Genomic DNA, 113,546 nt, shown 5'->3' with positions numbered 1-113,546 from the left:
TAGCTGAAGGGATTGGCTGGCGACGCCGGTGGCGGCCGCATCGACGCAGAGGTGGTGCGTTGTCCAAACAGAAGAATGCACGGCGAGGAACGCTAAGCCCGAAACACGCGCATCGCGCACGATGCAAAAACAAAAAGCCCCGAATCAGTCGGGGCTTTCTTCTTGCATTCTGGAGGCGGAGGCCGGAATCGAACCGGCGTACACGGCTTTGCAGGCCGCTGCATAACCACTTTGCTACCCCGCCAGGGGCTCAGCACCGCATTGTAGCAATTCATGGAGAATCGCGTGCTTGCCGTGCCGATAAAGAAAAAGGGAAGCAAGGCTTCCCTTCGGGATTGGAGCGGGAAACGAGGCTCGAACTCGCGACCTCAACCTTGGCAAGGTTGCGCTCTACCAACTGAGCTATTCCCGCGTAACCGGTTATGCCGCCGTGCCATCACATCAACACGGCCACACATTTCAAACTGGAGCGGGAAACGAGGCTCGAACTCGCGACCTCAACCTTGGCAAGGTTGCGCTCTACCAACTGAGCTATTCCCGCATTTTGGCTATCAGCACTGCCGTACAACCTTTGCGCTGCCAGACCGTTTGCGTCACATCACTGCAACGCGAGAACGAAATTATGGCAAAGAAAGATCGCTCTCGTCAACAGTTTTGCGCAAGAGTTTTTACAGGCTCATTTTGCGCGCTCGCGAATCTGTGGCCAGGCGAGCTTCATGTAGTACGCCATCGACCACAGCGTAAGCACCGCCGCCACGTAAATCAGCCACGTGCCCCACACCTGCGCGTCGATCATGCCGAACAGGCGGCCCTCGAACAGCAGCAACGGAATCGCGATCATCTGGAAGGTCGTCTTCAGCTTGCCGAGGAAGTTGACGGCCACGCTCTTCGACGCGCCAATTTGCGCCATCCACTCACGCAGGGCGGAGATGGTGATCTCACGGCCAATGATGACAAGTGCGATGACGTCGGACACGCGGCCCAATGACAGCAGCACCAGCAGCGCTGCGGCCACCATCAGCTTGTCGGCCACCGGATCGAGGAAGGCCCCGAAGGCGGAGGTCTGGTTCCAGCGGCGCGCAAGAAAGCCGTCGAACCAATCGGTGAGGCTTGCGACGATGAAAAACACCGCCGCCGTCAGGTTCTTGGCAGGCAGTGCCATCCAGGTGTCCGGCACGTAGAACACGCCCACCACCAGCGGGATCATGGCCACACGCAACCAGGTCAGGAGGATCGGGAAGTTGAAAGGCATGGCAAATCGAGAGGACAACCGCCGCGCAAGCGCAAACCGACGCGACAAGATGGGGCATTGTCGCCGATCAATGCAACTGACGGTAGATTTCTTCGGCCAGGGTCTGCGAGATACCTTCCACCGTGGCCAGCTCGTCGACGCTCGCGGCCATCACGCCACGCAGGCCGCCAAAGCGCGCCAGCAACCGCTGCCGGCGCTTGGCGCCGATGCCCTCGATCTCTTCCAGCCGCGACGTGTTGCGTGCCTTGGCCCGCTTGGCACGCATACCGGTGATGGCAAAGCGGTGCGCTTCATCGCGAATCTGCGCGACAAGCATCAGCGCGGCGCTGCCCTGCCCCAGCTCCAGTGACGGACGGCCATCGGCAAAGATGAGCGTTTCCAGGCCGACCTTGCGCCCCTCGCCCTTGGCCACGCCGACGAGCAATCCGATATCCAGCCCAAGCTCCTCAAAGACCTGGCGCGCGACTTCCACCTGTCCCTTACCGCCGTCGATCAGCACGATGCTCGGCATGTTGGGCGTGTCTTCGCCAGCCTGCTCGACGATCTTCTGGTAGCGGCGCGTGAGGACTTGCCGCACGGCCGCATAGTCGTCGCCGGGGGTGATGTCCTGGATGTTGTAGCGGCGGTATTCGCTGTTTTGCATGGCGTGGCTGTGAAAGACCACGCACGAAGCCTGCGTGGCTTCGCCGGCGGTGTGGCTGATGTCGAAGCACTCGACCCGCAGCGCGGCGAGGTCTTCGAGATCAATGCCGATGGTCTCGGCCAGCGCAAGTGTGCGGGCCTGCTGGCTGCCTTGCTCGGAAAGCCGGCGCATCAGTGACAGCTCCGCGCCCTTCTCCGCCATCTCCAGCCACGCGCGGCGCCCGCCCTGCGGCTGGCGCACAACCGAAACGCGGCGCCCGGCCTGCTCGGCCAACGTGTCGATCAACTCGGTTGCGTGAATCTGATGGCTGACCACCAGCACCGGCGGCACAAACTGATCGAGATAGTGCTGCGCGACGAAGGCTTCGAGGATGTCGCTGGCCATGCGTTCGGCATCGCGTGATGTTTCTGCCGCAGTCTCACCATCGGCTTCCACATCCACGCCGACAATGGCGGCGCCCTCTTCAACATGCGTGGGGAAGTAAGCCTTGTCGCCCAGATGGCGCCCGCCGCGCACCATCGCGAGGTTCACGCAGGCGTGGCCGCCCTTGATGGCAACCGCCAGGATGTCGATGTCGCTGGCGTGGCCGACCTCCTCCACAGACTGCTGCTTGAGCACCGTCGACAGCGCGCCGATCTGGTCGCGCACGATGGCGGCCTGCTCGAACTCCAGCGATTCAGCGTAGCGCTGCATCTTGTCCTGCAACGTCTGCATGACCTCGTCCTGCCGGCCTTGCAGGAAACCGGCCGCGTTGGCGACGTCACGCGCGTAATCCTCTGCGCTGATCGCCTGCACGCACGGGCCGCTGCAGCGATGGATCTGATGCAGCAGGCACGGCCGCGTGCGGTTGTTGAAGACCGTGTCTTCGCACGTGCGGAGCTGGAACACCTTCTGGAGGATCTGCATGCTCTCGCGCACGGCATGCGCACTCGGGAATGGCCCGAAGTACTGATGCTTGCGATCGGTCGCACCTCGGTAATACGCCATGCGCGGATACGCGTGCTGCGTGAGCTTCAGATACGGATACGACTTGTCGTCGCGAAACAGGATGTTGTAGCGCGGCGCCAGCGCCTTGATGAGGTTGTTCTCTAGCAGCAGCGCTTCGGCTTCACTGCGCACAACCGTGGTGTCGATGCGCGCAATCTTCGCCACCATCATCGCGATGCGGGGCGAAAGCAGCGTTTTGTTGAAGTAGCTCGACACGCGCTTCTTGAGGTCGCGCGCCTTGCCCACATAGAGAACGTTGCCCTGGGCATCAAAGTAGCGATACACGCCCGGCAGGTTCGGCAGGCGCGCGATATGCGCTTTCGCGTCGAACTCGGGCACATTTGCAGGCGCGCTGGGCTCGACGCTCTCGGGCGTCTCGGAAGGCTGGGGTTGCGTGGGGTCGGACGACATGGCGTTCGCTGGATCAGAGGCCGTCAGTGTAGAACAAGCCGCCGACTACAATGTCGGCCCATCTTCTTCGCTGCCCGGCTGGCCTTCCTGCATGCGCAACATCACATCCTGGGATCTCTTCTGCCGCGTCGTCGACAACTACGGCGACATTGGCGTCTGCTGGCGCCTGGCTCGCCAGCTTGTGCAGGAGCACGGCCATACCGTCCGCCTGTGGGTCGACGATCTCCGCTCGTTCGAAAAGATCTGCCCTGCTGTCGACGCAAAGGCCGATGCGCAGCGCGTCTCGGGCGTGGATATTCGCCACTGGGCTGACGATGCGCAGGTCACCAGCCTGCTCGCTGCCGACGCGCCCCCCGCGCTGCACGACGTGGTGATCGGCGCCTTCGCATGCGCCGTCCCGGAGCCCATGCTGAAGCTCATGGCCGAGCGGGCATCCCAAGGATCGGCGCCGGTCTGGATCAACCTCGAATACCTGAGCGCCGAAAACTGGGTGGCCGAGCATCACGCGATGCAGTCGCCACATCTGCGGCTGCCGCTCGTCAAACACTTCTTTTTCCCCGGCTTCGCCCGCAACACCGGCGGCGTACTTCGGGAATCGCATCTTGGCGCCCAACGCAAGACGTTCGAAGCAAGCCCCGCCGCCCACCAGGCGTTGTGGCACCGCCTCGGCGTTGACGACCTGATGCGCGACTGCCCTGACGCCCTGCGCGTGAGCTTGTTCGCCTATGCCAACCCGGCACTGCCAACGCTGGTCGCTCAATGGGAGGCATCGCCACAGCCGGTGGTTTGCCTAGTCCCGGAAGGCTTGGCTGCCAAGCAGGTCGCCGAGCTGTTGGGTGACGCCAGTGGTGCCAAGACTGGGGCCCGCTGGACGCGCGGCAACCTGAGCGTGGCAGTCGTGCCGTTCGTGCCGCAGGAGCATTACGACCCGCTCCTCTGGGCTTGCGACATCAACTTCGTGCGCGGAGAAGACTCATTCGTGCGCGCCCAATGGGCGCTGAAGCCTTTTGTTTGGCACATCTACCCCCAGAGCGACGACGTGCACCTCACGAAGCTGGACGCCTTTCTGACGCGCTATACCGCCGCCCTGGCGGAGGCCGATGCCAAGGCACTCGTCGCCTTCTGGCACGCGTGGAATGGTGCGCCGGCATCACTCAACTGGGCGGACTTTGCATCTATGGCGGCGCGTCTGCGCGCACGGGCCGTCACCTGGGAACAAAGCTTGATTCAACTAGGCGATCTCGCCGCGAATTTGGTGGCATTTTGCCAAAAACAGGTAAAATAGCGGGCTGATCTGTATGCGCCCCCCGGCTCTGACCTGGTTCGCGCGGCCCGGAGGGTATCGCGCGGTGCTTCGTTGCTTGGCGCGCATCGAACCCTCTTACTCTCAGGAAATGTGAAATGGCTTTGAAAATCGCGCAGGAACTCCGCGCTGGCAACGTGTTCATGATCGGCAACGACGCAATGGTCGTTCTCAAGACCGAGTACAGCCGTTCGGGCCGTTCGGGCGCCGTCGTCAAAATGAAGTACAAGAACCTGCTGACGGGCGCAGGCGGCGAGTCGGTGTTCAACGCCGACGACAAGATGGACCAAGTCATCCTGGAGAAGAAGGAAGCCGAGTACTCCTACTTCGACGGCACGATGTACGTGTTCATGGATCCGGTCACGTACGAGCAGTACAACGTTGAGCCCGCCGCCATGGGCAGCGCGCTGAACTACCTGCAAGACGGCATGAAGGTCGAAGTGACGTTCTACAACGAGAACGCCATCTCGGTGGAACTGCCGACGACGGTTGTCCGCGAAATCGTCTACACCGAACCGGCCGTCAAGGGCGACACGTCGTCGGGCAAGGTTCTGAAGGCGGCTCGCATCAACGACAACGAAGAATTCACGATCATGGTCCCGCTGTTCTGCAACATCGGCGAGAAGATCGAAATCGACACGCGTACCGACGAGTACCGCAGCCGCGCCAAGTAAGCTGGCGTCGCAGCAAGAAGAAAGGCTCCCTTGGGAGCCTTTTCTTTTTCGAGCAGACTTCTTGGCGTTTCGAGGCTACTTGATGAGTTTCGCCTCGCGCAACATACGCAGCGCCTGCTTGTAAGCCGATTGCTGCTGCAGCTTCGCCCAGTCCTTCACGGCGCGACCACCAAACAACCGCCGCACGCGCCGCTGCGACGCCTTGCCCATCGGCACATCCAATTCGCCGAGCAGTTGATCGGCCTTTTCCGACGCATTGCAGATCAGCACCATGTCGCAGCCGGCCGTGAGCGCCGCTCGCGCACCGTCGACGACCGTGCCGGCAACGCTCGCGCCTTCCATGCTTAGGTCATCGCTGAAGATCACGCCGTCGAAGTTGAAGTGCGCGCGCAGCATGTCCTGCAACCAAAAGCGAGAGAAGCCCGCCGGATTCGGATCGACGGCCGAGTAAATCACGTGCGCCGGCATCACCGACTGCAGGCCAATTCCCATCCACCCATAGGGCTGCGCGTCGTCAGCGAGGATGGCCTCCAGCGGACGCTCGTCCACCGGCACGGCGATGTGCGAATCAGCCTGGACGTAGCCGTGGCCGGGGAAATGCTTGCCGCAGTTGGACATGCCAGCCAGGCGCAGGCCCAGCGTCAGGTGGTTGGCGAGCATCGTTACCACACGCGGGTCGCGATGGAACGCGCGATCGCCGATCACGCTGCTGCTGCCATAGTCGAGATCGAGCACGGGCGTGAAGCTGAGGTCGATATCGCACGCGCGCAGTTCGGCGGCCAGCACGTAGCCGCAAGCCGTAGCAGCGCCCGTGGCGGCCAGCACGTCGGTGTCCCAGAGCTTGCCCAGCGCGCCCATGGCGGGCAGGTGCGTGAAGCCGTCGGTCTTGGCGCGCTGCACGCGGCCGCCTTCGTGGTCGATGCAAATCAGCACGTCGTTGCGAATCGCGCGAATGGCCTGCGTAAGCGCGGTCAATTGCGCGCGCGATTCAAAGTTGCGCGCAAACAGGATCACGCCACCCGTCAACGGATGGGCAATGCGTCGAACATCGTCGGGGCCGAGTTCCAGGCCGGCAACATCCAGAACGATCGGGCCGGGGTACTTCTGCTTCTTGGTTTGAGTCATGCGGAGGATTTCGTTTGCAACTCGGCGACGGCGAAGGCGACCGCATAGTCTCGTTCGTCCGTCACACTGATCTGGATATGAAGGCCGTGCTGCGCAATCCAGTCGGCCAGTTCACCGCTATAGCGCACGACTGGCTGGCCGGATGGCAAGTTCAGCGTCTGTACCGCCCGCCACGTCATCGGCCAGCGCATGCCAAGGCCGATGGCCTTGGACACGGCTTCCTTGGCGGCAAAACGCGTGGCAAGAAACGCGAGACCACGGCGCTCTGAGCGCGCCTTGCGGGCATGGTAGACACGCATCTCCTCGGGGCCCAGCACCTTTTCGGCAAAGCGGCCGTTGGTCCGCTGCATCACGCCTTCGACGCGCTCGATCTGGATGATGTCGGTGCCGATGCCGTAAATCGCACCGGACACCGAGGCGGCTGCGGGCCGTTCATTCATACAGGCACGCCCGGATGTGCAGCCGCCGGCGTGGTTGACGACAGCCGGGCCGCGACCATGATCGCCTTCATCTCGCGCACCGCGTTCTGCCACCCGGCAAACACCGCATGCGCAACGACGGCGTGGCCAATGTTGAGTTCGTGAATGCCGGCGATGGCCGCAATCGGCTGCACGTTCGTGTAGTGGAGGCCGTGGCCGGCGTTCACGCGCACGCCCCAGCGGATTCCCTCCTCCACCGCGGTTTCAATGCGAACGAGTTCAGCCCGCAATTCGGCATCGTCGGTCGCTTCGGCATAGCGGCCCGTGTGCAGTTCGATGACCGGAGCGCCGGCGGCGGCGGCCGCCTCGATCTGCGCCGCATCCGGATCGATGAACAGCGACACGCGGATGCCCGCATCGGCCAGTTGCTTGCAAGCAGCCTGCACCTTGGCAAAACCGCCCACAACGTCCAGGCCGCCTTCGGTGGTGACTTCCTGACGGCGCTCGGGCACAAGGCAAACATCCTGCGGGCCGATGTCGCACGCGATGTCGAGCATCTCCTGCGTGACCGCGCACTCCAGATTCATGCGCGTGCGCAGTTGCGGCCGCAGCGCGCGCACATCGGCGTCCTTGATGTGGCGACGATCTTCGCGCAGGTGCAGGGTGATAAGGTCGGCGCCGGCTTCTTCAGCCAGCAGCGCCGCGGCGATCGGATCCGGGTAAGTGGTGCCGCGCGCGTTGCGCAGCGTGGCGACGTGGTCGATGTTGATGCCCAGGTCGATGATTCCCGGCGAGGCATGAAAGATCATAGTTTCTGCAAGTCGATCAGGATCTGGCGCGTCGAAAGCGGCGTGCCATGCAAATGATAATGCAGCAGGAAACGCATCAGGCTGCGGCTTTGCTGCGCGGTCGTTGGGCGTGAGGCGTAATCGTCGTGCTCCATGTCGATCAGCGTCTGGCCCCGCAAAACGGGCCAGGACGATGGATCGCTCGGCAGTGTCCGCCGGATGCCGCGCTCCGGGTGATAGACATACTCGGCGTCGGCTTGCACCGGCTCACCGTCGATGCAGCGGTCGAGCCGTGCAGCGAAGCCAGTCTCACGTAGCAGCACACGTTCGAACGCGCGCAGCGTGAAGGCGGCAGGTTCACCATGAGCCAGCTTGTTGAGCGTTTCGACGTAATGCGCGAAAAGTACTGGGTGGCCGTCTTCGCGGGCAACGAACTTGACGAGCAGTTCGTTCAGATAGAAGCCGGAAAGCAGCCCCTCCCCGCCCAGAGGCAGCATGCCGCCCACCCACTCGGCACGGGTCAGCGTGCGCACATCCCCTCGCCCGCTCCAGGAAAGCGACAGCGGCTGGAACGTTTGCAGCACCGCGCGCAGGGCCGAATGCGGCCGCTTGGCGCCCTTGGCCACCAGGGCCATGCGCCCATAGTCCGGCGTGAAGACGTCGATGATGAGGCTGGTTTCCCGATACGGGTAACTGTGCAGCACGAAGGCCGGCTGCGCTGCAACGCGCGTTTCGGAACGCCCTGCAGGAAAGCTCTTGCGCGGCGCGGCGCCGGCTACGCTTTCCTCGGCGAGCCATTCCGCGGCTTCGTCCGGAATCGGATCGGATCGTCCCGCCATCAAGCGTGTGTGGAGTGGCCCGGCTGGGCGGTTACTCGTAGCCGTAGGCGCGCAGGCCGGCTTCGTTGTCGGCCCAACCGCTCTTGACCTTGATCCAGACCTCCAGATACACCTTGCCGTCGAACAGTTTTTCCATGTCCATGCGGGCTTCAGTGGAGATCTGCTTGAGCTTGGCACCCTTCGCGCCAATGATCATCGCCTTGTGCGCGTCACGGTCAACCAAGATGGTCACGAATACGCGGCGCAGGCGGCCTTCGGTCTCGAACTTGTCGACGATGACGGTGCTGGAATACGGCAACTCGTCGCCAGTCCAGCGGAAGACCTTCTCGCGAACGATCTCGGCGGCCAGGAAGCGCTCGCTGCGATCGGTCAGCGCTTCCGGGTCGTACATCGGCTCGCCTTCCGGCAGGTACGGGCGCACGATGCCGAGCAAGCGGTCGATATCGTCACGGTTCTTGGCCGACATCGGCACGATTTCGGCAAACGGAAACACCTGTGCCATGTCCTGCAGGAACACGGCGACCATCTCGGCGCGCGTGTACGCGTCGAGCCGGTCAACCTTGTTGACGATCAGGATCACGGGCGTTTCACGCGGCAGCAGCGAGAGCACCTTCTCGTCGTCGGGGCCATAGCGGCCCGCTTCAACCACGAACAACACGGCATCCACCGACGTGAGCGTGGAGGTGACTGCCCGGTTCAGCGAGCGGTTCAGCGCCGTGGCGTGACGCGTCTGAAAGCCAGGCGTATCGACGAAGACAAACTGAGCGTCATCCGTCGTCTGAATGCCGGTGATGCGGTGGCGCGTGGTCTGCGCCTTGCGCGATGTGATGCTGACTTTCTGGCCCACCAGGGCGTTCATCAGAGTTGATTTGCCGACGTTCGGCCGCCCAACAATGGCGACCATGCCGCAGCGGAACCCCTCCGGCACACCAGATTCTGGCTGCGAAGGCTGCAATGGGGTGTCGCTCATTTACCTGATTATTCCTTCAACCTGAGAGACAACTGCGGATCGGGCGGCGTAGCTTGCTTGCGCGTCTTGCCGGTGCGCTCGGCGCGGCTGCGCTTGACGAGCTGCGGCACCAGGCGATGCGCTTCATCCAAGGCCAGCTTGGCCGCCGATTGTTCGGCCGCGCGCCGCGATGCCCCGCTGCCGGAGACGCGAATCTCCAGCTTCGGAATCGAGCACTCGACCTCGAATTGCTGATTATGCGCCGCGCCGTGAGTGGCAACCACCGTGTACAGCGGCAACGCAATCTTGTGACCTTGGAGGTACTCCTGCAACAGCGTCTTGGCGTCCTTGCCCAGCGTGCGCGGGTCGACCTGTTCAAGGATCGGGATATAAAGCTTGCGGATCAGCGTGCGGGCAGCGTCGAAGCCGCCGTCGAGGAACACCGCCCCGAAAATCGCCTCCAGCGCATCAGCCAGGATGGAAGGCCGGCGGAAACCACCGCTTTTCAATTCGCCTTCGCCCAAACGCAGGGCATCGGGCAACAGCAACATCTGCGCAATCTCGTACAGCGCCTGCTGCTTGACCAGATTGGCCCGTACACGCGAAAGATCACCCTCGTCCAGCTTGCCGAACATGCCGTAGAGCATGTCGGCGACAGCGCAATTCAGGATTGAATCGCCAAGAAATTCCAGGCGCTCGTTGTGCATCGCGCTGTGGCTGCGATGGGTGAGCGCCTGCTGCAGCAACTCCGGTTTGCTGAAGCGGTAGCCAAGACGTTGCTGTAATGCATCCAAACTCATGTCAACGCTGGGTCCCCGAATAGGTGATCACCAAGCCGATGGGGCCATATAACGGGATCTCTCGCTTGTACGAGAAACGCACCGCCTGGATGGACCCACTGGCGTCCAGCACTTCGAGATCTTCACCTTTGATCGACGTGATGTCGTCGATCGCGGCTTGCTTGTCAAAGGCGTTGGCCACTTCTTCGCGCGTGCTTGCACGCTCACGCGCCTGCTTCACTGCACGCGTGATGGCTTGATATTCCATCAGGCTTGGGACGGACCGAATAGCCGGCAGCACAAACGTGATCAGGACAATGATGCCGATCAGGATGCCAAACATCGTAATCCCGCGCGACGGGCGTTTCAGACCGGCCTGACGAATTCGCATTGCATTTCCCCCGTTTTGCAGTCGCCGAGTTTTCATAAGAGATTTTTGCGTCACTTTTCGGATCAGTGGAAAGCACCGATCCGCTTCAGGTCACCCAGATTCATCCAGATGAAGAACGCTTTCCCGACGATGTTCTTGTCCGGTACGAAACCCCAGTAACGGGAGTCCGCGCTGTTGTCGCGATTATCGCCCATCATGAAATAGTGACCTGCAGGTACCTTGCAGGTGAAGCCGGTCTGATTGTAAGTGCAGTTCTCGCGGAACGGAAAATCGTCCGGACCGGAGACATAAGCCGGGCGGTCGGCGTCGTTCAGGATGTTGTGCGTGACGTTGCCGAGCGTCTCCTGATACTGCTTCGAGTACGTCAAGCGCTCGCCATCGAGGTAATCGGACTGCGGTGCGTAGGTCGCCGGCTGGCCGTTCACGGTCAGGCGCTTGTTGTCGTACTTCACCACGTCGCCGGGCACGCCGATCACTCGTTTGATGTAATCCATCGACTCGTCTTTCGGATAGCGGAAGACCATCACGTCGCCGCGTTGCGGTTGGTTCAGCTCGACGATCTTCTTGTTCACGATCGGCAAACGAATGCCATACGTGTACTTGTTGACGAGGATGAAATCCCCGATCTGCAGCGTGGGAATCATCGAGCCCGACGGAATCTTGAACGGCTCGATCACGAACGAGCGCAGCAGGAACACTGCGGCGATGACCGGGAAGAAACTGGCGGTGTACTCCAGCCACCAGGGCTGGCGTAGCTTGTCTTCGGCCAGTTGCAAACGCGCGGCACCGATGTCGCCACCGCCGCCGTACTGCGCTTGCACCTGCGCGCGCGCGTCGAATTCAGCCAGTGCCGCGGCCGCAGCCACCTGACGCTGGCGCTGGAACACGAGCTTGTCAGCCACCCACGCAATACCGGTGAGGACGACGAGAACAAACAGAATCAGGGCGAAGTTCATGGATAAGAGATCGTCCGAGCGATGTCTGGATTATTTTTCTTCGACGCGCAGGATGGCCAAGAAGGCCTCTTGCGGAATTTCAACGGTACCAACCTGCTTCATGCGCTTCTTGCCCTCTTTCTGCTTTTCGAGGAGCTTCTTCTTGCGCGAGATATCACCACCGTAGCACTTGGCCAGCACATTCTTGCGCAGTGCCTTGACGTTTTCGCGGGCGATCACGTTGGCGCCAATGGCTGCCTGGATCGCCACGTCGTACATCTGGCGCGGAATGATCTCGCGCATCTTGGCGGCCACTTCACGGCCGCGATATGTGGCATTCGAACGGTGGACGATGATGGATAGCGCATCGACCTTGTCGCCGTTGATCAGGATGTCGACCTTGACCACGTCCGACACGCGGTATTCCTTGAACTCGTAATCCATCGACGCATAGCCGCGCGAAACGGATTTCAGCCGGTCGAAGAAGTCCAGCACGATCTCGCCCATCGGGATCTCGTACGTCAGCTGGACCTGGCGGCCGTGGTAGCTCATGTTGATCTGCGAGCCGCGCTTCTGCTCGCACAGCGTAATCACGGCACCCACGTAATCCTGCGGCATGTACAGATTGACCGTGACGATCGGCTCGAGAATCGCCTCGATCTTGCTCGGGTCCGCGGGCATCTTGGCAGGGTTTTCCACCTGCACCATCGTCCCGTCACGCAGTTGCACCTGATAGACCACCGTGGGCGCGGTGGTGATCAGATCCATGTCGAACTCGCGCTCCAGGCGCTCCTGCACGATCTCCATGTGCAACAGGCCAAGGAAGCCGCAACGGAAGCCGAAGCCCAGCGCCTGCGACACTTCCGGCTCGTACTGCAGCGACGCGTCGTTGAGCTTGAGCTTTTCCAGCGATTCGCGCAGCGCTTCGTACTGGTTGGCTTCCACTGGATACAGGCCGGCAAACACCTGCGGCTTGACCTCCTTGAAGCCCGGCAGCGGCGCCTCGGCCTTGCGCGGTGCAACGTGGGTGATGGTGTCACCTACCTTGGCGGCCTTCAGTTCCTTGATGCCGGCGATGACAAAGCCCACCTGCCCCGCGGACAGCGATTCGCGCGGCACCGACTTCGGCGAGAACACGCCCACCTGTTCCACCAAGTGCTGCGCACCGGTTGCCATCAGCAGGATTTTATCTTTGGCGCGCAGCGTGCCGTTCACCACGCGCACCAGCATCACCACGCCGACATAGTTATCGAACCACGAGTCGATGATCAGCGCTTGCAGCGGCGCAGCCGGGTCACCCTTGGGCGCCGGCACCTTGGCAATCAGCGCTTCCAGTACGTCGGCCACGCCTACGCCGGTCTTGGCGGAGCAGCGCGTCGCGTCGGTCGCGTCGATGCCGATCACGTCTTCGATTTCCTGGATCGCGTTGTCCGGATCGGCCGCAGGCAAGTCGATTTTGTTGAGCACCGGCACCACTTCCACACCCAGCTCGATGGCGGTGTAACAGTTGGCAACGGTTTGCGCCTCCACACCTTGGGAAGCATCGACCACCAGCAGAGCACCTTCGCACGCGGATAGCGAGCGGCTGACTTCGTAGCTGAAGTCGACGTGTCCCGGGGTGTCGATCAGGTTGAGGTTATAGACCTTGCCGTCCCGTGCCTTATAGGACAACGCGGCGGTCTGCGCCTTGATGGTAATGCCACGTTCCTTCTCGATGTCCATCGAGTCCAGTACTTGGGCTTCCATCTCGCGGTCGGAGAGCCCGCCACACAACTGGATGATGCGATCGGCCAGCGTCGATTTGCCGTGGTCGATGTGGGCGATGATCGAGAAATTGCGGATATTGTCCATCGAATGCGTCGAAAAGCGCCCATCCCGGGCGCGTCTGCCGGGAGCGCGAGCGGTTCCGGCATGGCCGACGCGCGTTGGCTGCGCCGGCGGGAGGTATTGGATTCCAAGCCGAGGTTGCGGCACAAAAATCGTGCAATGCAAAAATCGGCGCTAACAGGCGATTTTACCGGATTTCAGAGGGCTTCCCGCGCCTCTTTTTGCGGCAGCGGCGTTGCGTCAGTTGAGCGCCGTCTACGCTGCGAGCCACGCCTGCACGGCAGGCACATCGAGAAAGTAGTGACACAGCTCACGTGCGTCTTCGGGCGGTGTATCTGGGGCACCCGTCATCAGCACGGGGACCAACTCGTCAAACCGCGCTTCCTGCGCCGGATCGCTGTCAACGTCCACTTCGTGCAGCACAAAAGAAAAACTGCGCCGGAGCGGCTCCAGCGCGTTCTTCATGTCGTCGCACAGATGGCAGTACGAGCGTCCGTAGAGCGTCAGCTCGATCACTGGCCGCTACCTGAACGGGCCGCGCTCGGGCGCAGTGTCACCACCTGGGTCGCATCGCCACGGCGCACAAACACCGCAACCATGCGGTTTTTGTCGAGCTTGGCGACCACCTCGTTGAACTGCTTGGCGCTGGACACATCGGTATCACCGACGCGCAGAATCAGGTCACCCGGTCGAATGCCAACACGCGCCGCCGGCCCTTCAGAGACCTGTACTTCAACGCCGCTCTTCGTCTTGAACTCGCGACGCGCGCTGTCAGACAAGTCGGCCACTACCAGTCCCAGCGCATTCGGCTTCCCCGGACCCTGCTGGCTGTTATCAGGCTGCGCGCCCTTGGTGCGCTGCGCCACTTTGGTATCGGCCTGCAACTCAGCGACCGTCACGGTCAGATCACGCGTTGCGCCCTTGCGCCAGACCTGCACAGTAGCGCGCGTGCCCGGCTTGGTTTCGCCGACTTGGCGCTGCAGGTCACCCGCCTTCTCGACATCGCGGCCGTTGTACTTCAAAACGATGTCACCGGCCTCAATGCCGGCCTTGTCCGCCGGACCGCCCGATTCGACATTGCCGACATAGGCGCCGCGCGCACGGCCCAGACCCAGCGACTCAGCCGCATCCTTCGGCACGTTGTCGATTGCCACACCGATGCGGCCACGTGTCACGCGCCCCGTCGCCTTCAACTGCTCAGCCACACGCATCGCCTCGTCGATCGGAATCGAGAACGAGATGCCCATGTAGCCGCCGCTTTGGCTATAAATTTGGTTGTTGATGCCGATCACCTCGCCGCGCAGGTTGATCAGCGGGCCGCCCGAGTTACCTGGGTTGACGGCCACGTCGGATTGGATGAACGGCAGGTAATCGCCCGTATCGCGCCCCTTGGCGGACACAATGCCAGCAGTCACCGTATTGTCCAGACCAAACGGCGAACCGATTGCGAGCACCCACTCGCCCACGCGCACCTTGTCGGAATCGCCCTGCTTCAGGCTGGGCAGACCGCTCGCTTCGACCTTGACGAGAGCCACATCGGTACGCTTGTCCAAGCCGATCAGCTTGGCCTTGTACTCCCGCTTGTCGATCAGCGTGACATAGATGGTTTCCGCACCTTCCACTACATGCGCGTTGGTCAGGATGTAGCCATCGCCCGAGATGATGAAGCCAGACCCAACACCACGGCTTTGCTCTTCTTCCTGTTGAGGCGGCGCGTTGCGACGCTTCTGGCCCTGCCCCGGCATGCCCGGCATCGGCACACCGAAGAAGCGGCGGAAGAACTCGGCCATGTCGTCATCGTTCGGACCACCCTGCTGCATACGGACCTTTTCGGTCGTCCGAATGTTGACGACAGCGGGGCTCACCTTCTCGACCAGATCGGCAAAATCGGGCAAGCCATACGTGCCCGTGGCCACGCTACCCGTGGCGTTCTGCGCGTGGGCCGGCGCCAGCGCGCTCCCAACCGCCACAGCGGCGGCAACGCACAGCAGACGCAAGGCGTGAACGGATCGAGCGGTACGCATGAAAGCTCCCGGGAACAAGAACAGATAGAGAAATGGCATTGCGCGACCACGTCGCGCATCCAAGACAGACGCCGGCTCTGTGGCTACTGCGGCGAGCTCGCCGGCTTGTTGGTCGCGTTGGCAGACACCGGCTTGTAGTCGACTGCCGCGCCAAACTGCTTGATGGTAGCAAATGGGACTTCGCCCACGATCGTCAGCCAGAAATCGGCAACACGTCGCACCATCACGTGGGTAGCGCCCTGCGAGATAAAGCCTTCGCGGCGCGTACGCTTTTCAGAGACAGGCTCGATAAAGAGCGACAGCCCTGCCAACCCGTCACTAAACACGACCTGCTGGACTTCGAAACCGGCACCGTTCTTGCCAGCCGGCGCAATATCGCCCAGCGGACGGCGGACCTCACGGATCTTCTGGAAGCCCTTGACAGGGTTGCCGATCGTCCAGCCTTGCTCGGCCAGGTTAGTCGGCTGGGTCACGATCTCGTACTGATTCCAGCCGTTCAGGTTCTTGAGCGCAGTGACGATCTTCTGCTTTTCCGACGGCACACCCAACTCAACTTGCGAGAAGGCCACCTGTTCAAGCACCTTGCCGTCTTCACCGATGGTCTGGGCGCGCATCAGCAAACCACTGTTACGCTCCGCCCAGATTCGGTAGGCATAACGGTAGCCGTCCTTCGGATCGAGCTGAAAGACCTCACAATCCATTCCTGCGACGCGCTCGGCCGGCAGGTGGCGCATGTCGTATTGATCAAGCACATCGCCATTGGTGGTGGCGAGCAGCGCGGGGAAGCTGTCCTTGTGTTCCTGCTTCTCCGTCACAACGAGTTTGACGTCGTAAATCAGGTTCCGAACGACGTCATTGTGGCGCAGCATTTCCCGCTGCTTGCCGTCCAGCGCTTCGACGCGCTCGTACTCGTTGTTGAAAAGATCAGCGTAATGCTGGATGCGGGTGGAATGCATGCCGGTGCCACGCTGATACGTGAGCGTACCGACATAGTTCTGCTTGAGCGCTGCGCGATGGATTTTGGCCAGCCAGGAGGCGGCCTCCTTGCGCGGCATCGGATCGGGCTGCGGCTGGGCGGCTGTTGCCAGCGCCGAAACACACAGAAGAAGAAAAACCGACCGACGAACGGCCTGCAGCTTGCGGGCGCCTGCCCCGGCAACGGGGTGCCACACCTTCGACATGGATGCCCGCATTATTCCTGATTGGAGTCCTGGGTGTTCGCCACCCCATTGGCCACTGCACGCAGATACGGAACCACCATACCGTTGGTCGCTGATTGCCGGTGGGCGCTCAGGTATTCATCCAGACGGGCGTCACGAATCATCGGCGTATTGTCAGTTGCCGCCACCGTCAGCGCCTGTACGCCAGTAGCTTGCGTCGCTTTGGCGACCAATGCGGGAGAGCCGTCAGCGCCATCGGCAGGACCGCGCAATTGCGGCACAACGACCCAGCTAACGGCCGCCACCGCCGCAGCCACGGCGGTCGTAGGCATGATCCGGCGGACCCAAGCGGGACTGACCAGGAAGCGGTGCCTTTCTTGAGTTTTGGCACGCTGCGCTACTGCCGGCACCAGCAGATGCGGCTCGGCGTCGAGCTTGGCCGAGAACCGGCTGAGAAAATCTTCAGAAGAACGCGTGTTCAGCAAATCTTCCGACCGAAGCACATCGCCGATCAGTTGATATTCGCGCCAATGCGCTGCGCCCTCGCCATCCTTGGCGAGTTCGACGGCAGACGACACCTCGTGCGCTGCGACTTCACCGTCCATCAAGGCAGAGATGCGTTGTGCGAACTCCGCTTCTGCCGTTTGCAATTGAGCCTGACCCATTTCCCGACCCCAAAAACTCCAACGTCCAATCAACGATCCGAGAGAAGACTTCCCGAGGTTTCACCGTTCGCAGCCGCATGCGGCCGCCGGCTTGTCATATCGGCTGGCTACCACCGTTTGCCCCCCACTGTTCCCAGCAGGGGGCGCAATTTCTCGGCAATCGCCTCGCGCGCCCGGAAGATGCGGGACCGGACCGTGCCGATCGGGCACTCCATCGCTTCAGCGATTTCCTCATAGCTCAGACCCTCGATCTCCCGGAGTGTGATTGCGGTACGCAATTCCTCGGGCAGCGCTTCCATTGCACGGTTGACCGTTTCGGCCACCTGCTTGGTGTGCAGCATGGAGTCCGGCGTATTGATATCCCTTAGTAGCTCACCGTCGGCAAAAGTTTCAGCCTCTTCGGTGTCGATGTCGCTGGACGATTCAGGGCGCCGCCCCTGAGTCGCTAGGTAGTTCTTGGCCGTATTGACGGCAATGCGATACAGCCACGTATAGAACGCGGATTCCCCTCGAAATTGGGGCAGCGCACGGTATGCCTTGATAAAGGCATCCTGTGCCACATCCTCGACTTCGGCCGGGTCACGGATCAGGCGCGAGACGAGCCGAATGATCTTCCGGTGGTACTTGACCACCAGCAGCTCAAACGCTCGCTTGTCGCCTTGCTGGACGCGCTCGACGAGGATCTGGTCGGCTTCGCGTTCGCTCACGGATTCTTCACCTGCAGTGTATCGCCTTGAATTTTTGTGACTTGGAAACGTTGTATTTTACCTACGACACACCGGACACCTGGGAGGCCACCCGCGGAGGCCCCAGGCGCAACAGACTTCGCATACGACGTAGCGTCCCGGCGGAAAACCATGGCGGCATCAGCACAAAAATCTGCGGACACCACCCCCGACGCGCGACACCAAGGACCAAGATGCGTTCTCCGAGCGGCCACGACCATAACAGAGGCGCATTTTGGACCGCTTCTGCCGCTTTCAATCGGACTTGCCATACAGCTTGGCCGGGCTCTCCGTCTTCTTTGAGACGAGCGCGCCACATCAGTTCCATCGCAAGCGGCGAACGGTTCACCATCAAAGGAAGGCAAGCTGCCATCGCCAACCCGCTGATGACGCCCCATGTAATCCAGGGCAATGCGGCGCCCCACGCTTTGATCGCCCAGCAAACAACGGAGCAGACAAGGGCAGCCATGCCAAATCGACTGATCGCGCACAATCGCCGATACGGCGCTGGAAAGACAACGTGCTGGAAAATCAAGGCAAAAACGAAGCGGCACGCGCCTTGAGGCTACGTGCCGCCCTGCCTTATGGGCGCTTGAACACCAGCGTACCGTTCGTCCCGCCGAAGCCGAAGTTGTTCTTCACGGCCACGTCGATCTTCATGTCACGCGCGGTGTTGGCGCAGTAATCGAGATCGCACTCGGGATCCTGATTGAAGATATTGATGGTCGGCGGCGACACCTGATTGTGCAGCGCTAGAACCGTGAACACCGACTCCAGACCGCCCGCCCCACCCAGCAAGTGACCGGTCATGGATTTGGTGGAATTCACAACGACCTTGCTTGCGTGATCACCGAATGCCGCCTTGATGGCTTCCGACTCGTTCTTATCCCCCAGCGGCGTAGACGTGCCGTGCGCATTCAGGTAATGGACCTGATCCGCATTCATGCCTGCATCGCGCAGTGCATTAAGCATGCAACGACGCGGGCCGTCCATGTTTGGCGCCGTCATGTGGAACGCGTCCCCGCTCATGCCGAAGCCCGCGACTTCCGCGTAGATCGTGGCGCCGCGTGCCTTGGCCGATTCGTACTCTTCCAGCACCATCACACCCGCACCCTCGCCCAGGACGAAGCCATCACGGTCCTTGTCCCAGGGGCGCGACGCGGTGGCCGGATCCTCGTTGCGCGTGGACAGCGCTCGGGCTGCGGCAAAGCCGCCGATGCCCAGCGGCGACACAGTCGATTCAGCACCGCCGGCAACCATCGCGTCAGCATCACCCGCCTGGATCAGGCGCGCGGCCAGGCCAATGCTGTGCAGACCCGTCGTGCAAGCGGTGACGACTGCCAGGTTCGGGCCCTTCAAGCCGAACATGATGCTCAAATGGCCAGAGATCATGTTGATGATCGAACCCGGCACAAAGAACGGCGAAATCCGGCGCGGGCCACGATCAACGTAGGTCTGGTGCGTCTCTTCGATCATCGGCAGACCGCCGATACCAGAACCGACCAGCACACCGATGCGCTCTGCATTGGCTTCGGTGACTTCCAGCCCGCTGTCCTTCAGCGCTTGCACGCCGGCAGCGATGCCGTAATGGATGAAGGTATCCATGTTGCGGGCTTCCTTCGCCGGGATGTAATCCTCGGCGTTGAAGCCCTTCACCTCACCCGCGAAATGCACGGCTAGGTTCGACGGATCGAATTTGGTGACGGTGGCGATCCCGGACTTGCCGGCGACCAGATTGGCCCACCCCTCGGCGACCGAGTTCCCTACCGGAGAGACCAGCCCCAGGCCGGTTACCACTACGCGACGACGGCTCACTATGCTTTCCTGCAACTCTGTATCAGCGACAAAGGCCACAGAAAACGCGCCACCCGGTCAAACCGGACAACCGCCCTTTCTGTGGCCCGCGATGTCAAGAGATCGATTGACGCTTACGCCTTGACGTGGGCGGTCGCGTAATCGATGGCTTGCTGCACCGTGGTGATCTTCTCGGCTTCTTCGTCCGGGATTTCCATACCGAACTCGTCTTCCAGAGCCATCACCAGCTCAACCGTATCGAGCGAATCCGCGCCCAGATCGTTCACGAACGACGATTCGTTCTTGATGTCTGCCTCGGCCACGCCGAGTTGCTCTGCAACGATCTTCTTAACGCGTGCGTCGATGTTGTCCATTTAACCCTCCAGGGAAGTATTCGACAAAAAGTGCGCGCATTCTAGCAGGTTTGCGCGGCGAAAAACCGCGCTGGAATCCATGCAAAAAATGCGCTCAACATGATGCTAAAAGCCAGTTAAATCGGCGATCACACAGGATTTTGCACATGTGCAAAGCCCGCACACCCGCCGCCGGGACGGCTTCCTTATCCCATATACATGCCGCCATTGACGTGCAGCGTCGAGCCCGTAATGTAGCCCGCCGCCGGTGACGCCAGAAAGGCAACCGCGCTGGCGATGTCCTCGGGCGCGCCGAGACGGCCCAGCGGAATCTGCGCCTTCAGCGCGGTATGTTGCTCTTCCGACAGAACCTTGGTCATGTCGGTATCGATAAAGCCCGGAGCGATGCAGTTGACCGTGATGTTCCGGCTACCGATCTCACGCGCCAGCGCTCGAGCCATACCTTCCACGCCAGCCTTGGCCGCTGCGTAGTTCGCCTGCCCCGGGTTGCCGGCAGAGCCCACCACCGAGGTGATGTTGATGATGCGGCCACCGCGCGCCTTCATCATCGGGCGCAACACGGCGCGCGACAGGCGGAACACGGCCGAGAGGTTCGTGTCGATGACCGACACCCACTCTTCGTCCTTCATGCGCATCGCAAGATTGTCCTGCGTGATACCGGCATTGTTGACGAGGATGTTCAGGCCACCATGCGTTTTGATGGTTTCGTCGATGACCGCCTCGCAGCGCGCGGCGTCATTCACGTTGAGCACCACACCCGAACCCTTCACGCCGGCTTCGGCAAAGTACGCAGTGATGGCTTGCGCGCCGGCTTCCGACGTGGCCGTACCGACCACCGTAGCACCTTGGCGCGCCAGTTCCAGCGCAATGGCACGGCCGATGCCGCGCGAAGCACCGGTAACGAGAGCAACCTGATTATTCAATGCTTGGGTCATACGAATCCCGTTGATTATTTGAGTTGGCCCAGCACGGCTTCCAGCGACGCCGGATCGAAGATCGCGTCACCGACGATCTCGCCATCGATACGTTTGACCAGACCGGCCAGCACCTTGCCCGGCCCACACTCGACCACGCGGGTAACGCCGTCGGCCTTCATCTTCTGGACCGTCTCAACCCAGCGCACCGGCGATGCTGCCTGGCGCACCAGCGCATCCTTGATGGCAGCCGGGTCGCTCACCACAGCCACGTCCACGTTATTGATGACGGGGATTACCGGGGCATTGACCGTCACGTTGGCGAGATACTCGCGCAGACGATCCGACGCCGGCTTGAGCAGAGACGAATGGAACGGCGCCGACACCGGCAGCGGCAGCGCCCGCTTGGCGCCTTTGGCCTTGGCGATTTCGCAAGCCTTCTCGACGGCCGCCTTGGCGCCTGCGATCACCACCTGGGCCGGTGCGTTGAAGTTCACAGCCTCGACCACACCCGCGACGGAAGCTTCGGCGCATGCTGCGCGCACGTCATCGTCCGACAGGCCGAGGATCGCAGCCATACCGCCCTCGCCCACCGGCACGGCTTCCTGCATCGCCTTGGCGCGGAAACGCACCAGCGGTACTGCGTCTTTGAACGCGATGGCACCCGCGGCGACCAGCGCCGAATACTCGCCGAGGCTATGGCCGGCCACGACGGTCGGCGTCGGGCCGCCGGCAGCCTGCCATGCGCGATAGACAGCAACAGCTGCTGTCAGCATGACAGGCTGCGTGTTGGTCGTCAGGTTCAGTTCTTCTGCCGGGCCTTCGGCGATCAGTTTGCCGATGTCCTGGCCCAGCGCGTCGGACGCCTCGGCCAGCGTGGCCGCCACGGCCGGATGATCGGCAAACGTATTGAGCATGCCGACCGATTGCGAACCCTGGCCGGGGAAGACGAAAGCGAATGTCATGGCTCGTATTGTTCGTTCTGGAAATTCGTCGATCAGAAGCGCAGCAGCGCGGCGCCCCAGGTAAAGCCGCCGCCCACGCCTTCAAGCATCACGTGCTGACCGCGCTGGATACGGCCGTCGCGCACAGCAACGTCGAGCGCCAGCGGGATCGACGCTGCAGACGTGTTGCCGTGCTCGTCGACGGTCACGATCAGGCGCTCGTTGGAGAGACCCAGCTTCTTGGTCGTGCCCTGCATGATGCGGATGTTCGCCTGGTGCGGAATCAACCAGTCGACTTGCGAGGCTTCGAGCTCCGCTGCCGCCAGCGCTTCACGGGCAACCTTGTCGAGCACCGTGACGGCCAGTTTGAAGACGGCCTGACCATCCATGTACAGGAAGGCGCTGCCCTGAATTGCACCTGCGGCAACATTGCCCGGCACGCACAGGATGTTGGCGTGGCTGCCGTCGGCATGCAGCGCAGTCGACAGGATGCCCGGCTCATCGGAAGCCTGCAGCACCACGGCGCCAGCGCCATCGCCAAACAGCACGCAAGTGGTGCGATCGCTGAAATCGATGATGCGCGAGAAAACTTCCGAGCCAATCACGAGCACGTTGCGGTACGCACCCGAGCGGATAAATTTGTCGGCGATCGCCAGGGCGTAGACGAAACCGGAACACACGGCCTGCACGTCGAACGCAGGGCAGCCGTTGATGATGCCGAGCTTTTGCTGCACCAGGCAAGCTGTGCTCGGGAACACAAAATCCGGCGTGGACGTCGCCACCAGGATCAGGTCGAGTTCGGAACGATCGATGCCGGCGGCTTCGATCGCGCGCTCAGCCGCCTTGACTGCGAGGTCGCTGCACGTAACATCAGGTTCGGCGAAATGGCGCGCCCTGATGCCGCTGCGCGAGACGATCCATTCGTCGCTCGTCTCAATACCCTTCTCGGCCAATTGGGCCGCCAGTTCGTCATTGGTGACCCGCTTGGGCGGCAGGTAGCTGCCCGTACCGATGATCCTTGCGAAACGTGTCATGTGCGGTGGGGTGAAATCTGACTCGGGAGCGACGCCTTCAAGCAGCGTCAGCAGCCGGAGTGGAAGTGGAGACCGGCGCAGCGCCCGCTGCGTCATGGTGCGATTCGAACGCCTGCGCAATGCGGGCGATCACGCCGTTAGCCGCAGCGTCGTAGGCACGCTTGATGGCCCACTCGAACGCGTAGGCATCGGCCGAGCCGTGGCTCTTGATGACCAGACCACGCAGACCGAGCAGCGCGGCGCCATTGTAGCGCCTATGGTCCACGCGTCGTTTGAAACGCGTCAATACCGGCAGCGCCACGACGGCGAGCAGCTTCGTGAACCACGAGCGGCTGAACTCCTGGCGCAGCATCTCACCGATCATTTTGGCCAGGCCTTCGGTGCTCTTGAGCGCCACGTTTCCGACAAAGCCATCGCAGACAACAATGTCGGTCGTGCCCTTGAAGATGTCGTTGCCTTCAACGTTGCCGAAGAAGTTCAGGTCAGAAGCGCGCAGCAGCTCACCCGCCTGCTTGACGACCTCGTTGCCCTTGATGACCTCTTCGCCAATGTTCAGCAGGCCAACCGTCGGGCGAGGCTTCTGCTCAACGACCGACACCATCGCCGAGGCCATCTGCGCGAACTGCAGCAGGTGCTCGGGCTCGCAGTCGGCGTTGGCACCAAGGTCCAGCACGGTGGTGCCAGCACCTTTCTCGTTCGGGATGGCGGTAGCGATTGCCGGGCGATCAATGCCGTCCAGCGTCTTGAGAACGTAACGCGACACAGCCATCAACGCGCCGGTATTGCCCGCGGAAACGCACGCCTGAGCGGCGCCTTCCTTAAGCTGGTTGATGGCCACGCGCATCGAAGAATCTTTCTTCTTGCGCAGCGCCACCTCGACCGGATCGTCCATCGACACCACCTCGGAGGCGGGAACGATGTGGACGCGCGGGTTCGCGGTAGCGTGGAGTCGCTTGAGCTGCGCCGCGATGGCATCGGGCTGCCCGACGAGCAGCATTTCGACGTCTTCGTGTGCGGCGAGAAAATGAATCGCTGCAGGGATTGTCACGCCAACGCCGTGATCACCACCCATGCAGTCGATGGCAAGCTTGATGGTCATGCGAGTCTGAGTTGCGGTTTCACGTGCGGCTCCGGCCGTTGGCGCGCGTATGGTACACAAACCCGTACACGCATTGCCGAATTTCGCTCAACAAAAAAGCGGCAAATTGGCTTGCCGCTTTTTTGCTTGCATCATGAACCTGTGCGTTCAGACCAGCCCAACACGCTTGCCAGAAAACTGGCAAATCGCATCAGTCGTTCTTGGTCTTCACAACCTTGCGGCCACGATAGTAGCCGTTCGGGCTCACGTGGTGACGCAGGTGCACTTCGCCGGTGGTCGGCTCGACAGCGACCGGGGCCACCGTCAGGAAATCGTGCGAACGATGCATGCCGCGCTTGGACGGCGACTTCTTGTTTTGTTGAACAGCCATGACTGACTCCTAAGCAATTTGATCAATTTTATCACATCACACGGAGCCGGAGCGTAGCCATTCCGGTAGGCGTGTGAAACGTACTGCCATCAGCGCGCGCAAATATTCGCGCACGCCTAATGTTTGGTCTTCAGGTTGGCCAGCACCGCGAACGGCGATGGCTTCTTTTCAGCCTCAGCCTCTTCCGGCAATACCTCATCCGGGCAGGCTGCATGACGCGGCGACACCGGCAACGCCAGCAACAGCTCATCTTCGATCTGCGTGATCAGATCAAAGTTGCGCGAGCCGACGATGACATCGGCCTCATCGTCATCCAGCGGAGCGGCATCGGCATCGGCTTCCGAGCGCATGACTTCCAGGCGCATGCGCACCGGCAGAGGTTGCTCGTACGCTTTGAGGCATCGCTGGCATTGCAGCCAGACCGCACCATCCACTTCCAGATCCACGAAGAGCCGCTGGCGCGGCAACTGACCGGCGGTGGCTTCCTCGCGTACCAGACCCTGCAACTGCCAACGGAACTGCGCGTTGGCGTCTGCCGGGGCATCGGCGGCTTGCTCGGCAAGCAGGCGAGGCATATCAGTCAGATGGACCGCGCCACTTGCCGGCTCGCCTGCGCGAATGAACGCGAAAAGATCGAATGCACGAAAATCCACGAATCGAACCTGCTAAACGCGTTGCTGTTGGTGCGCGAACCGGATCGACCGCCCTGCAGCGCGCGACACCTTGCGCCTGGGCGCCCGGTTTGCGACACTGCGCGGCCAAACCGCGAAACGCGGGATTATAGCGGGCAGAAACCTCTGACGTCAAAAGGTTTTGCTCAAAATCCACTGCATCTTCAAGCACTTATGACTTCTGCATCGCGTCCGCCGCTAATTCTCGCCTCCAGCTCGCCATATCGGCGGGAATTGCTCGAACGCTTGCGCCTGCCGTTTGAGATCGTGGTCCCGAACATTGACGAGACCCCCGCCCCGAACGAGTCGCCCGACCAGACCGCTCTGCGCCTGGCTCGGCAAAAGGCGGAGAAGGTCGCAGCAGGCCATCCCGGCGCGCTGGTCATCGGCTCCGATCAGGTCGCCACGCTAGACGGCGAGCAGGTCGGCAAACCCGGCGACCATGCCCGCGCACTGGCGCAACTGCACTGGATGCGAGGACGCACCGTCACATTCCATTCAGCGTTGTGCCTGTACGACGGCCGGACCGGGCAGCACCAGAGCGAGGACATCCGCACGCTGGCGACCTTCCGCGATCTTTCCGACGAGGAATTGGACGCCTACTTGCATCTGGAACACCCGTACGACGTTGCGGGAAGCGCCAAATCCGAAGGTCAGGGCATCGCCCTGCTTGAACGCGTGGAGTCGTCCGACCCGACCGCGCTGGTTGGCCTGCCGCTGATCGCCCTGACCAGCATGCTGCGCAACGTTCACTACCCACTCTTCGCCTGAACCATGGCCGGTACGCTTTACCTCATTCCAAATACGCTTGGCTCGCGCGATGCGGCTGACCCGCTGCCTGACGTGATTCCGGCCGGCGTGCAGCAGGTCACCGCGCGACTCGATTACTTCGTCGCTGAACACGCCAAGACCGCACGCGCGCTGTTGAAGAAGCTGTCCGAGACCACGCCGCTGGCGCGCCCACTGCAGGAAATCACCATCCGCGAGCTGAACGTCAAAACACCGGAATCGGAATTGGAAGCGCTGCTGGCGCCGGTGGTTGCCGGCCAGGACGCGGGGCTGATGTCGGAAGCCGGCGTGCCGGCGGTGGCCGATCCCGGCGCGAATCTCGTGCGTCTCGCGCACCGACGCGGCGTGCGCGTAAAGCCACTGGTGGGGCCGAGTTCGATCCTGCTGGCGGTGATGGCGTCTGGCTTGAACGGCCAGAGCTTTGCGTTCAACGGCTATCTGCCGGTGGACGCCGTAGAGCGTAAGACCAAGCTGCGCGCGCTGGAGCAGCTTTCACGCTCAGCGGGCCAAACACAGGTGTTCATCGAAACGCCGTACAGGAATGGCGCATTGCTTGAAGCCATTCAGGCTGGTTGCGCGCCAAGTACGCTGCTATCGATTGCAGTGGACCTGACGCTCCCAGACGAGCAGGTCGTCACACTGCCGGTGAGCGATTGGCGCGCCGACCGCATGAACCTGCACAAGCGGCCGGCAATCTTCTCGCTGCTGGCGCGATAGCACGCCTCTTCCCTCTCCTACTCCTTCATCAGCAGCTTGAGCTGGCCCGTAGCGGCCAGCGCCTTCACAGCGCCCGCGCCCATCGCCGTGCCGAGCTTGCGTGCCACGCGCGAGGCGAAGTTTTCCTTGACGGTGTAGTCGACCACGTCCGGAGCCTTGATGACGCTGCGAGCGACGAAATCGGAGCTGCCGATCGCGTCGGCCAGACCAAGATCCACGGCCTTGGCGCCCGTCCAAAACAGGCCCGTGAACAGCGTCGGATCGTCCTTCAGACGGTTGCCGCGCCCCTGCTTCACCACATCGATGAACTGCTGGTGCACCTGATCGAGCATCTCCTGCGCATACTGTTTCTGCTGGGGCGACACGGGCGAGAACGGATCAAGCATCCCCTTGTTCGAACCGGCCGTGAGCAGGCGGCGCTCCACACCCACCTTGTCCATCAGACCAGTAAAGCCAAAGCCGTCCATCAGCACGCCGATGGAGCCGACGATGCTGGCTTTGTCGACGTAAATCTTGTCGGCAGCAGCGGCCACGTAATAACCGCCTGACGCACACATCTCTTCGACTACAACGTACAGCGGAATCTTTTTGTACTTGGCACGAAGACGGCGGATTTCGTCGTTGATCATGCCCGCCTGCACCGGCGAGCCCCCGGGCGAATTGATCTTCAGGATGACACCGACGGTGTTGTCGTCTGCAAACGCAGCCTGCAACGATGCATTGATATTTTCGGCGCTGGCGTTTGTGTTGGCTGCAATTTCGCCATCGAGCGTGACAACTGCCGTGTGGCGGCCCGTGCTGACGGTTTCGCCTTCCAGACTGGCGAATGCGTAAATAAGCACCCCGATCAGACCTAGCGTCACGAAGCGGAAAAAGATGCGCCAGCGGCGCGCGGCCCGCTGTTCACGCACGGTTGCCATCAATACCTTTTCGAGCACCTCACGCTCCCAGCCGCCAGCCTGCGCAGATGCTGCTGACGCTGATGCCGATGCGGGCTTACCGGCAGCCGGGTTCCGCAATTCCGCTTCAAGCGGATGATCAGCGTGCTGCGTGACTTCCAGCGCTTCTGGTTTGCCAGCACCCTCGGTGGGGGCATCGTCAGGCCCTTTCGGCGGAATTGAGTCGGTCATAGACAGGGAGGAAAACGGTCGGGAAGAAAAACTGCGCTACTAGGCAGCAGGTGTTGGTTCCGGCGCGGACACGGGCGCCCGGAATAGCGCATCCGGCTGCCACCAGACTGCGCCGTCGCGCTCAGCCACCTCAAGCTTGGACAAATGCGAGCCCCGGCAAGGTCCGCCGACGCACCGGCCCGTATCTGGCTCGTAAATGGCGCCATGCGTCGCGCACATTAGATACAGGCCCGAGCTTTCAAAAAACTGGCCTTCCTGCCAGTCCATTTCCATCGGAACGTGCGCGCATTGGTTCAGATAACCGTGGACGCCGCCCGCGTAACGGACGACAAACGCGCTGACGAGCCGCCCGCGCACGTCCACCTGAAATCGGACGCCCAGGCCGCCATCTTCCAGCGCAGAACTCTCGCACACACGAATCTGTTCAGCCATCTCAGGCATGTTGCGTCAGCCAATTGTGTAAATCGGGAACCGACTTGGCGCTATACAGCGGCGTAAGCGAATCCAACACATCGGCAGGGTGCGCGCCGTATGTGACGGCTACGCCCGCGGCGCCCGCATTGGCCGCCATCTGCAGATCGTGCGTCGTGTCGCCAATCATCACGGTACGCTCGACCTCCATGCCGAGATCGCGCGTCAATTCGAGCAGCATCGCGGGATGCGGCTTGGAGAACGTCTCATCGGCGCAGCGCGTGTTGTCGAACACGCCCGTCAGATTCGTCGCTTCCATCGCACGTTGCAGACCAACGCGGGATTTGCCCGTCGCCACAGCCAGCAGATAGTTCTCGCGGCGCAGAGCCTCCAGCATTTCTCGCACGCCGGGAAACAGCACAAGGTGCGCGTCGCGGCTGAGGTAATGGAAGCGATATCGATCAGCCAGCTTGCCGTAATCGGCAGGATCGAGCGTCGGGACGGCATATTCAAGGGCATCCCGCAGGCCCAGGCCGATCACATGGCTCGCCCGTGTATCGTCCGGGACCGGGAGGTCAAGATCCCGGCATGCAAGCTGGATCGATCGGGTGATAGCCGATGTCGAATCCATCAACGTGCCATCCCAATCGAAGACGATCAGATCAAAGCGCTGCTGCGGCATCGGAATCGGGGCCCTTGAAAGCGTTGAGGAAATCGGCACACTCGGCGGGCAACGGCGCATTGAACGTGACGATTTCACCGCTTTGCGGATGCGTCAGCTGCAGGCGATGCGCATGCAAGAACATCCGTGCCAGTCGCGGCGAAGCATTCGCACGGGATAGCGCCTTGTTCAGGGCAAAATCGCCATACTTGTCGTCGCCCAGGATAGGAAAACCGGCGTGCGCAAGATGCACACGAATCTGGTGCGTACGCCCTGTCTTCAGCTCGGCCTCCAGCAACGTGTAGGGGCCAAACACCCCCACCTTGTTGAAGATCGTGTGCGACGCCTGACCATCGGCCTGCACGCGCACGCGGCGCTCGCCTTCCGGCGTGGTGTACTTGTGCAGCGGCGACTTGATGTGTTGACGCTTGTGCGGCCAGACGCCCTTCACAGCCGCAAAGTACCGCTTGTCCAACTGACCTTCACGGATCTGCTCATGCAGCGCTACCAGCGCAGAGCGCTTTTTGGCGAGCAGCAGCACACCCGACGTTTCGCGGTCGAGCCGGTGCACCAACTCTAGAAACTTCGCGTCCGGGCGCGATTGGCGCAATTGCTCGATCACCCCAAACGCCACCCCGGAGCCGCCGTGAACGGCCACCCCGGCAGGCTTATCGATCACCAACAAGTGCGTGTCTTCGTGCAGGATCGTGAATTCTGCCGCAGGAACCGCGCGCGGCGCTTCTGCCTGCTGGGCGATACGAAGGGGCGGGATACGGACCAGATCACCGAGTTTCAGGCGATATTCCGCGTCAATACGGCCCTTGTTAACGCGCACCTCGCCGGATCGCAAGATGCGGTAGATATGGCTCTTGGGCACGCCCTTGGCCACGCGCATCAAGAAATTGTCGATGCGCTGCCCTTCGGCGTCCTCGCCGATTTCAACATAGGCGACCGACTTGCCGTCGAGTGCATCGCCGAGTGTGCCACGTCCGGCCTGTTGAATGCGGCCATCAAATGGATGGCGTAACTCATTCATTTTCAATATAATTTTCTCGCTGGACAGTCGTTTAAGCGCCAGCAACAGCCGGTCGGAACGAAACAACAGGTATTGTACACAGCCACCGTTTCGGTCCGGAACGCGCCGATCTCTCGCCCACTTGTGTTACAAAGCTAATCACGTGGCCGACTAATCGGCACGAAAGCAGCACGCACCGCTGTCCCATCGCGCAGGACGTGAACCAAAGATCACGTCGGCAAGGTCGGCCAGCGTAGAACGAGCAGCTGGTAGAACAGAATTCAAAGGCGGGCGCCACATGGTCATCCATACGGCGCCCGCTTGGTGAAAGAAGCCCTTGCCGCACCAGACTGGTGCCGGCCGGCTGAACATCCGGTTACCGCGTTGCCATGGCGGTCCGGCGGCAAAACTCCAAAAAGCAGCACGCCGCCCGATTTGCCCCGCCGCGGGTTTCGTCCGGACAAGCCGTCCGTCAATTCGCTCTTTGTGGTCGCTTCACGCGACTCGCCGCCGCCGGCCCGCCTGCGAATGCATCGGGCCCGTGGCACGAGTGACAGGACGCGCAACTGGACGCCAACCGCGTCCGCGGACTCCGCCCTGCCATCCGTGACGCCCTCATTTCTTTCACCCGTGCCCCGTCGCGCCTTTTTTGTTGGCCGACACCTCGGCAATTCGTTGACCACCCGCTCCGCCTTTGCGTGCTCCATGAAGCGCCGTGCTTGCACGGCATTGGAGTGAGGTTGCAATGAAACGCATGTTGTTCAATGCGACGCAGCAAGAAGAATTGCGCGTCGCCATTGTCGATGGTCAGAAACTGATCGATATCGACATCGAAACCGCCGGGCGCGAACAGCGCAAAGGCAATATCTACAAGGGTGTCATCACCCGCATCGAACCGTCGCTGGAAGCGTGCTTCGTCAACTACGGCGAAGAGCGGCACGGTTTTCTCCCCTTCAAGGAAGTCGCCCGCGCCTATTTCAAGGACGGTGTGGACGTGCGCGGCGCGCGCATCCAGGACGCCCTGTCTGAAGGCCAGGAGCTGATCGTCCAGGTTGAAAAGGAAGAGCGCGGCAACAAGGGCGCAGCCCTGACCACGTTCATTTCGCTGGCCGGCCGCTATCTAGTGCTGATGCCGAACAATCCGCGGGGCGGTGGCGTGTCGCGCCGCATCGAGGGAGAAGACCGCCAGGAACTGCGCGAGACGATGGCGCAGCTGGAAGTGCCGGACGGCATGAGCATCATCGCCCGCACCGCTGGCATCGGCCGATCGGCCGAAGAGCTGCAGTGGGACCTGAACTACCTGATGCAGCTGTGGAAGGCCGTTGATGGTGCCGCCGTCGACAACAAGGCCCCGCTGCTGATCTATCTCGAATCCAGCCTGGTGATCCGCGCGATTCGCGATTACTTCCAGCCGGATATTGGCGAAATCCTGATCGATACGGACGATATCTACGATCAAGCCCGCGCTTTCATGAGCGTGGTGATGCCCGACAACATGAATCGGGTGAAGAAGTACCGCGACGACGTTCCCCTGTTCTCGCGCTTCCAGATCGAACACCAGATTGAATCGGCGTACTCGCGCATGGTCATGCTGCCCTCGGGCGGCGCCATCGTGATCGACCACACCGAGGCGCTGGTCGCCATTGACGTGAACTCGGCACGCGCCACCAAAGGCGCCGATATCGAAGAAACCGCCGCGCGCACCAACCTTGAGGCTGCCGACGAAATCGCTCGCCAGCTCCGCCTGCGCGACCTCGGTGGCCTGATCGTGATCGACTTCATCGACATGGAGTCGAGCAAGGCCCAGAAGGACGTCGAAACCCGCCTGAAAGACGCGCTGCGCCACGACCGCGCCCGCGTGCAGATGGGCAAGATCAGCCGCTTCGGCCTGATGGAGCTGTCGCGTCAACGCCTGCGTCCGTCGCTGTCGGAAGGCTCGCACGTCACTTGCCCGCGCTGTAACGGCACGGGCCACATTCGCGATACCGAATCCTCTGCCCTGCAGGTGCTGCGCATCATCCAGGAAGAGGCGATGAAGGAAAACACCGCTGCGATCCACTGCCAGGTGCCGGTGGAAGTGGCTGCGTTCCTGCTCAACGAGAAGCGCCCGGACATCAACCTGATCGAGACGCGCTTCAAGGTCAACGTGCTGCTGATCCCGAACAAGCATCTGGAGACGCCGCACTACAAGCTGGAGCGCCTGCGCCACGACGATCCGCGCCTGGACGACGACAAGGCCAGCTACAAGATGGCCGAAGAGGCCGCCAAGGAACTGGAAGCCGACACCGCTTACAGCACCCGCAAGGAAGCTGCCAAGCCGCGCCAGGAAGCTGCTGTCAAGGGCATCACGCCGGACCAACCGGCACCCGTGTCGGTCCCGCGCGCTGAGCGTCCGGCTCGTACTGAAGCCGCTCCGGCACCGCAGGCGCCGGCTCCGGTGCCCGCCCAGGGTGGTTTCGTTTCGTGGCTGAAATCGCTGTTTGGCGCCAAGCCGGCCGAGCCGGTGGTGGCTGCGCCCGTCGAAACCCCGAAGCAACGTGCTGAAGAAGGCAACCGCCAAGGCCGTGGCAATCGTCAGGACCGTGGTGGCCGTGGCCAGCGCGGCGAACGTGGCGAGCGCCAAGGTCAAGGCCAGAACGGCCGTGATGGCAACCGCCAGGGCCGTGAGCGCAACGAAGTCCGCGAAGGTCAGCAACAAGGCCAGCGCGAAGGTCAACGTGACGGTCAGCGCGGCAACCGAGATCGCAACCGCCAGCCGGCCCAGGTCGAAGGCGCTGTTCGCGAGACGGCTGAAGCTCGTCAGCCGCAGCAAGGCCAGGAAGTGCGCGGCGAGGGTCAGAACCAGGGCCAAGGCCGCCGCGAGCGCAATCAAGAACGCCGCGAACGCCAGCCGCGTGAAGCCCGCGAGGGTCGTGAACCACGCGAGCCGCGTGAAAGCCGCGAGCCGCGCGAAAGCCGCAGCGAGCGCGACCAACAAGCCAAGGAAGCCGCAGCCGTGGCCACCGAAGCGCTGATCGACCAGACCGCCGCATCGCAAGTGCCGCAACCGCTGTTCGACGCCGCTGCTCCGGCAGAAGGCGTCGTGGACGAAGGCGTGACGCCTGGCGCAGAAGGCAACGGTGAAGGTGAAGAGCGCCGCCGCCGTGGCCGTCGTGGCCGCAACCGCTATCGCCGTGACCGCGAAGGCGCGGAAGGCGTCCGTGCGGAAGGTGAAAGCGATAGCGAAGGCGCTGAAAACGCGGACGAAGCCGTCGCCGAAATGCATGCCGAGCCGGTGCTGCCCCCGACCGTGACAGAACCGGTGCAGACGACGTCGTTCGCACCTGTTGAGAACCCGGCTCCGGTGGTACACGAACCGGTGCATGCTCCGGAAGCCGTCGCACCTGTGTCGGCCCTGCCGCAAGTGCAGCCCACGGAACCCGCCCTTGCAACCGCTACCGCAGCACCCGCCGCGGAAGTGCAAGCGCCTCAAGAGGCCATCGTGACGGCCTTTGCGGAAGTCCCAGCTCCGGTCAGCACCGTCGCCCAGACTTCGCCGTTGCCGATCGAGACGCTGCAAAGCGTGCTGGACAACGCTGGCATGACATGGGTCCACACTGACGATCAGAAGCTGCGCGCCTCGCAGGAAGAAGCTGCGCGCACCGTTACGGCACCGCGTGTGCCGCGCGAGCGCAAGCCTCTGCCGCCGGTCCAGCACGGCCCGATGGTTTTGGTCGAAACCAACCGCCCGGCGGGTGGTGCAGACCAGCAGTAAACAGCACACCGGCGGGTAACCGCCGGGGCAAATACTTGAGGGCGGCTTCGGCCGCCCTTTTTCCTGTGCGCGATATATCGAGTATGAAACCCCGTCGCTCGCGCGGAACGGGGGCTGCGCTACACTCGAAGTTGTATCGGATGCAACAATCCCGCTTCAGGGATTGACGCACCGCACCACACCATGACCGAAACCGTCATCCCTCTCTACGATCTGCGTGATGGCCAGCACCATCGCGCCACGGTGCCTAATGTCCCCAATGTGCTCGTCCCAGCAGAGGGCAGGCTGACGGACACGCGCGGCCGCCGGCTGCACGATCTGCGCATCTCGGTGACGGACCGCTGCAACTTCCGCTGCGTCTACTGCATGCCGAAGGACGTGTTCGACAAGGATTACCGCTTCCTGCGGCACTCCGAGTTGCTGTCGTTCGAAGAGATCGAACGCATGGCGCGGTTGTTTATCGAGCACGGCGTCGAGAAGATCCGCCTGACCGGCGGCGAGCCGCTGCTGCGCAAGGACATCGAACGCCTGGTCGAGATGCTCGCGCGCCTGACCACAGCCGAAGGCAAGCCGCTGGACCTGACGCTCACCACAAACGGCGCCCTGCTCGCACGCAAGGCGCAGTCGCTCAAGGACGCGGGCCTCAGCCGCGTGACCGTCAGCCTTGACGGCATCGACGATGCGACTTTCCGCCGCATGAACGACGTCGACTTTGCGGTGGGCGAAGTGCTGCATGGCATTGAAGTGGCGCACAAGGTCGGACTGGCACCAATCAAGGTCAACATGGTCGTTAAAAAAGGCGACAACGATGACCAAATCGTGCCGATGGCGCGTCACTTCCGTGGCAGCGGCATCATCGTCCGCTTTATCGAATACATGGACGTGGGCACGACCAATCACTGGGAAATGCGCTCTGTCGTGCCCTCGGCGGAGGTCGTCAAGCGGCTCTCGGCGGAGTTTGCGATTGAGCCCGTGTCGGCCAACTACAGCGGTGAGACGGCCGAGCGCTGGCGCTACGTTGATGGCGCTGGCGAAATCGGCGTGATTTCCAGCGTGACACAGGCGTTCTGCCACGAGTGCACGCGCGCCCGGTTATCGACCGAAGGCAAGCTATATCTCTGCCTGTTCGCCACAGAAGGTTTTGACCTGCGCGCGCTATTGCGCGGCGGCGCGACCGATCTCGAACTCTCCAACGCGATCCGCACGGTCTGGCAAGGCCGCGCCGACCGCTACTCCGAATTGCGTGCCAGCGGCGAGGCCCATCCGGCCGGCCGGCGCATCGAAATGTCCTACATCGGCGGCTGAACCCGCCAGCATCCAACGACATGATTCCAACATCCGACATCACCGGCCTGATCCTTGCAGGCGGCCGGGGCAGCCGCATGGGCGGCGTCGACAAGGGCCTGCAGACGTTTCGTGGCGCGCCGATGGCGATGCATACGCTGATGCGCCTGTCGCCGCAGGTCGGCCATATTCTGATCAACGCCAACCGCAACCTCGCCGCGTACGAATCGTTTGGCGTGCCGGTGGTGGCGGATTCGGTGCCAGACTTTGCCGGCCCCTTGGCAGGCATCCTGGCCGGGCTCGAGCAATGCCAGACGCGCTACCTGCTGACCGCGCCTTGCGATTCGCCCTTCGTGCCGACCGACCTCGCGGCCAAGCTCTCGCAGGCAATGGACGAGGCCAACGCGCACATCGCCATGCCGGTGACGATGGAGCCGGATGCGCAAGGTCAACTGCGTCGGCAAGTGCAGCCGGTATTCTGTCTGATCGATGCGCTGCTGGCCGACGACCTGATCGCCTATCTACAAGGTGGTGGTCGCAAGATCGAAACCTGGACCGCGCGCCACGCGACGGTGGACGTGTTGTTTGACGACAGCACCGCCTTCGCCAACATCAACACGCTGGAAGAGCTGCACCATCTGGCCGAGCGCCGCTAGAGCGCCAACGCCATCCGATCCCTCATCGACGCCATGACCACCCTCGCCTCTGTCGTTTCGTGCCTGTCCGATTACGATCCGAACGCCCTGCCCGTCGCGCAAGCGCAAGCCATCATGCGCGACTTCGTGCAGCCCGTGAGCGGCGTGGCCCGCGTGCCCATCCGCAGCGCGCTTGATCGCGTGCTGGCCGAAGACGTGCTGTCGTCCATCGATGTGCCTTCGCACGACAACTCGGCAATGGACGGCTTTGCCTTTGCCAGCGCGGAACTTGCAGGTGATGCAGGCGAAGTCTCCTTGCGCGTGATCGGTACGGCGTACGCGGGTGTCGCCTTTGATGGTGCGCCCAACGCAGGCGAAGCCGTGCGCGTGATGACCGGTGCCGTCATGCCGGTTGGCTGCGATACGGTCATCCCGCAGGAATTCACGCAGGGCGATGGGGACACCGTCCGCTTTGCCCGCGATGCCGTACGCGCCGGCGACAACCGTCGTCTGCGTGGTGAAGACCTCGCGCAAGGCAGCGCCGCGCTGTCCGCCGGCCGTACGCTGCGCCCCGCCGATATCGGCCTGCTCGCCTCACTCGGCATCGCCGAAGTGTCTGTGCGCCGCAAGCTGCGCGTGGCGTTCTTCTCCACCGGCGACGAGCTGCGCTCCATTGGTGAACCGCTCGACGCCGGCTGCGTGTACGACTCCAACCGCTACACGCTGCACGGCATGCTCTCGCGCCTGGGCGTGGAGCTGCTCGACATGGGCGTCGTACGCGATGACCCGGCAGCGCTCGAAGCCGCGTTCCGCACCGCCGCCGAAAATGCCGATGCGATCATCACTTCGGGCGGGGTCTCCGTCGGCGAAGCGGACTTCACCAAACAGATGATGGCCAAGCTTGGCGACGTGACGTTCTGGAAGATCGCCATGCGCCCGGGCCGGCCGATGGCGTTCGGGCGCATCGCGTCAAATGGCCGCAGCGCGTTCCTGTTTGGCTTGCCGGGCAACCCGGTGGCGGTGATGGTGACGTTCTATCACTTCGTACGCGGCGCGCTGCTGCGCATGATGGGCGCCACCGACGCGGGCGCGCCGTTGGTGCCGGCCGTCAGCGCCGCCCCGATCCGCAAGCGCCCCGGGCGCACGGAATACCAGCGCGCAATCGCTGCCCTGAATGATCGCGGCCAGCTCGAAGTCCGCCTGACCGGCCAGCAAGGTTCGGGCGTCCTGCGTTCCATGAGTGAAGCAAATTGTTTCGTCGTGCTCGCCCACGAACAAGGCCAGGTCAACGCCGGCGACGCCGTGCAGGTCCTGCTGTTCGACGGCCTCGTCTGAGTGGCGTGGCGACGGCGGCTCTTGTGCCGTCTGCAACACCGCATGCTGTCGGTTTTTTGCGTCACCTGCGGGCTGCGGGTATCGGCGCATCGGTCGATTCGCTACACTCTGCGCCAGTTTGATTGTTTCGGATTTGAGCTTGAGCACTGCCATGATGACCAAGGAGATTGCGTATCTTCACCCGGCCCACACCGCACGCGCGCTGGTGCTGGTGTATCTGTGTTTCTCGCTGCCGGTCGTAGGGCTGTTCTTCTTCGTCGGCTTCGTCCGCTACGGTGAACTGCCGACGATTGTCGTGCTCAGCGGCCTGATCCTCAATGCCCTGGTTGGTTTTGGTGCGCTGTGGCTGGCCTGTCACGCCTACAACTGGGTCGCCGAGCGCTTTGGCGGTATCGAGATCCTGCTGCGCGACGTGCCGGAAGAAGCCTGATCGCTTCTGCGCGGTCCAAGAAGAAGGGGCGGAAATATCCGCCCCTTTTCTTTTGCTGATGCCGACGTTCTATTCGGCGTTGCCTTATTCGGCCTCGGTTTCGTCGTCCTGCGGCACGGCGGTTTCCAGCCCCAACACGCTCTGCGCGGAATCGCTCGGCAGCGCCTCCACCGCTTTGAGCTTGCGGTTCATCTGGCGCGTCCGCACCTCGGCCTGCTCGATGTTGCTGACGGCCCGCTCCAACGTTTTCTTGGTCGCGGCCAGCACATCACCAAACTTTCCGAACTCGCTCTTCACCGCGCCGAGCACTTGCCAGACTTCGCTGGAGCGCTTTTCCAGCGCCAGCGTTCGGAAGCCCATCTGCAGGCTGTTGAGGATGGCCGTAAGCGTGGTCGGGCCTGCCACCGTCACGCGGAACTTGCGCTGCAACTCGTCGGTCAGGCCCGGGCGGCGCAGCACTTCAGCGTAGAGGCCTTCGGTCGGCAGGAAAAGGATGGCGAAGTCGGTCGTGGCCGGCGGCGCGATGTACTTCTCGTGGATGGTCTGCGCCTCTTTGCGCACCGCGACTTCCAGCTCGCGGCTGGCGACGGCAGCGGCGTCGGCGTCGGCCCGTTCCTGCGCGTCGAGCAGGCGTTCGTACTGCTCTTTCGGGAACTTGGCGTCGATCGGCAGCCAGACAGTTGCATCGTGATCGGCATCGGTCTTGCCAGGCAGGCGGATGGCGAATTCCACGCGCGCGCCAGTACCATGCACGGTCTCGACGTTCTTGTCGTACTGCTCGGGCGTGAGCATCTGCTCCAGCAGCATCTCAAGCTGAACTTCGCCCCAGGTGCCACGCGTCTTCACATTGGTCAGCACCTTCTTCAGGTCGCCCACGCCCTGGGCCAGAGCCTGCATTTCGCCCAGGCCGCGATGTACCTGTTCCAGCCGATCCGACACCAGCTTGAACGATTCGCCAAGCCGCTGCTCCAGCGTGGCGTGAAGCTTTTCATCGACGGTGCGGCGCATCTCGTCGAGCTTGGTCGCGTTGTTCGCCTCGATGTCCTTGAGCTTCTGTTCCAGCGTGGCGCGCACCTCGGCCAGGCGACGCTCGTTGCCCTCACCCAATTGGGAGAGCTGCTGCTGCATCGTCTCGCCAAAGCGGCGCAGCGCGTTGCCCTGCTCCTCGCGTGCCTGCTGGGCTTGCTGCTGCAGATTCTGGCGCACGGCTTCGAGCTGCTGCGTGTTCGTCTCGGTCAGCTTGGTGAGCTGCTGCGCAAACGTGTCGATCTGGTTGTTCTGCAGCGTGGCGACGCTAGTGAGCTGTGTGGCCAGCACCTGCTGGAACTGCCCCAGCTGCTGTGTGACGTCGCTGCGGCCGATGCGGGCCGTCTCAGCAATTTCACCGCGCAGTTCTCGCTCGATGCGTTCGTTGCCACGCATGAGCTCATCGCGCAGTGCCGCGAGCATCGGCGACATATCGTTCTCTGCCGGTCGAGACACGCCGCGCCAGATCAACACGCACAGCACAGCCACCACGGCTACGCCCAGCAACGTCAGTAAAGCCAACCAATCCATATCAGTTTTCGATCAGGAGGACGCGCGCTGCGCGAGCGCATCCGGGTTCAACAAGTTGGGCGGCTGCCCCGCGTGCGGGCCGAAGCCCAGCGCAGCGATCAGGTTATCGGCCGCCAGGTTCGCCATGCCCAGGCGCGTGCCCAAGGTGGCACTGGCAATGTGCGGCGTGAGCGCAACGTGCTCGGCCTCCAGCAACGCCGGATGCACCTTCGGCTCGCCCTCGTACACATCCAGGCCGGCCGCGAAGATGCGTTTTTCCGCCAGCGCCTGCGCCAACGCTGCGTCATCCACGATGCCGCCGCGCGCGAGGTTGACCAGCGTAGCCGTCGGCTTCATCTGTGCCAGCTCTGCGGCGCCGATGGCGTGGTGGCTTTCCTTGGAATACGGCAGCACCAGCACGAGATGATCCGCCTGTTTCAGCAGCGCGTCCTTGCTGACGTACGTGGCCCGCGTCTCCTGTTCGACTTCCGGCGAAAGCCGGCTGCGGTTGTGATAGATCACGCGCATCGAGAAGCCGCTTGCACGCCGCGCCAGCGCCTGGCCGATGCGGCCCATGCCAAGAATGCCCAGCGTGCTGCCACATACCTCGGCCCCGAGGAAGGCGTCGTAAGTCCAGCGCTTCCAATGCCCCTCACGTAGCCAGCGTTCGGATTCGGACACACGGCGTGCGGCGGCCATCAGCAAGGCCCAGCCGAAGTCGGCGGTGGTCTCGGTCAGGATGTCGGGCGTGTTGGTGGCCAGGATGCCCGCGCGCGTCATCGCCGCGAGGTCAAAGTTGTTGTAACCGACGGCCATGTTGCACACCGCACGCAGCGTCGGCACGCGGCGGATCAGATCGGCGTTGATGGTGTCGGCGGCGTTGGACAGCAGGCCAACGCGACCTTGCAGACGCTCCGCCAGCGCTTCGGGCGGATAAACGACGTCCGCTTGGTTGTCGATCACGTCGAAGGTCTCGCGCAAGCGCTCAAGCACTTCGGGAAACATCGCGCGGGTGACAAGGATTCCGGGTTTCATACGTTCAGCACACGTTCGGTTAGCGGAAGAAGACGAAGGTCATCAGAACGAAAATCGGCACGAGAATGCAAACGGACCACAGCATGTAGCCAAAGAAGCTCGGCATCTGCAGGCCACGGCTTTCGGCGATGGCCTTGACCATCAGGTTGGGCGCGTTGCCAATGTAAGTGTTTGCGCCCATGAACACGGCAGCGGCGGAAATGGCGGCCAGCGTGGAGGCGCCCTCGCTCATCAGCATGCGCGCGTCGCCGCCGGCGGTGTTGAAGAACACGAGATACGTCGGCGCATTGTCGAGGAACGACGACAGCAACCCCGTCGCCCAGAAGTACATCGCGTTGTTCGGCTGGCCCGCGCTGTCGTTGACGAGATGGACGATGCCCGCGAACGGGCCATCCACGCCGGCCTTGAGCATGGCGATCACCGGCCCGATCGTGATGAAGATGCCGGCAAACAGCTTGGCGACTTCCAGAATGGGCTCCCAGTTGAACTCGTTGCCGGCGCGCGCGCTACGGGGCGTGAGCCACAGCGACAGCAGCGCGATGACGACAAGCCCGATGTCGCGCACGACGTTCTGCAACAGTACCTCCGTGCCCATCACGTAGAAGACGATGCCGGGCTTCCACAGCCCACTCATCAGCACGAGGCCGAGAATGCCTGCCAGCAGTACAAAGTTGACGTTGCCCTCGAAGCGCAGCGGGCCCGCGTCGTCCGGCGTGGCGTCGGTGATGTTGGGTAGCTCCTCCTTGCCCGTGTGATAGAGATAGCTATCAATGACGAAGAAGATCGCCAGCAGCAGCACCCACATCGTGAGCGTCTGCCGCCACAGATGTTGCGTGGTCCAGAAGAAATCAACGCCCTGCAGGAAGCCGAGGAATAGCGGCGGATCGCCCAGCGGCGTAAGCGCCCCGCCGGCATTGGCCACCAGAAAGATGAAGAACACGACGACGTGCGCTCGATGCCGGCGCGCTTCGTTGGCGCGCAGCAATGGCCGGATCAGCAGCATGGCTGCGCCGGTCGTCCCCATGATGCTGGCCAGGGCCGTGCCGAGTGCGATCAAGCCTGTATTGAGCTTTGGCGTGCCATGCAGATTGCCGCGAATGCAGATACCGCCTGCAACAACGTACAAAGCGGCGATCAGCGCGATGAAGGGAATGTATTCAGCCAGGGCGGCATGATTGATGGAAGCGATGGCCGCGTCAGAACCGAACACGATCCCGAACGGCACCAGAAGCGCCAACGCCCACGCCGCCGCGATCTTGCCGTAATGCTCGTGCCATAGTTTGGGCACGACGAGCGGCGCAATGGCAATCGAAAGCAGGATGCCCGCAAACGGCACACCCCATAACAGGTGCAACTCAACGCCGCTCACATCAGCGGCGCGCGCCAGGCCACAGACACACAGGAAGACAAGGGGCCAGAGGCGTTTCACGTAGGCGTTCTCCTAATCGCGGGCGCACACCGCAAACGCGGCCGCGCCACACAAACAAAGACGCCAGTGTAAACGCCCGAGGTCTATCGACCCTAAACATCCACAGAGGTTTGACGGGGCAAGGCGCCCCCGAACGTTGCCTCAGGCAGCCGTCACCACGATCACGTGTACGCGATACGGCCCATGTGCGCCAAGCACAATCGTCTGCTCGATATCGCCCGTGCGCGACGGCCCGCTGATCACGTTGGTGGCACGCGGCAGCTCGCCCCGCTCCGCTCGCATCAGCGCATAGGCGTCTTCCAGATTGGCGACGATGCGCGACTGCGGCACCACGGCGATATGCGTTTCGGGCAGCAGCGCCGTGGAGGCGACATTCTCCGGCGCCGACAGCAGCATCAGCGAGCCCGTCTCGGCAACCGCGCAGAAGCAACCCGTAATGCCAACGAGATCGCCGTGTTCCTGATCGGCTTGCGCCTCACGCACGGGCGGACGGAATTCGATGTCGATGCCGGCGGCCGCCCAGTCCAGCGATTGCAAGGCGGTCCAGGCCACCGCCTGCGGCTTGAGGCTAAGGCCGGACAGATAGCGAGCCACAGCGCCCGGCACGTCGGATAGCGCGTCCACCGTATCCAGCGTGGAGGCCATCTTCAGTGCTTGCTCGGCGAAATGCACGGCGAGGTTCTCGGGCACTGGCGGGCGCGGGCCGGCGGGATGGCGCGCGAGGTAATCCGCCACAGCGTCGCGCTCCCCCTGTGTTGGTGTCGCGGGACGATGCTGCGCATTGCGGATGCGCGCAAAGATGGCATCGCGTGCGCGGCTGGTGTCGAGCGGGTCGACGGGGGTGTCCGGTTGTGATTCCATGGCGGCTCCGAAAGATCGATCGATTATACGAGCCACTTTCAGCACGATCCGCCCAGGCCGTTGAAACTTATTCGGCGCGGGCGTGAGCCTTATTGCACGCCGAACACTTGCTTCAGATATGTGAGGTAGGCCGGATCGTCGCACATGGTCTTCTCCGGTGCATCCGACAGTTTGGCCACCGGCTGGCCGTTGCAGCGGACCATCTTGATGACGATCTGCAGCGGCGTGTAGCCCAGGTCGTTGGTCAGATTGGTTCCCACGCCAAACGCCAGCTTGCAGCGGCCGTGGAAACGCTCATAGAGGCCGATGACCTTGGGCATGTCGAGACTGTCGGAGAAGATCAGCGCCTTGGACTTCGGCTCGGCGCGCATGTCCTCGTAATGCTTGAGCATGCGCTCGCCCCACTCGAACGGGTCGCCAGAATCGTGGCGAACGCCATCGAAGAGCTTGCAGAAAAACATGTCGAAGTCGCGCAGGAAGGCGTCAAAGCCGTAGGTATCCGACAGCGCGATACCGAGATCGCCGCGATATTCCTTGGCCCAGGTTTCCAGCGCAAAGGTCTGGGAATCGCGCAGGCGCGGACCGAGTGCCTGACAGGCTTGCAAGTACTCATGCGCCATGGTGCCAAGTGGCGTCATGCCGTGCTTCATGGCGAAGTAAACGTTGCTGGTGCCCGCATACTGGGCGCCGAGCTGCGCACACGTCTCCAGCAGCACATGTTCGTGCCAGGTGTGCGAGAAGCGACGGCGGGTGCCGTAATCGGCAATGCGGCATTCCTCCAGGCCGGGGCGCTTCAGTGACGCCAGCTTGTCGGTCAGGCGACGTTTGCCCTCCTCCCACTGCGGGTGCGTCTGCGTGCGGCTGAAGAACACCTCGTTGACGATGGCCAAGACTGGCACCTCGAACATGATCGTGTGCAGCCACGGCCCCGCGATGACGATCTCGATCTGCCCATCGTTGCTGGGCGCCTGACGCACGTCGATGTACTTCTCGTTGAGATGAAACAGGCCGAGGAAATCGACGAAATCGCTCTTGATGAAGCGCATCCCGCGCAGGTAATCGAGTTCCGCATCGGTAAAGCGCAGGGTGCAGAGATGGCGGATTTCCGCGCGAATCTCGTCAATGAACGGCACCAGATCAATGCCCGCGTTGCGGCACTTGAAGCGGTATTCGACGTGCGCGCCAGGAAAGTGATGCAGCACCACCTGCATCATCGTGAATTTGTACAGATCGGTATCGAGCAGCGAGCGGATGATCATCGGACGGCGCAAAAAACCATATGAACTGGCCGTCATGCTAACCGAAGCCACGCGGCCCGCCTGCGGCAGTCACACAAATCCCGGTGCACGGCCCGGAAAATGGCCGTTTTGGGGTTCCAACCGGACGGGAAACCCCTTGATTCCGCTATAATTTCCGGTTTCCGACCGGATTTTTGCACCATGGAAGCAGAACGCCTCAATGCCATCCAGAACACGTTGGCCGACCTGAAGTCGCGCGCCGACGACCTTCGGAGGTATCTTTGACTACGACGTCAAATCTGAACGTCTAGTTGAAGTCGATAAGGAACTCGAGAACCCCGAGGTCTGGAACGATCCCAAACGCGCCCAGGAGCTGGGTCGCGAGAAGAAGTCGCTTGAAACCGTCGTGCTGGCACTGACCAAGCTCGACGAAGACCTCACCGGCGGCGCCGAGCTATTCGAGCTGGCCCGCGAAGAGGGTGACGACGACACCATCGAAGCCATCGAGGCTGACACCGCGGGCATGCGCGCCATTGTCGAAGACATGGAATTCCGCCGCATGTTCTCTGGCCCCATGGACGCCGCCAACTGCTTCATCGACATCCAGGCCGGCGCTGGCGGCACCGAAGCGTGCGACTGGGCGTCGATGCTGCTGCGCCAGTACCTGAAGTACTGCGAGCGCAAGGGCTTCAAGACCGAAGTGCTGGAAGAGTCCGAAGGCGACGTGGCCGGCATCAAGAGCGCATCGATCAAGGTCGAAGGCGAATACGCCTTTGGCTTCCTGCGCACTGAAACGGGCGTGCACCGCCTGGTGCGCAAGTCGCCGTTCGACTCGGCAGGCGGGCGCCACACGTCGTTCTCGTCGATTTTCGTGTATCCGGAAGTCGATGATTCGATCGAGATCGAGGTCAACCCGGCGGATCTGCGCGTCGATACATACCGCGCTTCGGGTGCGGGCGGTCAGCACATCAACAAGACGGATTCGGCCGTGCGGATTACGCACATCCCGACCGGCATCGTCGTGCAGTGCCAGAACGACCGCTCGCAGCACCGCAACCGCGCCGAAGCGATGACGATGCTGAAGTCGCGCCTGTACGAGCACGAGCTGCGCAAACGTCAGGCCGCTGCCGACGCACAGGAAGCTGCGAAGACCGACGTGGGCTGGGGCCATCAGATCCGCTCCTACGTGCTCGACCAGAGCCGCATCAAGGATCTGCGCACCAACGTGGAAATCTCCAACACGCAGAAGGTGCTGGACGGCGACCTCGATCCCTTTATCCAGGCCAGCCTGAAGCAGGGCGTCTGATCCGAGCCAAACCAGAGCGACTGCCATGTCTGACACGTCCCTGTTCATCCTGACCGGTGCCTCGCGCGGCCTGGGCGCCGCGCTTGCCCAGGCGCTGATGCAGCCCGGTCGCCGCCTCATCTGCGTGGCACGCGGCGACAACGCTGAATTGCGCGCGCAGGCGGCCGCCGCCGGCGTGACGCTCGACTGGCACCAAGTCGACCTGTCTAACGCGCATGCCGCCGAGGCGTGGATGACCAAGACGCTTGCCGCCCTGCCCGCCTTTGCCAATGTGACGTTGGTGCTCAACGCCGGCGCGGTCGAGCCGATCGGCACGATCGACACGCTGCGTGCCGATACGCTGCTGCCGCACCTGCAACTGAACCTGGCAGGCCCGATGGCGCTGACCGCTGCCCTGCTGCGCGGCACCGCCGCATGGAACGCGCAGCGCCGCGTGCTGGCGATCTCGTCGGGTGCGGCACGCCGGCCGATCGCCGGTTGGGCCGCGTATTGCACGGGCAAGGCCGGGCTGGACATGTTCGTGCGTGCCATCAACGCCGATGGCGACGCGAGCGTGCGCGCCGTGGCGCTGGCCCCGGGCGTGATCGACACCGACATGCAACGCACAATCCGTGGCGCCGACTTTGCCGGCGTGCAGCGCTTCCGCGATCTGCACGCGCATGGCGAGCTGGTCTCGCCGCAAGACGCCGCCGCGCGCATCGCCGCCTACCTCGTCCGCCCCGACTTTGGCGCGACCGAGCTGGACGATCTGCGCAACATCGCCTGAACCGACATTTCTCTCTCCTCACCATCATGACAGAACAGAACAACCCGGCCGAATCGAACACCGCGGCCGCCGTGCCGGCGCAGGACGACAACAAGATCATCGCCGAGCGCCGCGAGAAGCTGGCAGAGATCCGCCAGCAGGGCGTCGCGTTTCCCAATGATTTCCGCCCGACGCACCATGCCGGTGATCTGCAAGCGAAATACCGCGAGCTGGAGCAGGCTGCACTGGAAGCCGAACCGGTGCAGGTGGCCATCGCCGGCCGCATGATGCTCAAGCGCGTGATGGGCAAGGCCAGCTTTGCCACCGTGCAGGACGCCACCGACCGCATCCAGTTCTACATCAGCCGCGACGCCGTGGGCGAAGACGTCTACGCCAGCTTCAAGAAGTGGGACCTGGGCGACATCGTGGCCGCGCGCGGCACGCTGATGAAGACGAAGACCGGCGAACTGTCGGTGGCTGTGACGGAGCTGCGCCTGCTCTCGAAAAGCCTGCGTCCGCTGCCGGGCGACTACTACGGCCTGGCCGACCAGGAACAGAAGTATCGCCAGCGCTACGTCGATCTGATCGTGTCGAAGGAAACGCGCGACACATTCCGCGCCCGCACCAAGGCCATGGCTTCGCTGCGCAACTTCATGGCCGGCAACGGTTTCATGGAGGTCGAGACGCCGATGCTGCATCCGATTCCGGGCGGTGCCGCAGCCAAGCCGTTCATCACGCACCACAACGCGCTGGACATGCAGATGTTCCTGCGCATCGCACCGGAGCTGTACCTCAAGCGCCTGATCGTCGGCGGTTTCGAGCGCGTGTACGAGATCAACCGCAACTTCCGTAACGAGGGCGTGTCGCCGCGACACAATCCCGAGTTCACGATGATGGAGTTCTACGCGGCCTACACGGACTACCGCTGGCTGATGGACTTCACCGAACAGTTGATCCGCCAGGCCGCCATCGACGCCTCGGGCACCGCCACGCTCACCTATCAAGGCCGCGAGCTGGATCTTGCCAAGCCGTTCCATCGCCTGACCATCTGCCAAGCGATCCAGAAGTACGCGCCGCAGTACACCGATGTGCAACTTGCCGATGTCGACTTCCTGCGTGCTGAGCTGAAGAAGTTCAAGATCGACACCAACGCGCCGCAATTCCTGAACGCCGGCGTGGGCACGTTGCAGCTCGTGCTGTTTGAAGAAACCGCCGAGTCGCAGCTGTGGGAGCCGACCTTCATCATCGACTATCCGGTCGAAGTGTCGCCGCTGGCACGCGGCTCCGACACGCTGCCTGGCATCACCGAGCGCTTCGAGCTGTTCATCACCGGCCGCGAAATCGCCAACGGCTTCTCCGAGTTGAATGATCCGGAAGACCAGGCTGAGCGCTTCCGCAAGCAGGTCGAGCAGAAGGACGCCGGCGACGAAGAAGCCATGTTCTATGACGCCGACTACATCCGCGCATTGGAGTACGGCATGCCTCCGACCGGCGGCTGCGGCATCGGCATTGACCGCCTGGTGATGCTGCTGACGGACAGCCCGAACATTCGCGACGTGATCCTTTTCCCGCACCTGCGCCGCGAAGACTGATCGGCTCGGTCCTCCATCTCAAAAAACGCTCCTTCGGGGGCGTTTTTTGTTGCCCGCGCGTGTGCAAATCCTGCGCCTACCCCGCTATTTGTAACATCGCCCCGCTTTGACAATGTGTATCAAATCTCGCCAAGCCGTTGATTTTCAATAGAAAAATAAGAGTACAGATGCTTACAAATTAAAACGGCATCCGTTTGGGCGATGGACCACACTGTGATCATCGAAGGGCCGAACAACGAACCAATCACGGGCCGCAGGAGAACGAAGATGACTAACAACATCCAACCGAACCAAGGTCAACAATACGGTGGCACCTCGCCGGGTCAGGTGCCGTCGTCGTCACGACGCATGCATCCGCTGATGACCACGGCGGCTGTGGCCGTGATCATCGCAAGCCTGACCGCTGTGGCTGCCATCACCGGCGTGCTGCCGACATCAAAGGCTACGCAGGGCAGCACAGATCCGAATGTGGCCGCGCAATCGGCAGCGGCAATGCCGGGCGCTTCGGCCCCGATGGCGCTGGCTGCACCGGGCCAGACGACGCAGCCAAACCAAGCCGCGCCGTATCCGGCACAGAATATGGCACCCGCTCCGGCGCGAGCTCGTGAGCCGTCGTACGCTGAACGCGCGCCCTCGACCAGCCCGAGCTATGCGCAAACACAGCCGCGCCAATCGGCCAGCCCCTATGCCGGCCATGTGACGTCGGTCACCCCGATTACCACGCAAGGTAAGGAAACCGGTCTGGGTATGATCGGTGGCGCTGTGGTGGGCGGCTTGCTGGGTAACCAGATTGGCCGCGGCAATGGCCGTACGCTGGCGACAGTCGGCGGCGCGGTGGCAGGCGGTTACGGCGGCCATGTAGCCGAGAACTACTACAGCCGCGACACCCAATACCGCGTGAACGTGCGCATGGACAACGGTACAAACCGCAGCTTCACGTACAAGGCCGCCCCGGGCTTCCAGGCAGGCGAGCGCGTGCATATCGAGAACGGTACGCTGGTGGCTGGCTAACTCGCCGTCGCCTTCGCACCAAAGAAAAACCGGCCTTCGGGCCGGTTTTTTCATGCGTACGCGCTTTTAGCGCTAGCGCTTATTCCGCTTCGTCGATCCAGGCTTGCTGGATGGCCTCGAGAAACTTCTCGCCGCCACGCTTGTGGTCGTCGTCAAAGCCCTCCAGCGTGACGACCTTGTTGTGCAGATCGACAAAGTTCAGGCGCGTGGGATCGACTTCGGGATACTTGTCGTACAGCGCTTCCGCAATCTGCTGGATGTCGTTCCATTTCATGATGGGCTCCCTCCTCCGCTGGCCGCTTGGCTCAGTGGTTTTCCTTGGCGTGGTTGATCGTGTACTTCGGGATCTCGACGGTCAAGTCCGTATCCGCCACCTTGGCCTGGCACGACAAGCGCGAGTTCGGCTCTAGGCCCCAGGCCTTGTCGAGCAAATCCTCTTCCTTCTCGCTCGCCTCATCCAGCGAATTGAAGCCTTCGCGCACGATCACGTGGCAGGTCGTGCAGGCACACGACTTCTCGCATGCGTGCTCGATCTCGATGTCGGCACCCAGCAGCGCATCGCAGATGGTCGTGCCGGGCTTGGCTTCGATCACGGCCCCTTCCGGGCAGTATTCGACGTGAGGAAGGACGACGATGTGTGGCATGAAGAAACTCGTTCGATAAGTGTGTTTTGGGGGATGCAATCGGCGATCAGCCGAGCTCCTCGATACGTTTGCCGGCGAGCGCCTTGCGAATGCCGCGGTCCATGCGGCGCGCGGCAAATTCGTCGGTGCCGTGCGACAGGGCGTCCACGGCGTCCTTGATGGCGCGGTGGTCATCGCCCCGCATGGTGGTGCGCAGCGCGGCAATTTCGCTGTCGATGGCGGCGCGCTCTTCGGGCGACAGCAGATCGCCATCGGCCGCCAGCGCTTGCGACAGCGCCTCAAGCAAGCGCTCACCTTCAACGCGCTCTTCCGCCAGCGCACGACGGCGCATGTCATCTTCGGCGGATTGGAAACCTTCCTGCAGCATGCGGGCGACATCGTCATCGGCCAGACCGTACGACGGCTTCACGGCAATCGACGCTTCCACGCCCGACACCGTTTCGCGTGCCGCCACTGACAGCAAGCCATCGGCATCCACCTGATACGTCACGCGAATGCGCGCGGCGCCGGCCACCATCGGAGGGATGCCGCGCAACTCGAAACGCGCCAGCGAACGGCAATCGCTCGCCAGTTCGCGCTCGCCCTGCAGCACGTGGATCGCCATAGCCGTCTGGCCGTCTTTGAACGTGGTGAACTCCTGCGCACGCGCGACGGGAATCGTGCTGTTGCGCGGGATGATCTTCTCGACCAGGCCGCCCATCGTCTCGACGCCCAGCGACAGCGGGATCACGTCGAGCAGCAGCCAGTCTTCACCCGGCGCACGGTTACCGGCCAGCAGGTTGGCCTGCATGGCTGCACCGATAGCGACCACTTGGTCCGGATCGAGGTTCGTGAGCGGCGTCTGGCCAAACAGCTGGCCAACAGCACGGCGGATGATCGGCATGCGCGTCGCGCCACCGACCAGCACCACGCCCTTTACCTCTTCGACCGTCACGCCCGCATCGCGCAGCGCGCGGCGCACAGGCGACAGCGTCTTCTGCACGAGGTTGGCGGTCAGTTCGGCAAAGACCTCTGCAGTCAGCACGAGGTGCACGGTCTCGCCGGTGGAGAGCATCGCGTCAATCTCGGTGCTGTCGGCGGTGGAGAGCCACTCCTTGGCGGCGCGTGCCTTGTTCAGCAGCAGGCGCGTGTCTTCGGCAGAGAGCGGTTGCAGACCGGCTTGCTCGACGATCCAGCAGACGATGCGCTGGTCGAAATCGTCACCACCGAGCGCGGAGTCACCGCCCGTCGACATCACCTCGAACACGCCCTTGGTGAGCTTGAGCACCGAGATGTCGAACGTACCGCCACCCAGGTCATACACCGCGTAAATGCCTTCAGCGGCATTGTCCAGGCCATAGGCGATGGCGGCGGCGGTCGGTTCGTTCAGCAGGCGCAGCACGTTCAGGCCGGCCAGTTTGGCTGCGTCCTTGGTGGCTTGGCGCTGCGCATCGTCAAAGTACGCAGGCACGGTGATGACGGCGCCGACGAGCTCATCGCCGAGCGTGTCTTCGGCGCGCTGGCGCAGCGTGGCGAGAATCTCCGCCGACACTTCCACCGGGCTCTTCACGCCGGCCACGGTCTTCAATTGCACCATGCCGGGCGCGTCGACAAAGTCGTACGGCGTGTTCTCGATGTGGGCGACATCCTTCAGGCCTCGCCCCATAAAGCGCTTGACCGAGATGATGGTGTTCTTCGGGTCACGCACGGCTTCGGCCTGGGCCTTATAGCCAATATGCGCGCCACCCGTGGTCAGATAGCGCACCACGGAGGGCAGCAGCGGGCGGCCCTGATCATCGGGCAGCACTTCCGGCACGCTGCTGCGCACGGAGGCCACCAGCGAGTTGGTCGTGCCCAGGTCGATGCCCACCGCCAGACGGCGCTGGTGCGGTGCGGGCGATTCGCCAGGTTCGGAAATCTGCAGTAAAGCCATGGGGATGTCTCGATTGCGCGGATGGGCTGCCTGCCGAGGCAAACCCAACATTGTCGCAAATTCTGGGTTCTAGTCTTCCAGCCGGTCGATGGCCTCGGCGGTATCGCGTTCGATCTTTTCGATGAACATCAATTGGCGCACGGCATCCGCTGCGGCTGCGGTGTTGCCCTCGCCATTGAGCAGGCCGGACAGCGCCTGATAGCGGGTACGTTTTTCCTTGCGCAGCATGCCAAGCAAACCGTCCAAGGCATCGACGTTGCGCTCCGCCTTGGCATCGCCCAGGGCTTCGCGCCATTCCATTTGCTGCATCAGAAACGCAGCCGGCATGGCGGTATTGTTCTCGGCTTGCACATCGATACCACGCAGGTGCAACAGATACGTCGCCCGTTTGAGCGGGTCACGCAGCGTCTGATACGCCTCGTTAGCGCGCGTGGCCCATTGCATGGCGACGCGGCGTTCGGCGTCGCCTGCGTGGGCATAGCGATCCGGATGCGCCTGCGACTGCACGGTACGATACGCGGCGTTCAGCGCGTCGTCGTCGACCTCGAAGTGCTCGGGCAAACCGAAGAGGGAAAAATGCGTCGTGTTCGCTGACAAGCCGGAATTCATGAATAAAAAAAGCGGCTGCGCCGCCTCGTGTCCCTTATTCGACCGGCTCACCCCGATCGCACTTCAGGCATTCCACAATCACGCCGATCTTGCTGGCGCGCCCGGCTTCGGTTTCAGTCCAGGGCCGCAACTGCCAGGGCGGATCGTGGCGCATGTGCTGCCCATGTCCGCAAGCGAGACGGGCGACCCAGTGGCCCTCCTCGTCCCGCTCGAAACCGACAATCGCCTGCTTCAATGCGCCCCGCTCACACGCGGAACGACTCGCCGCAGCCGCACTCGTCCTTCACGTTCGGGTTGTTGAAGCGGAACCCTTCGTTCAGGCCTTCGCGTGCATAGTCCAGCTCGGTGCCGTCGATGTAAGGCAAGCTCTTCGGATCGACGATCACCTTGACGCCGTTGGATTCGAAGACCTGGTCTTCGGCGGCGATGTCATCCGCGTACTCGAGCTTGTATGCCAGGCCCGAACAGCCCGTGGTCTTCACGCCCACGCGCAGGCCCACGCCCTTGCCACGGCGGGTCAGGTAGCGGGAAACGTGCTGCGCGGCCTTGTCGGTCAGGGTGATCATGCTGCGTCCTTTCTGTCCAATCCGGCTCAAGCAGCCTTCTGCTCGGTCGAGCCGTGCTTTTCCTTGTAGTCGGCCACGGCTGCCTTGATAGCGTCTTCGGCCAGGATCGAGCAGTGGATCTTCACCGGCGGCAAGGCCAGCTCTTCAGCGATGGCCGTGTTGCGGATTTCCAGCGCTTGATCCAGCGTCTTGCCCTTCACCCACTCCGTCACCAGCGACGAAGAAGCAATGGCAGAACCGCAGCCGTAGGTCTTGAACTTGGCGTCTTCAATCACGCCCTGCTCGTTGACCTTGATCTGCAGCTTCATCACGTCGCCGCAAGCCGGCGCGCCGACCATGCCGGTACCGACCGTGTCGTCGCCCTTCTCGAACGAACCGACGTTACGCGGGTTTTCGTAATGGTCCAGAACTTGGTTGCTGTAAGACATTTCACACCTCTTTCAATCGTTGGCTGGCGCGGGGGCGCCGTTGTTCTCAAACGCCGCGCTTAGTGCGCCGCCCATTGAATGCTGTTCAGATCCACGCCGTCCTTGTACATCTCCCACAGCGGAGACAGGTCGCGCAGCTTGCCGATCTTGTTCTTGAGCAGTTCGACCACGTAATCGACCTCTTCTTCGGTGGTGAAGCGGCCGACCGTGAAACGGATCGAACTGTGAGCCAGTTCGTCGTTGCGGCCCAGCGCACGCAGCACGTACGAAGGTTCCAACGATGCCGAAGTACAGGCCGAGCCCGACGACACGGCAACGTCCTTGATGGCCATGATCAGCGACTCGCCTTCGACGAAGTTGAAGCTGATGTTGAGGTTGTGCGGCACACGGGCTTCCATGTCGCCGTTCACATACACCTCTTCCATCGTGTTGAGGCCGCGATACAGGCGATCACGAAGCATGCGGATGCGCTCGTTCTCGGTCGCCATTTCTTCCTTGGCAATGCGGAAGGCCTCGCCCATGCCCACAATCTGATGCGTAGCCAGCGTGCCCGAACGCATGCCGCGCTCGTGGCCACCGCCGTGCATCTGTGCTTCGATGCGGATACGTGGCTTGCGGCGCACGTACAGCGCACCGATGCCCTTCGGCCCATACGTCTTGTGGGCCGAGAACGACATCAAGTCGACCTTCAGCTTCTGCAGGTCGATGCCCACCTTGCCCGTGGCCTGCGCGGCATCCACGTGGAAGATCACGCCCTTTTCGCGGCAGATCTCACCCAACTGCTCGATGTCCTGAACCACGCCGATTTCGTTGTTCACCATCATCACCGACGCAAGAATGGTGTCGGGGCGGATGGCTTGCTTGAAGACTTCGATATCGATCAGGCCGTTGTCCTTCACGTCCAGATACGTCACTTCGAAGCCCTGGCGTTCCAGCTCACGTGTCGTGTCCAGCACAGCCTTGTGCTCGGTCTTGACGGTGATGATGTGCTTGCCCTTGCTGCTGTAGAAGTTGGCAGCGCCCTTGATGGCAAGGTTGTCGGACTCGGTAGCACCAGACGTCCAGACGATTTCGCGCGGGTCAGCATTCACCAGTGCTGCAACCTGCTCGCGCGCGGTCTCGACGGCCTTCTCGGCTTCCCAGCCAAACGGGTGGCTGCGCGAAGCAGGATTGCCGAAGCTCTCGCGCAGGTACGGGATCATCTTGTCGACCACGCGCGGATCCACCGGCGTCGTCGCGGAATAGTCCATGTAGATGGGAAGTTGCGGGGTGCTCATATCTTGTCTGCCTTGTGTGGGGGGCGATGTTCTTGTGTGGGGCTGGCGTCGTGGCCAGCCTCACGCTGACGCAATCACGACTGCGCCAGGCTGAAAACGGAGTTGACCAGCGGTGCTCGCTTGACCGGCTCGGCGGCCACCGACGTGGCGGCGGGCGTGTCGACCGCGCGTGCGCGTGTCGGCGCACGTTCGCGGCGGGCCGGACGCGCTTCACGCATGTCCTGAATCACTTCGGGCTGACGTTCGCGTTGCTGATCGACCAGGTTCTGCAGCGACACCGAATCGAGATACTCGACCATTTTCTGATTGAGCGTGGCCCACAGGTCGTGCGTCATACAGCGGCCCGTGTGACCGCCGACATGCTCCTCGCCGCCGCAGTTGCCCTTTCCGCCGCACTGGGTGGCGTCCAGCGGCTCGTCCACGGCGATGATGATGTCGGCAACGGTAACGTCGCCGGCACGCCGCGCGAGGCTGTAGCCGCCGCCCGGCCCGCGCACACTTTCCACGATTTCGTGGCGGCGCAGTTTGCCGAACAGCTGCTCCAGATACGACAGCGAAATCTTCTGACGCTGGCTGATGCCAGCCAGCGTGACCGGACCCTGCTCTTGGCGCAGCGCCAAGTCAATCATGGCGGTGACCGCGAAGCGGCCTTTGGTGGTCAATCTCATGGCGTCGGGGAAATACCTGATCGTTTTGCTCAAGTATAAAGGAACCCGACAAAATCGGTCAACTAAGGCGTCGGGGGATTCCGCGTTGCAGCAAGGGGATTTGCAGAGCCCGAAAAACGGGGTGGCCACGCGGCAGGCCGTATTGTGGACTAAAACAATCAACCACGTTCGATAGGGCTATCACGCCGCTCTCGCAACGCAACTGGCGCGCCGAGCGCGCAGGCGGCGTCACTACGGGTTTTTCCTTATGCGGTGGAAAGCGCAATTTCATTGACTTCTGTTACGCGGTAGCCGAGACTGTCAGATACGCAAACGTTTGCGAAGAGCGAGGCGCAATTGCCCTTAGGAATGCCTTACGGCATGAAGCAGCAACGACGCCCGCATCCACCCGCCCCAGATAGGCCTCTTCCTGGAGGAGACACCATGGATATCCGCCGTCGCCGCGCCCTGAAAATTGGCGCGGGCTCTGCCGTAGCTGCCGCTCTGCCGTTCCCGTTTTCGCTGGCGTACGCCGCCAACCAGCCACCCAAAGTGGCGCTGGTAATGAAGTCGCTCGCCAACGAGTTCTTCCTGACCATGGAGAACGGCGCCCGCAAGCATCAGAAAGATCACGCGTCGGAGTACTCGCTGCTGACTAACGGCATTCGCGACGAAACCGATACCGCCGGCCAGATCCGCCTAGTCGAGCAGATGATCGTCGCGCGTGTGGATGCGCTGGTGCTGGCGCCGGCCGACTCCAAGGCATTGGTGCCAGTAGTCAAAAAGGCCGTGGACGCGGGCATTCTCGTCATCAACATCGACAACCGGCTGGACCCGGCGGCGCTCAAGGAGAAAGGGCTCAACGTGCCCTTCGTGGGGCCGGACAACCGCAAGGGGGCAAGACTCGTTGGCGACTTCGTTGCCAAGTCCCTCAAGCCGGGCGATGCCGTGGGCATTATTGAAGGCATTCCGACCACCACGAACGCCCAGCAGCGCACCGCCGGCTTCAAGGACGCTGCCGAAGCCGCCAAGCTGAAGATCGCCGGGGTGCAATCGGGCGAATGGGAAATCGACAAGGGCAACAAGGTGGCGGCCGCCATGCTGCGCTCGGAGCCTGACCTGAAGGCGCTGCTGTGCGGCAACGACAACATGGCCATCGGCGCCGTCTCGGCGGTGCGCGCGGCGGGCAAGCTGGGCAAAGTGCTGATTGGTGGCTATGACAACATCGAAGCCATCAAGGCCATGCTGGCGGATGGGCGTGTCGTTGCCACTGCTGATCAGCACGCCGATCAGCAAGCCGTCTACGGCATCGAGACCGCCCTGAAAGCGCTGGCCGCCAAGACGCCGCAGGCGAAGCTGTCGGGTGTCGTCGAGACGCCAGTCAACCTCGTCACCCGCACGTAACGCGCCAGACAGGCAAGCCGCCGCCAGCCATGTCTGCCGCTCACGAACCGCGCCCGCCGCTGCTGCGCGTCTCCGCCGTCAGCAAGCACTACGCCGCCCCCGTGCTGCGAGATATCGATCTCGACGTGCACGCGGGCGAGGTGCTTGCGCTCACGGGGGAGAACGGCGCCGGCAAGAGCACGCTTTCCAAGATCCTCTGCGGGCTGGAGACAGCGACCTCGGGTTCCATGACGCTTGGCGGCACACTGTACGCACCCGATTCGCGTAGCGCTGCCGAAGCGCTGGGCGTGCGCATGGTGCTGCAGGAGCTGAGCATGGTGCCCACGCTGACGGTGGCCGAGAACCTGTTCCTCGGCGAACTGCCGCGGCGGCTGGGTTTTGTGGACCGTTCTGCGCTGCGCCATCGAGCCGAACAGGCGCTTGCACGCGTGGGTCTGGACCTCGATCCCTGGACGCCCGTACACAAGCTCGGCATCGGCCACCGGCAGATGATCGAAATTGCCCGCGCGCTGGCCAGCGCATGCCGGGTGCTCATCCTCGACGAGCCGACGGCGATGCTGAGCGCGCACGAAAGCGCCACGCTGTTCGAGCGTATCGACGCGCTGCGCCGCGAGGGCGTGGCCATCCTCTATATTTCCCACCGCCTGGACGAACTGGCGCGCATTGCCGATCGAATCGTTGTTCTACGTGACGGCAAGCTGGTCACCGACGCACCGGCTGTCACAGTCACGCAGGACGCGCTGATCCAGGCGATGGTCGGTCGCGACGTGGCCGCTTCATCTGAAACGCAACGGGCCGCGCGCGAGCCGTGGCTCGGTGACGGCTCTCCGGCGTTGCGGGTGACCGGCCTCACGCGTGCGCCGGCCGTGCGCGATGTGAGCTTCGAGGTGGCGCCAGGAGAGATCTTCGGCATCGCCGGCCTGGTCGGCGCGGGCCGCACAGAGTTGCTGCGGCTGATCTTCGGGGCGGACCGCGCGGATGCGGGCACCGTCGAAGTCGGCTCGCCGCTGGCGCCTGTGCGCATCCGTTCGCCCGGCGACGCGGTGCGTCACGGCATCAGCTTGCTCACCGAAGACCGCAAGGACGAAGGCCTGATGTTGAGCCTGCCCATCGCGACCAACATCGCGCTGGGCAACATGCCAAGCGTCACGAAGCGAGGCTGGCTGCAACCGGCGCGCGAGCGTGCGCTGGCGCAGCGGCACATCGGCGCATTGCGCGTCCGTTGCGCTGGGCCTGAGCAACCGGTGGGTGAACTCTCGGGCGGCAATCAGCAGAAGGTAGCGATTGCGCGCTGGCTGGAGCGCGACACGCCCGTGCTGCTATTCGATGAGCCGACGCGAGGCGTGGACGTCGGCGCCAAGTTCGACATCTATACGCTGCTCGACGCGCTGGCCGCGCGAGGCAAGGCGCTGGTCGTGGTCTCGAGCGATCTGCGCGAACTCATGCAACTGTGTGATCGCATTGGCGTCATGCGCGCCGGGCGGCTCACGCACATCTTCCGACGCGACGGCTGGAGCCAGGATGCCCTGCTCTCCGCCGCTTTCGGTGAATCGGGGGAATCCGACTCACGTGCACCTCAATCGCCCTCGGAGACCGCAGATGCGCTCTGATTCCACCTTGCCCCCGACGACGTCCGCCGCGACCGCCAGCCCGCGCGCAGCACTGGGCATGTCGCTCGGCACGATCGGCGGGTTGCTCGCTGCGCTGGTCGCCATGCTGGTGCTGTTCAGCACGCTGTCGCCGACGTTCTTCTCGCTGCCCACGTTCACCACCATCGCCAACGAGATTCCCGACCTGCTGGTGATGGCCGTGGGGATGACGTTCATCCTGATGATCGGCGGCATTGATTTGTCGGTGGGCTCAGTGCTGGCGCTGGCGGCTTCGGTGCTGTCTGTTGCCATGACCCAGTTGGGCTGGGGCTTGTTGCCGGCGGCGTTGGCAGGCGTGGTGCTGGCAACGGCGGCGGGCATGCTGACCGGCGCGGTCACGGTGCACTGGGGTATCCCGTCGTTCATCGTGTCACTGGGCGTGTTGGAAATGGCGCGCGGCCTCGCCTACAGCCTCACCGATTCGCGCACCGTGTACATCGGCAGCGCGGTCGACTGGCTGGCCAACCCCATCGCGCTGGGCATTGCGCCGTCTTTCCTGATTGCGATTGTCATCACGATCGTCGGCCAGATCGTGCTGGTGCGCACGGTGTTCGGCCGCTACCTCGTGGCTATCGGCACCAATGAAGAAGCCGTACGGCTGGCGGGCGTGAATCCGCGCCCCTACAAGATTGCGGTGTTCGCGCTGATGGGGCTGCTCTCGGGCCTGGCCGCGCTATTCCAGGTCTCGCGCCTGGAAGCGGCTGATCCGAACGCCGGGGTGGGCATGGAGCTGCAGGTGATCGCGGCCGTGGTGATCGGCGGCACGAGCCTGATGGGTGGGCGCGGCTCGGTCGTGCGCACCCTGTTCGGCGTGCTGATCATCTCGGTGCTCGAATCGGGCCTTGCACAGATCGGCGCATCGGAGCCCACCAAACGAATCATCACGGGCGCGGTCATCGTCGCGGCCGTGGTCATGGATACCTATCGCAGCAAGCGCAACCGCAGCAAGCAACATTAAGAGACAGAGGAGATCGTCATGGCAACCATCAAGGACGTGGCCGCATTGGCCGGAGTTTCGTTCACCACCGTCTCGCACGTCATCAACAACACAAGACCGGTCAACGCCGAGACACGCAAGCGCGTGGAAGAAGCCATCCGCGCCACGCGCTATGTGCCCAGCGCCGTGGCGCGCTCGCTCAAACACCGCACCACGCGCACCATTGGCGTGCTCGTGCCCACCGCCACCAACCCGTACTTTGCAGAGTTGGCGCGGGGCATTGAAGACGTGTGCGCTGCCGCCGGCTACAGCGTCATCCTCTGCAACTCCGACGACGACCCCCGCAAGCAGCGCGACTACCTGCGTGTGCTGATGGAAAAACGCGTCGACGGCATCATCGTCAGCAGCGCCGGGCCGGACACGGCATTGGTTGAAGCGCTTGGTGAATCCGCCCTGCCCATCGTGATGGTCGACCGCCCGACCGAAGGCATCCAGGCCGATCAGGTGCAGGTCGATCACGAAGAAGGCGCGTACATGGCGACCAAGCATCTGCTGGACCTCGGCCACCGCCGCATCGCCTGCATCAGCGGGCCGTCGGCACTGAGCGTGACGGCAGAGCGCCTGGCCGGTTTCCACCGTGCGCTGCGCGAAGCCAGCGTGCCGGAAGCCTCCGCCCGCATTGCCGAAGGCGATTTCACCAGCCCCGGCGGCTACCGCGCCGCGCGCCAGTTGCTGACCGAAGGCGAGATGCCCACGGCCATCTTTGCCGGCAATGACCTGATGGGCATTGGTGCGCTGCGTGCTGCGGCGGAACTGGGCATTCCCGTGCCGAAGGCGCTGTCCGTGATGGGCTTTGACGACATCGAACTGAGCCGCTACGTCTATCCGGCGCTGTCCACCGTTGGCCAATCGATCCGCCAGTTGGGCGAGACCACCGCGCAGACGCTGCTCGAACACCTCGGCGACAACGCCTTGCGCCATCCCGTGGAAGAGCGGCGTGCGCGCCGCATCGTGCTGCCACCGCGCCTGTCTTTGCGCGAGTCGACCGCCGAACCCGAGCGCCCCGCCCGCGCCGCCTGATCCCGCATTCCTTTCACGCTTTCAACGTAGTTTTGCCATGGTGGCCAAGCGCCCTTCCGCCTCTTCTGCCCACCCCGCTGCCGACGTGCTGATCGTCGGCAGCCTGAATATGGATCTCGTGATCCGCACGCCGCGCTTGCCGCGTCCCGGGCAAACGGTTGCTGCGCCTGCGCTGGAAACCATCCCGGGCGGCAAGGGTGCCAACCAGGCCGTGGCGGCTGCGCGCCTGGGGGCCCGTGTCGCCATGCTCGGCTGCGTGGGTGACGACGCATACGGCACCGCACTGCGCGACGGCCTGCGTCGCGAGGGCGTGGACACGTCGATGGTGTCGGTGCACGCCGGGGCGGCCACCGGCATCGCCTGCGTGACCGTGGCCAACAGCGGCCAGAACACCATCGTCATCGTGGCCGGCGCCAACGAATTGCTGACACCAGCCATGATCGAAGCGCAGCGGGCTGCGTTCGAACGCGCACGCGTGATCGTCTGTCAGCTGGAGTCTCCGCCGGATGCTGTGGAATGCGCGCTCAAGCTGGGCCAGCGGCTTGGCAAAACGGTCATCCTGAACCCGGCGCCTGCCATCGGCCCACTGCCTACCCCATGGATTGCGGCCTGCGATTACCTGATCCCGAACGAAACCGAAGCCGCGCTGCTGACAACCCGGCCTGTTGATTCGCCCGAAGCCGCACTGGATGCCGCCGCTGATCTGCATGCGCAGGGTGCGCGGCACGTGATTGTCACGCTGGGCGCGCGCGGCGTGGCCTACGTAGATGCGCAATCTCGCCTGCTGATGCCGGCACCCATCGCGCAAGCCATCGACACCACCGCTGCCGGCGATACGTTTGTCGGCGCGCTGGCTGCGGCGCTGGCGGAAGGCGTGGCGCCCGATACGGCCATCGCATTTGGGCAAGCCGCGGCGGCAGTGTCAGTCACGCGGCTCGGCGCGCAGCCATCCATTCCGTTCCGTAGCGAGTTGGGCGCGCCTGCCGCGCCCGCAACCCACTAGACCTAGACCGGCGTGCTGGTGCTGGGCGGCGTGCTCACAGTCGGGGCACGCGGCACCAGCAGGCACAGCGGGTCCCGCAAGATTCGGCGCCACACGGCACCCGTCACGCGTTTGCGATCGACTCCGCGCAGGTTGCGTGAGCGCATCGCCATATTGAAGGCCAGCGCGAACGACACTAGGACGTTCAGCACACCCATCAGCGCAATGCCGGCCACGGCCAGCCAGAACGGCGCCGTATGCACCACGCTGGGGCCCAGCACGCCCACGGCGGTTGCCACCGCACCAGTCGACAGCGTGACGTGACGCACTTCCATATGCGGGCCGAAAAACGACAGGATCTCGGGCCCCAGCCCGAGCATGAAGCCCAGCGATACGTTGGCGACAATGCCCGACAGATTGCGCTTCCAGAAGCTGGCGATGCGCTGTGCGCCCTGCGTGCCGACCATGAACCGCAAGCGCCGGTGGTAGGCAATCACGTCATGCACACGGTGCAGCGCAAACCAGTTGTCGGCCCACCCCGCCGCCAGGCTTGAGGCCCACAGCAGCACGCCCGTGAAGATCGCGTACAGCGGCGTCGGCCCAAGGATCGAAAACGAATCGATGGTCGCCATCGCCTTCGCTGCCGAAACCAGATCCGTATGGAAGAAACGCCCCGCCAGCCACTGCACCAGGAAAGCCACCGGCGCCACGGCCACCAGGTTGCCTGCAATCGCCGCCGCGTTGGAGCGGATCATGGCGACCGTGTCGTCGACAAAGCGGTCCAGCCCTTCCTGGCGGCCCACCTGATCGAGCCGGTGCGCCAGTGCGGGCGCGGTCATGGCGGGCTGTTTGGTGGCCAGCGTGAAATGCGCGAAATGGATGCCGAGAAAGCTGACCGCATAGTTGATCGACGCGAACAACCCTTCGGTAAAGCGCGACAAATGCGCCCCGGTGATGAAGAACTTGATGTACACCGTGGCCGCCGTAATGACGCCGCCGCCGGCTGCAGCCTTGACCATCGCGCCGTATTCCTTGCCGTCGCGGGTGATGTAGTGCTCGCCGCTTTCCGCAGAGCGCTCGACCACCTTGCGCGCCAGATCAGCAAACGTGGAGCGGATCAGATACCCCACGCTGCGGCGATGCTGGCTGGCCGACACCAGTTCGGCCGTCATATGCACGAAGCGGCGCGAGCCCTGCGTATCCGCCCACGCCGTGAGCAGCAAATCGATGCGGCCCAGCCACGCCTTCATGCGTTCGACCTGGAACACGACTTCCACCGAGACACCGTTCTCGTCCAAATGCTGATACACGCTGGCCGCAGCTGAGCGGCAGCGGTCCAGCACTGCGCGGAAGTAGTTGAGTTCCTGCAGGAACTGCTCCGGGCTCGCCAGCTCCGTGTCGGGCCGTTCAAGAAAGATCGCGTTGGCCGCATCAGCCAGCAGATAGAACGGAGAATCGGTGAGTTCCGCATGGTCCATGCGGCTGCGGATACCGCGCGACAAACCCGCCGCACGGACCTGACTGATCAGGATCTGGATGCCGATGCCAAGACTGCGCTCCAGTCGCGTCTGGCCGGCTGCGTGATCGGCATCCGTCATCCCCGCACGGAACAGCGCATAAAGGCGCGTGACCAGTTCATCGTCCAGGCCATCCACCCACTGGGCATCGGTCGGCCCCACAAACAGCAGTGCAAACAACGTTGCCAGTTGCGGCTGATTGGGTGCGGGCGGCAGCAAGCGCGCCTGCCAGCGGTCGATCAACTCGCTCCAGAAACCCGAGCGTGACGAAAGCCCCGTATCGCACAGCAGCGACACCGGATCGTTGTCCTGCACGATGCTGCGCAATGTCTGCCCGACGCGTTCAGCCAAGGCCGGATTGTTCTCCAGCACCTGCAGCAGATAGCGCAGACGCGCATAGCGCCAAGACCCCGATTCAGCGCCAACAGGTCGCTCTGCCCGGCGCAGCCAATAGCCCAGCTCGATCAGCCATTCGTTGCGTTCGGCCAGACTGCGCGTGGGTTCGAACTGGGCGAGGATGGCATCGAGTTGATGGCTGGCGTGCCGGGAAGCGCGCCACTTGCGCCACGGGTTAAGCAAAAAATTGAACATCGAACTCCCTTGATGGCGGACGCGTGCAGTCGAGCGCTGCAGCACGTGCCAGTTCCCCGGTCAGGCGACGCACGGCGCCTGAATTTTGCTCTGAAATGGCGTCAAAAATCACGCGCCGCCTGCTTGGAGCAAGGCGGCGGGAATCCGACAACGCACGTGGCCGCGCAGTTCAGGCAGCCGGAACGATATGGTCTTCGCCGCTCGCCCCGAAGAGCTGCGACTTGAGCTTGGCAAGCTGATCGCGCACCGCCGCCGCCTTTTCGAATTCGAGGTTCTTGGCGTGATCGAGCATCTGTTTTTCCAGGCGCTTGATTTCCTTTGACGCCTGCTTCTCGCTCATGTCTTCGTACTTGGCAGCCTCTTGTGCGGCCTTCAGTTCGGCGCGCGCGTCGTCGACGTTGTACACACCGTCGATGATGTCCTTGATCCGCTTGACCACACCGCGCGGCGTGATGCCGTGCGCCTCGTTGTGGGCGATCTGCTTGGCACGGCGGCGCTCGGTTTCGCCGATTGCCTTCTTCATCGAATCGGTCATGCGATCGGCATAAAGGATGGCGGTGCCGTTCACGTTCCGCGCGGCGCGGCCGATCGTCTGGATGAGCGAGCGCTCGGCGCGCAGGAAGCCTTCCTTGTCGGCATCCAGAATCGCCACGAGTGACACTTCGGGAATATCCAACCCCTCGCGCAGCAGGTTGATACCGACCAGCACATCGAACGTGCCCAGGCGCAGGTCGCGGATGATCTCCACACGTTCCACGGTATCGATGTCCGAATGCAGGTAGCGGACTTTGACGCCGTTCTCCGACAGGAACTCGGTCAGTTGCTCCGCCATGCGCTTGGTGAGCGTGGTCACCAGCACACGCTCGCCAGCCTCGACGCGCACATGGATCTCGGACAGCAGATCGTCGACCTGCGTCGTGGCCGGGCGCACCTCGATGATCGGGTCGACAAGGCCTGTGGGGCGCACGACCTGCTCGACGACTTCCGTGCCCGCCGTCTTCTTTTCGTAATCCCCGGGCGTGGCAGACACGAACGTCACCTGCCGCATCTTGGTCTCGAATTCGGCGAACTTGAGCGGCCGGTTGTCGAGCGCGGAAGGCAGGCGGAACCCGTATTCAGCCAGCGTTTCCTTGCGCGCGCGGTCACCGTTGTACATGCCGTTGAGCTGACCGATCAGCACGTGCGATTCATCGAGGAACATCAGCGCTTCCGGCGGCAGGTAGTCGACCAGCGTCGGCGGCGGCTCGCCCGGCGCAGAGCCGGACAGATGTCGCGAATAGTTCTCGATGCCCTTGCAGAAGCCCAGCTCCTGCAGCATCTCCAGATCGAAGCGCGTGCGCTGTTCCAGCCGCTGCGCTTCCACCAGCTTATTTTCCTTGTAGAAGAAATCGAGCCGTTCGCGCAGCTCGGCCTTGATGGTCTCGATGGCGCGCAGCACGGTCTCGCGCGGCGTCACGTAGTGGCTCGACGGGTACACCGTAAAGCGCGGAATCTTCTGCCGCACACGGCCCGTCAGCGGATCGAACAGTTGCAGCGATTCGACTTCATCGTCGAACAGCTCCAGACGCACGGCCATCTCTGCATGCTCGGCCGGAAAAATGTCGACCGTATCGCCACGCACGCGGAACGTGCCCCGCTGGAAATCCGTCTCGTTGCGCGTGTACTGCATGGCGATCAGGCGTGCGATCACGTCACGCTGGCTGACCTTGTCGCCCGCGCGCAGCGTCAGGATCATCTGGTGGTATTCGCTCGGGTTGCCGATACCGTAAATGGCCGAGACGGTGGCCACGATCACCACATCGCGGCGCTCCAGCAGGCTCTTGGTGGCGGAGAGCCGCATCTGCTCGATGTGCTCGTTGATCGACGAGTCCTTCTCGATGAAGAGATCACGCTGCGGCACATAGGCCTCAGGCTGGTAGTAGTCGTAGTACGAGACGAAGTACTCCACCGCATTGCGCGGGAAAAACTCGCGAAACTCCGAATACAGCTGTGCCGCCAGCGTCTTGTTCGGCGCAAACACGATGGCCGGCCGCCCCACCTGCGCGATCACATTGGCCATGGTGAAGGTCTTGCCCGAGCCCGTCACGCCCAGCAGGGTCTGGTACGACAGGCCGTCGCCAATGTTCTCCACGAGCTGGCGAATCGCCTCCGGCTGGTCGCCGGCCGGCGGATACGGCTGGTACAACTGGAACGGCGAGCCCTCGAAAGTCACGAACTTCGACTCATCGTGCGGGCTGGGGACTTGGCTCAGATCGGTCATGGCGGCGGGTAGGATGGCAGCGCGGGAAGTCGACAAAGTGACTCGCACGCCCTCGGAAAGTGAGGGTGGCAGCGGCAATTGCAACCAATCGTCTAGTGTAGCGTGCGGCCCGGGCAATCGTTTGGACAGCCGGGGCGGCAAATCTGTACTGGCCGTTCAAACGCTTTAGGCGCCTGTTCTGCAAGGATTTTTCGGGCGATTAGAGCCTGTATTCGGTACAATCCATCTTCGTGCGCGCCTCGTTGTACATCTGGCGCCGGGCGACCCGCCCCGGAGTCCGCGCCGCACCGCCTGCAAGATCCCACCGAATTCCGAACCAACCGATCGAGACATCTCATGTCGCTTTTCTCCGCCGTCGAACTGGCTCCGCGCGATCCCATCCTGGGCCTGAATGAAGCTTTCAACGCCGATACCCGCAGCACCAAAGTGAATCTGGGCGTGGGCGTGTACTTCACCGACGAAGGGAAAATTCCGGTGCTGCGCGCCGTGCAAGAGGCTGAAAAGGCCCGCCTGGCCGCCGCAGCTCCGCGTGGCTACCTGCCGATCGAAGGCATCGCTGCCTACGACCAGGCCGTGCAGAAGCTGCTGTTCGGCGCTGAATCGCCTCTGATCACCGAAGGCCGCGTGGTCACCGCGCAAGCCCTGGGCGGCACCGGCGCACTGAAGATCGGCGCCGACTTCCTCAAGCGCCTGTACCCGGACGCCAAGGTCGCCATTTCCGACCCGAGCTGGGAAAACCACCGCGCGCTGTTCGAGTCGGCCGGCTTCGAAGTCGTCAACTACGCGTACTACGATGCCCCGTCGCACGGCCTGAACTTCGCCGGCATGATGGATTCGCTCAACAGCTACGCGCCGAACACGATCGTCGTGCTGCACGCCTGCTGCCACAACCCCACCGGCGTGGACATGACCACCGAGCAGTGGAAGCAGGTCGTGGAAGTCATCAAGGCAAAGAACCTGATTCCGTTCCTCGACATGGCTTACCAAGGCTTTGCCGACGGCATCCAGCAAGACGGCCTGGCCGTGCGCCTGTTTGCTGAATCGGGCCTGCCGTTCTTCGTTTCCAGCTCGTTCTCGAAGTCGTTCTCGCTGTACGGCGAGCGCGTCGGCGCACTGTCGATCGTGACGACCAGCAAGGACGAGGCCGCTCGCGTGCTGTCGCAAGTCAAGCGCGTGATCCGCACGAACTACTCGAACCCGCCGACGCACGGTGGCACGATCGTCGCCAGCGTGCTGACGAGCCCTGAGCTGCGCGCAATGTGGGAACAGGAACTGGGCGAAATGCGCGACCGCATCAAGTCGATGCGCAACGCACTGGTCGACAAGCTGGCCGCCAAGGGCGTGAAGACCGATTTCTCGTTCGTGAAGGCCCAGCGTGGGATGTTCTCGTACTCCGGCCTGACCTCCACGCAAGTGGACCGCCTGCGCAACGAGCACGGCATCTACGCCGTGTCGACCGGCCGCATCTGCGTGGCCGCGCTGAACACGCACAACATCGACGCCGTAGTGAACGCCATCGCTGACGTCCTGTAAGGTGCGGTAGGCGTCACGCCTCAGGTGCAATTGCAAAAAGAAAAGCGGCTTCGGCCGCTTTTTTGCTGCATGGGAATAGACTGACACGGGCGCATCATAGAGCGACGCAACACTCTGTTATCAGGGTTTATGCTGCATCGCAGTAACATGCGCCTAGGTGCATAATCGTTTGCGTCGCCCTCGCCACCACAGACCGGTCCAGCCATGCTTTACCAGCTTCATGAATTCCAGCGCGCCCTGCTCAGCCCCATGACGGCTTGGGCCCAAGCGACCGCCAAGACCTTCACCAACCCACTGAGTCCGCTGTCCCTGATGCCCGGCGCGCAACGCTACGCTGCGGGCTACGAGCTGCTGTACCGCCTGGGCAAGGAGTATGAAAAGCCGGAATTCGGCATCCGCTCCGTCAAGTCCAACGGCCGCGACATTCCCATCGTCGAACAGACCATCATCGAGAAGCCGTTCTGCCGCCTGATCCGCTTCAAGCGCTACGCCGACGACGCCGAGACCATCAAGCTGCTCAAGGATGAGCCGATCGTGCTGGTGTGCGCACCGCTGTCGGGCCACCACTCCACGCTGCTGCGCGACACCGTGCGCACGTTGCTGCAGGATCACAAGGTGTACGTGACCGACTGGATCGACGCCCGCATGGTGCCGGCCGAGGAAGGTGCCTTCCACCTGTCGGACTACATCAACTACATCCGCGAGTTCATCAATCACATTGGCGCCGACAAGCTGCACGTGATCTCGGTGTGCCAGCCGACCGTGCCCGTGCTGGCCGCCATCTCGCTGATGGCCTCGGACGGCGAGAAGACACCGCGCACCATGACCATGATGGGTGGCCCGATCGATGCACGTAAGAGCCCGACCTCCGTCAATTCGCTGGCGACCAACAAGTCGCACAGCTGGTTCGAGAACAACGTGATCTATACGGTGCCGGCCAACTATCCGGGCCACGGCCGCAAGGTTTATCCGGGCTTCCTGCAACACGCCGGCTTCGTGGCGATGAACCCGGACCGCCACCTGTCATCGCACTACGACTATTACCTGAATCTGATCGAGGGCGACACGGAAGACGCTGAAGCCCACGTACGCTTCTACGACGAGTACAACGCCGTGCTCGACATGGCGGCCGAGTATTACCTGGAAACCATCCGCGACGTGTTCCAGGAATTCCACCTGGCCAATGGCACGTGGGTGGTGGAAGGCAAGCCGGTGCGTCCACAGGACATCAAGAGCACCGCGCTCTTCACCATCGAGGGCGAGCTGGACGACATCTCCGGCAGCGGTCAGACCGAAGCCGCCCATGGCCTGTGCACCGGCATCCCGAACGCGCGCAAGCAGCACCTGACGGCGCCCAAGTGCGGCCACTATGGCATCTTCTCGGGTCGCCGCTGGCGCGAGCAGGTGTATCCGCAGTTGCGTGATTTCATTCGCCGCAACGAAGAGGGCGCGCCGCGCATCAAAGCAGTCGCGTAAGCCTTAAGCACCCAAGAAAAAGCCTCGCACCCGCGAGGCTTTTTTGTTGCGCGACGATGCTTCAGCCGATCAGCTCTTGGGCCTATCCAGATACGCCAGCAGCATCTTGATATGCAGTTGAGCGAACGCCTCATGTTCATCAGCCGAGGCAATGTCGCGGCCCACCACTGCGCTGATCGTATAGCGGTTGGACAGGACGTAATAACCCAGCGCCGAGATCGTCAAATACAGGCGCGACACATCGACGTCCTCACGAAAGATGCCGCTGCGCTGGCCGCGCTCGACCACGCCGCGCAGCACCTCGATAACCGGGTTGACCAGCTCGACCAGGTGCGGTGACGTCTTCAGATGCCGCGCCTCGTGCAGGTTTTCGCTGTTGAGCAGGCGGATGAACTCGGGGTTCTCGTAATAGAAGTCCCAGACGAAACGCGCAAGCTGGACGACTGCCTCACGCGGGTCCGACGACTCGATCTGCACCTGCTCTTCCGCCTCCTTGAAGCGGAAATACATGTGTTCGAGCACGGTCAGAAAAAGCTTTTCCTTGCTGCCGTAGTAGTAATACAGCATGCGCTCATTGGTCTCGGCGCGGCGGGCGATGGCGTCGACGCGGGCACCGGCAAAACCGCCCCGCGAGAACTCCTCGATGGCAGCAGCAAGGATGCGTCGGCGCGTGCCGGCGGGGTCACGACGCGTGCGGGGTGCGGCGGATTCGCCATGAGCATCAGCTTCGATGTCGGCGATTGGTGCGGCTTGGTGAGACGGCATGGCACCTCGGTCCGTTTAGAACGCAGGAATTATGTCATAGGGTTGATACATGCCCGCCGTATGCCACGTCAGGGCATGCACGCCTTGCGCGGGGGCCAAATCGGCGATAATGGCAGGCTATTCAAACAACAAGTCCCATCGTGGTTTCCTTGGTCCCCGCAGTGGCCGCATCCCTGGCCGACCGGCTCGAAAACCTCCTGCCGCAAACACAATGCACCAAGTGCGGCTACAACGGCTGCCGCCCTTACGCTGAAGCCATGGCCAACGGCGAGGCGTTGCCCAACCGCTGCCCACCCGGCGGCGCGGAAGGTGTCCGCCGGCTGTCCGACGCACTCGGCCGCGCAGGTGAGCTGCTGCCGCTGGACCCTTCCAACGGCATCGAGCAACCTCGCGCCGTCGCCGTCATTGACCCGGAACGCTGCATCGGTTGCACGCTGTGCATTCAGGCGTGCCCGGTCGATGCCATTGCCGGTGCGCCCAAGGCGATGCACACGGTGCTGGAAGACTGGTGCACCGGTTGCGACCTTTGCGTGCCGCCCTGCCCCGTCGATTGCATCGACATGATCCCCGTCACCGGCGAACGCACGGGCTGGGATGCCTGGAGCCAGCAGCAAGCCGATGCCGCGCGGGACCGCTACGTCTTCCGCAACGTACGCCTCAAGCGTGAACAAGCCGAAAACGAAGCACGCCTTGCCGCCAAGGCCGCGGCCAAACTCGCTGCAGTCAGCGCCGAGCAACCGGCCGACGATGCCGAACTCGCCGCGCAGGCGCGCAAGAAGGCGATCATCCAGGCTGCGATTGAACGCGCGCGCCAGAAGCAGGCCGAGATGGCCGCGCGCGGGCAAGGTCCGCGCAACGTGACCGACGTGTCGGCGGATGTGCAAGCCCAGATCGATGAGGCTGAAGCCCGCCGCAAGCGCATCGCCAGCCAGATCGAACAGAGCACCAAACCCGACGCAGACACCCACTGAACCCTGCCCCGACGATGAATCCCGCCAAGCGCCAAGCCATCTTCGAGACCCTGCGCGAGAACAACCCGACGCCGACCACCGAGCTGGAATACACCACGCCGTTCGAGTTGCTGATTGCGGTGCTCCTTTCGGCGCAGGCGACCGACATTGGCGTGAACAAGGCGACGCGCAAGCTATTCCCAGTGGCCAATACGCCCGCCAAGCTGCTGGCGCTGGGCGAGGAAGGCATCACCGAATACATCAAGACCATCGGGCTGTATCGCACCAAGTGCAAGCACATCCTGCAGACGTGCCGCATCCTGCTCGACCAATACGGCGGTGAAGTGCCGCGCGACCGCGCCGCGCTGGAAGAACTACCGGGTGTGGGCCGCAAGACGGCCAACGTGGTGATGAACACAGCTTTCGGCGAACCCACGATTGCCGTGGACACGCACATCTTTCGCGTGGCCAATCGCACCGGGCTGGCGCCGGGCAAGAACGTGCTGGAAGTCGAACTGAAACTGCTGAAGGTGGTGCCGGAAGAGTTTCGGCAGGATGCGCACCACTGGCTGATCCTGCATGGGCGCTACGTGTGCAAGGCGCGCAAGCCCGAGTGCTGGCATTGCGCCATCGAGCCACTGTGCGAATTCAGGCCGAAGACACCGGCACCGAAGGAATAAAAAACGGGGACCGCCGCTACTGAAGCGAGTCCCCGTTTTCTTTGCGCGACCAGTTGTCGATCAAACGATCTTGCACGCCTCTTCGAACGACAGGCGCGGGTTGCGCGGGTGCAGCTTCTCGGCGTCGCCATAGCCGATGTTCATGATGAAGTTGACCTTCCACTGGCCATCGGGGAAGAACGTCTCATTCACCTTGTTGGCATCGAAGCCGGCCATCGGGCCGCAGTCCAGGCCCAGGGCACGCGCGGCGAGCACCAGATAGCCGCCCTGCAGCGAGCCGTTCATCAACGCGGCCGCATTGATCTTGGCCTGATCGCCGGCGTACCAGGAACGCGCATCGGTATGCGGGAACAGCTTGGGCAGTTGCTCGTGGAATTGCGTGTCGTACGCAACGATCACGGCTACGGGCGCCTGGCGAGTCTTTTCCTGATTGCCGGCCGACATGCAGGGAATCAGGCGCTCCTTGGCGGCCGCGCTCTTGACGAACACAAAACGGGCCGGCGTGCTGTTGGCGGCGGTCGGGCCGTACTTCACGGTGTCGTACAGCGTGTGCAGCAGTTCGTCGTCGACCGGCTTGTCCAGCCACACGTTGTGGGTACGGGCTGCGTGGAACAGTTGGTCCAGCACGGACGGTTCAAGCATCGGCATTGCAAGGTGCTCCGGAAAGAGTTGAGGAGCGCATTGTAATGCGCTGTTTCCGCGCGTGCCGGACACCTGCACACTCCGGATGGGCATCCAGCGCGCCGTTAGCGGCAGGGATGTTTTAGAACAAACGACATGCCTTGTTTGTATTTAATCGCACTTATTGCGACGCGCCATGGCATTGGCATGGTGATTTTTACATGCCCATCGCACGCAATGAAAAAGAGCCCTTTACAACGGTTTGCTTACGAACTACTTTTTGGTTCGTCATTGTATTACCCACAGGGTTGGACGTATCGGATCCGCATCTTGTTTTAAAACAGGTGCGCGGCCGCATTCATCCCCACGTTTTCGCACTGTCCTTGCCAGACTTTGCGCAAACGCCCTGCGAGCTTGACCCCATGATTATTTTCTTTTTGAAATCCGCTCGGATTTCAGGGGCCTCTTTTGCCAAATAAAAAACAATTGCATTAATTTCCGCAGACAAGGCGGAAAATCAGAATATTCGCTTCGCGTCGTATAGAAATGACAAAACGCAAAACGAATATGGAGCCCACTTAAAACTAAACGTTTTAAGTGATGGCGTTCGTCACCCTGAAGAAGGCCATTATCGCCATGAAAAAATCCAGGTTATCGACCAGTGATTTTGCAGGATTGTCTCGAACCCTTGGTGTATCGTTTGCGGCCGCGGCGTTATCAGCCGTGCTGCTGGCGGGTTGCGGCGGCGGAGACTCGTCCGCCACGGCCAACCCCAGCGGCGTTGCTGCCAACGCGGGCAACGCAACCACGCAGCCGGTGACGGCCGCCGTGCCGCCCGACCAGCCTTACGTCGACCCGAACGTCTACGGCACCGGGCCCAACGACGCCCTGGCCGCCGACCCCGGCGAAAGCGCAGCCATCACGCACCACACGGTCACGATCGGCGGCAAGAGCATCGCCTACACGGCCACCGCCGGCCACCTGACGACCATCGACCCGGTTACGTCGCAATCCAACGCGACGATGTTCTACGTGGCGTACACGCAGGACAACCCAGACCCGGCGAAGCCGCGCCCGGTGACGTTCTTCTATAACGGGGGGCCCGGCTCGTCATCAGTGTTCTTGCTTCTGGGCTCGTTCGGGCCGAAGCGGCTGCAGTCGTCGTTCCCGAACTTCACGCCGCCGGCGCCGTACAAACTGCCCGACAACCCGGACAGCCTGCTCGACCGCTCCGACCTGGTGTTCATCAACCCGGTCGGCACCGGCTATTCGGCCGCCATTGCACCGGCCAAGAACAAGGACTTCTGGGGTACCGACCAAGACGCGCATTCCATCGACCGCTTCATCCAGCGCTACCTGACCAAGAATTCGCGCTGGAACTCACCCAAGTTCCTGTACGGCGAGTCTTATGGCACGGCGCGCAGTGCGGTGCTGTCGTGGGTGCTCCATGAAGACGGTATCGAACTGAACGGGATCACGCTGCAATCGTCGATTCTCGACTACGCGAATGCGCTCTCGGCCGTCGGCACCTTCCCGACGCTGGCCGCCGACGCGTTCTACTGGAAGAAGACGACGCTCAATCCGGCACCGACCGATCTCGACAGCTACATGGTCCAGGCCCGCAACTACGCCGACAACACCCTCGCACCGCTGGCACAAGCGCCAAGCGCTGCAGATGGCGGCTTCGTCAACGTCCGCCTGAACCTGAACCTGGCGACAGCGCAGACGATGGGCTCGTACATCGGCACCGATCCGGTCTCGCTGATCCAGACGTTCGGCAATCCGGCGGCGCTGGGCAACGTCCCGTCGCAGAACAACAACCCGCCGTACACGTTCTTCCTGACACTGAACCCGGGCATCCAGATCGGCCAGTATGACGGCCGCGCCAACTACACGGGCCAGGGCATCGCGCCGTTCATCCTGCCGAACTCGGGCAGCAACGATCCGTCGATTTCCAACATCGGCGGCGCGTATACAGTGCTGTGGAACAGCTACCTGAACACCCAGCTCAAGTACACGTCGACCTCCTCGTTCGTGGACCTGAACGACGCCGTGTTCAACAACTGGGACTTCAGCCACATCGACCCGACGGGTGCCAACAAGGGCGGCGGCAACACGCTGTACACCGCCGGCGACCTCGCCTCGACGATGAGCCTGAATCCCGACCTGAAGGTGCTGCAGGCCAGCGGCTATTTCGACGCCGTCACGCCGTTCCACCAGACCGAGCTGACGCTGGCACAAATGCCGCTCGATCCAACGCTCAAGGCGAAGAACCTGACGATCAAGAATTACCCGTCGGGCCACATGATCTATCTGAACGATGCGTCGCGCACCGCGCTCAAGGGTGACCTGGCTTCGTTCTACGATGGCGTGATGGCCGATCGTCCGGCCCTGATGCGGGTGCAAAGCCTGCAACGCCTGCCGGCGGGGCAGAAGAAGTAATCGCCTCAAGGCAGAAAGCAAAACCGCCCAGTTCACGCTGGGCGGTTTTTTGTTGTGAGTGAAGGCTCGGCTTCAGGCCATGTCATCCACGCTGTGGCCCGCAGGCTTCGCGTCTGCACGCGTGAGCCAGAGCACGCCCGCCAGGATCAATGCGCCCCCCGTCATCTGCATGGGCGCGATCGATTCGCCGAGCAGCAATGCCGCCAACAGCACCGTCACCACCGGCTCCAACGTAGACAGCATCGACGCCTGCGCCGCCCCCAGCTTCTGCAACCCGGCAAAGAACGTCAGGATCGCCACCACCGTCGACAAACCCGCAATGGCTAGTGCCGCCGCCCAGCCACCCAACGTGCCGGGCAGATGCGCAGGCGCGCCGGCCAGCGCCATGCCGGTGTACACCACGGCCGCAGCGGTACAGATGACGGTCGTACACGCCAGAGGATCCAGCCCGCGCGTGACTCGTGCACCGACCGTGATGTAGATCGAGTAGATCACCGCGGCAGCCACACCCAGCGCAATGCCGAGCATGCTGCCGCCCGACAGGCCCGCACCACCCACCGTCAGCCCCGCCCCGACCGAGCACAGCACCAAAGCGATGATCGCCGTGGGGGTCAGCCGCTCGCGCAGGAAAATCGCCGCCAGTACCGTCACGAACATCGGATACAGATACAGCAGCAACGCCACCAGGCTGGCCGGTGCGTAGTTCAACGCCGTGAAAAACGCGAACGACTGCCCCGCGTAGCCGATGCCGCCCATTGCCGCCAGCTCCGCCACGCGCGACCACGGCGGTATGCCGATGCGACGAACACGCATCACCACCATCAGCGCGGCCGCCGCGATCACAAAACGCACGATCAGCAGACCAACCACATTGGCACCGCTCGCATAGGCGTAGTGCGTAAAGATGGCCATCGCGCCAAATGATGCGGCGGACACGGCGATCAGCAGCACGCCGAGGAGCTTGTCGGCGGCGCGCGCGGCGAGGGAGGAATCGGTCGGTTGTCTCATGGCGTGCGGCGTTTTTGTTTGGGGTCGCCGTCTGCGGGTGCGGGGGCGCCATTGTAGCGTCGGCATCTCCCGAAACTGGCCGGCAGGCATCAAGGCGCGTCGGTACAATGGCGAAATCATGTTCAATCCCTCCCGCGACGAAGTCCGTCAATTCTTCTGCGGTGCGTGGCGCAAGCACCGCCAGGCAGAAATCCTCACGCCGCTCGAAGCCATGGCGCTCGACTGGATGCTGCAGCATCCCGAATACCACGACACCCTGGAAGCCGGCGAAGAAGCCCTCGCCCGCGACTACACGCCGGAAAGCGGCCAGAGCAACCCGTTCCTCCACCTGTCGATGCACCTGTCGATCAGCGAGCAGGTATCGGTGGATCAGCCACGCGGTATTCGCGCCGCTTATGAAGCCCTGGCCCAGCGGCTAGACTCGCCCCACGAAGCACAGCATCAGGTGATGGAATGCCTGGGCCAGATGCTGTGGACGGCGCAACGCACCGGCCTGCCGCCCGACGGCGAGGCCTATATCGAATGCGTGCGCAAGCGCGCCACCGCCCGCTGAATCCGACGCCATAAAAAAACCGCTCCGAAGAGCGGTTTTTCTTTACCGGCGATACCGCGTTACTTCTTGAGCACCAGCGAACCCGGCAGCGATTCGATGTACGCAGCAATGTCCTTCAGCTCCGCCTGCGTAAACGGACGCGGCTTTCCGTCGGCGCCGATGGTGGCGGGGTTGCTGTTGACCTGACCCGCCATGATGGCGTTGCTGCGGCCCACCAGCGGGTTGTTGCTGGTCTGATAGGCCAGCAGCGCGTGATAGATGTAGTCGCCGTGCTGGCCGGCGAGCTTCGGATAGTCCGGCGAAATCGGAGCGTTCAGGCCAGCGCCATGACAGGCCACGCAGGCGCCCTTCTCCACCAGCTGCTTGCCCTTTTCAATATCGGCAGCCTGTGCCGACACGGCCGCGGCCAGCATCAGCGCGCCCAGATTGAACGAGATTGCGAGCGAGATCTTCTTCATATTCTTCCTCGTCACTTCTGGGGGTTGTTTTGGGTGGCGGCCGTCTGCTGCGAGTAATACGCGGCGAGGTTGGCGATGTCCTGGTCGGTCAGCGAGCCGGCGATGGCGCGCATGGTCGGGTGCTTGCGGTCACCCTTCTGGTACGCATGCAGCGCGCTTTCGATGTACTTGGCGTTCTGGCCGCCCAGATAGGGCACGCGATACACCTCGGGGAACGACGTCTTGTAGTCGGGGATGGCATGGCAGCCTATACACATGGCGACCTTGTTTTCGGCGGCGGCAGCGTTGCCCTGAACGTCGGCTGCAGCTGCGCTGTTGGCTGCGGCGGACACTGCGCCTAATGTGCCCAAGGCGGCCACCATGGTGAGGATCTTTTTCATCTCGTTCTTAAGCGTGGAGTTTCAGAATCCTGCTCGCCCTGCCGGCTTGGCTCGTCTCAGCCGGCTGTCTCGCTGGGCGCATTCACCCGCCGTTGGCAACTGGCCAGAGGACGGTCATTTGAGGTGCGTCAAACCGGCGCATTGTACCGCACCGTTTTTTTGCCAGTCCAGTTAGGGCTCCCGTGACTTGACAGCCAGGAATGGCGGGGCCGCCCATCCCCTGCGGCTGCCCGGCGTCAAACACCTAAATGCTCTTATACTGGCCGTTTCCAAATCTTTTACCGCTCAGTAGGCTTGCACGATGAACACCACCACCTCGCCTGCCTCATCCGACCAGCGCTCACGCTTCGAAGGCTCCGACCAGTACGTCGCCACCGATGACCTCAAGCTCGCCGTCAATGCGTCCATGACGCTCCAGCGCCCGCTGCTCATCAAGGGCGAGCCGGGCACGGGCAAGACCATGCTGGCCGAGGAAGTGGCCGCCGCGCTGGGCATGCCGCTGCTGCAATGGCACGTGAAATCGACCACCAAGGCGCAGCAGGGCCTGTACGAATACGACGCCGTCTCGCGCCTGCGCGACTCGCAGCTGGGCGACAAGGAAAGTAGCAACCGGGTCCACGACATCCGCAACTACATCGTCAAGGGCGTGTTGTGGCAGGCCTTCGAGGCGGACGAACCTGTCGTGCTGCTGATCGACGAGATCGACAAGGCCGACATCGAATTCCCGAACGACCTGCTGCGCGAGCTGGATCGCATGGAGTTCTACGTGTACGAAACGCGCGAAACCGTCCGCGCCAAGCACCGCCCGCTGGTGATCATCACGTCGAACAACGAGAAGGAACTGCCCGACGCGTTCCTGCGCCGCTGCTTCTTCCACTACATCAAGTTTCCGGATGCGGAGACGATGCAGGCCATCGTCGACGTGCACTATCCGGGCATCAAGCCAGCGCTCGTGAAGGCCGCACTGGATGCGTTCTACGAGATGCGCAACCTGCCGGGGCTGAAGAAAAAGCCGTCGACGTCCGAACTGATCGACTGGCTCAAGCTGCTGCTGGCTGAAGACATTCCGCCCGAATCGCTGCGCAGCCAGGACAAGAACGCCGCGATTCCGCCGCTGCACGGCGCGCTGCTCAAGAACGAGCAGGATGTGCACCTGTTCGAGCGCCTGGTGTTCATGAATCGCGCCAACCGCTGAGCGAGTCGGACCATGTCGCGCCTGATCGAGCCCGTCACCTTGTCCGGCCAGCACGCCTGGCTGGAGCCGCTCGGGCCAGAGCATCTGGATGAAGTGCGCGCCGCGGCCGCCGATGGTGAGCTGTGGAAGCTCTGGTACACCTCGGTGCCCTCGCCTGACAAGACCGGCGATTGGGTGGCCATTGCCCTGGACATGCGCGAACGCCTCGGCGCCATGCCGTTCGTCGTACGCGAGATGCGCGATGGGCAACCCGGCAAGGTGGTCGGCGCCACGCGCCTCTTCAACGTGGACGAAGCCAACCGCCGGCTGGAAATTGGCCATACGTGGTACGCAAAATCCGTCCAACGCACGGCCGTCAACACGGAAAGCAAGCTGTTGCTGCTCACGCACGCGTTCGAAACACTGCGCTGCATTGCGGTGGAATTCCGCACGCACTGGATGAATCACCAGAGCCGCGCAGCCATCGCCCGGCTGGGCGCTAAGCAGGACGGCGTGCTGCGTAATCACCAACGCATGCCGGACGGCAGCTTCCGCGACACGGTCGTGTTCTCGATCATCGAATCGGAATGGCTGACCGTGAAACGCCATCTGCAATACAAGCTGGAGCAACCGCGCGCATAAGCGCCGGAGGACCACCATGCTCATCGATTTCTTCTTCACGCTGCGGCACGCCAAGCTGCCGGTCTCGGTCAAGGAATACCTGACGCTGCTCGAAGGGCTCAAGCAGCAGGTCATCGCACCGTCGCTCGACGAGTTCTACTTCCTGGCGCGCATGACGCTGGTGAAGGACGAAAAGCATTTCGACAAGTTCGATCAGGCGTTCGGCGCCTACTTCAAGGGTGTGGAAGGCGCGGTGGATTGGCGCGCGGATATTCCGCTCGATTGGCTCACCAAGAAGCTGGAGCGCGAGCTGTCACCAGAGGAGAAGGCCAAGATCGAGGCCATGGGCGGCCTCGACAAGCTGATGGAGCGCCTGAAGGAACTGCTGAACGAACAGCACGAGCGTCACGAAGGCGGTAACAAGTGGATCGGAACCGGCGGCACATCGCCGTTCGGGCACGGCGGCTACAACCCGGAAGGCATCCGAATCGGCGGGCCATCAAAGGGCAACCGCACCGCAGTCAAGGTGTGGGAAGCACGCGCATACAAGGACTACGACGACACCGTTGAACTCGGCACGCGCAACATCAAGGTGGCACTGCGCCGCTTGCGCAAGTTCGCGCGTGATGGTGCGGACATCGAGCTGGACCTGGACGACACGATCCACTCCACCGCCGCCAACGCCGGCCTGCTCGACATCAAGATGCGCCCCGAGCGGCACAACAACGTCAAGGTACTGATGCTGATGGATGTGGGCGGCTCGATGGACGACCACATCAAACGCGTGGAAGAACTCTTCTCCGCCGCCAAGACCGAGTTCAAGCACCTCGAGTATTACTACTTCCACAACTGCGTCTACGAATGGCTGTGGAAGAACAACCGGCGCCGCCACGCGGAGCGCTTCTCCACCTGGGACGTCATCCGCAAATATCCGCCCGACTACAAGCTGATCTTCGTGGGTGATGCGACCATGAGCCCGTACGAAATCCTCCAGGCCGGCGGCTCGGTCGAATACAACAACGCTGAAGCCGGCGCCACGTGGCTGAAGCGGCTGATCGAACAGTTTCCTAAATTCGTCTGGCTCAACCCCGAGCCGGAAGGCTTGTGGGAATACCGTCAGTCCATCTCGGTCATCAACCAGATCGTGAAAACGCGGATGTATCCGGTGACGATTGCCGGGTTGGAATCGGCGATGCGGCTGCTATCCAAGTGATTTTTCGGGAAGCTCGTCTCCCTTTTTGCCTCCGGCCGGCGCCGGCATCATCTGCTTCACCGGCCCGGCAACATAGCGTGGGCCGCCTCGACAATTCGTTGCGCCTCTGCTGAACGCTGCTGAGGCGGCACGCCAAGCTGTTCTGCAACGCGCGCAGCCAGTTCAAGAATCTGGGCCCGATCCGCAGGAACGGCAAGCTTGCCCTTCACCCGTTGCGAGAAATTTCCGTCAAGAACGTGCTGCTCACGCCAGTGACCAACACCGCTTGGCAGGACAGAATCGATAAAGGCAGCGAAGCGGGCGGTAGGTCCGGCTTCGCTTTGCACACGCCGGGCGATTTCCGCGGGGCCTGCAGAACGTGCCTCCAGAACCAGATCGTTGGCAGTCATGCGGGCGTCGCGGCCCGTTTCTGCGTTGAAGTGCAGCGTAGTTTCCAGGCCGTCGCGGCGCTGGGCGAAGCGGCCGTCGGATGCAAGCACCGCTGGCCCAGCGGCCCAGGCGTCCATCACAACCGTCCGCTCCGGCTGCTCGGCAGTTGGGGCGTGCGGCACCCGGCCTTCCGCCCAAGCGTGTCCTGCGGCCGGATCACTCACGTAATGCACCTCTTCGTCAGGCGCCAACCGGCGGCTGTGATAGACGCTCGTCGTGCTCGTGTGCTCGCCGCAATTTCCTGCGCCAAATACCGATGCTGCCGCGGCGGAATACGGCGCACGTTGGTTGAACGCGTTCCAGGGCACCTTCGCTTTCCGCTCACGTTCCAGCCTGAACGTCCGTGCCGCCTTCGTCCGCCATGTACTTTCGTTGTGGGTGGCTCGCACGTCCACGTCGACGTTACCGCGACCATGTTTAAGCAATTGGCGGGTCTCGTTCACGCTGGCATTCGCCAAGCGAAGGCGAGATATTTCCGATGCGGCCACCGGGCGCCCATCCACTGCACGCGCAAGCAGGTACGCAGCGAGTGCCAACTCCGCGTCGGAAATCTTGGCCGGCGCGGCCGAAACCCGTGCCGCCCCGCCGGTACGCGAGGCGGGAAGATTCGCAAACGCGGGGGAACGCGTGCGCACCGTCGGTTGACTTGCCCCTTCTTGAACCGTGCGCTCAGTCGGGGATACAGACGATGGCAACGGCGAGAGACTGCGCGATGGCTCGCCTGTGATTTTCTTGTGCATGCCGGACCTCCAATCGGAGGTCGAAGGCTACCGGAGTCTCGCCGTCGATCTGCAAACCCATGCGAAAAACGGGATCAGGGGACGAAACCGGATGAAGATGCAGTGCCCTGCGTATTCCTGTTCGGGAGAGCGCCGATTACCTGACGCGTAATCGACACCATCCACGCCGCCGCCGAAGATGAAGCCATCCAGCGCAATCGATCATCACCGCGCTGGCAAAGCTTCCCACTTCGAACGGAGAAACGCCATGACTGCCACCCAACTCGCTGCCAACGACACGCTCGCCGATACGCTGGTCGACCGTTACATCGCCGCGTGGAACGCGACGGACGCTGCCCAGCGCCGCGCCCTCGTCGCGCAGACCTGGACAGAAGGCGCCACGTATGTCGATCCGCTCATGCAAGGCACAGGCCATGACGGCATCGCCGCGCTCATTGCAGGCGTGCAGGCCAAGTTCCCCGGTTTCCGCTTTGCGCGCGACGGCGGCGTGGATGTTGTGCAGGACACGATCCGCTTCCGCTGGACGCTCGGCCCCGAGGGCCAGGCGCTGGTCAAGGGCACCGACTTCGTGCGCATTGAAGGTGGCCGCATGCAGACGGTGACCGGCTTCATCGACCAAATGCCCGGCATGGGCGAGGCCGCCTGAGTCCTCTCCCCAAAAGCAAACGCCCCGCACTGCCGGGGCGTTTTGCATTGGCTGCATACAGAGATCAGATGGACAGCGCGTCTTCCTGGCCGGCATTGGCACTGCGCAGTCCTTCTGCCCAGCCTTTGGTCGGCAGCTTGAGCGAGGCCTGCAGCGCGGCTGCACGCGCCTGCACGGCTTCCCAACTGACGTGCAGCGGCGGACCATTGAACGCCAGCGCAATCACGTTGCCGTCATGCACTTCCGGGAACACCAGCACGCGGTTGTCGAATGCATCGCAAATGCGCTCGATATTGCGCGGGAAGCTGGTGTGATCGCCAAACAGGTTGATCGTCATCACGCCTGGCGAGCGCAGTACCTGGCGGCAAGCCTTGTAGAACGCCGGCGTATCCAACACGGGGCCGCGCGCGGTGGCGTCATACAGGTCGATCTGCAGTGCATCCACGGTGCCATGGTGGCTGGCGTCCATCACCCAGTCGTAGGCATCCTGTTCGAGCACGCTCAAGCGCGCGTCGTCAAACGGCATGCCGAACATGCTGCGCGCCGCGACGATCACGGACGGGTTCAACTCCACCGCCGTCACCTGCGCGGGCGCGAGTTGGCGATGGCAGAACTTCGTCAGGGCGGCAGCGCCGAGACCGAGTTGCACGACGTGGAAATCCGGCCTCGTGGCCGGATCGAGAAACAGCAACCACGCCATCATCTGCTGTGCATATTCCAGTTCGATGGCATCGGGCTTGGACAGGCGCATGGCGCCCTGCACCCATTCGGTACCGAAGTGCAGATAGCGCACACCTGCCAGCTCAGAGAACGTGACCGGCGCAAAGCGCGGGGCCATGCGCTTCGGTTCATCGTCGTGGTCGAGGCGGTCTTCGCGCTTTGCGCGGGCCGGGCGGCGCGAGGCGACGGCCTCGATGGATTTACGTTTCAACAGCGTCATAAAGCGGATCAACGGGAAGAAGACTGAGCGGCAGCAGCACGCTGCAACCACTCGCGATTGTGGTCTTTGGCATAGCGCGTCCAGTGCTTGGCGTCGCGCAGAATCTCTTCAAACAGGGCCTGCGCGCGCTGCTTGTCGGCGGCGTTGTTCTGCGCGAGCAGCCATTCGCCGAAGAGGCAACGGGCAGCCGCATCGTTCGCACAGGTCAGGGCTTGCTCGAATGCCTCGCGCGTATTCGGTGCATTTGTCGCGGCCAATGCGCGCGCGTACAGCAATGTCGGCTCGGGTTGCTGGCGCGTCACGCGATGCGCTTCGAACAGTTTGTCGAGCGTGCCCTTGGCAAGTGCCGCATCGCCCGTGGCGAACTGCGCGCGGGCCAAACCCAGCAGAACGGCCGGGTCGCCGGCAAACGGGCCCGTAGCCGCCTGCTCGAAATGCTCGCGCGCCTCCTTGGCATCGCCGGCGTCCAGCAGCGCTTCGCCCAAGCGCAGGCGGTGTTGCACGGTTGGCGCACGGTCGAAATCGTTGCGCGCTTCGCGCACGGCACGGTTTGGGTCGATCAGTTGCGTCACCGCGCGGCTGGCAACACGTGCGCCGCGCGAGTGGCGCATCTCGGGCAGATAGATGGCGAAGAAATACACCACGCTGCCCAGCAATGGAAACGCAAAGAGGATGAACAACCAGTACATGTTCTGGTTGTTGCGCACAACATGCACCGCAAAGAACAGCGCGACGATGACGTGAAACCCGATTCCGAGAAACGGCATGTGAAGGCCCGATAGTGAAATGCACCGACGCCCCCCGCGTCGGCCACGGGCGCGATTGTGACAGATGCGCTGCGGCGGGGGTGTGACGCGCCCTTAACGTTTGCGCATTGACACCCCCGAACGCGCATGGAGCTGCCCCATCAATAACCGCCGGTGCCTGTCGTCAGGCAGCCGGCGTTGTCTTTGAAGCCAGGCGCTTCTTAGGGGCGACCGAGAAAATCCATCTTGCCGATCTCCACACCGTTATGGCGCAGCAGCGCGTAAGCGGTGGTGACGTGGAAATACAGGTTCGGCAGCACGAAGCCACGCAGGTAGTCGATGCCCGTGAACTGCAGCTCGCGCGTCGGGCTCTTGAGCGTGATCTGGCGATCTTCGCTGCCGGCGAACGCAGCAGGGTCGATGCTGTTGACGAACTCCAGCGTCTTGGCAATGCGCGCCTTCAGCTCTGGAATGGTCGTCTCCACATCCGGGTACGACGGCACCTCGTTGCCAGACAGACGCGCCGCACCGCCCTTGGCCTGGTCACAGGCAATCTGCACCTGCCGCGTGAACGGATGCATGTCCGGCGCCAGACGCGCGGTCATCAGATTGGCCGGGTCGAACTTCTTCGCTTCTGCGTAGGCAGCCGCCTTGTCGAGCAGGTCCGACAGGTTACCCAGCATGCGGTTCACGGTCGGGACCAGAAACTCGTACATCGAAGGTGTGGTCATGGAAGTGATTTCCTTGGTATGCATCGTTGGGGCCGCCGAGGATCTTCTGCAAGATCCGCCGGCGCCGCGCTCCTTTGCGCAGGGGCACAGTGTAGGCCAGCGACTCCGCCGCTGCATGACGCACGCGCACGCCTCGTCATGAGGCATTTGGCACGAGATTAGTGCGGCGGACGCTCTTGACGTGTGCTGATCGACGGGGCCGCCCGCATCTCTCGCGTGGCATGGCTATTGCATGGGCAAGGACAAGGCCAACGGCGGCCTTGATACACCTTGGCACATCGCAATGACACGCTCCGCAGGGGGGCGTCCGGGGCAACGGCGCTCCGAGGCGACACGGCACGACCCGGGCAACCGGTGCGTCGCCAGCTCGCTTCGGAGCGCTTTTTTTTTGGCCGACACGCGGCATCAGCCGTCGGCACCACCACCAAGGCAATGACATGAACGCTTCCTCCACCCCGGCTTCTGGGGCCGATGTGTCCGTCGAGACCATTGGCGAGCTGATCAACCTGTCCGGACGGCAACGCATGCTGTCGCAACGGATCGTGCTGCAAATGGTGTTGGCCGCGCAAGGTCACGCCGCCGCGCTCGACATCGCACGGTCATGCTTGGCGACATTCGCGTCGGCACACACCGATCTTGTCGAGGGCAATGCACGCCTGCCCGGGGCATTCTCGGAAGCGCTGCGTCAGCTCTACTTCGGCAAGCTGCGTGGTGATGCACGTGTCCGCGAGTTCATCGTACTGGTCAAAAGCGGCATCGATGCCTTGTCGACCAGCACGACCCAACGCAACACGTCTCTCGATGCCATCGTGGCGCAAGCCACGCCCATGCTAGAACTCCTGCAGACCATCACACAGGCCTATCAAGAAGAGATGCACGTGTGCGAAGTCGCGCTGCGCAAGCGTCAGGCAGAAATCGCCGCGCACCTCGGACGCATCTCGATGCAGGCCAACATCGTCGCCATGAACGCGCGCGTCTCGGCCGCAAGAGCGGGCCCATATGGGCGCGAGTTCTCAGTGATCACTACGGTGCTCGCGGACATCATCCAGGAGATGGACCAGTTGATCCGCAATGTCGTCGGAACCGACGATGCCGCGCAGCCCGGTGCCGACACGCGCCGGCCATCGACGCCGGCATCGCGAACGTTCGGGCACATGTCGCTGCGTTGATCATGAGACGGAGAACCGCTTGAAACCCTACCTGCAATTCATCCGCTTGCTTGTGTGCTCCGCCCTGCTGTCGGGGCTGATGGGGAGCGCGTGCGCGCAACCGCTGACGATCAACTCAGCCATCAATAAGGCGGGCCGCCAGCGCATGCTGTCGCAGCGCATGGCCAAGGCGTATTGCCAGATCGGCCTGGGCGTGGAGGTCGAGCGATCGAAGAAGATTCTCGAGCAGTCCGTCGCGCTCTTTGATCGGCAGCTTACGGAGTTGAAGGCATTCGCGCCCACACCCGAGATCAAGGACACCTACGCCAAACTTGAACAGACATGGCTCGTCTACAGGCAGTTGCTGACAGCCAGCGAGCCCAACATCGACAACGCGAGGAAGATCGCCCAAGCCAGCGACGACGTGCTGAAGCTCGCGCAACAGGGCACGGTGCTGCTGGAGAAACAATCGGCCACGTCAACGGGCAAGCTGATCAACGTGGCCGGCCGTCAGCGGATGCTTTCGCAGCGCATTGCCAAGCTGAGCATGTTCCGTGCGTGGGACATTACCTCTGCGCAGATGACGCAGGATCTCGATTCGGCAATGAAGGAATTTACGGCCGCTCAAGCATTCCTGGCTTCTGCGCCACAGAACTCCGGGGCGATCAACAGTGAACTGCAACTCGCCAGCACGCAGTGGCTGTTCTTTGCCGAAGCACTCAAACAGACCGAAGGCACGCGCGCAGAGCAGTTGCGCAACGTTGCTACAACCAGCGAGCGCATTCTTGAGGTGATGGATGACGTGACCGGCCTGTACGAGGGGCTGGCCAAGTAGCAGAGCGCTACGACAGCCACTCACGCAGCGCTTGCCACGCCACCAACTTTTGGGCGTACGGGACGGCTGCATAAGCAGGACTGCTGGAAGGGAGTTTGAGGATGGTGTGCTGATCGCCGATGTCGCCCAGTGCCTTCACACCCATGCGCGCGGCGGTGCCGCCGTTAAAGGCGATCACCGCCAGCTCGGGTAGTGAAGCAATGAGGCTGGCCAGATCATTTCCAGCATGGTCGCGAATCTTGCTGTCGAGACTGCCTTCTCGCTTGGCCTCCGCCACCACATCCCACAAGCCGATGCGATGCGCGAGCAGCGCCTTCAAGCGTGCGGCGTATTCCATGTCTGGCAGGTCCTGGCCGATTACCTCACCGGCCAGGCGCCAGAACTGGTTGTGCTTGTAAGCGTAGTACTGCGATTGCGCAAGCGATGCTTCGCCGGGGAGGCTGCCCAGGATCAGCACGCGCGTGTGCGCGTCGACCACAGGCGGAAAGCATCGCTTGAGCGTCACGCGGGTCGTCAGGCCAGCAAGCGGTTCACGCGTTGCACGTAGGCTGCCGGGTCGGCCAATGCGCCACCCTCGGCCAAGAGTGCCTGATCGAACAGCACGTGCAGGCGATCTTCAAACGCGGCGCGATCGGCTTCGTTGCCGGTCACGGTTTCCAGCAGCGCGAGCTTGCGCACGAGCGGGTGCGTCGGGTTCAGCTCCAGCACCGGCTTGCTGTCGGGCGCTTGTTGGCCCGCCTGCTTGAGCAGACGTGCCAGCGTGCCGCTGATGTCGCCCTCATCGGCCACGAGGCACGACGGCGAATCGGTCAGGCGATGCGTGATGCGCACGTCCTTGGCCTTGTCGCCCAGCACCGCCTTGGCACGCTCAACCAGCGGCTTGAACTCGCCCTCCACCTTGGCGTGCTCGGCCTTCTCGGCCTCGTCTTCCATCGCGCCCAGATCGAGATCGCCACGCGCCACCGACACCAGTTCCTTCTCTTCGAAGTCGTGCAGGAACGAGAGCATCCACTCGTCCACGCGGTCGGTCAGCAGCAGCACTTCCACGCCCTTCTTGCGGAAGATTTCCAGATGCGGGCTCGACTTGGCAGCCGTCCAGTTTTCGGCCGTCACATAGTAGATCTTGTCTTGGCCTTCCTTCATGCGGCCGATGTAATCCGCCAGCGAAACGGTCTGGGCGCTGTCTTCGTTGTGCGTGGAAGCAAAGCGCAGCAGCTTGGCAATGCGGTCCTTGTTGGCGTGGTCTTCGCCGATACCTTCCTTGAGCACCTGGCCGAAGTTCTGCCAGAACGTGGCGTACTTTTCCTTCTCGGCCGCGTCATCCGACTCGGCCATCGATTCGAGCATGCCCAGCACGCGCTTGGTGGAGCCTTCCCGGATGGCCTTCACATCGCGGCTTTCCTGCAGGATTTCGCGCGAGACGTTCAGCGGCAAATCGGCCGAATCGATCACGCCCTTCACGAAGCGCTGGTAGCCGGGCAGAAGTTGCTCGGCGTCGTCCATGATGAAGACGCGCTTGACGTACAGCTTCAGGCCGCTGCGGCGCTCGCGGTCCCACAGGTCGAACGGCGCGTTGGTCGGGATGTACAGCAGTTGCGTGTATTCGCTGCGGCCTTCCACGCGGTTGTGCGTCCATGCGAGCGGCTTGCCGTTTTCGTGGGCGATGTGCTGGTAGAAGGCGATGTACTGATCATCGGTCACGTCCGCACGCGGGCGTGCCCACAGCGCGCTGCCCTGGTTGATGGTTTCCCATTCGTCCTGGGGCACCATCGTTTTCCTCTCTTCGTCCCACGCTTCCTTGCGCATCTGGATCGGCAGGGAGATGTGGTCCGAATACTTCTGCACGACCGACTTCACGCGCCAGGCGGAGAGGAAATCGTCCTCGCCCTCGCGCAGGTGCAGCGTGATGGTGGTGCCGCGCTCGGCGCGTTCGATGGTGTCGACGGTGAACTCGCCGTCGCCGGTGCTTTCCCAGCGCACGCCTTCATTGGCGGCTACGCCAGCGCGGCGCGATTCCACCGTCACGCGATCGGCCACGATGAACGCCGAGTAGAAGCCCACGCCAAACTGGCCGATCAGCGCGGCATCCTTTTGCTGGTCGCCCGAAAGCTGGCTGAAGAACTCGCGCGTGCCCGAGCGGGCGATGGTGCCAAGGTTGCGGATGGCTTCATCGCGGCTCATGCCGATACCGTTGTCGGCAATCGTGATGGTGCGCGCGGCGGCATCAAAACCGATGCGGATGCCCAGCTCGCCACCGCCTTCGAGAAGCGACGGGTTGGCGATGCCCTCAAAGCGCAGCTTGTCCACCGCATCTGACGCATTGGAAACCAGCTCCCGCAGGAAGATTTCCTTGTTGCTGTACAGCGAGTGGATCATCAGGTGCAGAAGCTGCTTCACTTCTGCCTGGAAAGCCATCTTCTCGTGCGGTGCGCTCATGGTGTGCATAAAAAGTCTGGAAAGTGGAAAGAGAAGCGGGCTACACCTTGCGCGTGCGCCCGCATGAATTTGTGAAGCTAGATGTGGCGTGGCGCCCCGTTTTCAAGCCCCGCGTTCGAGCTGTTCCGCCAGGAACCGGAGCAAGTCCGGGTCCGTGCTGGTCGCAATGTTGAAGCGCATCCAAGTCGACGGCATCTGCGACGGCGAAAACAGGCTCCCAGGCGCAAACACATAGCCGTGCTCATGCCCGGCGCGCGCGATGGCATTGGTGTCCTGCCCGGTATCGGCCCAAAGGAACATGCCCGCGCCCTGCTGCGCAAACAGCTTCAGGCCCATGCGCTCGAGGTTCCGCTGAACGGCATCGCGCGCACGGTCCAGGCGGCCGCGCACGCGTTCGACGTGCTTGCGATACTGGCCTTCGGTGAGGATCTTGTAGAGCACGCGTTCGTTGATCTCGGGCGTAGCAAACCCTGTCAACAGCTTGGCATCGGTCAGGTTCTTGGCCAGTTCCGGGTGGCAGGCAATGAAACCCACGCGCAAGTTCACCGCCAGCGTTTTGGAAAAGCTGTTCAGATAAATCACCCGGCGTAACTGATCCAGGCTTGCAAGCCGCGTCGCCTGATAACCGGGCGGTGCAAGATCGCCATAAATGTCGTCTTCAACGATCAGAAAGCCGTACTGCTCGGCCAACCGCAACAACTGGAATGCCTTGGCAGCCGAGAGCGACGTACCGGTCGGGTTGTGCAGGATCGAGTTGATGACCAGCAGCTTGGGGCGACGCGCCTGTACCAACCCTTCCAGCGCGACCAAGTCCGGCCCCTCGGTGGTGTAGGGCACACCGATCACCTGCGCACCCTGCGCGGCAAAACGGCCGAACATCAGAAACCATGCCGGATCGCCCACGAGCACCGTGTCGCCCGGCTGCACATACTGACGCGCAATCAGGTCAAGTGAGGCCGTGATCCCCGAGGTCACCACGATCTGTTCGGGTCGCGCACCAATCTCCAGCTCGGCCAGCCGTGTTTGCAGTTGCTGGCGCAGCGGCAAGAAGCCCTGCGGCGTGCCCAGCGACAGAAATTGGTTGCCGTTCAGTCGCCCCAGCGAGCGCAGCGCGTTGGCGATCAGCTCGCCGTCCAGCCACTCGTTGGGCAAGAAGCCCACACCCGGCGCCTTGCGCGGCTCGGCAGAATGGAACATGTTCCGCAGCAGCCAGGTCACGTCGATCTTGCGGGCGGCGGTGGGCGGCGGCGCGACTGGCTCTTCGGGCAGCGGCGTGTGGCGCTCCTTCACATAGAAGCCCGAGCCCCGGCGCGATTCCAGATACCCCTGCGCCACCAGCCGCTCGTACGCCTCCACCACGGTAAACCGGGAAATGCTCTTCTCCTGCGCCAGTTGCCGGATCGACGGCATGCGCATGCCCGCGCGAAACACCCGCTCGTCAATGCGCATGCGCGCCCATTCGGTGAGCTGGTCCACCAGCGTCATCTGCGCCGACGGAATCGGATCCGGCAACTGCTCCGCCGCCGGGCGGGCAGCGGCGCGGCGGGCATCCAGGCTGATGATATGGGAGGTGGAATTCATGACGAGGTAGGCGGAAGCGGGCTGAAAACTGTACAGAAAGCGCCACGACAAAGTGTACAGGTACTGTACAGACACAGTTCGGTAGCATCAAGGTCAGAATTCCGCCTACAGCGAACCGGAGACATCACATGCCCACGTTGAAACGTTTTGACGAAGACGCCTACCGCGCCACCTGCGACGCCACCATCGTCGCCGTGCATCCGGAGGGCATCGAGCTGGACGCAACGGTGTTCTACGCCCGCAGCGGTGGCCAGGCCGGCGACACCGGCACGCTCACCCTGGCCGATGGGCAAGCCATCGCGATTGCCGACACCGTCTACAGCCCCGATCGCCAAACCGTCCTGCATGTGCCCGCCGACAACGCTGGCCTCACGCTGCTCGTGCCCGGCACGCCCGTCACCGCCGCCATCGACTGGGAGCGCCGCCACCGGCTGATGCGGCTGCATACATGCCTGCACCTGCTGGGCTCGCTGATTCCCGTGCCGGTCACGGGCTGCGGCATCTCGCCAGACGCCGGCCGCATCGATTTCGACCTGCCCGAATCGACGCTCGACCGCGACACCCTCACCACGCAACTGAATGAACTCATCGGCCGCAACACGCCGGTGCGCATCGATCTGATCACGCCAGAAGAACTGGCCGCGCAGCCCGAACTCGTGCGCACCATCGGCGCGGCACCGCCGGCGGGCGCATCGGCCATCCGCATCATCCACATCGACGGCATCGACCGCCAGCCCTGCGGCGGCACCCATGTGCGCGCCACCGGAGAAATCGGCCGCGTTGTCGTCACCAAGATCGAAAAGAAGAGCCGCCAGAACCGACGCGTGGCTGTGGCGTTTGCAGATTGAGCGGCCGCCATGAACAAATCCGCCGCCCTGCCCATTGCACACATTGACCACGCTGAACGCCGGGGCCTGCTGCTCGGCTTCGTCGGCGTGGCCATCTTCAGCCAGACGCTGCCGTTCACGCGCATGGCCGTCGCCGAGCTGGATGCCACCTTCGTGGCGCTAGCGCGCGCGGTGCTGGCAAGTGTGCTGGCGCTGGCCATGCTGGCGGCCACGGGGGCGTTCTCCGCCGCCAAACGCCCGCGCGGCAATCAATGGTGGCAACTTGCGGTGACGGCGCTGGGCGTGGTGGTGGGTTTTCCGCTGTTTTCATCGCTGGCGATGCGCGATGTGCCGGCGGCCCATGGCGCCATCATCACCGGCCTGCTGCCGCTTGCGACCGCCATCTTTGCTGCCTGGTTCGGGCGCGAGCGGCCGTCCGCAGGGTTCTGGCTCTGCGCAATGGTGGGCAGTGTGCTCGTCGTTTCATTTGCGCTGCTGCAAGGTGCCGGCACGCTGCACCGCGCCGATTGGCTGCTTTTCGCCGCGATGGTGACGGGCGCCCTCGGCTATGCCACCGGCGGCAAGCTCGCGCGCCAGCTGGGCGGCACGCAGACGATTGCCTGGGCGCTGGTCGTCTCGCTGCCCGTGCTGCTGCCGCTGGTGGGCGCGCTGGCGTGGCTGCCGTCGACACATCAGGCCGAAGCGCTGGCGCATGCGTCGTCCCGCGCCTGGATCGGGCTGGCTTACGTGTCGGCCTTCTCCATGTTCATCGGTTTCCTGTTCTGGTACTCCGGCCTGGCGGCAGGCGGTGTTGCGCGGGTCGGCCAGATACAATTGCTGCAACCTTTCATGACGTTGATAGGCGGCTGGCTGCTGCTGGGCGAATCGCTGGACGCGCCTACCGTGCTGTTTGCGTTGGCTGTGATTGCCGTGGTCGGCATCGGCCGGCGAACGTCGGTACGCCGATAGCAACGTCTTCCCTCTTTTGTTTACCGCACTCACCAAGGAGTCTTCATGACCGCCTCGCACGACGCACAGGCCAAGCTCAAGCAACTCGGCATCGAACTGCCCGCCGCTGGCGCCCCCGCTGCCGCCTACGTCATGGCCGCACAAACCGGCAATCAGGTCTTTCTGTCCGGCCACATCGCCAAGAAAGACGGCAAGCCCTGGGTTGGCAAGCTCGGCGCCGACATGACCACCGAGCAAGGCAAGGCCGCAGCACGGGCCATCGCCATCGACCTGATCGCCACGCTGAACACGCACCTGGGCGGTGACCTCAGCCGCGTCAAGCGCATCGTCAAGGTGATGAGCCTGGTGAACTCCACCCAGGAATTCACCGAGCAACACCTGGTGACCAACGGCGCATCGGAACTGTTCGCCGACGTGTTTGGCGACGCCGGCAAGCATGCCCGCAGCGCCTTCGGCGTCGCACAGATTCCGTTCGGCGCGTGCGTCGAGATCGAACTGATTGCCGAAGTCGCCTGAGCGACCTGAGCGACGCTTTTTTCCCGCAGTCTCTAAGGTGACGGCCCAATGTTGGATGGGCCGGTTGCCTGCTATTCTTTTCGCTTTGCCCACCCACGGCACCCGCTCACGAGGTGGGCGCCGCAACACTAGGACCACACAATGGACCACACCGCCTGCACCTTCTCCAGCCGCGCTCAGAAACTGACCAGCTCGGCGATCCGGGAAATCCTCAAGATCACCGAACGTCCTGAGGTCATTTCGTTTGCCGGTGGCCTGCCCGCCCCCGTCACCTTCCCGGTCGAAGCGATTCAGGCGGCGTGCGACCGCATGTTTGCCGACAACCCGCAGGCCTCGCTGCAGTACACGCCCACCGAAGGCCTGTCGGTGCTGCGTGAGTGGATCGCCCAGCGTCATGGCGCGACCGCTTCGCGCGTGCTGATCACCACGGGCTCGCAGCAAGGGCTGGACCTGCTCGGCAAGATCTTCATCGACCCGCAAAGCAAGGTGCTGGTCGAAACGCCGACGTACCTGGGCGCCCTGCAGGCGTTCTCGCTGTTTGAGCCGACTTATACGTCCATCGCCACCGATGACAAAGGCCTGCTGCCGGACGCGCTCACGCCAGAGCTGGCTGCCGGCGCCCGCTTCTTCTACACGATCCCGAACTTCCAGAATCCGACCGGCCGCCGCCTGCCGCTGGACCGCCGCCAAGCCCTGGTGGCCCGCGCGAAAGAACTCGGCGTGCTGCTCGTGGAAGACGATCCGTACGGCGAGCTGAGCTACACCGGCGACGCCCTGCCGTCGCTGCGCTCGCTCAATCCGGACGGCGTGATCTACATGGGCTCGTTCTCGAAGATCCTGGCGCCGGGCATGCGCCTGGGTTACATCATCGCGCCCGAACACATCCACTTCAAACTCGTGCAGGCCAAGCAGGCATCGGATCTGCACACGCCCAGCTTCACGCAGCGCGTGGCGTACGAGGTGCTGAAGACCGGTCTGCTCGATACGCACATCCCGAGCATTCGAGACCTCTATGGCAAGCAGTGCGAAGCGATGCTCGACTCGCTCACGCGCCATATGCCGGCCGGTGTGCATTGGAATCGTCCGGAAGGCGGCATGTTCATCTGGGTTGAGGTGCCGGAAGGCATCGACACGATGGCGCTGCTGGAAAAGGCCGTCGCGCGCAACGTAGCCTTCGTGCCGGGCGCGCCGTTCTATGCCAATGCGCCGCGTCGCAATACCCTGCGGCTGGCGTTCGTGACGGTGGCACCGGAGCGCATCGAGCAAGGCATTGCCGTGCTGGGCGAGTTGATCCGCACGGAAATCGCAGCGCTCACGCCCAAGGCCGCCTAAATTACATAACAATCCATTCCATCCATTCAAGAAAGGAGCCGTCGTCGATGCTGCGGATCTGGGGAAGACTCTCTTCGGTCAACGTTCAGAAGGTCGTCTGGTGCGCGCATGAGCTGTCGCTGGACCATGAGCGCATCGACGTCGGCGGCGCCTTTGGCGGTGTCGACACACCGGAATTCAAGGCGATGAACCCGAACGGCATGATCCCGGTCATCGAAGACGGCCTGAACGATTCCGGCGACACCCGTTTCGTGCTGTGGGAATCCAACGCCATCGTGCGCTATCTCTCGGCACGCTACGGCCCGGGCAACCTCTACCCGCTCGAACTTCACGAGCGCGCCGATGCCGACCGCTGGATGGATTGGCAAGCCACGTCATACAGCCCGTCGATGGTGGATGCGTTCCTGCAGCTCGTACGCACGCCGGAAGACCAGCGCGACGCCGCGCGCATTGAACGCTCGCGCCAGGCCGCGGAGCGCAGCACGGCCATCCTCGAAGCCGTGTTAGCCAAGCTGCCCTACGTGGCCGGCCAGCGTTTCACCATGGCCGACATCGTGTGCGGCTGTGCCACGCACCGCTGGCTAGGCTTGCCGATGGAGCGCCCCGCGCGGCCGAACCTCGAACGTTGGATGGCCGAACTGCGCGACCGCCGGGCCGCGCGGGAAGTCCTGGCGCTGCCGGTGGTCTAAGCCCGCCGCAAAACCGATTGCGGTAGCATCACCAACCGCGCACGGCACCTACGCCGGCGCGGTTTTTTGTTTTCACCGAGGGAAACCCGGATGCCATTGAACCGACCTTCCACCACCGTCGCCACGATCCTGTGGGGCGCGCTTTACCTGGTTGCCGCCATCGTGTCGCACCGGCTGAATGGACCGGTCGACATGACGGGCTACATCTGGCTGCCGGCGGGCGTGACGATGGCCGCGTTCATGCTGCGGCCGTACCGCGAATGGCCGGGCCTGGGCGCAGCGTTTGCCGTAGCGCAACTGGCGCTGGCCGCGATCGAACACACCAACCCGGCCCACGCGATGCTCTTTGTGCTCGACGAAGCGGGCAGCGCCGCGCTGGCCGTGGCGCTGGTGCGGCTGGCGCGCGTGCCGCTTGAAGGGCTTTACTTCGTACGCGCGATGCTGGTGGCGGGCGCGGTCAGTGCGCTGCTGGGGGCGCTGTTCGGGGCGGCATGGTTTGCGTGGTCGCAAGGCGGCTCGTTCGGGCACGTGCTGCGCATCTGGGCGGCGTCGGATTTCCTGGGCGTGCTGATCGTCACGCCGGTACTGGCGGCATGGTCGCGCTTTCGCGCGTTCCGCTCGGGCGGCACGGACCGCACGGATTTCGTGCTCGGTCTGGCGGCCGTCGTTGCGCTGGCGCTGTCGGCGTACGTCATCTTCGATGGCAACAGCGATGCCAAATTTGGCGACGGAATTGGCTTTGCACTGACGTACGTCCCGTTGTTCTTTGCCGTGGTGGTGGCGCTGATGTGGGGTGGACGCGGTGGCTCGATGGCGGTGCTGCTGCTCACGCTGGTGGCGCTCACGCAAACCGCTGAGGGTGACGGCCCCTTCGCCGTGCTGGATCATCACTATGGCCAGTCGCTGCTGGAAGCGCAGCTGTACCTGGGCATTGCCGCGCTGCTGGTGCTGCTGGTGAGCGCGCTCAAGACCACGCGCGAACAACTGCACGAGCAAAGCGCGCAGTGGCAGAACCGCGTGGAACTGGCGTTGGCGGCGTCGGGCCAGCTCGTCTACACCATCGACCCCGCCAGCGGCCGCATCGACTGGGGCGGCGACGTCGCTCTCGTGTTCGGACACGAACCGGCGAGCATGGCGTCGATCTCGACCGTGCTGCAACTGGTGCATCCGGATGACCGTGATGCGTTGCGTGCGCGCTGGTTCGGGGCAGCCGCACTGGAAGACGAGGCCGCAACGCCCGCACGCCGCCAGACGCTGCGCATCACCGCGCGCGACGGCACGCTGCACACCGTGGTGGATACCGGTGGCCCACTGACGGACGCCGTCGGCAACACCGCGCTCGTAACCGGTACCTGGTCGGTCGAGACCGCACTGTGACCCAATCGGCGTCCGGCAGCACGGCTGTGCTGCTAATCCATGGCCTGGGCGGCACGGCCTACGACCTGGGCGTGCTGCAGAAAGCGCTGCGCAGCGCTGGCGCCATCACGCACGTGCCGACCTTGCCCGGCCACGGTACGCGCCCCGAAGACCTCATCCACATGCCCGCCGAAGCGTGGCTTGACACGCTCACGCAAACGTATGAGCAGCTCGTCGCAGAGCACGACACCGTGCATATCGCGGGGATGTGCATGGGCGCATTGCTCGCGCTGGTGCTGGCGCACCGCGTTCGGCATGGCAGTGCGCGCCCGCAAGACAGGCTGGCGCTACTCGCCACGCCCATTCATATCGATGGCTGGTCGACGCCGTGGTATCGGAATCTGCGCTACGCGGTGTATCGCATCCCGGGCATGGCCGCGCGCATGCGCGTGGAAGAAGACGAGCCGTTCGGCATCAAGAACCCGCTGTTGCGGCGGATCATCAAAGCCAAGCTCGCACGCGGCGACAGCTTCCACTACCCCTGGGTGCCACTCGCATGCATTCGGCAGGTGGATCGGCTACGACGCTGGGCGCTGGCCGGGGCGCCCGATACGCAGTGCCAGACGCTGGTGATCCATTCACGCGAAGACGAACTCACCAGCCTGCGCTCCGCCGAAACGCTGCAGGCAACCCTGCCCCACGTGCGCAGCGTGGTGCTGGAAAACAGCTACCACATGATCTGCGTAGACAACGACCGCGATCAGGTGGCCGCAGAGGTCCTCGGCTTTTTCGGTTTCGGCCCGGCGGTAGCCAGGCGCAAGAGCCCAGCCACCGCGGAGTGATCGGGCCGATCAGGCAGCAGGCCCCACGCTTTCGTGCTCGTGCGCCGCGTCCAGCCGGCGCTGCCGCTCGCTGCCCTTGAACACGCCCCGCACCACCACAAAGAACACCGGCACCAGAAACACCGCCAGCACTGTCGCCGTGATGATCCCGCCCAGCACGCCCGTGCCAATGGCGCGTTGGCTGGCCGATGCAGCGCCGCTCGCAATCGCCAGCGGAACGACGCCAAACGCAAACGCCAGCGAAGTCATCACGATCGGCCGGAAGCGCAGGCGCGCTGCCTCCAGCGTGGCGTCGATCAAGCCCATGCCCTGCGCCACCAGATCCTTGGCCACTTCGATGATCAGGATCGCGTTCTTGGCCGACAGGCCGATTGTGGCAATGAGCCCCACCTTGAAGTAGATGTCATTGGGCAGAAAGCGCAGCGTTGCACCCAGTAGCGCGCCCAACACGCCCAGCGGCACCACAAGCATGACGGCCAGCGGAATCGACCAGCTTTCGTACAGCGCGGCCAGACACAAGAACACGACGAGGATCGACAACGCAAACAGCGCCGGCGCCTGCGCACCCGACAGACGCTCTTCGAACGACTGCCCCGTCCACTCGTAGCCAAAGCCCTCAGGCAGGCTGCGGGCAATCGACTCCATCGCCGCCATGGCCTCGCCGGAGCTGTGACCGGGTGCCGGCGAGCCGGTGATCGTCATGGCCGGAAAGCCGTTGTAGCGATCCAGCTTGAGCGGCCCGACGATCCACTTGGTGGTGGTGAATGCGGAAAGCGGCACCATGGCCCCTGCTGCATTGCGCACGTGCATGCGGCCAAGCTGCTCGACCGAGACGCGCTGCTTGCCGTCTGCCTGGACGATCACGCGGCGCACCTGGTTGCGGTAGACAAAATCGCCCGCGTAGTCGGAGCCGAACATCACGGCCAGCGTGCGGTTGATGTCCTCAATCGATACGCCCATCGACAGGGCTTTCTTGCGGTCCACATCGATCAAAACCTGAGGCGCATCGCCCTGGCCCGCAAACGTGACTTCCGACAGCGCGGGATGCTTTGCCGCCTCCGCCAGCATGTGGTCGCGCGCCTGTGCGAGGCGCTCGTAGCCGGCGCCGCTGCGGTCTTGCAGACGCAGGTCAAAACCGGGCTTGCTGCCCAACTCCGGCAGCGCGGGCGAGTTCATCGCCATGACCATCGCGCCCTTGATCTTGCCGAACGCCGCGTTGGCGCGTTCGACCACGGCATCGACGTGCTGGTCGGCGCCCTTGCGCTGCTTCCAGTCCTTGAGCGTCAGGAACAGCATGGCCGCGTTCTGGCCGTTGCCGTACAGGCTGAACCCGGTGATGGCCAGCGTGGACGCAACGGCCGGCTCCTGCGTCATGAAGTGCTGCTCAGCCTGCCGCACGACGTCGAGCGTCTGCGCCTGGGTGGCGCCAGTCGGCAGCATGACGACGGTCATGAATTCGCCGGTATCTTCTTCCGGCAGAAAGGCCGTCGGCAGTTGCGTGAACAGCAACACCACCACGCCGATGACCGCGCCATATGCCACCAGTGCGCGGCCCGTGCGATTGAGCAGCTTGGCGACACCGTTCTGGTAGCGTGACGTCAACCGCGCAAAGCCCCGGTTGAATGCGCCGAAGAAGCCTTTGCGCTCGGCACCATGACCTGACTGCACCGGCTTGAGCAGCGTCGCGCAAAGCGCGGGCGTGAGCGTCAGCGCCAGGAATGCCGAGAACACCATCGACACCGCCAGCGACAGCGAAAACTGCCGGTAGATGTTGCCCACCGCGCCGCCAAAGAACGCCATCGGCACGAACACCGCCGTCAGCACCAGCGAGATGCCGACAATCGCCCCACTGATCTGCCGCATCGCCTTAGCGGTCGCCTCGCGCGGCGAGAGCCCTTCTTCGTGCATCACGCGTTCGACGTTTTCCACCACCACGATGGCATCGTCGACAAGGATGCCGATGGCAAGCACCAGGCCGAACAGCGTCAGCACGTTGATGGAGAAGCCCATCGGCAGCATCACCGCAAACGTACCCAGCAGCGCGATCGGCACGACCAGCGTCGGGATGAGCGTCGCGCGCAGGTTCTGCATGAACAGCATCATCACCAGGAACACCAGCACCACGGCTTCGAGCAGCGTCTTGACGACCTGTTCGATGGCAATGCCGACAAAGCGCGAACTGTCGTACGCGACCTCGTAGCGCACGCCTGGCGGGAAATGCGCCTGCGCTTGGTCCAGCACCGCTCGCACGCGCTTGGCCACACCCACGGCGTTGGCGCCCGGTGCGAGCTTGATGCCGATGGTCGTGGCCGGCTTGCCGTTCATGCGCGAGAGGTACAGGTAATCGCTGCCGCCCAGTTCCACGCGGGCCACGTCGCGCAGCAGCACCATGCGACCCTGCGCGTCCGCACGCAGAGGAATCTGGCCGAATGCGTCCGGCGTCGTGAGCCCATCGTCACCGGTGACGCTCGCGTTGATGGGCGCGCTGCCCGGCACGGCTCCGCTGCCGATCTCACCCACGGTGATGCGCGCGTTGTAGCGGCGCACGGCATCGCTCAAGTCACCGGCGGTGAGGCCCAATGCGGTGAGCTTGTCGGCATCGGGCCAGATGCGCATGGCGTATTCCGCATCGAACAACTGCGCGGTGCCGACGCCCGGCACGCGGCGCAACTGCGGGATCAGGTCAGACGAGGCGAGGTCGCCCAGGTCGATGCCGTCAAAGCGGCCGCGCTCGGCCGTCAGCGACAGATACATCATGTAGTTCTCGGCCGCCTTCTCGATGCGGATGCCGTTGCGGCGCACGACTTCAGGCAGGCGCTCCTCGACGATCTTCAGCCGGTTCTGCACCTCCACCGCTGCAAGATCGGGGCTCGTGCCCTGCGTGAACGACAGGTTGATCGACACGTTGCCCGCCGCGTCGGACGACGACGACATGTACAGCAGCCCCGGCGCGCCGTTCATCTCGCGCTCGATGATGGCGGTCACGGCGCTCTCCACGGTGCGCGCGGACGCCCCCGGGTAGTTGGCCGAAATGCTGACATTGGGCGGCGCGATGTTCGGATACTGCGCCACCGGCAGCTTGGGCAGCGCGAGCACGCCGGCCAGAATGATGGCCAGCGCAATCACCCAGGCGAAGACCGGGCGGTCGATAAAGAAGCGTGCCATGGTCAGCCCTTCTTCGGCTTCGTGTCGGCGCGCGATGCCGCAGGCACGGGCTTGACCGCCATGCCGGCTTCCAGCGTCTGCATGCCTGGAATGGCGAGGCGTTCTCCACCGGACAGGCCGCTCGTCACCAGCCATTGGTCGCCGGCCAACGTTTGCGCAGCCACGGGCTGCGCCGCCAGCGTGTTGTCTGCCTGCACCACAAACACCGTCGCCCCGTGGCGGTCGCGCTGCAACGCGCCCTTCGGAATCGTCACCGCGCTTTGCTGCACGGCATGCGAGAGCTTCACGCGCACGTACATGCCGGGCAGCAGCAAGCCATCGGGGTTGGGCAGCACGGCGCGCATCGAGACGTTGTCAGTCGCGCGGTCCACCGCCAGATCGGAGAACAGCAGCTTGCCCGGGCGCTCGTACGCCACGCCATCGCTCAGGATGACCTGCACGCCGATGTCCTGGCCGCTCAATGCAGCGGCTTGGCCCTTCTTGAGCGCGCGCTGCAAGGCGAGCACCTCGGCGGCGGGCTGGGCAAAGTCGACATAGATCGGATCGATCTGCTCGACGGTGGTGAGCGGTGTGGCAGCGTCTTCCTTGACCAGCGCACCTTCGGTGACCTGCGCGCGGCGCGAGCGGCCAGCAATCGGGGCCGTGACGGTGGCATAGCCCAGGCGCAGTTGCGCAGTTTCCAGCGCAGCGCGGCCCGACACCACGTCCGCTGCGGCCTGACGTTCGGCGGCCTGCGCTTCAGCGTATTCCAGCTCGCTCACGGCGCGCGTGGCGGCCAGCTCCTTGTAGCGCGCAGCCTTGTCGCGGGCGATGGCGAGTTGCGCCTGCGCGCGGGCAAGCGCCCCTTGCGCGGCGTCCACCTGTGCCTTGAGCGGCGCCGGATCGATGCGAAACAGCACCTGGCCGGCCTTGACCGCCTGGCCTTCGTCGTAGGCGCGCTTGAGGACGATGCCGTCGACGCGCGCACGCACTTCCGCCGTGCGATACGGCTCCAGGCGGCCGGGCAGTTCGGTCACCAGCGGCGCATCGGAGCGTTGCGCAACGGCAAACTCGACCTCTGGCGGGCCGGCCGGCTTGGCGGCCTCATCAGCATGCTTGCCGCACGCCTGCAACACAGCCAGCGCGCAAGCGCACAGCAACCACCGGGACGAACGGGAACGACGGAACAACACAGAGAACATCATGAGAGGGGGCTGGGCGCGACCGCGCCCGAGGTCTTGAAAAAGCGAAGCGGAAGGCTAGCACGCACATCCGCCGCAGTCTGACCGATTGATTTCCCAGTCTGATCAAGACCTTACGAAGCAAGCGCTGCGTGCGTACGCAGGCCGGCCTGCTTCTGCTTGGCGCTGTTTCAGAAGACGCGACCCAGCTGCAGGTACACGTTCCACACGCCCTGCGGCGCCACCGCAAAACCGAAGTACAGCGGCCCGATGGGGCTGTTGCCGCCAACGAATACGCTGCCGCTCTTCAGGTAAGGGCCCCGCCCGAAGTTGTTGCGCAACTGCCAGACGTTGCCGGCCTCGGCGCTGGCGCCGAACACCGGAGCGCGCAGGCCGAGCAGGTCGTCCACGCGCAGGTCGTACAGATACGTCAGGCGGCCGTACAGAAGGTACTGGCCGTTGAACTGATCCTGCGCGTAGGCGGAAAGGTGCTGGAAACCGCCCAGGAAGAAGCCCTCGTTGGCGCCGTTGCCCGTGTTGCCATTGTTTTCGCGCGTCGGGCTGTTGACGCCAAACAGACCCGCCCCTTCCAACGCCACATTGAACGTGTGGCGGCCGTAGCTGGTCGCCCACAGGCCCTTGGCCTGCGCGGTGTTGAACTTCTTGTCGAGCGAGCCGAAACCCGCTTCCACGCTGCTGTAGAAGTAATAGCCGCTACGCGGGAACAGCGGATCGTCGAGTTGGTCAAGCGTGAGCTGGGCGCGGAAGGCCGGCTGCTGGGCGCGCAAGGTGTCAACGGTCGTCGCATCCACGATATTTCCGGACTCGTCCGCGATCAGCTCCAGGTAATTGAACGTCGCCGCCTTCCTGACGTAGTTCACGCCTAGGCGCAGTTCACCCTTGCGGCCCAACGGGATGCCCAGGTCAACGCCGGCGCGCGCTGTCTCGATTGTCAGGTTGTTGAACGGCTTGGCGTCCCGGGTTGGCGGCAGATCGTCAAAGTAGAGATCCGATCTGCGGCGCGAATACTCTGCATACGGCGCGAGGTAGAACCCCTGCGATTGCCACAGCGGCTGCCGCAGTTCGGTGTGGATGCCCGCCCGGTTGCTGCCAAGCACGATGTCATTGCGCCACTCCAGCCCGCTCTGCGTGAGCCATGGATACCGATGACCAAGGTTGACGTTGAACGCGCCGCGCCCGTCGAAGTTGGTCGACATGCCCAGCCCGAACAGGAAGAACTGGTTGCCCCACGACTTTTCATGCGCATCGATCTTCAGCGTATGCACGCCGTTCTCTTCCACCAGTTGCTGCGTGACGGTTTCGAAGTCGCCTGTGGTGGCCAGCGCCGACAGCTCGCGGTTGAGCGCTTCGGCGTCATACGCGTCGCCTTCGCGCACCTTGATCAACTGGCGCACGCGCGCGGGCGGCACGCGGCCGCTGGTGGTCACGTCAATGGCGTCAATACGTGCGCCCGCCACCAGCGTGCCCTGCGGCTCACGGGTAGCGCGGTACGCGGCATATGCCTGCGGCGACAGCGAGAGCACCGCGAGCTTGGCCTCAACGCCCTGCGCGGCGCGCTCGCCCTGCCGCACGCCCTGCGGGCCCTTGGCGAAGTCGGTAAATGAAAGCTCCGAGAGCTGCGGCTCGATCAGCACATCCTTGTCGCGCAGCAACGCCTTTTGCGCGCGCACGTTCTGGCCGACGAGGATGGTGATCATCTGCTGCGTCACCGCCGCCGGCGAGGCCAGGTCTTCCGGCCGCTGCAAGTCCGACCCGATGTTGACGGCGATGACGATGTCGGCCCCCATATCGCGCGCGAGCTGCACGGGCAAGTTGCTCACCAGGCCGCCATCCACCAGCGTGCGTCCGCCCACTTCAATGGGCGCAAACAGCCCCGGCACCGCCATGCTGGCCCGCATTGCCAGCGGCAGCGAGCCGTGGTCGAGAATCACCCCGTCGCCCGTGGCCAGATCCGTCGCCATGGCCTTGAACGGAATCGGCAGGCGCGAGAACTCGATGTTGTCGGGCCACTGCGCCGTCCAGTTCTTGAGCAGCGCGAGCAGGCGGTTGCCCTGCACCAGGCCGGTGGGCAGCCTGAGCTTGCCGTCGCCATAGCCGGCGGACAGGCCGATCGGATACTGGAAATCATCCTCACGCAGCGATTGCGGCAGCTTGGCGCGGTCGTTGCGGTCGAAGGCGATGTCGCTCAGGTCGACCTGCGAGAGCTTCTGCTCCAGTGCATCCGCACGCATGCCGCTGGCGTACAGCCCGCCCACCACGGCGCCCATGCTGGTGGCGGCAATGACATCCACGGGAATACGCATGCGCTCCAGCATCTTGAGCACGCCAATATGCGCATAGCCGCGCGCCCCGCCGCCCGAGAGCACCAGGCCGATACGCGGCCGCGTCGATTCGGTGTTCGCCTGCGCGGGCGCTGCCGCAGTCTGGCCATGCACGGCGGGCGACAGCGTTGCCAGCGTCACAAATGCAGCGAGCACGGCGGCAGCCCATCGGGAGCCGCGTCGGCGAATCGGAAAGGCCGTCAGAGAAGCCATGGATAGGGGGCGAAATGGGGTGGTGGTCTGCGCTGCAGGCGCAATGATTCCACAACCCGGATTTACCCGGTGCGATTGCATGCGCCGCGTCAACCCTCGCCCCGCAGCCGATGAATACTTTTCAGGGCGAAAGTGACAGAATATTGCGGTGACCCGGACACGCTTGTTCCTACAATCCGCGTTTGCCCCTGCGAAAAAGGGGCAGCAGAAGACGTTCGGTATCGAGAAGAACCGAAACGCCCAAACAGGAGGAGATCAAGATGTGGAATCAAGTCTATGACCCGCTCGGCAGCGCCGTGTGGTCAACCCTAGCGGCCGGGATACCGGTTGCGGTACTGCTGTGCTCGCTGGCGTTCTTCCATATGCAGGCCCATCTGGCGGCCGGGTTGGCGCTGATTGTCGGGGTGGGGATCGCCTCGTTCGTGTTCGGCATGCCGACCGCAATGGCCGGCAAGGCGGCAGGCCTCGGCATCATTTCAGGCCTGTTCCCGATTGGCTGGATCGTCCTGAACATCATCTTCCTGCACCGGCTCACCACCTTGAACGGGTCGTTCAAGGTCTTACAGAGCTCGATTTCCGGCATTACCGAAGACCGCCGCCTGCAACTGCTGCTGGTGGCGTTCAGCTTTGGCGCTTTCTTTGAAGGCGCAGCGGGCTTCGGCACGCCGGTGGCTGTCACGGGCGCCATCCTGATCGGCCTGGGCTTCTCGCCGCTGGCCGCGTCCGGCTTGGCCCTGATCGCCAACACCGCCCCGGTGGCCTACGGCGCACTGGGCGCGCCGCTCATCGGGCTGGCCTCGGTCACGGGGCTGGACTTGCTGAAGCTGTCGGCCATGGTTGGCCGCCAGTTGCCGTTCTTCTCGGTGCTGGTGCCGTTCTGGCTGATCTGGGCGTTCGCGGGCTTCCGCGGCATGCTGCAGATCTGGCCGGCGATCCTGGTGGCGGGCGTGTCGTTCGCCATTCCGCAGTTCCTGGTGTCGAACTTCCACGGCCCGTGGCTGGTGGACGTGATCGCCGCACTGGTGTCGATGGGCTCGCTCACGCTGTTCCTGAAGGTGTGGAAGCCCAAGACGATCTGGACCTCGACCGCCCTGCGCAACCGCGAGGACAACTCCCGCGTCGACCCCGAAGCCGCTGCCGAAGCGCGTGCCGCTACCAGCGCTGATGCCAATACCAAGATCACGCGCGTGCAGGCTTGGCTGCCGTGGGTGATCCTGACCGTGTTCGTGTTCATCTGGGGCATTCCGCAGTTCAAGGCGTTCGCCGACGGTCTGTGGCAATTCAAGTTCCCGATCCCCGGTCTGGACAAGATGGTGCTCAAGGGCCCGCCGGTGGTCGCGAAGGAGACCGCCGAAGGCGCGGTGTTCCTCTTCAATGTGCTGTCGATGGCGGGTACGGGCATCCTGGTATCGGCCATCGTGGGCGGCCTGCTGATGGGTTACTCGGTGCCGCGCATGGTCAAGGAATACTGGAACACCATCAAGCTCACGCGTTATTCGCTGCTGACCATCTGCGCGATGTTCGGCATCGGTTATCTCACCCGCTATTCGGGCCTGGACGCAACGCTGGGCCTGGCCTTCGCCCACACCGGCGTGCTGTACCCGCTGTTCGGCACGATGCTGGGCTGGCTGGGCGTGGCGCTCACGGGGTCGGATACGGCCTCGAACGTGCTGTTTGGCGGCCTGCAGAAGACCACGGCCACGCAACTCGGCTTGTCGCCAATCCTCATGTCGGCAGCCAACAGCTCGGGCGGCGTGATGGGCAAGATGATCGATGCGCAATCCATCGTCGTGGCCTCCACCGCCACCAAGTGGTACGGCCACGAGGGCGACATCCTGCGCTACGTGTTCTTCCACTCGCTGGCGCTCGCCTTCCTGGTGGGCCTGATGATCACCCTGCAGGCCTACGTGGAGCCGTTCACGCGGATTGTGGTGCACTGACCGCCCTCTCCCGGATAAATAAGAAAGCCGCTCCTCAACCGAGCGGCTTTTTTTATGGCGCGATGCGTCTCACGGCCCGCCCGGCGCCTCCCACGGATCACAGCTGACGCTCTGAACTCCAACCGTCGAGCAAAAAGCCCCACGCACCGAGCTCTGAGCTCCAATCGCCGAGCAAAAAGCCTCACGCGTCGAGCTCTGATCTCCGTAAGCCGGGCCGCCAGCAAGGCTGCTTTCACGCGCGTATCATGGGCGGCTCTTCCGCGCACGTCCCGCCCTGGGGCGTCGGTCTCCTCTCCCCGACCCGACATGCTGCTGCGCCGCCTAGAAAAGCTCATCGATCCGTTCCGCCCCCTGCCCGACACGCAGCCTCCGGCCAATGTCTGGCGCTTCTACGCGTACTTCCTGCGCGAAGTGCGCGGCGTCTTCGCATTCCTGCTGCTCGTGGGGTTGCTGGGCGCGCTGATCGAGGTCGCGCTATTCGACTTCCTCGGCCGCATCGTCGACATGATCCAGGCGACACCAGGGCCCGAGTTCTTCGGCCGCCACCGCAACGAATTGCTGTGGATGGCCTTTGTTGCGCTGATCGCGCGGCCCGTCATCTTCGGCCTGCACGACGTGCTTGTGCACCAGGTCATCAACCCGAACCTGTCGAACCTGATCCGCTGGCAGAACCATCGCTACGTCCTCAAGCAGAGCCTGACGTTTTTCCAGAACGACTTTGCGGGCCGCATTGCCCAGCGCATCATGCAGACCGGTTTCTCGCTGCGCGATTCCGCCGTGCAGGCCGTGGATGCGCTCTGGCATGTCGTGATCTACGCGATCAGCGCGATGGTGCTGTTTGCCAGGGCCGACTGGTGGCTCGTGGTGCCGCTGCTGGTGTGGATTGGCTGCTACATCGCGGCCCTGAGCTACTTCGTGCCGCGCGTAAAGGCGCGTTCAGTTATCGCCACGGAATCGCGCTCCAAGCTGATGGGCCGCATCGTGGATGGCTACACCAACATCACGACGCTCAAGCTGTTCGCCCACACGCAGCACGAAGAAAGCTATGCGCGCGACGCCATGGCGGAGCAGACCGACAAGACCCGCCTGTCCGGCCGCATGATCAGCGGCATGGATTTCGCCATTACGGCCATGAACGGCCTGCTGATCGTCGGCACGTCGGCCCTCGCGCTGTGGCTGTGGAGCCAGGGCCGCGTGAGCGCTGGCACCATTGCGCTGACCACGGGGCTGGTGATCCGCATCAACAACATGTCGGGCTGGATCATGTGGGTGGTCAACGGCATCTTTGAAAACGTCGGGCAGGTGCAGGACGGCATGCAGACCATCGCGCTGCCGCGCGCCGTGATCGACCAGCCCGGCGCCAAGCCGCTGCACGTCACGCAGGGCGAAGTGCGCTTCGAACACGTGGGCTTTCACTACGGCAAGGGCAGCGGCGTGATCGAAGGGCTGGACCTCGTGGTGCGCCCCGGTGAACGCATCGGCCTGGTCGGCCCGTCGGGCGCAGGCAAGTCGACGCTCGTGAACCTGCTGCTCCGGCTTTACGACGTGGAGCGCGGCCGGATTCTGGTCGACGGCCAGGACATTGCGGCCGTGACACAAGAGAGCCTGCGCGAGCAGATCGGCATGGTCACGCAGGATACGTCGCTGCTGCACCGCTCCATTCGCGACAACCTGCTCTACGGCAAACCCGGCACCACCGAGGCGGAGTTGATGCAAGCCGTACGCCGTGCGCGCGCCGACGAGTTCATCCCGCAGCTATCCGATGTGCAAGGGCGACGCGGCTTTGACGCGCTGGTGGGTGAACGTGGGGTGAAGCTCTCGGGCGGTCAACGCCAGCGCATTGCGATTGCGCGTGTGCTGCTCAAGGACGCGCCGATCCTGATCCTGGACGAAGCCACGTCAGCGCTGGATTCGGAAGTGGAAGCGGCCATCCAGGAAAGCCTGGAAACGCTGATGCAGGGCAAGACCGTGATTGCCATTGCGCACCGGCTTTCGACCATCGCACGCATGGACCGGCTGGTGGTGCTCGACGGCGGCCGCATTGTCGAGAGCGGCACGCACGCCGAGTTGCTGGAACACGGCGGCCTGTATGCGCGGCTGTGGGCGCATCAGACCGGCGGGTTCGTTGGGGTGGACTGAGCGTTACGAGAGGCGCCGTCCGAGCGTCTCGGGCACCATCGCCAGACCGATCAGCGAGACGAGGCCGCAGCCGATCACGTAGAAGGCCGGCGCGTTTGCGTTGCCCGTGAGCTGGATCAGCTCAGTCGAGAAGAACTGCGCAAAGCCACCGAAGATGGCAATGGCAACGCAGTAGGCAATCGACAGGCCCGTGGCGCGCAGCCGCTGCGGCAACACCTCGCTGACGAGCACCATCGAGGCCGGCGAGGTCATCGACATCGGCACCGACAGGCAGCCGACCACGATCAGCAACCGGGTGAGCGAAGGCTCGGCGTTGATGAGCGCGAAGGCCGGATAGATCATCGCGAGCAGCGCAACGCGCGACCACAACACCACCTTGCGGCGCCCGACGCGATCGGCCAGCCGTCCCGCGAACGGTGACAGCACCACCTGCACCAGCGCCGCAATGCACGCCGCCCAGATGCCCAGCGACAGCGGCATGTGCAACACGCTCACGGCGTAATTGCTGAGGTAGTAGACGATGATGTACGTGGACGAGGCCACGCCGATCATCAGCAGAATGCTCGCCACCAGCGTGCGGCGGTGTTCGCGCAGCAGCGGCAGCGTGGCGTCGGCTTCGCGCGTGCTTTGCGGCGCGGCGGTTTCTTCAAGGTGCCGGCGGATGATCAGGCCGACCGGGATCACGAGAATGCCGATCACGAACGCAAGCCGCCAACCCCACGACTCCAACGCGGCGGGCGCCAGCACATTGCTCAGCAGCAAGCCGACCAGCGCGCCGAACAGCGCCGCCAGCCCCTGGCTGAACGGCTGCCAGCTCGTGTAGAAACCGCGCGAGCGATCATCGGCGTATTCCAGCAGCAGCGCAGTCGAAGCACCCATCTCGCCGCCAATGGCAAAGCCCTGCACGAGCCGCGCAAGCACGACGAGCACCGGTGCGAGGATGCCGATCTGGGCGTAGGTCGGCGTGACAACGAAGATCAGCGACGACAAGCCCATCAGCCACAGCGTGAGCGCCACGGCGGGCTTGCGGCCTGCGCGGTCGGCGTACATGCCGATCAGCAGACCGCCGAGCGGCCGCATCAGGAAGCCGACGCCAAACGTGGCGAACGACATCAGCAACTGGCCGGTCGCGTTGCCGACCGGAAAGTACAGCCGGCCGATCAGCGTGGCAAAGAAGCTGTAGACCACGAAGTCATAGAACTCGAGGCCGTTACCGATCGTGATGGCGGCAATGGCGCGCGTGCGGGACAGCGGTTGCGCGTGGACCGTCGCCTGCGCGTCGGCGCGGCCGGCGTACGACGGCGCAGAGGTGTGGTTCGACATCGGTTGTCTCCAGAAATCGTCTTTCTTTTTTTCCGGCCGGGCTCACGCCCCGCTTGCCTCTTCAGCCAACACGGCTGCTGCGTTGGGCTTCACGCGCAGATACCACGCTGCCGACATGAGCAGTACCCAGCCTGCGCCAACGTACAGCGCCACGCGGGTATCTTCCATGGTGCCCAGCACGCCGATCACGAACAGCATGAACGCGATGGCGAGTGCCGGCCCGACGGGCCACAGCGGTACCTTGAACTTGAGCGCGCGCACTTCTTCGGCCGACAGACGCCGGCGCATGGCCACCTGCGAGAGCAGGATCATCAGCCAGACCCAGACGGTCGCGAACGTGGCGATCGACGCGATGATCACGAAGACGTTTTCGGGGATCAGGTAGTTCAGCACCACGCCGCCCAGCAGCGCACCGGCCATGAACAGCACCGTCACCCAGGGCACGCCGTGGCGGGAAGTGGCCGCAAAGATGCGTGGCGCCTGGCCCTGCTCGGCCATGCCGTACATCATCCGGCCCGCGCCGAAGATGTTGCTGTTGATGGCCGAAATGGCCGCCGAGATGACGATGAGGTTCAGGATCGCCGCGGCAGACTGGATGCCCAGCCCCGAGAAGATCTGCACGAACGGGCTGCCCTGGCCGTCGATACCCGTCCACGGGAAGATCGCCATCAGCACACACATGGTCAACACGTAGAACAGCAGGATGCGCGCCGGCACAGCGTTGATGGCCTTCGGGATGACCTTGTCGGGGTTCTGCGCCTCGCCGCCGGTGATGCCGATGATCTCGACGCCGCCGTACGCAAACATCACCACGGCAAACGAGGCGATGAGGCCACCCACGCCATGCGGCAGGAAACCGCCGTGCGACCACAGGTTGCTCAGGCCGGACGCATGCTCGCCGTTCATCTTCACGCCGAGGAACAGGATGACGGTGCCGCCGATGATCATCGCGCCGATCGCCACGATCTTGATGAGCGCGAGCCAGAATTCCATCTCGCCGAACACCTTGACGTTGCACAGGTTCAGGCCGCAGATGAGCATGACGATGCCCAGCACCCAGACCCATTGCGGCACCTCGGGAAACCAGAAGCCCATGTAGATGCCGAAGGCCGTGACGTCAGCCAGGCAGACGATCACCATTTCGAGGATGTACGTCCATCCGGTCAGAAAGCCGGCGAGCGGACCGAGGTTGTCGCGCGCATAACGCCCGAACGAACCGGAGACCGGCTGGCGCACCGCCATCTCGCCGAGCGCGCGCATGACCATGTAGACGGCCGCGCCGCCGATGATGTACGCGAGGATCACGGCCGGCCCGGCCAGCTGGATGGCCGAAGCGGAGCCGTAGAAAAGGCCCGTGCCGATGGCCGAACCGAGCGCCAGAAAACGGATATGCCGTGCGCGCAGGTTGCGTTGAAGGTGTTCCAAACTGTCTCCTCTTTATGTCGGCGAGGTTGCCTGCGGGGCCGGTCCGGGCTTGACGCGTGGGTCGATCGGACGTGAATTCATATACAGACAACATCGCTTAGATGCGTATGTTGTTGTATATACATTATAGATGGCATTGGGGTATTCCCGAAGGGCTACGCCCCAGCACCTCCAGCCAGCGCGCAAAGAAAAAGGCGGACTTTTGTCCGCCTTGGATTCGCTTGCGGTGAACGCCGCGCAGCCGGTGCGACTGAGGGCGCTACACCCAGCCCATGCCGCCAACCAAAGCCCCTACCCCCACCAGCACCAGCGGGTGTATGCGGGTGAAGGTACAGGCCACGACCGTTGCGACGGTCAGCGCGATGGTGCTAAAGCTGCTGTCTGCCCCGCGGGCAAGCACCCAGCCGGTGGAGAACAACAGACCGATCGTCAGCGGTGCAAGGCCACGGCGGACCAGCGCGATCCAGCGCGCGTCGGGCTTGCGGTCCATGACGCGCGCGATGACGGCGGCGATCACGCAGGATGGCCCGCAGATGCCAACCAGCGATGCGATTGCACCGCCCAGACCTGCCGCCTGCCACCCGAACAGTTCCACAAACAGCACGTTGGGGCCTGGGGCCGCCTGCGAGATGGCATACATGGCGCTCAGCTGCTCGCTCGTCATGTAGTGGCGCGTATCGACCAGGAAACGATGCATGTCGGGCAGCGTCGAGCTTGCCCCGCCGATGGCGAGAAACGACAGCACGAGAAAGTGCCAAAACAGGTCGAAGACGGTGGCGAGGTAGCTCATCGCATCGCCCTCCATTCGAGCAGGAGGGCAAGCGGTATCAGCACCAGCATCACGGGAAGCAGCGGCCACTGCAACACGCCGATGGTGAGGACGACCGCCAGACCGATGCCGACGGCACGCCAGGTGCGGGACTGGCCCTGCGCCAGCTTGACGGCGGTTGAGAGCACCAGCCCCGCCGCTACCGCTGCCATGCCCTTGAGCAGGTTCTGCACCAAAGGCAGCGCGCTGAATTGGTCGTACAGCATGACGATCAACAGCAGCAGCACGGCAGGCGTGAGCACAAGACCGCCCATTGCGGCTGCGGCGCCACGCACGCCGTGGTACCGATAGCCGAGCATCACCGACAGGTTGACGACATTCGGACCGGGCAACACCTGCCCCAGACTCAGCAGCTCGGCGAACTCGGTGTTGGATAGCCAGCGGTTGCGATCCACAATGCCGGCACGCGCGAACGGCAGCACACCACCAAAGCCCGACAGCCCCATGCGCGCAAACTCTGTGAAAAGCTTGCGGCACGAGGGAACGTTTGCGTCTGTCGCCGAAGCCGCATCAGGCGTTGCGTGCGGATCGCTCATCGGATCAGGCGGCTGCCGGTGCCGGTTTCGGCAGGGAGAGCTTCGCGTCGCGCAGCTTGGGCTCCAAAGTCTTGCCCTTGCGTGCGCGCTTGCCTGCATACGGCTCTTGCGCGCGAGTCGTCATGGTCTGCTCAACGGCCTTGCCACCGCGTGGGCCGGTGCCCGAGAGCACGAAGCCCGCTGCACCGAAGGCCACCGCCTGAAGCAGCGTTTCGTTCTTCTCCAGCTCCATCAGGATCACGCCACGGCCACCGCTGGCGAGCGTCTTCAACTCACTGATCTGGAACAGCAGCATGCGGCCGCCTTCCGACAGGCACGCCACGCCATAAGCGTCGGCAGGCACCGGCGCCGGTTTGTTGGGCTGGTCGCCCTCGTCCAGAGTCAGGAACGCCTTGCCGGCCTTCTGGCGGCCGACCATGTCGCCGACCTTGGCCAGGAAGCCGTTGCCGCCGCGCGTGGAGATCACCAGATTCTGTTCGGCGTGGCCCGCGAACGTGTGGGCGATATGCGTGCCCGGCGCGAGTTCGATCAGCGTCGTCAGCGGCACGCCGTCGCCACGGCCGCCCGGCAGGTTGGCCACGGCCACGGAATAGACGCGGCCCGTGCCCTTGTCGTCGCGCGTGCCGAAGATCAGCAGCGCATCAGTGGTACGGCATTCAAACGTGTCATACAGCGTGTCGCCTGCCTTGAAGCCGAATTGCGTGGCGTCGTGGCCGTGGCCCTGGCGCGTACGCACCCAGCCCTTCTGCGAGACGATCACCGTGACGGGTTCATCGACGACCTTCACTTCGGCGGCGGCACGGCGCTCTTCCTGGATGAAGGTGCGGCGGTCGTCGCCGTATTGCTTCGCGTCAGTCTCGATCTCCTTGATGATGCGACGGCGCATCATGGTCTCGGACTTCAGCAGCACGTCCAGCTCGCCCTGTTCTTCGCGCAGGTTCTTCAGTTCCTGCTCGATCTTGATGGCTTCCAGGCGTGCGAGCTGGCGCAGGCGGATTTCCAAGATGTCTTCGGCCTGACGGTCGCTCAGGTTGAAAACCTGGATCAGGGCGGCCTTGGGGTCTTCGCTCTCGCGGATGATGCGGATCACATCCTCAATGCGCAGCAGCACCAACTGCCGGCCCTCGAGGATGTGGATGCGGTCTTCCACCTTGCCCAGACGATGGCGCGTGCGGCGCGTGACCGTGGCAAAGCGGTAGGTGATCCACTCGCGCAGGATCTCGGCCAAGCCCTTCTGGCGCGGCCGGCCATCCGTGCCGATCATCACCAGGTTGATGGGCGCGCCCGACTCCAGCGACGTATGTGCCAGCAGCGTGTTGGCAAATTCCTGCTGGTCGATATTCTTGCTCTTGGGCTCGAACACGAGGCGCACCGGCGCGTCCTTGCCGGACTCGTCGCGCACGGCGTCGAGCAACCCCAGCATGGTCTGCTTCATGGTGAGCTGATCCGGCGACAGCGACTTCTTGCCCGTGCGCACCTTCGGGTTCGTCAGCTCTTCAATCTCTTCCAACACCTTCTGCGACGAGGTGTTGGGCGGCAATTCGTTCACCACGAGTTGCCACTGGCCGCGCGCGAGTTCTTCGATCTTCCAGCGCGCGCGCACCTTCAGGCTGCCGCGACCGCTCTCATACACCTGCGCAATGTCGGCTGCAGACGAGATGATCTGACCGCCGCCCGGAAAGTCCGGCCCCGGCATGTACTGCATCAGATCGGAGCTGGTGAGCTTGTCGTCGCGAATGAGCGCCACGGTGGCGTTCGCCACTTCGCGCAGGTTGTGCGACGGGATCTCCGTGGCCATCCCCACCGCAATGCCCGATGCGCCGTTAAGCAGCACGAACGGCAGGCGCGCCGGCAGCAGCTTCGGCTCGTCCATCGAACCGTCGTAGTTGGGGATGAAGTCGACCGTGCCCTGGTCCAGCTCTTCGAGTAGCAGACGCGAGATGGGCGTGAGGCGCGCTTCGGTGTAGCGCATCGCCGCCGCACCGTCGCCATCCCGCGAGCCGAAGTTGCCCTGCCCGTCGATCAGCGGGTAACGCAGCGAGAAATCCTGCGCCAGGCGCACCAGCGCGTCGTAGGCAGATTGATCGCCGTGCGGGTGGTATTTACCGAGCACGTCGCCCACCACGCGCGCCGATTTGACCGGCTTGGCATCGGAGCGCAGGCCCATCTCGTGCATCGCGAACAGGATGCGGCGCTGCACCGGCTTCTGGCCATCGGCCACCTCGGGCAGCGCGCGGCCCTTGACCACGCTGATGGCGTAGTCGAGATAGGCGCGCTCGGCATAGGCGCCAAGCGTGAGCGCTTCGGCCGGCTCGCTGGGGTCGAAGAGGATGTCTTGTTGTTCCATGGAGGCTCAAGCGAAAGCGGCGCGCTTCAACGTTGCGGCGCCGCCGGGATCAATGTTGGGGGATGTTCGTGGCCACGCCGGTGGCCGGGTCCAATACGAGTTCGATGCGTGCGGGCCGGCCGGTGCGGCCTGGCTTGCGCGTGGCGATGACGCCGTTGGCGCTCACATTCATCAACCCGGGCACGGCGGCGACCGGGTTGTAGTAACGATAGAACTGCAGCACCGTCTTCACGTAGTTCTGTGTCTCGGCGTAGGGCGGAATGTCGTTGCCGTGCTTCTGCACCGCGCCTTCGCCCGCGTTGTAGGCGGCCAGCACAAGCTCCAGGTTGCCCGAGAACATGCGCAGCAGATCGCTCAGGTAACGCACGCCGGTGGTGATGTTGGTCTTCGGGTCGGCCAGCTTCTGTGCAGCGGTGCGGCGGGCGTCGCCGGTCACGCCGTAGCGCGCGCCGGTGTCCGGAATCACCTGCATCAGCCCGATTGCACCCTTAGGCGACACGGCCTGCGGGTTGAAACCGGATTCGGCGGCAATCACGGCCTTCACCAGCGCGGGGTCGATACCGTGCTTGCTGGCGGCCTGGCGGATCAGCGGCTCCACCGTCGGCACGTTCGGATGCTGCAGCACCGCGCGCACCAAGCGCTGGCGCATGCCGCCGGCATTGTCGAGTGCGTCGCGCTTGCTGGCATTGAGGTAGGCATCTGCATCGGGCAGCTCGGTCGCCGGCAGGGCGATGGCGCTGTCGTCCTTGTCGTCGCCCTTGCTAGCCACCGCGGCGCCCTTCATGAAGAGCACGTAGCGATCGTCCAGGCGCTCTGCAGCAAAGTGCGCCAGACCGTTTTCATCGATGTAGCCGTAGACGTCCGCGCGCACCGGCTGGCTGGCCAACAGGGCCAGCGCCGTCAATGCGAATGCGAAACGTGCGAAAAGCTTCATCGTTGTCGGTTAGCGGTCAAATGTCGGCTTCGACTTCGTTGCC

106 protein-coding genes and 3 tRNA genes (1 of these 109 running past the window's edge) are annotated in these 113,546 nt (G+C 63.4%); 40 read left to right on the top strand and 69 right to left on the bottom strand.

Annotation, left to right across the window (positions count from 1 at the left end):
• Window positions 1-170 precede the first annotated feature (170 nt).
• The 5 genes from ACCD03_RS04670 to uvrC form a co-directional block, all read right to left on the bottom strand.
• Window positions 171-244: transfer RNA gene (locus tag ACCD03_RS04670), tRNA-Cys, on the bottom strand.
• Window positions 245-336: 92 nt separating this feature from the next.
• Window positions 337-412: transfer RNA gene (locus ACCD03_RS04665), tRNA-Gly, on the bottom strand.
• Between the two features lie 53 nt (window positions 413-465).
• A tRNA-Gly gene (locus tag ACCD03_RS04660) sits at window positions 466-541 on the bottom strand.
• Window positions 542-676: 135 nt separating this feature from the next.
• Window positions 677-1,252, bottom strand: coding sequence for a CDP-diacylglycerol--glycerol-3-phosphate 3-phosphatidyltransferase (gene pgsA / locus ACCD03_RS04655; protein WP_004635606.1), 576 nt, complete (start codon window positions 1,250-1,252; stop codon window positions 677-679).
• Window positions 1,253-1,319: 67 nt separating this feature from the next.
• Complete coding sequence (gene uvrC / locus ACCD03_RS04650) at window positions 1,320-3,293, bottom strand: excinuclease ABC subunit UvrC (RefSeq protein ID WP_413410974.1); 1,974 nt, start codon at window positions 3,291-3,293, stop codon at window positions 1,320-1,322.
• Between the two features lie 91 nt (window positions 3,294-3,384).
• Here uvrC and earP point away from each other — a divergent pair, with 91 nt between their 5' ends.
• Complete coding sequence (earP, locus tag ACCD03_RS04645) at window positions 3,385-4,578, top strand: elongation factor P maturation arginine rhamnosyltransferase EarP (RefSeq protein ID WP_413410985.1); 1,194 nt, start codon at window positions 3,385-3,387, stop codon at window positions 4,576-4,578.
• Between the two features lie 122 nt (window positions 4,579-4,700).
• Window positions 4,701-5,270, top strand: a complete 570-nt coding sequence (gene efp / locus ACCD03_RS04640) for an elongation factor P (protein WP_024542043.1) — start codon at window positions 4,701-4,703, stop codon at window positions 5,268-5,270.
• A gap of 75 nt (window positions 5,271-5,345) precedes the next feature.
• Here efp and nagZ read toward each other — a convergent pair whose 3' ends face one another.
• The 22 genes from nagZ to ACCD03_RS04530 form a co-directional block, all read right to left on the bottom strand.
• Window positions 5,346-6,395, bottom strand: a complete 1,050-nt coding sequence (gene nagZ, locus ACCD03_RS04635) for a beta-N-acetylhexosaminidase (protein WP_413410973.1) — start codon at window positions 6,393-6,395, stop codon at window positions 5,346-5,348.
• Entirely contained in the window at window positions 6,392-6,835 is a 444-nt protein-coding gene (gene acpS, locus ACCD03_RS04630) for a holo-ACP synthase (protein ID WP_325655022.1), read from the bottom strand. The genes nagZ and acpS overlap by 4 nt, the downstream gene beginning before the upstream one ends.
• Window positions 6,832-7,623 carry a pyridoxine 5'-phosphate synthase gene (pdxJ, locus tag ACCD03_RS04625; protein ID WP_012435233.1) on the bottom strand — a complete coding sequence of 264 codons (792 nt, stop codon included), beginning with the start codon at window positions 7,621-7,623 and terminating at the stop codon, window positions 6,832-6,834. The genes acpS and pdxJ overlap by 4 nt, the downstream gene beginning before the upstream one ends.
• Entirely contained in the window at window positions 7,620-8,441 is an 822-nt protein-coding gene (recO, locus tag ACCD03_RS04620) for a DNA repair protein RecO (RefSeq protein ID WP_045204385.1), read from the bottom strand. The genes pdxJ and recO overlap by 4 nt, the downstream gene beginning before the upstream one ends.
• A gap of 31 nt (window positions 8,442-8,472) precedes the next feature.
• Complete coding sequence (gene era, locus ACCD03_RS04615) at window positions 8,473-9,411, bottom strand: GTPase Era (protein WP_325655023.1); 939 nt, start codon at window positions 9,409-9,411, stop codon at window positions 8,473-8,475.
• 8 nt (window positions 9,412-9,419) lie between these two features.
• Window positions 9,420-10,190, bottom strand: a complete 771-nt coding sequence (rnc, locus tag ACCD03_RS04610; protein ID WP_024976097.1) for a ribonuclease III — start codon at window positions 10,188-10,190, stop codon at window positions 9,420-9,422.
• 1 nt (window position 10,191) lies between these two features.
• On the bottom strand, window positions 10,192-10,560 hold the full coding sequence (locus ACCD03_RS04605) for a DUF4845 domain-containing protein (RefSeq protein WP_253536760.1): 369 nt from the start codon (window positions 10,558-10,560) through the stop codon (window positions 10,192-10,194).
• A gap of 62 nt (window positions 10,561-10,622) precedes the next feature.
• A complete protein-coding gene (gene lepB, locus ACCD03_RS04600; protein ID WP_325655024.1) occupies window positions 10,623-11,516 on the bottom strand; it encodes a signal peptidase I in 894 nt (297 codons plus the stop codon).
• 30 nt (window positions 11,517-11,546) lie between these two features.
• Complete coding sequence (gene lepA / locus ACCD03_RS04595; RefSeq protein WP_045204389.1) at window positions 11,547-13,346, bottom strand: translation elongation factor 4; 1,800 nt, start codon at window positions 13,344-13,346, stop codon at window positions 11,547-11,549.
• 231 nt (window positions 13,347-13,577) lie between these two features.
• A complete protein-coding gene (locus ACCD03_RS04590; protein ID WP_413410971.1) occupies window positions 13,578-13,838 on the bottom strand; it encodes a glutaredoxin family protein in 261 nt (86 codons plus the stop codon).
• Window positions 13,835-15,346, bottom strand: a complete 1,512-nt coding sequence (locus ACCD03_RS04585) for a DegQ family serine endoprotease (RefSeq protein ID WP_325655025.1) — start codon at window positions 15,344-15,346, stop codon at window positions 13,835-13,837. Before ACCD03_RS04585 ends, ACCD03_RS04590 begins: the two co-directional genes overlap by 4 nt.
• A gap of 83 nt (window positions 15,347-15,429) precedes the next feature.
• Window positions 15,430-16,527, bottom strand: coding sequence for a MucB/RseB C-terminal domain-containing protein (locus ACCD03_RS04580; RefSeq protein ID WP_325655026.1), 1,098 nt, complete (start codon window positions 16,525-16,527; stop codon window positions 15,430-15,432).
• 11 nt (window positions 16,528-16,538) lie between these two features.
• Window positions 16,539-17,171, bottom strand: a complete 633-nt coding sequence (locus tag ACCD03_RS04575) for a sigma-E factor negative regulatory protein (protein ID WP_325655027.1) — start codon at window positions 17,169-17,171, stop codon at window positions 16,539-16,541.
• A gap of 107 nt (window positions 17,172-17,278) precedes the next feature.
• Window positions 17,279-17,878 (bottom strand): RNA polymerase sigma factor RpoE, encoded by a 600-nt coding sequence (rpoE, locus tag ACCD03_RS04570; protein ID WP_253536754.1) that lies wholly within the window; start codon window positions 17,876-17,878, stop codon window positions 17,279-17,281.
• Window positions 17,879-18,478: 600 nt separating this feature from the next.
• Window positions 18,479-19,711, bottom strand: a complete 1,233-nt coding sequence (gene fabF / locus ACCD03_RS04565; protein ID WP_045204393.1) for a beta-ketoacyl-ACP synthase II — start codon at window positions 19,709-19,711, stop codon at window positions 18,479-18,481.
• Between the two features lie 113 nt (window positions 19,712-19,824).
• Complete coding sequence (acpP, locus tag ACCD03_RS04560) at window positions 19,825-20,064, bottom strand: acyl carrier protein (protein ID WP_004635650.1); 240 nt, start codon at window positions 20,062-20,064, stop codon at window positions 19,825-19,827.
• Window positions 20,065-20,249: 185 nt separating this feature from the next.
• A complete protein-coding gene (gene fabG, locus ACCD03_RS04555) occupies window positions 20,250-20,999 on the bottom strand; it encodes a 3-oxoacyl-ACP reductase FabG (RefSeq protein WP_045204394.1) in 750 nt (249 codons plus the stop codon).
• Between the two features lie 14 nt (window positions 21,000-21,013).
• The gene (gene fabD / locus ACCD03_RS04550) at window positions 21,014-21,943 is read right to left on the bottom strand and encodes an ACP S-malonyltransferase (protein ID WP_325655028.1); all 930 of its coding nucleotides are present in this window, start codon (window positions 21,941-21,943) and stop codon (window positions 21,014-21,016) included.
• A gap of 32 nt (window positions 21,944-21,975) precedes the next feature.
• Entirely contained in the window at window positions 21,976-22,956 is a 981-nt protein-coding gene (locus tag ACCD03_RS04545) for a beta-ketoacyl-ACP synthase III (RefSeq protein ID WP_325655029.1), read from the bottom strand.
• Between the two features lie 37 nt (window positions 22,957-22,993).
• Entirely contained in the window at window positions 22,994-24,055 is a 1,062-nt protein-coding gene (gene plsX / locus ACCD03_RS04540; protein WP_045204397.1) for a phosphate acyltransferase PlsX, read from the bottom strand.
• 190 nt (window positions 24,056-24,245) lie between these two features.
• Window positions 24,246-24,425, bottom strand: a complete 180-nt coding sequence (gene rpmF, locus ACCD03_RS04535; protein WP_024976110.1) for a 50S ribosomal protein L32 — start codon at window positions 24,423-24,425, stop codon at window positions 24,246-24,248.
• A 116-nt stretch (window positions 24,426-24,541) separates the two neighbouring features.
• Window positions 24,542-25,078: a YceD family protein gene (locus ACCD03_RS04530; RefSeq protein ID WP_325655030.1), complete on the bottom strand. Its 537-nt coding sequence runs from the start codon at window positions 25,076-25,078 to the stop codon at window positions 24,542-24,544.
• A gap of 192 nt (window positions 25,079-25,270) precedes the next feature.
• Here ACCD03_RS04530 and ACCD03_RS04525 point away from each other — a divergent pair, with 192 nt between their 5' ends.
• Together ACCD03_RS04525 and ACCD03_RS04520 are read left to right on the top strand one after the other, a co-directional pair.
• Window positions 25,271-25,867, top strand: coding sequence for a Maf-like protein (locus ACCD03_RS04525; protein WP_413410970.1), 597 nt, complete (start codon window positions 25,271-25,273; stop codon window positions 25,865-25,867).
• A 3-nt stretch (window positions 25,868-25,870) separates the two neighbouring features.
• Window positions 25,871-26,602 (top strand): SAM-dependent methyltransferase, encoded by a 732-nt coding sequence (locus ACCD03_RS04520; RefSeq protein ID WP_325655032.1) that lies wholly within the window; start codon window positions 25,871-25,873, stop codon window positions 26,600-26,602.
• A 17-nt stretch (window positions 26,603-26,619) separates the two neighbouring features.
• On the opposite strand, the gene ACCD03_RS04515 is transcribed toward ACCD03_RS04520, so the two are convergent.
• The 4 genes from ACCD03_RS04515 to ACCD03_RS04500 are packed head-to-tail and all read right to left on the bottom strand — an operon-like array spanning window position 26,620 to window position 29,840.
• Window positions 26,620-27,732 carry a S49 family peptidase gene (locus ACCD03_RS04515; protein ID WP_325655033.1) on the bottom strand — a complete coding sequence of 371 codons (1,113 nt, stop codon included), beginning with the start codon at window positions 27,730-27,732 and terminating at the stop codon, window positions 26,620-26,622.
• A 39-nt stretch (window positions 27,733-27,771) separates the two neighbouring features.
• Window positions 27,772-28,173, bottom strand: coding sequence for a Rieske (2Fe-2S) protein (locus ACCD03_RS04510; protein WP_045204402.1), 402 nt, complete (start codon window positions 28,171-28,173; stop codon window positions 27,772-27,774).
• Window positions 28,166-28,825, bottom strand: a complete 660-nt coding sequence (locus ACCD03_RS04505) for an HAD-IA family hydrolase (protein WP_045204403.1) — start codon at window positions 28,823-28,825, stop codon at window positions 28,166-28,168. Before ACCD03_RS04505 ends, ACCD03_RS04510 begins: the two co-directional genes overlap by 8 nt.
• Window positions 28,806-29,840: an RluA family pseudouridine synthase gene (locus tag ACCD03_RS04500; protein ID WP_253536737.1), complete on the bottom strand. Its 1,035-nt coding sequence runs from the start codon at window positions 29,838-29,840 to the stop codon at window positions 28,806-28,808. The genes ACCD03_RS04505 and ACCD03_RS04500 overlap by 20 nt, the downstream gene beginning before the upstream one ends.
• 724 nt (window positions 29,841-30,564) lie before the next feature.
• Between ACCD03_RS04500 and ACCD03_RS04495 the strand changes: the two genes are divergently transcribed.
• The 5 genes from ACCD03_RS04495 (at window position 30,565) to ACCD03_RS04475 (ending at window position 37,257) form a co-directional block, all read left to right on the top strand.
• A complete protein-coding gene (locus ACCD03_RS04495) occupies window positions 30,565-33,573 on the top strand; it encodes an Rne/Rng family ribonuclease (RefSeq protein ID WP_045204405.1) in 3,009 nt (1,002 codons plus the stop codon).
• A gap of 183 nt (window positions 33,574-33,756) precedes the next feature.
• A complete protein-coding gene (gene moaA, locus ACCD03_RS04490; RefSeq protein ID WP_325655034.1) occupies window positions 33,757-34,878 on the top strand; it encodes a GTP 3',8-cyclase MoaA in 1,122 nt (373 codons plus the stop codon).
• A gap of 20 nt (window positions 34,879-34,898) precedes the next feature.
• A complete protein-coding gene (gene mobA, locus ACCD03_RS04485) occupies window positions 34,899-35,513 on the top strand; it encodes a molybdenum cofactor guanylyltransferase MobA (protein WP_325655035.1) in 615 nt (204 codons plus the stop codon).
• Window positions 35,514-35,546: 33 nt separating this feature from the next.
• Window positions 35,547-36,827, top strand: a complete 1,281-nt coding sequence (gene glp / locus ACCD03_RS04480) for a gephyrin-like molybdotransferase Glp (RefSeq protein ID WP_325655036.1) — start codon at window positions 35,547-35,549, stop codon at window positions 36,825-36,827.
• Window positions 36,828-36,978: 151 nt separating this feature from the next.
• Window positions 36,979-37,257: a hypothetical protein gene (locus ACCD03_RS04475; RefSeq protein ID WP_004635681.1), complete on the top strand. Its 279-nt coding sequence runs from the start codon at window positions 36,979-36,981 to the stop codon at window positions 37,255-37,257.
• A gap of 84 nt (window positions 37,258-37,341) precedes the next feature.
• Here the strand turns inward: ACCD03_RS04475 and ACCD03_RS04470 are convergent, their stop codons facing one another.
• The 5 genes from ACCD03_RS04470 to pncB form a co-directional block, all read right to left on the bottom strand.
• The gene (locus tag ACCD03_RS04470) at window positions 37,342-38,814 is read right to left on the bottom strand and encodes a DNA recombination protein RmuC (RefSeq protein WP_325655037.1); all 1,473 of its coding nucleotides are present in this window, start codon (window positions 38,812-38,814) and stop codon (window positions 37,342-37,344) included.
• 12 nt (window positions 38,815-38,826) lie between these two features.
• Entirely contained in the window at window positions 38,827-39,828 is a 1,002-nt protein-coding gene (locus ACCD03_RS04465) for a D-glycerate dehydrogenase (RefSeq protein ID WP_325655038.1), read from the bottom strand.
• Window positions 39,829-39,847: 19 nt separating this feature from the next.
• Window positions 39,848-41,257 carry a sodium:proton antiporter gene (locus ACCD03_RS04460; protein WP_325655039.1) on the bottom strand — a complete coding sequence of 470 codons (1,410 nt, stop codon included), beginning with the start codon at window positions 41,255-41,257 and terminating at the stop codon, window positions 39,848-39,850.
• A 141-nt stretch (window positions 41,258-41,398) separates the two neighbouring features.
• Complete coding sequence (locus ACCD03_RS04455) at window positions 41,399-42,118, bottom strand: lactate utilization protein C (RefSeq protein ID WP_325655040.1); 720 nt, start codon at window positions 42,116-42,118, stop codon at window positions 41,399-41,401.
• 89 nt (window positions 42,119-42,207) lie between these two features.
• Window positions 42,208-43,377, bottom strand: a complete 1,170-nt coding sequence (pncB, locus tag ACCD03_RS04450; protein WP_045204413.1) for a nicotinate phosphoribosyltransferase — start codon at window positions 43,375-43,377, stop codon at window positions 42,208-42,210.
• A 180-nt stretch (window positions 43,378-43,557) separates the two neighbouring features.
• On the opposite strand from pncB, the gene prfB reads away from it, so the two are divergent.
• The 4 genes from prfB (at window position 43,558) to ACCD03_RS04430 (ending at window position 48,010) form a co-directional block, all read left to right on the top strand.
• Window positions 43,558-44,662, top strand: a protein-coding gene (prfB, locus tag ACCD03_RS04445; protein WP_102064856.1) for a peptide chain release factor 2 whose coding sequence is annotated in 2 segments (ribosomal slippage) — window positions 43,558-43,638 and window positions 43,640-44,662 — 1,104 coding nt in all. Because the reading frame shifts where the segments join, the coding sequence is not laid out codon by codon here.
• Between the two features lie 25 nt (window positions 44,663-44,687).
• Window positions 44,688-45,428, top strand: a complete 741-nt coding sequence (locus ACCD03_RS04440) for an SDR family oxidoreductase (RefSeq protein WP_325655041.1) — start codon at window positions 44,688-44,690, stop codon at window positions 45,426-45,428.
• A 26-nt stretch (window positions 45,429-45,454) separates the two neighbouring features.
• On the top strand, window positions 45,455-46,999 hold the full coding sequence (lysS, locus tag ACCD03_RS04435) for a lysine--tRNA ligase (protein WP_325655042.1): 1,545 nt from the start codon (window positions 45,455-45,457) through the stop codon (window positions 46,997-46,999).
• A 267-nt stretch (window positions 47,000-47,266) separates the two neighbouring features.
• A complete protein-coding gene (locus ACCD03_RS04430) occupies window positions 47,267-48,010 on the top strand; it encodes a glycine zipper 2TM domain-containing protein (RefSeq protein WP_045204416.1) in 744 nt (247 codons plus the stop codon).
• A 79-nt stretch (window positions 48,011-48,089) separates the two neighbouring features.
• Here ACCD03_RS04430 and iscX read toward each other — a convergent pair whose 3' ends face one another.
• The 9 genes from iscX to iscR all read right to left on the bottom strand — a co-directional run bounded on the left by iscX (window position 48,090) and on the right by iscR (window position 54,114).
• Window positions 48,090-48,284 carry a Fe-S cluster assembly protein IscX gene (gene iscX, locus ACCD03_RS04425; RefSeq protein ID WP_045204417.1) on the bottom strand — a complete coding sequence of 65 codons (195 nt, stop codon included), beginning with the start codon at window positions 48,282-48,284 and terminating at the stop codon, window positions 48,090-48,092.
• 31 nt (window positions 48,285-48,315) lie between these two features.
• A complete protein-coding gene (fdx, locus tag ACCD03_RS04420; RefSeq protein WP_045204418.1) occupies window positions 48,316-48,654 on the bottom strand; it encodes an ISC system 2Fe-2S type ferredoxin in 339 nt (112 codons plus the stop codon).
• Window positions 48,655-48,700: 46 nt separating this feature from the next.
• Window positions 48,701-50,566, bottom strand: a complete 1,866-nt coding sequence (gene hscA / locus ACCD03_RS04415; protein WP_413410969.1) for a Fe-S protein assembly chaperone HscA — start codon at window positions 50,564-50,566, stop codon at window positions 48,701-48,703.
• Window positions 50,567-50,635: 69 nt separating this feature from the next.
• Entirely contained in the window at window positions 50,636-51,175 is a 540-nt protein-coding gene (gene hscB / locus ACCD03_RS04410; RefSeq protein WP_045204420.1) for a Fe-S protein assembly co-chaperone HscB, read from the bottom strand.
• A gap of 34 nt (window positions 51,176-51,209) precedes the next feature.
• Entirely contained in the window at window positions 51,210-51,410 is a 201-nt protein-coding gene (locus ACCD03_RS04405; RefSeq protein ID WP_024976134.1) for a DUF3565 domain-containing protein, read from the bottom strand.
• A 10-nt stretch (window positions 51,411-51,420) separates the two neighbouring features.
• Window positions 51,421-51,741, bottom strand: coding sequence for an iron-sulfur cluster assembly protein IscA (gene iscA / locus ACCD03_RS04400; protein ID WP_045204421.1), 321 nt, complete (start codon window positions 51,739-51,741; stop codon window positions 51,421-51,423).
• A gap of 26 nt (window positions 51,742-51,767) precedes the next feature.
• Window positions 51,768-52,169, bottom strand: a complete 402-nt coding sequence (iscU, locus tag ACCD03_RS04395) for a Fe-S cluster assembly scaffold IscU (RefSeq protein WP_045204422.1) — start codon at window positions 52,167-52,169, stop codon at window positions 51,768-51,770.
• 59 nt (window positions 52,170-52,228) lie between these two features.
• The gene (locus tag ACCD03_RS04390) at window positions 52,229-53,446 is read right to left on the bottom strand and encodes an IscS subfamily cysteine desulfurase (protein WP_024976136.1); all 1,218 of its coding nucleotides are present in this window, start codon (window positions 53,444-53,446) and stop codon (window positions 52,229-52,231) included.
• 74 nt (window positions 53,447-53,520) lie between these two features.
• Entirely contained in the window at window positions 53,521-54,114 is a 594-nt protein-coding gene (iscR, locus tag ACCD03_RS04385; RefSeq protein ID WP_232042377.1) for a Fe-S cluster assembly transcriptional regulator IscR, read from the bottom strand.
• A gap of 423 nt (window positions 54,115-54,537) precedes the next feature.
• On the opposite strand from iscR, the gene ACCD03_RS04380 reads away from it, so the two are divergent.
• The 5 genes from ACCD03_RS04380 to rbsK are packed head-to-tail and all read left to right on the top strand — an operon-like array spanning window position 54,538 to window position 60,166.
• On the top strand, window positions 54,538-55,497 hold the full coding sequence (locus ACCD03_RS04380) for a sugar ABC transporter substrate-binding protein (protein ID WP_253536723.1): 960 nt from the start codon (window positions 54,538-54,540) through the stop codon (window positions 55,495-55,497).
• A 29-nt stretch (window positions 55,498-55,526) separates the two neighbouring features.
• The gene (locus ACCD03_RS04375) at window positions 55,527-57,107 is read left to right on the top strand and encodes a sugar ABC transporter ATP-binding protein (protein WP_325655047.1); all 1,581 of its coding nucleotides are present in this window, start codon (window positions 55,527-55,529) and stop codon (window positions 57,105-57,107) included.
• Window positions 57,097-58,104, top strand: coding sequence for an ABC transporter permease (locus tag ACCD03_RS04370; protein WP_325655049.1), 1,008 nt, complete (start codon window positions 57,097-57,099; stop codon window positions 58,102-58,104). The genes ACCD03_RS04375 and ACCD03_RS04370 overlap by 11 nt, the downstream gene beginning before the upstream one ends.
• Before the next feature lie 18 nt (window positions 58,105-58,122).
• Entirely contained in the window at window positions 58,123-59,163 is a 1,041-nt protein-coding gene (locus tag ACCD03_RS04365) for a LacI family DNA-binding transcriptional regulator (RefSeq protein ID WP_413410968.1), read from the top strand.
• A 37-nt stretch (window positions 59,164-59,200) separates the two neighbouring features.
• The gene (rbsK, locus tag ACCD03_RS04360; protein WP_325655052.1) at window positions 59,201-60,166 is read left to right on the top strand and encodes a ribokinase; all 966 of its coding nucleotides are present in this window, start codon (window positions 59,201-59,203) and stop codon (window positions 60,164-60,166) included.
• Window positions 60,167-60,168: 2 nt separating this feature from the next.
• Here the strand turns inward: rbsK and ACCD03_RS04355 are convergent, their stop codons facing one another.
• Window positions 60,169-62,253 (bottom strand): site-specific recombinase, encoded by a 2,085-nt coding sequence (locus tag ACCD03_RS04355; protein WP_413410967.1) that lies wholly within the window; start codon window positions 62,251-62,253, stop codon window positions 60,169-60,171.
• Window positions 62,254-62,422: 169 nt separating this feature from the next.
• On the bottom strand, window positions 62,423-64,513 hold the full coding sequence (uvrB, locus tag ACCD03_RS04350) for an excinuclease ABC subunit UvrB (RefSeq protein WP_413410965.1): 2,091 nt from the start codon (window positions 64,511-64,513) through the stop codon (window positions 62,423-62,425).
• Window positions 64,514-64,849: 336 nt separating this feature from the next.
• Here uvrB and ACCD03_RS04345 point away from each other — a divergent pair, with 336 nt between their 5' ends.
• Entirely contained in the window at window positions 64,850-66,046 is a 1,197-nt protein-coding gene (locus ACCD03_RS04345; RefSeq protein WP_413410964.1) for an amino acid aminotransferase, read from the top strand.
• A 204-nt stretch (window positions 66,047-66,250) separates the two neighbouring features.
• Complete coding sequence (locus ACCD03_RS04340) at window positions 66,251-67,522, top strand: polyhydroxyalkanoate depolymerase (protein WP_253536719.1); 1,272 nt, start codon at window positions 66,251-66,253, stop codon at window positions 67,520-67,522.
• A 69-nt stretch (window positions 67,523-67,591) separates the two neighbouring features.
• Here ACCD03_RS04340 and ACCD03_RS04335 read toward each other — a convergent pair whose 3' ends face one another.
• Window positions 67,592-68,287: a TetR/AcrR family transcriptional regulator gene (locus tag ACCD03_RS04335; protein WP_045204432.1), complete on the bottom strand. Its 696-nt coding sequence runs from the start codon at window positions 68,285-68,287 to the stop codon at window positions 67,592-67,594.
• Window positions 68,288-68,427: 140 nt separating this feature from the next.
• On the opposite strand from ACCD03_RS04335, the gene rsxB reads away from it, so the two are divergent.
• Entirely contained in the window at window positions 68,428-69,258 is an 831-nt protein-coding gene (gene rsxB / locus ACCD03_RS04330; protein WP_325655059.1) for an electron transport complex subunit RsxB, read from the top strand.
• A 14-nt stretch (window positions 69,259-69,272) separates the two neighbouring features.
• A complete protein-coding gene (nth, locus tag ACCD03_RS04325) occupies window positions 69,273-69,917 on the top strand; it encodes an endonuclease III (RefSeq protein ID WP_413410963.1) in 645 nt (214 codons plus the stop codon).
• Between the two features lie 60 nt (window positions 69,918-69,977).
• Here nth and ACCD03_RS04320 read toward each other — a convergent pair whose 3' ends face one another.
• On the bottom strand, window positions 69,978-70,565 hold the full coding sequence (locus tag ACCD03_RS04320) for a malonic semialdehyde reductase (protein ID WP_024976149.1): 588 nt from the start codon (window positions 70,563-70,565) through the stop codon (window positions 69,978-69,980).
• 194 nt (window positions 70,566-70,759) lie between these two features.
• On the opposite strand from ACCD03_RS04320, the gene ACCD03_RS04315 reads away from it, so the two are divergent.
• Window positions 70,760-71,017 carry a hypothetical protein gene (locus tag ACCD03_RS04315; RefSeq protein ID WP_413410962.1) on the top strand — a complete coding sequence of 86 codons (258 nt, stop codon included), beginning with the start codon at window positions 70,760-70,762 and terminating at the stop codon, window positions 71,015-71,017.
• A 157-nt stretch (window positions 71,018-71,174) separates the two neighbouring features.
• On the top strand, window positions 71,175-72,980 hold the full coding sequence (locus tag ACCD03_RS04310) for a S10 family peptidase (protein WP_413410984.1): 1,806 nt from the start codon (window positions 71,175-71,177) through the stop codon (window positions 72,978-72,980).
• Between the two features lie 72 nt (window positions 72,981-73,052).
• On the opposite strand, the gene ACCD03_RS04305 is transcribed toward ACCD03_RS04310, so the two are convergent.
• Window positions 73,053-73,988: a DMT family transporter gene (locus ACCD03_RS04305; protein ID WP_413410961.1), complete on the bottom strand. Its 936-nt coding sequence runs from the start codon at window positions 73,986-73,988 to the stop codon at window positions 73,053-73,055.
• Window positions 73,989-74,106: 118 nt separating this feature from the next.
• On the opposite strand from ACCD03_RS04305, the gene ACCD03_RS04300 reads away from it, so the two are divergent.
• On the top strand, window positions 74,107-74,541 hold the full coding sequence (locus ACCD03_RS04300) for a DUF1841 family protein (RefSeq protein ID WP_045204438.1): 435 nt from the start codon (window positions 74,107-74,109) through the stop codon (window positions 74,539-74,541).
• A 59-nt stretch (window positions 74,542-74,600) separates the two neighbouring features.
• On the opposite strand, the gene ACCD03_RS04295 is transcribed toward ACCD03_RS04300, so the two are convergent.
• Window positions 74,601-74,999: a c-type cytochrome gene (locus ACCD03_RS04295; RefSeq protein ID WP_009238577.1), complete on the bottom strand. Its 399-nt coding sequence runs from the start codon at window positions 74,997-74,999 to the stop codon at window positions 74,601-74,603.
• An 11-nt stretch (window positions 75,000-75,010) separates the two neighbouring features.
• Window positions 75,011-75,379, bottom strand: a complete 369-nt coding sequence (locus ACCD03_RS04290; RefSeq protein ID WP_413410960.1) for a c-type cytochrome — start codon at window positions 75,377-75,379, stop codon at window positions 75,011-75,013.
• Between the two features lie 301 nt (window positions 75,380-75,680).
• On the opposite strand from ACCD03_RS04290, the gene ACCD03_RS04285 reads away from it, so the two are divergent.
• From ACCD03_RS04285 to ACCD03_RS04275, 3 genes are read left to right on the top strand one after another with little or no spacing between them, the layout of a single operon-like run.
• The gene (locus ACCD03_RS04285) at window positions 75,681-76,574 is read left to right on the top strand and encodes an AAA family ATPase (RefSeq protein WP_413410959.1); all 894 of its coding nucleotides are present in this window, start codon (window positions 75,681-75,683) and stop codon (window positions 76,572-76,574) included.
• A 12-nt stretch (window positions 76,575-76,586) separates the two neighbouring features.
• On the top strand, window positions 76,587-77,195 hold the full coding sequence (locus ACCD03_RS04280; protein ID WP_045204442.1) for a GNAT family N-acetyltransferase: 609 nt from the start codon (window positions 76,587-76,589) through the stop codon (window positions 77,193-77,195).
• A 16-nt stretch (window positions 77,196-77,211) separates the two neighbouring features.
• Window positions 77,212-78,387 carry a vWA domain-containing protein gene (locus ACCD03_RS04275; protein WP_024973123.1) on the top strand — a complete coding sequence of 392 codons (1,176 nt, stop codon included), beginning with the start codon at window positions 77,212-77,214 and terminating at the stop codon, window positions 78,385-78,387.
• A gap of 56 nt (window positions 78,388-78,443) precedes the next feature.
• On the opposite strand, the gene ACCD03_RS04270 is transcribed toward ACCD03_RS04275, so the two are convergent.
• Window positions 78,444-79,259, bottom strand: coding sequence for a hypothetical protein (locus tag ACCD03_RS04270; protein WP_413410958.1), 816 nt, complete (start codon window positions 79,257-79,259; stop codon window positions 78,444-78,446).
• A gap of 544 nt (window positions 79,260-79,803) precedes the next feature.
• Between ACCD03_RS04270 and ACCD03_RS04265 the strand changes: the two genes are divergently transcribed.
• Complete coding sequence (locus ACCD03_RS04265) at window positions 79,804-80,202, top strand: nuclear transport factor 2 family protein (RefSeq protein WP_045204443.1); 399 nt, start codon at window positions 79,804-79,806, stop codon at window positions 80,200-80,202.
• A 64-nt stretch (window positions 80,203-80,266) separates the two neighbouring features.
• On the opposite strand, the gene ACCD03_RS04260 is transcribed toward ACCD03_RS04265, so the two are convergent.
• The 3 genes from ACCD03_RS04260 to ACCD03_RS04250 all read right to left on the bottom strand — a co-directional run bounded on the left by ACCD03_RS04260 (window position 80,267) and on the right by ACCD03_RS04250 (window position 82,619).
• A complete protein-coding gene (locus ACCD03_RS04260; RefSeq protein WP_045204444.1) occupies window positions 80,267-81,142 on the bottom strand; it encodes a spermidine synthase in 876 nt (291 codons plus the stop codon).
• Window positions 81,143-81,150: 8 nt separating this feature from the next.
• Window positions 81,151-81,909: a tetratricopeptide repeat protein gene (locus tag ACCD03_RS04255; RefSeq protein ID WP_316671792.1), complete on the bottom strand. Its 759-nt coding sequence runs from the start codon at window positions 81,907-81,909 to the stop codon at window positions 81,151-81,153.
• Between the two features lie 200 nt (window positions 81,910-82,109).
• Entirely contained in the window at window positions 82,110-82,619 is a 510-nt protein-coding gene (locus ACCD03_RS04250) for a DUF1993 family protein (RefSeq protein ID WP_045204677.1), read from the bottom strand.
• A 437-nt stretch (window positions 82,620-83,056) separates the two neighbouring features.
• On the opposite strand from ACCD03_RS04250, the gene ACCD03_RS04245 reads away from it, so the two are divergent.
• Together ACCD03_RS04245 and ACCD03_RS04240 are read left to right on the top strand one after the other, a co-directional pair.
• Window positions 83,057-83,788, top strand: a complete 732-nt coding sequence (locus tag ACCD03_RS04245) for a type IV pili methyl-accepting chemotaxis transducer N-terminal domain-containing protein (RefSeq protein WP_413410957.1) — start codon at window positions 83,057-83,059, stop codon at window positions 83,786-83,788.
• A gap of 19 nt (window positions 83,789-83,807) precedes the next feature.
• Window positions 83,808-84,602: a type IV pili methyl-accepting chemotaxis transducer N-terminal domain-containing protein gene (locus ACCD03_RS04240; protein ID WP_413410955.1), complete on the top strand. Its 795-nt coding sequence runs from the start codon at window positions 83,808-83,810 to the stop codon at window positions 84,600-84,602.
• A 7-nt stretch (window positions 84,603-84,609) separates the two neighbouring features.
• Here the strand turns inward: ACCD03_RS04240 and ACCD03_RS04235 are convergent, their stop codons facing one another.
• From ACCD03_RS04235 to ACCD03_RS04225, 3 genes are all read right to left on the bottom strand, one after another.
• Window positions 84,610-85,107, bottom strand: a complete 498-nt coding sequence (locus ACCD03_RS04235; protein ID WP_413410954.1) for a DNA-deoxyinosine glycosylase — start codon at window positions 85,105-85,107, stop codon at window positions 84,610-84,612.
• Window positions 85,108-85,115: 8 nt separating this feature from the next.
• Complete coding sequence (gene htpG, locus ACCD03_RS04230; RefSeq protein WP_413410983.1) at window positions 85,116-87,038, bottom strand: molecular chaperone HtpG; 1,923 nt, start codon at window positions 87,036-87,038, stop codon at window positions 85,116-85,118.
• Window positions 87,039-87,140: 102 nt separating this feature from the next.
• Entirely contained in the window at window positions 87,141-88,694 is a 1,554-nt protein-coding gene (locus ACCD03_RS04225) for a PLP-dependent aminotransferase family protein (RefSeq protein ID WP_413410953.1), read from the bottom strand.
• A 53-nt stretch (window positions 88,695-88,747) separates the two neighbouring features.
• On the opposite strand from ACCD03_RS04225, the gene ACCD03_RS04220 reads away from it, so the two are divergent.
• The 7 genes from ACCD03_RS04220 (at window position 88,748) to ACCD03_RS04190 (ending at window position 95,150) form a co-directional block, all read left to right on the top strand.
• The gene (locus ACCD03_RS04220; RefSeq protein ID WP_413410952.1) at window positions 88,748-89,467 is read left to right on the top strand and encodes an alanyl-tRNA editing protein; all 720 of its coding nucleotides are present in this window, start codon (window positions 88,748-88,750) and stop codon (window positions 89,465-89,467) included.
• Window positions 89,468-89,476: 9 nt separating this feature from the next.
• On the top strand, window positions 89,477-90,415 hold the full coding sequence (locus ACCD03_RS04215; protein ID WP_413410951.1) for a DMT family transporter: 939 nt from the start codon (window positions 89,477-89,479) through the stop codon (window positions 90,413-90,415).
• A 45-nt stretch (window positions 90,416-90,460) separates the two neighbouring features.
• Complete coding sequence (locus tag ACCD03_RS04210; protein WP_004629056.1) at window positions 90,461-90,931, top strand: RidA family protein; 471 nt, start codon at window positions 90,461-90,463, stop codon at window positions 90,929-90,931.
• A gap of 141 nt (window positions 90,932-91,072) precedes the next feature.
• Window positions 91,073-92,263 carry a PLP-dependent aminotransferase family protein gene (locus ACCD03_RS04205; RefSeq protein ID WP_413410950.1) on the top strand — a complete coding sequence of 397 codons (1,191 nt, stop codon included), beginning with the start codon at window positions 91,073-91,075 and terminating at the stop codon, window positions 92,261-92,263.
• Between the two features lie 47 nt (window positions 92,264-92,310).
• The gene (locus ACCD03_RS04200; RefSeq protein ID WP_413410948.1) at window positions 92,311-92,952 is read left to right on the top strand and encodes a glutathione S-transferase family protein; all 642 of its coding nucleotides are present in this window, start codon (window positions 92,311-92,313) and stop codon (window positions 92,950-92,952) included.
• 90 nt (window positions 92,953-93,042) lie between these two features.
• Window positions 93,043-94,329: an MASE1 domain-containing protein gene (locus ACCD03_RS04195; RefSeq protein WP_413410947.1), complete on the top strand. Its 1,287-nt coding sequence runs from the start codon at window positions 93,043-93,045 to the stop codon at window positions 94,327-94,329.
• Window positions 94,326-95,150 carry an alpha/beta hydrolase gene (locus ACCD03_RS04190; RefSeq protein WP_413410945.1) on the top strand — a complete coding sequence of 275 codons (825 nt, stop codon included), beginning with the start codon at window positions 94,326-94,328 and terminating at the stop codon, window positions 95,148-95,150. Before ACCD03_RS04195 ends, ACCD03_RS04190 begins: the two co-directional genes overlap by 4 nt.
• 9 nt (window positions 95,151-95,159) lie before the next feature.
• Here the strand turns inward: ACCD03_RS04190 and ACCD03_RS04185 are convergent, their stop codons facing one another.
• The 3 genes from ACCD03_RS04185 to ACCD03_RS04175 all read right to left on the bottom strand — a co-directional run bounded on the left by ACCD03_RS04185 (window position 95,160) and on the right by ACCD03_RS04175 (window position 102,030).
• The gene (locus ACCD03_RS04185) at window positions 95,160-98,315 is read right to left on the bottom strand and encodes a multidrug efflux RND transporter permease subunit (protein ID WP_413410944.1); all 3,156 of its coding nucleotides are present in this window, start codon (window positions 98,313-98,315) and stop codon (window positions 95,160-95,162) included.
• A 2-nt stretch (window positions 98,316-98,317) separates the two neighbouring features.
• Window positions 98,318-99,499: an efflux RND transporter periplasmic adaptor subunit gene (locus ACCD03_RS04180; RefSeq protein WP_413410943.1), complete on the bottom strand. Its 1,182-nt coding sequence runs from the start codon at window positions 99,497-99,499 to the stop codon at window positions 98,318-98,320.
• 167 nt (window positions 99,500-99,666) lie between these two features.
• Window positions 99,667-102,030, bottom strand: a complete 2,364-nt coding sequence (locus ACCD03_RS04175) for a patatin-like phospholipase family protein (protein ID WP_413410942.1) — start codon at window positions 102,028-102,030, stop codon at window positions 99,667-99,669.
• 260 nt (window positions 102,031-102,290) lie between these two features.
• On the opposite strand from ACCD03_RS04175, the gene ACCD03_RS04170 reads away from it, so the two are divergent.
• Together ACCD03_RS04170 and ACCD03_RS04165 are read left to right on the top strand one after the other, a co-directional pair.
• Window positions 102,291-103,970, top strand: coding sequence for an L-lactate permease (locus tag ACCD03_RS04170; RefSeq protein ID WP_024976212.1), 1,680 nt, complete (start codon window positions 102,291-102,293; stop codon window positions 103,968-103,970).
• A 306-nt stretch (window positions 103,971-104,276) separates the two neighbouring features.
• Window positions 104,277-106,109 carry an ABC transporter ATP-binding protein gene (locus ACCD03_RS04165; protein WP_413410941.1) on the top strand — a complete coding sequence of 611 codons (1,833 nt, stop codon included), beginning with the start codon at window positions 104,277-104,279 and terminating at the stop codon, window positions 106,107-106,109.
• 3 nt (window positions 106,110-106,112) lie between these two features.
• Here the strand turns inward: ACCD03_RS04165 and ACCD03_RS04160 are convergent, their stop codons facing one another.
• The 7 genes from ACCD03_RS04160 to ACCD03_RS04130 form a co-directional block, all read right to left on the bottom strand.
• Window positions 106,113-107,432, bottom strand: a complete 1,320-nt coding sequence (locus tag ACCD03_RS04160; protein WP_413410939.1) for an MFS transporter — start codon at window positions 107,430-107,432, stop codon at window positions 106,113-106,115.
• Window positions 107,433-107,474: 42 nt separating this feature from the next.
• Complete coding sequence (locus ACCD03_RS04155; RefSeq protein ID WP_045204462.1) at window positions 107,475-108,857, bottom strand: amino acid permease; 1,383 nt, start codon at window positions 108,855-108,857, stop codon at window positions 107,475-107,477.
• A gap of 259 nt (window positions 108,858-109,116) precedes the next feature.
• Window positions 109,117-109,662, bottom strand: a complete 546-nt coding sequence (locus ACCD03_RS04150; RefSeq protein WP_253536694.1) for a chromate transporter — start codon at window positions 109,660-109,662, stop codon at window positions 109,117-109,119.
• Window positions 109,644-110,222: a chromate transporter gene (locus ACCD03_RS04145; RefSeq protein ID WP_316671763.1), complete on the bottom strand. Its 579-nt coding sequence runs from the start codon at window positions 110,220-110,222 to the stop codon at window positions 109,644-109,646. The genes ACCD03_RS04150 and ACCD03_RS04145 overlap by 19 nt, the downstream gene beginning before the upstream one ends.
• A gap of 4 nt (window positions 110,223-110,226) precedes the next feature.
• The gene (gene parC / locus ACCD03_RS04140) at window positions 110,227-112,569 is read right to left on the bottom strand and encodes a DNA topoisomerase IV subunit A (RefSeq protein ID WP_413410938.1); all 2,343 of its coding nucleotides are present in this window, start codon (window positions 112,567-112,569) and stop codon (window positions 110,227-110,229) included.
• Between the two features lie 49 nt (window positions 112,570-112,618).
• Window positions 112,619-113,503: a lytic transglycosylase domain-containing protein gene (locus ACCD03_RS04135; protein WP_413410936.1), complete on the bottom strand. Its 885-nt coding sequence runs from the start codon at window positions 113,501-113,503 to the stop codon at window positions 112,619-112,621.
• Between the two features lie 16 nt (window positions 113,504-113,519).
• On the bottom strand, window positions 113,520-113,546 hold the 3' end of the coding sequence (locus ACCD03_RS04130; RefSeq protein WP_045204467.1) for a DNA topoisomerase IV subunit B. The gene runs 1,959 nt beyond the window's last position; only the last 27 of its 1,986 coding nucleotides appear in the window; the start codon falls outside the window, past its right edge — the gene reads right to left on this strand; its stop codon occupies window positions 113,520-113,522.

The organism is Ralstonia sp. Ralssp135, assembly GCF_047304345.1.
GTDB lineage: Bacteria > Pseudomonadota > Gammaproteobacteria > Burkholderiales > Burkholderiaceae > Ralstonia > Ralstonia chuxiongensis.
This window is presented reverse-complemented; position numbering and strand designations above follow the sequence as displayed.

Excerpts from the sequence above, each read along its gene's own strand:
- pgsA (WP_004635606.1), bottom strand. The coding sequence starts at position 1,252 with ATGCCTTTCAACTTCCCGATCCTCCTGACCTGGTTGCGTGTGGCCATG.
- uvrC (WP_413410974.1), bottom strand. The coding sequence starts at position 3,293 with ATGTCGTCCGACCCCACGCAACCCCAGCCTTCCGAGACGCCCGAGAGC.
- earP (WP_413410985.1), top strand. The coding sequence starts at position 3,385 with ATGCGCAACATCACATCCTGGGATCTCTTCTGCCGCGTCGTCGACAAC.
- nagZ (WP_413410973.1), bottom strand. The coding sequence starts at position 6,395 with ATGACTCAAACCAAGAAGCAGAAGTACCCCGGCCCGATCGTTCTGGAT.
- acpS (WP_325655022.1), bottom strand. The coding sequence starts at position 6,835 with ATGAATGAACGGCCCGCAGCCGCCTCGGTGTCCGGTGCGATTTACGGC.
- pdxJ (WP_012435233.1), bottom strand. The coding sequence starts at position 7,623 with ATGATCTTTCATGCCTCGCCGGGAATCATCGACCTGGGCATCAACATC.
- recO (WP_045204385.1), bottom strand. The coding sequence starts at position 8,441 with ATGGCGGGACGATCCGATCCGATTCCGGACGAAGCCGCGGAATGGCTC.
- era (WP_325655023.1), bottom strand. The coding sequence starts at position 9,411 with ATGAGCGACACCCCATTGCAGCCTTCGCAGCCAGAATCTGGTGTGCCG.
- rnc (WP_024976097.1), bottom strand. The coding sequence starts at position 10,190 with ATGAGTTTGGATGCATTACAGCAACGTCTTGGCTACCGCTTCAGCAAA.
- ACCD03_RS04605 (WP_253536760.1), bottom strand. The coding sequence starts at position 10,560 with ATGCGAATTCGTCAGGCCGGTCTGAAACGCCCGTCGCGCGGGATTACG.
- lepB (WP_325655024.1), bottom strand. The coding sequence starts at position 11,516 with ATGAACTTCGCCCTGATTCTGTTTGTTCTCGTCGTCCTCACCGGTATT.
- lepA (WP_045204389.1), bottom strand. The coding sequence starts at position 13,346 with ATGGACAATATCCGCAATTTCTCGATCATCGCCCACATCGACCACGGC.
- ACCD03_RS04585 (WP_325655025.1), bottom strand. The coding sequence starts at position 15,346 with ATGCGTACCGCTCGATCCGTTCACGCCTTGCGTCTGCTGTGCGTTGCC.
- ACCD03_RS04580 (WP_325655026.1), bottom strand. The coding sequence starts at position 16,527 with ATGTCGAAGGTGTGGCACCCCGTTGCCGGGGCAGGCGCCCGCAAGCTG.
- ACCD03_RS04575 (WP_325655027.1), bottom strand. The coding sequence starts at position 17,171 with ATGGGTCAGGCTCAATTGCAAACGGCAGAAGCGGAGTTCGCACAACGC.
- acpP (WP_004635650.1), bottom strand. The coding sequence starts at position 20,064 with ATGGACAACATCGACGCACGCGTTAAGAAGATCGTTGCAGAGCAACTC.
- fabG (WP_045204394.1), bottom strand. The coding sequence starts at position 20,999 with ATGACCCAAGCATTGAATAATCAGGTTGCTCTCGTTACCGGTGCTTCG.
- fabD (WP_325655028.1), bottom strand. The coding sequence starts at position 21,943 with ATGACATTCGCTTTCGTCTTCCCCGGCCAGGGTTCGCAATCGGTCGGC.
- ACCD03_RS04545 (WP_325655029.1), bottom strand. The coding sequence starts at position 22,956 with ATGACACGTTTCGCAAGGATCATCGGTACGGGCAGCTACCTGCCGCCC.
- plsX (WP_045204397.1), bottom strand. The coding sequence starts at position 24,055 with ATGACCATCAAGCTTGCCATCGACTGCATGGGTGGTGATCACGGCGTT.
- rpmF (WP_024976110.1), bottom strand. The coding sequence starts at position 24,425 with ATGGCTGTTCAACAAAACAAGAAGTCGCCGTCCAAGCGCGGCATGCAT.
- ACCD03_RS04525 (WP_413410970.1), top strand. The coding sequence starts at position 25,271 with ATGACTTCTGCATCGCGTCCGCCGCTAATTCTCGCCTCCAGCTCGCCA.
- ACCD03_RS04520 (WP_325655032.1), top strand. The coding sequence starts at position 25,871 with ATGGCCGGTACGCTTTACCTCATTCCAAATACGCTTGGCTCGCGCGAT.
- ACCD03_RS04515 (WP_325655033.1), bottom strand. The coding sequence starts at position 27,732 with ATGACCGACTCAATTCCGCCGAAAGGGCCTGACGATGCCCCCACCGAG.
- ACCD03_RS04510 (WP_045204402.1), bottom strand. The coding sequence starts at position 28,173 with ATGCCTGAGATGGCTGAACAGATTCGTGTGTGCGAGAGTTCTGCGCTG.
- ACCD03_RS04505 (WP_045204403.1), bottom strand. The coding sequence starts at position 28,825 with ATGCCGCAGCAGCGCTTTGATCTGATCGTCTTCGATTGGGATGGCACG.
- ACCD03_RS04500 (WP_253536737.1), bottom strand. The coding sequence starts at position 29,840 with ATGAATGAGTTACGCCATCCATTTGATGGCCGCATTCAACAGGCCGGA.
- ACCD03_RS04495 (WP_045204405.1), top strand. The coding sequence starts at position 30,565 with ATGAAACGCATGTTGTTCAATGCGACGCAGCAAGAAGAATTGCGCGTC.
- moaA (WP_325655034.1), top strand. The coding sequence starts at position 33,757 with ATGACCGAAACCGTCATCCCTCTCTACGATCTGCGTGATGGCCAGCAC.
- mobA (WP_325655035.1), top strand. The coding sequence starts at position 34,899 with ATGATTCCAACATCCGACATCACCGGCCTGATCCTTGCAGGCGGCCGG.
- glp (WP_325655036.1), top strand. The coding sequence starts at position 35,547 with ATGACCACCCTCGCCTCTGTCGTTTCGTGCCTGTCCGATTACGATCCG.
- ACCD03_RS04475 (WP_004635681.1), top strand. The coding sequence starts at position 36,979 with ATGATGACCAAGGAGATTGCGTATCTTCACCCGGCCCACACCGCACGC.
- ACCD03_RS04470 (WP_325655037.1), bottom strand. The coding sequence starts at position 38,814 with ATGGATTGGTTGGCTTTACTGACGTTGCTGGGCGTAGCCGTGGTGGCT.
- ACCD03_RS04465 (WP_325655038.1), bottom strand. The coding sequence starts at position 39,828 with ATGAAACCCGGAATCCTTGTCACCCGCGCGATGTTTCCCGAAGTGCTT.
- ACCD03_RS04455 (WP_325655040.1), bottom strand. The coding sequence starts at position 42,118 with ATGGAATCACAACCGGACACCCCCGTCGACCCGCTCGACACCAGCCGC.
- pncB (WP_045204413.1), bottom strand. The coding sequence starts at position 43,377 with ATGATCATCCGCTCGCTGCTCGATACCGATCTGTACAAATTCACGATG.
- ACCD03_RS04440 (WP_325655041.1), top strand. The coding sequence starts at position 44,688 with ATGTCTGACACGTCCCTGTTCATCCTGACCGGTGCCTCGCGCGGCCTG.
- lysS (WP_325655042.1), top strand. The coding sequence starts at position 45,455 with ATGACAGAACAGAACAACCCGGCCGAATCGAACACCGCGGCCGCCGTG.
- ACCD03_RS04430 (WP_045204416.1), top strand. The coding sequence starts at position 47,267 with ATGACTAACAACATCCAACCGAACCAAGGTCAACAATACGGTGGCACC.
- iscX (WP_045204417.1), bottom strand. The coding sequence starts at position 48,284 with ATGAAATGGAACGACATCCAGCAGATTGCGGAAGCGCTGTACGACAAG.
- fdx (WP_045204418.1), bottom strand. The coding sequence starts at position 48,654 with ATGCCACACATCGTCGTCCTTCCTCACGTCGAATACTGCCCGGAAGGG.
- hscA (WP_413410969.1), bottom strand. The coding sequence starts at position 50,566 with ATGGCTTTACTGCAGATTTCCGAACCTGGCGAATCGCCCGCACCGCAC.
- hscB (WP_045204420.1), bottom strand. The coding sequence starts at position 51,175 with ATGAATTCCGGCTTGTCAGCGAACACGACGCATTTTTCCCTCTTCGGT.
- iscA (WP_045204421.1), bottom strand. The coding sequence starts at position 51,741 with ATGATCACCCTGACCGACAAGGCCGCGCAGCACGTTTCCCGCTACCTG.
- iscU (WP_045204422.1), bottom strand. The coding sequence starts at position 52,169 with ATGTCTTACAGCAACCAAGTTCTGGACCATTACGAAAACCCGCGTAAC.
- ACCD03_RS04390 (WP_024976136.1), bottom strand. The coding sequence starts at position 53,446 with ATGAGCACCCCGCAACTTCCCATCTACATGGACTATTCCGCGACGACG.
- iscR (WP_232042377.1), bottom strand. The coding sequence starts at position 54,114 with ATGAGATTGACCACCAAAGGCCGCTTCGCGGTCACCGCCATGATTGAC.
- ACCD03_RS04380 (WP_253536723.1), top strand. The coding sequence starts at position 54,538 with ATGGATATCCGCCGTCGCCGCGCCCTGAAAATTGGCGCGGGCTCTGCC.
- ACCD03_RS04375 (WP_325655047.1), top strand. The coding sequence starts at position 55,527 with ATGTCTGCCGCTCACGAACCGCGCCCGCCGCTGCTGCGCGTCTCCGCC.
- ACCD03_RS04370 (WP_325655049.1), top strand. The coding sequence starts at position 57,097 with ATGCGCTCTGATTCCACCTTGCCCCCGACGACGTCCGCCGCGACCGCC.
- ACCD03_RS04365 (WP_413410968.1), top strand. The coding sequence starts at position 58,123 with ATGGCAACCATCAAGGACGTGGCCGCATTGGCCGGAGTTTCGTTCACC.
- rbsK (WP_325655052.1), top strand. The coding sequence starts at position 59,201 with ATGGTGGCCAAGCGCCCTTCCGCCTCTTCTGCCCACCCCGCTGCCGAC.
- ACCD03_RS04355 (WP_413410967.1), bottom strand. The coding sequence starts at position 62,253 with ATGTTCAATTTTTTGCTTAACCCGTGGCGCAAGTGGCGCGCTTCCCGG.
- uvrB (WP_413410965.1), bottom strand. The coding sequence starts at position 64,513 with ATGACCGATCTGAGCCAAGTCCCCAGCCCGCACGATGAGTCGAAGTTC.
- ACCD03_RS04345 (WP_413410964.1), top strand. The coding sequence starts at position 64,850 with ATGTCGCTTTTCTCCGCCGTCGAACTGGCTCCGCGCGATCCCATCCTG.
- ACCD03_RS04340 (WP_253536719.1), top strand. The coding sequence starts at position 66,251 with ATGCTTTACCAGCTTCATGAATTCCAGCGCGCCCTGCTCAGCCCCATG.
- ACCD03_RS04335 (WP_045204432.1), bottom strand. The coding sequence starts at position 68,287 with ATGCCGTCTCACCAAGCCGCACCAATCGCCGACATCGAAGCTGATGCT.
- nth (WP_413410963.1), top strand. The coding sequence starts at position 69,273 with ATGAATCCCGCCAAGCGCCAAGCCATCTTCGAGACCCTGCGCGAGAAC.
- ACCD03_RS04320 (WP_024976149.1), bottom strand. The coding sequence starts at position 70,565 with ATGCCGATGCTTGAACCGTCCGTGCTGGACCAACTGTTCCACGCAGCC.
- ACCD03_RS04315 (WP_413410962.1), top strand. The coding sequence starts at position 70,760 with ATGCCCATCGCACGCAATGAAAAAGAGCCCTTTACAACGGTTTGCTTA.
- ACCD03_RS04310 (WP_413410984.1), top strand. The coding sequence starts at position 71,175 with ATGAAAAAATCCAGGTTATCGACCAGTGATTTTGCAGGATTGTCTCGA.
- ACCD03_RS04305 (WP_413410961.1), bottom strand. The coding sequence starts at position 73,988 with ATGAGACAACCGACCGATTCCTCCCTCGCCGCGCGCGCCGCCGACAAG.
- ACCD03_RS04300 (WP_045204438.1), top strand. The coding sequence starts at position 74,107 with ATGTTCAATCCCTCCCGCGACGAAGTCCGTCAATTCTTCTGCGGTGCG.
- ACCD03_RS04295 (WP_009238577.1), bottom strand. The coding sequence starts at position 74,999 with ATGAAGAAGATCTCGCTCGCAATCTCGTTCAATCTGGGCGCGCTGATG.
- ACCD03_RS04290 (WP_413410960.1), bottom strand. The coding sequence starts at position 75,379 with ATGAAAAAGATCCTCACCATGGTGGCCGCCTTGGGCACATTAGGCGCA.
- ACCD03_RS04285 (WP_413410959.1), top strand. The coding sequence starts at position 75,681 with ATGAACACCACCACCTCGCCTGCCTCATCCGACCAGCGCTCACGCTTC.
- ACCD03_RS04280 (WP_045204442.1), top strand. The coding sequence starts at position 76,587 with ATGTCGCGCCTGATCGAGCCCGTCACCTTGTCCGGCCAGCACGCCTGG.
- ACCD03_RS04275 (WP_024973123.1), top strand. The coding sequence starts at position 77,212 with ATGCTCATCGATTTCTTCTTCACGCTGCGGCACGCCAAGCTGCCGGTC.
- ACCD03_RS04265 (WP_045204443.1), top strand. The coding sequence starts at position 79,804 with ATGACTGCCACCCAACTCGCTGCCAACGACACGCTCGCCGATACGCTG.
- ACCD03_RS04260 (WP_045204444.1), bottom strand. The coding sequence starts at position 81,142 with ATGACGCTGTTGAAACGTAAATCCATCGAGGCCGTCGCCTCGCGCCGC.
- ACCD03_RS04255 (WP_316671792.1), bottom strand. The coding sequence starts at position 81,909 with ATGCCGTTTCTCGGAATCGGGTTTCACGTCATCGTCGCGCTGTTCTTT.
- ACCD03_RS04250 (WP_045204677.1), bottom strand. The coding sequence starts at position 82,619 with ATGACCACACCTTCGATGTACGAGTTTCTGGTCCCGACCGTGAACCGC.
- ACCD03_RS04245 (WP_413410957.1), top strand. The coding sequence starts at position 83,057 with ATGAACGCTTCCTCCACCCCGGCTTCTGGGGCCGATGTGTCCGTCGAG.
- htpG (WP_413410983.1), bottom strand. The coding sequence starts at position 87,038 with ATGAGCGCACCGCACGAGAAGATGGCTTTCCAGGCAGAAGTGAAGCAG.
- ACCD03_RS04220 (WP_413410952.1), top strand. The coding sequence starts at position 88,748 with ATGCCCACGTTGAAACGTTTTGACGAAGACGCCTACCGCGCCACCTGC.
- ACCD03_RS04215 (WP_413410951.1), top strand. The coding sequence starts at position 89,477 with ATGAACAAATCCGCCGCCCTGCCCATTGCACACATTGACCACGCTGAA.
- ACCD03_RS04210 (WP_004629056.1), top strand. The coding sequence starts at position 90,461 with ATGACCGCCTCGCACGACGCACAGGCCAAGCTCAAGCAACTCGGCATC.
- ACCD03_RS04205 (WP_413410950.1), top strand. The coding sequence starts at position 91,073 with ATGGACCACACCGCCTGCACCTTCTCCAGCCGCGCTCAGAAACTGACC.
- ACCD03_RS04200 (WP_413410948.1), top strand. The coding sequence starts at position 92,311 with ATGCTGCGGATCTGGGGAAGACTCTCTTCGGTCAACGTTCAGAAGGTC.
- ACCD03_RS04195 (WP_413410947.1), top strand. The coding sequence starts at position 93,043 with ATGCCATTGAACCGACCTTCCACCACCGTCGCCACGATCCTGTGGGGC.
- ACCD03_RS04185 (WP_413410944.1), bottom strand. The coding sequence starts at position 98,315 with ATGGCACGCTTCTTTATCGACCGCCCGGTCTTCGCCTGGGTGATTGCG.
- ACCD03_RS04180 (WP_413410943.1), bottom strand. The coding sequence starts at position 99,499 with ATGATGTTCTCTGTGTTGTTCCGTCGTTCCCGTTCGTCCCGGTGGTTG.
- ACCD03_RS04175 (WP_413410942.1), bottom strand. The coding sequence starts at position 102,030 with ATGGCTTCTCTGACGGCCTTTCCGATTCGCCGACGCGGCTCCCGATGG.
- ACCD03_RS04170 (WP_024976212.1), top strand. The coding sequence starts at position 102,291 with ATGTGGAATCAAGTCTATGACCCGCTCGGCAGCGCCGTGTGGTCAACC.
- ACCD03_RS04165 (WP_413410941.1), top strand. The coding sequence starts at position 104,277 with ATGCTGCTGCGCCGCCTAGAAAAGCTCATCGATCCGTTCCGCCCCCTG.
- ACCD03_RS04160 (WP_413410939.1), bottom strand. The coding sequence starts at position 107,432 with ATGTCGAACCACACCTCTGCGCCGTCGTACGCCGGCCGCGCCGACGCG.
- ACCD03_RS04150 (WP_253536694.1), bottom strand. The coding sequence starts at position 109,662 with ATGGAGGGCGATGCGATGAGCTACCTCGCCACCGTCTTCGACCTGTTT.
- ACCD03_RS04145 (WP_316671763.1), bottom strand. The coding sequence starts at position 110,222 with ATGAGCGATCCGCACGCAACGCCTGATGCGGCTTCGGCGACAGACGCA.
- parC (WP_413410938.1), bottom strand. The coding sequence starts at position 112,569 with ATGGAACAACAAGACATCCTCTTCGACCCCAGCGAGCCGGCCGAAGCG.
- ACCD03_RS04135 (WP_413410936.1), bottom strand. The coding sequence starts at position 113,503 with ATGAAGCTTTTCGCACGTTTCGCATTCGCATTGACGGCGCTGGCCCTG.